This is a genomic window from Marinobacter sediminum, from assembly GCF_023657445.1.
GTDB classification, from domain to species: Bacteria; Pseudomonadota; Gammaproteobacteria; order Pseudomonadales; family Oleiphilaceae; genus Marinobacter; species Marinobacter sediminum_A.
The window spans coordinates 1,950,774-2,064,848 of the sequence record NZ_JAGTWY010000001.1 but is presented as its reverse complement, the minus strand read 5'-3'; the positions used below and the strand labels follow the sequence as shown (position 1 = coordinate 2,064,848).

Here is a 114,075-nt window from a genome sequence, read left to right as displayed (position 1 = left end):
CTGCGGGATGATTGATGTGCAAAACCATGATGACCTGAACCGGTATTTCTGACAGCCATTCAAGCAGGGCATCACAAACACGTTGGGGAATGACCACGGGCAGTCGTGTGTGAAGGCGTATTCGTCTGATGTGCGGAATGCCGCTGATAGCCGTCGCCCATTGGGATAACAGACGATCATTCACTGCCAGCGGGTCCCCACCGCTGAAGATGACCTCATTGATCTCTGGGCTTTTTGCGAGAGTATCGATCACCTGCTGCCGGTCCTCGGGGCTCAGTCGCTGCTCATCGTAGGGGAAGTGGCGGCGGAAACAATAGCGACAGTTGATCGCACATTGCCCTGTTACCATCAGTAATGCCCGGCTGTGATATTTGCGAATCAGCCCCGTGGTCTGGATCGCCTGGTCCTCCTCCAGCGGATCGCGGATAAAGCCTGGTACCTGCAGGGTTTCTGCCTGCAGAGGCAACACCTGGCGGAGCAGGGGGTCTGCGGGGTCTGCTTTTCGTATCCGCTTCAGGAATGGCTCCGGAACCCTGATGGAAAACAGCTCGTGGCCTTCACTGGCTCCTCTGAGCCATTGCTCGGGAGGCAGGTTCAATTGCCTCAATAATTCACGCGGTGAGGTAATGGACTCTGATAACAGCTGTTGCCAGGTTCGATCCTCGTCTGCATGGTGGGCTTCTATACGGGCAGGGGTTCGCTGTATCATAGCGACCTTTGAATTTTAAACAGCATTTTGTCAGGTGGACATTTCATGGCTTCATATTCTACCAACGAATTTCGCGGCGGTCTTAAAGTTTTGCTCGATGGAGACCCCTGCATCATTCTTGATAACGAGTTCGTCAAACCTGGCAAGGGCCAGGCTTTTAACCGTGTAAAGCTTCGGAACCTTATGACCAACCGCGTCTGGGAACGGACGTTCAAGTCCGGTGAAAGCCTCGAAGCTGCGGACGTGCTGGATCAGGACATGGAATATCTGTACACCGACGGCGAATTCTGGCACTTCATGCTGACAGACGGTTCCTTTGAACAGTATCCCGCTGACGCTAAAGCCGTCGGAGATACCATCAAGTGGCTGAAGGAGCAGGACGTTTACACGGTAACCCTTTACAACGGTGCGCCGCTTTCTGTGACTCCGGCTAACTTTGTCGAGCTGGAAGTTGTCGATACCGACCCTGGTATGAAAGGTGACACCGCTCAGGGCGGTTCCAAGCCGGCAACTCTCTCCACCGGCGCGGTAGTGAACGTTCCCCTGTTTATCACGATTGGCGAGGTTCTCAAGGTGGACACCCGCTCCGGCGAATACGTCAGCCGTGTAAAGAGCAGCTGATCCCGGGATGGCTGATCGACCTGTCTGGCAGCCTTCTGCCCCGCAGGCATTCCTGAAAAGCCGCGCACAACAACTGGCGTTTGTGCGCGGCTTTTTTGCTGAGCGGGACGTGCTGGAAGTTGAGACTCCGGTGCTTGGGCGGTTCGGTGTAACTGACCTCAATCTTGACGGGGTTTTTGCTGGCGTCTCGGCCCTGGGTCGCCAGGGCGGCTGGTTGCAGACATCGCCAGAGTACCACATGAAGCGCCTGCTTGCTGCCGGCTCGGGGTCTATCTTCCAGGTGTCCAAAGTGTTTCGGAATGGAGAGCGCGGCCGGCGGCACAACCCCGAGTTTTCCATGCTGGAATGGTATCGCGTTGGCTTTGATGATGAGGAGCTGATGTCTGAAGTGTCGGACCTTGTCTGCGGCTGGCTCGGGTGCGCGCGTCCCAGGGTTCGAAGCTATCGGGAGGCCATGATCTGCTGGGGGCACGTGGATCCGTTTGAGGTCAGTGATCGTGACTTGATGCGGCGTTGCGAGGAATGGCTTGAGCCGGAGCAGGTTGCGGACCTCGGCAGGGACGGTTGCCTGGATTTATTGATGAGCTTTGCGGTGGAGCCGAATCTGGGGCGGCAGGTTCCGGAATTTATTACCGGTTATCCCGCGTCCCAGGCATCCCTGGCCCGGGTGTCGCAGGTTGATGGTCACTCAGTGGCCCACCGATTTGAACTCTATATCGATGGTCTGGAATTGTGTAACGGCTACTGGGAGCTGACGGACCCGGGAGAACAGCGTCGGCGTTTTGAGTCGGATAACACACTCCGCAGGCAGGCGGGTAAGTCTGAAATGGACCTTGATGAAGCGTTCCTGGGCGCCATAGATGCCGGGCTACCAGAGTGCGCGGGTGTCGCTCTCGGGCTGGATCGTTTGCTGATGCTCAAGTGCGGTACCGAGGATATCTCAGACGTCCTTGCTTTTCCTTTCGAGCGGGCGTGAACATCAGGCCAGGGTGCCGAATGCTTCTCCCATGCGCACGGTCTTGCCTGCAACCTGATCTTCATTCCAGCCAACAGCGCCCTTGGGCATTACCATGATGACGGTAGAGCCGAGCCGAAAGCGCCCCATCTCCTCGCCTTTGGCAAACTGCCGCGCCTGTTCACCTTCGTAGCGAGTGGCTGTGACCTGGTCATTTCCGGGGATGACCACCCCCGACCAAACGGTTTCGACGCTGCCGACAATCATCGCGCCTACCAGCACGAGCGCCATTGGGCCGGCTTCCGTGTCGAAAATGCATACGACGCGTTCGTTGCGGGCAAAAAGATTTGGAACGTTTTCCACGGTGACCGGGTTCACTGAAAACAGCTTGCCCGGGATGTGGATCATCTCTCGCAGAGTGCCGGCCATGGGCATGTGGATGCGGTGATAATCCTTGGGTGACAGATAGATCGTCGAGAACTCACCCTCTGCAAAAGCACCGGCCCTTCCCTCTTCACCACCGAGCAGTTCGGTCAGGCTGAAGGACTGGCCCTTGGCCTGGAATACCCGGTCACCACTGACCTGTCCAAGCTGGCTAATAGCGCCGTCAACCGGGCTGACCATTGTTTTCTCGCCGCCGGCCAGTGGCCGGAGTCCCGGTTTCAATGCGCGGGTAAAGAAGGCATTAAAGGTCGGGTACATCGTCGGGTCGGATTCGACTGCCTCACTCATGTCTACGCCATAACGGCCGATAAACCATTTGATCACACGATTTTTGAGCGCAGGTGTGAGATCACTGTCTGCCAGCTGGCCGGCAAAGCGGGAAACCGCCAGCTGAGGGGTGACGTACTGACTAAGAACAAACAATTTGTTAAGCATTGAAAAGACCCTTTGCGCTCTGAGACGCGGAGTCTAGCAAAGACCGGCCCCTGTATAGAAATTGTTTGATGGCTTCGCGGTTATCGCAGAGGCTTGCTATTATCAGGGCTCATAAAGACGCGAACGCTTCAGGCGTTGGCCGATAACCAAAAAAACAAGGCGTGCATTTTACCCATGTTACTCATTATTGGAGCGGTGGTTGTCATTGCGAGCGTGCTCGGCGGGTACGTCCTGCACGGTGGCAACTTGATGGTTCTTTGGCAACCGACGGAAGTTTTGATTATTTTTGGGGCCGCAATCGGCTCTTTTGTTATTGCCAATCCGATGCATACGGTCAAGGAGGTTTTTCAAGGCTTTATTCGCCAGTTGACCGGGTCTCCGTTTAATAAATCCTTCTACATGGACTTGCTGAGCCTGCTCTACGAGATATTCGACAAGTCGCGCAAGCAGGGTGTGATGGCGATTGAGGAAGACATTGATAACCCCGAATCGAGTCCGATATTCAGTCGGTACCCGGCCATCATGAAGTCTAAGGAACTGCTCGCGTTTATCACCGATTATCTGCGTATCATCAGCTCCGGTAACATGGCGACCCATGAACTCGAGGGTATGATGGAGAATGAAATCGACAGTCGCCAGCATGAGCTGGAAGAGCCGTCGCACGCCGTGAATAAAGTCGCTGATGCGCTTCCGGGGCTGGGTATCGTGGCCGCAGTCCTTGGCATTGTTATCACCATGAATTTTCTGTCTGAAGGGCCTGAACGTATTGGCCTGAGCGTCGCTGCTGCGCTGGTTGGTACCTTTCTGGGTATTTTCATGGGGTATGGCTTTGTTGGTCCCGTCTCCATTGCGATGGAGCACTCTGCCAAGTATGAGCTGAAGGCTTACGAGTGCGTAAAGTCTTCCGTCGTTGCCACTGTCTCCGGGCAGGCGCCTCAGATGGCTATCGAGTTTGGTCGAAAGGCATTGCCAACCGATAAGAGGCCGGGGTTCCAGGAATTGAACGACCATGTTCGCTCCAAGTAATGCTGAATGAAACGTAACCGGAGCTGATTCGTGGAAGAGCAACCGATCATCATCAAACGCAAGAAGGTTGTTGCCGGCGGGCATCACGGTGGCTCGTGGAAGGTCGCATTTGCCGATTTCGCGACGGCGATGATGGCCTTCTTTCTGGTTCTCTGGCTGACAGCGACGGCGTCGCCGGAGCAGAAACTGGCGGTTGAAGGGTATTTTCGGGACCCGGTAGGCTTTACCGAGGGTGGTTCTCCCAATCCGGTTGATCTGGAAGGAAGTGCGTCGGTTGTCAATGAAGCGAGCCCGGACATTGAATCCAGCCAGATCCAGATTGAAGATGAAGTGGTGGATCAGCTGTCGGAGACACTGGAGCAACGTCGCATGGAAGAGCTGTTCCAGGAACTTAAGGACCGGATTGAGCAAAACGAGACACTTCAGGAATTCAAAGATCAGCTGCTCATTGATATTACCGACGAGGGGCTACGGATCCAGATCGTCGACCGTTCCGGACGCCCGATGTTCGACAGTGGTCGTGCAGAGCTCAAATACTATTCCCAGAATATCCTGTTCGAGCTGGCGAAGACGCTCAGTTCGGTGGACAACAAGCTGAGTATTACCGGCCATACTGACGCCACACCCTTCAACGGACGACCGGGCTACACCAACTGGGAGCTGTCAGCGGATCGGGCCAATACCGCCCGAAGAGCTCTGGTGGCCGGTGGGGTTAGGTCCAAACAGATCGCCAGGGTTGTCGGTCTGAGTGATTCTGTGCTGTTTGATCAGGAAGACCCGACGGCCCCGGTTAACCGCAGGATCTCCATCATCGTCCTGAACAAGAAGACCGCTGAAAGTATCCAGAGCAGCGCGGGCAAGGCCGATGAGCCGCTGATTGACCTTACCCAGCCTTCTGAGGCTGAGCAGAAAGCAGCGAAAGACAGGCTGGAAAGTGGCGAGTGGCAGGAGGAAAAGCCTGAGCCGGCAGCCGGAGAGTTGAACTGGTAAGTCTGCCTGGATAGCCGGTTAGTTGACCTTCAGGCCCCGGGCTTGTTGCTCTGCCATGTCCTGAAGGATCCGGTGAAAGCTTTTAAGTCGCTCCGGGCTGATCCGTCCCTCATCTGCCGCCGCATCAATGGCGCAGCCGGGGTCACCCATGTGCCGGCAGTTGCGGAACTTGCAGTGCCCGATTTCCTCTCGAATTTCCCGGAAACCGTATTCAATCTCCTGAGGCGTCATATGCCAGAGGCCAAATTCCCGGATGCCCGGCGAGTCGATCAGGTCGCCACCCATGGGCAGGTGGAACAGCTTGGCTGTTGTGGTGGTGTGCACACCCTTTCCGGTGCTCTCTGACACGGCGGCCACGCGAAGGACCTCATCCGGCATAAGGGTCTGAATAATGGACGACTTGCCAACACCGGACTGCCCGACAAAGACACTTGTCTGATTCTTCACCAGAGCTTCCACTTCTGGTGACGGTGTTTCTCCGGACTCCACGGCAGACGTGCGAAAAACCCCATAACCTAACGCTTCATAACGCCCGAGCAGGGCATCAATGTGTTCCCGGTTCCTGTCCGTGATCAGGTCAGTCTTGTTCAGCAGTATGACAGCTGGAATGTCGGTGATTTCCGACGCCACCAGATACCGGTCGATCAGGTTGTCGTGAGGCTCCGGCTCGGGGGCGATGACCAGGATAATATGATCAATGTTGGCGGCAACCGGCTTCAGGGCTCCGAAATTATCCGGCCGCTGGAGGAGATTCTGGCGGTCACAGCGGGCAACGATCACACCGGTTTCATTCTTGCCCGGGCGCCATATGACGGTGTCACCGGTGACCAGGCTGTCAATGTTGGCACGAACAAAGCAGCGGACCACGCTTCCATTGTGATCACCCTCGAGGGCTTCCACATCGAGTTGCTGGCCATAATGAGCAATGACTAATCCTTTCTGCTCCGGGCCCAGCTCACCGGCCTCAGCCTGCGCCTGAACGACTTTTTCTTTCCGTGCAGCGCGAGCGGCTCGCTCTTCCTGGACTTTCTTGATTCGGAATTGCTGTTGTTTGTTCAGTCGCCGTTTTGCCATTAAGGATCAATTGCCAGTATTCGATGGAGTGAGGTGTTACATCATACGTTAATCGGCCACAATACAAAGAGAATTACCCAACTCCACTACCAAGAAACCTCGAGGTTAGGAACTGATAATGGCAGAAGGCGATCGCTTAGTTTGGATTGATCTGGAGATGACTGGCCTGGATCCGGAGAAAGAGCGGATCATTGAGATGGCCACCATCATTACCGATTCAGAACTGAATGTTGTGGCTGAAGGGCCCGTCATTGCCGTGCACCAGCCCGACAGCCTGCTGGATTCGATGGATGAGTGGTGCACCAACACCCATGGCGCCAGTGGCCTGACCAGGAGGGTGAAGGAAAGCACCATTGATGAGGCCGAGGCTGAGCAGCAAACACTCGAGTTTCTCCGGAGGCATCTGGAGCCGGGCAAGTCACCGCTGTGTGGCAACAGCATCGGGCAGGATCGACGCTTTCTGGTGAAATACATGCCGGCCCTTGAGGATTTCTTCCATTACCGCAATCTGGATGTTTCCACGGTCAAAGAGCTCGCCCGACGCTGGCGTCCCGACGTGCTCGCCGGCGTGAAGAAGCAGGGCAGCCACCTGGCCCTGGATGATATTCGCGATTCAATCAACGAGTTGCGTCACTATCGGGATACCTTCTTCAAACTATAGTCCGTGCCGCCTCAGGGCCCACTGGACATGCTCGCGGACCATTTCAGAAGGATGGTCTGCGCGCTTCTTCAAAGCCTCGATAACCGGGATGGTGGAGGGAGCGTTGCCAAGCCCGACTGACAGATTCCTTAGCCAGCCCTCATAGCCTGTCCGCCGAATCGCCGACCCTTCCGTTCGCTTCAGGAACTGTTCCTCCGTCCAGAGAAAAAGTTCGGCCAACGAGCTGTTGTCGAGGCTGTGCCGTGGTTGGAAATCATCTTCCGGGGTTGGTTTGCTGAACTTTTGCCACGGGCAGACCAATTGGCAATCATCGCAGCCAAAAACCCGGTTTCCCATCAGTGGGCGCAGTTCTTCGGGGATGCTGCCTTTCAGCTCAATGGTGAGGTAACTGATGCAGCGTCTGGCGTCCAGTTTGTGGGGGCCAACAAAAGCGTCGGTTGGGCACAGCTCCAGGCACGCGGTGCAGCTGCCGCAGTGATCGGTTTCGAAAGGGGCGTCCAGTGGCAGCGGTGCGCTGGTAAATATTTCACCCAGAAAGAAGAATGATCCCGCTTTCGGGTGAATCAGCATATTGTTCTTGCCAATCCATCCGAGGCCGGCGCGCTGGGCCAGAGCCCGTTCCAATACCGGCGCGCTGTCTACGAATGCGCGGTAGTCATAACCGCTGATGGCCTCGTCAATCCATTTTGCCAGTGTCGCCAGCCGTTTCCGGATAAGTTTATGGTAATCGCGGCCAAGGGCGTAGCGGGTAATGTAGGCGTTTTCCCGGTTAGTAAGTGCTTCTTTCGGGCTGTCGGGGGCGGGCAGGTAATCCATGCGTACTGAAATGATCCGGGCCGTACCGGGCACCAACGACTGAGGTGTGAAGCGCTTGTCCCCGTGATGGGCCATGTACGCCATTTCGCCCTGAAAGCCCTGGTCCAGCCAGTCCTGAAGGTGCTGGCCATGCTCGCCGGTGTCCGGGAGTGTAATGCCTACGTCGGAAAAGCCCAGTTCAGCGGCCCAGTGTCGGATACTTCCCGCCAGCTCGGCGAATTCCTCGGGTGTGTCCGGGTTATCGGTGGCTATGCTCATGTGGCCTGCTATTGCGTGAGCGGATCATTGAAAATCGTGATGGCGAACTTTAATCTGATTAAGTTATGACCTTTTATACTGTTTTGCTATGCTTTACAGGTAGCTGGCCATTTTTCTTAAACCGATTTCTGTAACGGGAGCACAGGCTCATGCCGTCGGCCCTTGTGAACAGTTTACCAGACGCGCTGTTTTCCGCCGATGCCGTTCGGGAAATTGACCGTTATGTGATTGAGCAACAAGGCGTTGATGGCTTTGATTTGATGCAGCGTGCGGCGCACGCTGCTTTTCGCCGGCTCGTTCGTTACTGGCAGGATCGGGACCCGGTTCTGGTTCTGTGTGGTGCAGGCAACAATGGTGGTGACGGCTATCTGGTTGCTGCTAATGCCAAACGACATGGTATGAACGTCGAGTGTCTTGCGGTTGCCCCGACCGGAAAGCTGTCCGGGGATGCCAGCAAAGCCTGGCAAAAAGCGGTGGCTGATGGGGTCAATGTGCAGGAGATCGATTCATTCGCCGAGGCGGAGCTGGAAGAAATCTTCAGCGGCGCCGGTGTGCTGGTCGATGCCATGCTGGGGACTGGCGTATCTGGTGCGCCAAGGGAGCCTTTTGCCGGGATGATCACCCGTTGCAATGGTTCGAAGGCTCCGGTTCTGGCTATTGATTTACCGTCAGGGCTGAATGCCACAACCGGCGCTACAGAAGGAGATGTCGTCAGAGCGTCTATGACAGTAACGTTTATCGGCCTCAAGGCGGGGCTGTTTACTGGCCAGGGGGCCGCCGTCTGCGGTGAGGTGGTGTTCGAAGCACTGGATACCGAACAGGGAGTGCTTGAGAGCGGGCAGAAACCTGTTGCCAATCGTCTTGACTGGCCCTCCACGATGTCCTGGCTGCCTGAACGCCCTGCGAATGCCCATAAAGGCCGGTTTGGTCACGTATTGGTTGTGGCCGGGGATCGTGGGTTTGGTGGTGCTGGCCTTCTGGCAGCTGAAGCGGCAGCGCGATCCGGTGCGGGCCTTGTGTCACTGGCCACGCGCCCCGAACACGTAACGGCGGCTCTGGCGAGATGCCCTTCGGTGATGGTTCATGGCCTGATTCACGGCTCTGAGCTGCCGCCTCTGCTGGAAGCCGCAACGGTGATTGTAACCGGACCCGGAATTGGGCGTGGCGCCTGGGGGCAGCAAATGCTGGAGCAGGTGTTGGCCAGTGGCAAGCCCCGGGTGCTCGATGCAGATGCTCTGAATCTGCTATCAAGCCGGGTTGCGGTTCCGGCGGATAACCATATTCTGACGCCGCACCCGGGAGAAGCCGCCAGGCTTTTGAATTGTCTGGTGCCCGAGGTGGAAGCTGACCGGATGGCTGCGGCTGTAAAGCTGCAGAGTATATTTGGTGGCACCGTTCTCCTGAAAGGTGCGGGAACGGTTATCACTTCGGGAAACGGTGCAGTGAATATTGTCAGTGGCAGTAATCCGGGAATGGCTACCGGCGGAATGGGTGATGTTCTGTCAGGCGTTATCGGGGCTCTTTATGCCCAGCTGGATGATCCTGCGCGAGCTGCCGGCCTTGGCGCGTCCGTGCATCTTGCCGCCGCTGATCGTGCTTCTGAAACCCGTGGCTTCATTGGCCTGGTTCCCAATGACGTTATTGATGCGTTGCCTCTGGTGTTCCGTGAGTCTGAGCTGGAAAGCACCCGTAGCAGGGAGGATCAATGAGCATTTTTGGCAATGAGCGCCGCCTGTTTCTGGACGGCGAGGCTGAGACCGAGCATCTCGGCCGTGAGCTGGCAAGGGTTGTGATGGAGTCCGGGCAGGGTCTGACGGTCTTTCTGGAAGGCGATCTGGGTATGGGTAAGACTACCCTGAGTCGCGGCGTAATGCGCGGCCTTGGCCACGAAGGTGCGGTAAAGAGTCCGACGTATACCCTGGTCGAGCCGTATGAGGATTTACAGCCGCCGGCCTACCATTTTGACCTGTATCGTCTGGGTGATCCGGAAGAGCTGGAGTATATGGGTATCCGGGACTACTTCTCCGTGCCCAGTCTGTGTCTGATTGAATGGCCAGAGCGCGGTGAGGGGGTTTTGCCGGAGCCGGATCTGGAAATACATTTTGCACCTCAAGGGGCAGGCCGCTCAGTCATAATCCGGGCGCGCTCTGAGCAGGGAGCCGCTTTGCTGAATCAACTGGAACCTACTGGACCGGACCATTGAATTTCATGAGTCCCATCGGTGAACAAGCAGGAATGCTGTATGACAACAGTCAAATTTAGCCTTAAACATCTGGCAGGTGTCGCGGCGGCCCTATTGCTGTCCCTGTCACCGGTCGTTGAGGCCGGGACCCCGGTGGAAGGTGTGCGCGTCTGGCCTGCACCGGACCATACCCGCCTTGTGCTGGACACGGCGGGTAAGGTTGATCACAACATCTTTTCCCTCAAGGGGCCGGCCCGTCTGGTCATCGATCTGAAAAATACGAGCCTGAAAGCGGATTTCGCCAAGCTGGATCTTTCCGGCAGTCCAATCCGCCGTATCCGCAGTGCACCCCGGAATGGCAGTGATCTGCGGGTTGTTCTCGACCTGAACAGTGACATCAAGCCCCGCAGTTTTCAGTTGGAGCCCAACGATCAATATGGTCATCGCCTTGTGGTTGACCTGATCGATGAGGGAGGGAGCCGTCTGGAAAAGGCCAGCAAGCCGACCGTCACGCAGAATTCCTCGGGTAAGCGCGACGTTATTGTGGTGATAGACGCCGGGCACGGGGGCGAAGACCCCGGTGCTACAGGACCCAGAGGCACCCGCGAGAAAGACGTGGTGCTGGGAATGGCAAAAACTCTGGCAAAACTGATCAATGGGCAAACGGGATATACCGCCAAGCTTACCCGCACCGGTGACTATTACATCGGGCTCCGTAGTCGAACCTTGTTGGCAAGGAAGTACAACGCAGACCTGTTCATCTCGATGCATGCGGATGCATTCCGCACCCCGCAGCCGAAAGGTGCATCCGTATTCGCTTTGTCTCAGCGGGGCGCAACCAGTGAAACTGCGCGCTGGCTGGCCCAGAGTGAGAATCGCTCCGATCTGACAGGCGGTGTTTCGCTGGACGGTCGGGACGACATGCTGGCGGGCGTGCTCCTCGATCTGTCCATGACGGCAAGCATTAACGCCAGCCTGGGCGTTGGCAATTCGGTACTCGGGAAGCTGGGACGTGTAACAGAACTGCATAAATCGGGCGTTGAGCAGGCGGCATTCGTCGTTCTGAAGTCTCCGGATATTCCGTCCATCCTGGTTGAAGCCGGATTCATCTCGAACCCTCAGGAAGAGAAAAACCTCGCAACCAAGTGGTATCGGAACAAACTCGCGAAAGCGATCATGCAGGGTGTTGATCAGCATTTCCGGAAGACACCACCGCCGGGCACGTTGCTGGCCTGGCAGAAACAGCAGCGCCAGAGCGGTAATGCCGTTAGCCATTATCGGATCCAGCGAGGCGACACGCTCTCCGGAGTGGCAAGGGAAAATCAGACATCCGTTAGCAGGCTGATGCAGTATAACGGCTTGAGGGATGACCGTGTTATGGTAGGGCAAACCATTCGTATTCCCGCGTCCTGATCAAGAGGTTTTTCCGTAACATGCCCCCCATTCGATTGCTCTCGCCTCGGCTCGCGAACCAGATTGCCGCTGGCGAAGTGGTGGAGCGTCCCGCATCAGTTGTAAAAGAACTCGTTGAAAACGCCCTTGATGCCGGTGCTAACCGGGTTGACGTTGAAGTGGAACAAGGTGGCGTCAAGCTTATCCGTGTGCGGGATGATGGGAGCGGTATCGCCGAAGATGACTTGCCGCTGGCGCTGAGCCGCCATGCCACGAGCAAGATAGCCAGTCTCGATGATCTGGAAGCTGTTGCCTCTCTCGGGTTTCGTGGCGAGGCATTGGCAAGTATCAGTTCGGTTTCCCGGCTGACTCTGACGTCCAGGACGGCGGATCAGGAGGCCGCTTCCCGGGTGGAGGTGGAGGGGCGTGAAATGGACGCCCGGATATCCCCCGCAGCCCATCCGGTCGGTACTACCCTGGAGGTCCGCGACCTTTTCTTTAACACGCCAGCTAGGCGCAAGTTTCTGCGTACCGAGAAGACCGAATTCAATCATGTTGAAGAGTGTGTGCGCCGCCAGGCACTCGGTCGTTTTGATGCCGGCTTTACCTTGCGCCACAATCAGCGTGTCGTCCAGAGTTTGCGCCCTGCTGAATCAGCGCTTGATAAGGAGCGCCGCATTGCTGCCCTTTGCGGGCAGAAATTCATTGATAATGCGGTGATTATTGACGCCGAAGCCACAGGTCTTCGACTGTGGGGCTGGGTGGCCCTGCCAACATTTTCCCGGAGTCAGTCTGACCTGCAGTATTTCTTTGTGAATGGCCGTGTTATCCGGGACCGGCTGGTGGCACATGCTGTGCGGCAGGCCTACCGGGACGTACTCTATAACAATCGCCACCCTGCCTTCGTACTCTATCTTGAAGTCGATCCGGCAACGGTGGATGTGAATGTGCACCCCACCAAGCACGAGGTGCGTTTTCGCGACGGCCGGCTTGTTCATGATTTTATTTTCCGGACTTTACACAAGGCACTGGCCGATGTGCGGCCGGACGATCATTTTCGAGGTGCAGCAGCCCAGTCATTTGGACGTGAAAACGCTGTTTCACCAGAGTCGATAGCCGTTGGTGGACATGCACCTGCCAACACCTGGTCGGATCGACCCACGGCTGGCACTCATGGCCATGAGCCTGCGCAGGCCGCCTTCTACGGCGGGCAACATCATGCTCAGCCTCAGCAGGATTGGCGGGCCAGTGACCAGATGGCCTTTTACAGCTCTCTTAATGCGGGAGGTGGTGTCGATGCCGGTTCAGCTCAGGCATCAAAGGTCATGGCAGAGGTTATGCCGACGCCGCCGGTGGATAGCGATGAAGAGCCACCGCTAGGCTATGCCATCGCCCAGTTGCACGGCATCTATATCCTCGCCCAGGGCCGAGCCGGGCTGATTGTTGTCGATATGCATGCAGCCCATGAGCGGATCACATACGAACGGATGAAGCGGGCGTTGGCCGAGCAGGACCTCAAGAGCCAGCCGTTGCTGGTGCCGTTATCGCTGGCGGTTAGCCAGAAAGAGGCTGCACTGACGGAAAGCCACGGTGGGGAGCTGCAAAAAGTAGGGCTGCAGATTGAGCGAATAGGGCCGGAAACCCTGGCAGTGCGGCAGGTTCCCGCATTGTTGCGGGGCGCGGACACAGAGCAACTGGTTCGGGATGTGCTTGCTGACCTTATTGAACATGGCCAGAGCGATCGTGTCGAGGCGGTGACCCATGAATTACTGGGCACCATGGCCTGTCATGGTTCCGTCAGGGCCAATCGGCAGCTGACGATCCCCGAAATGAACTCCCTGTTGCGGGACATGGAAGCCACAGAGCGCAGCGGGCAATGTAACCATGGCAGACCAACCTGGACGCTGGTGACCCTGTCCGAGCTCGACAAGCTATTCCTCCGGGGCCGCTGAACAGCCATGCCTGAGCAAACAAAAAGCTACGCTGACAAGCCCCCTGCCATCTTCCTGATGGGGCCGACGGCCTCCGGAAAAACCGATCTGGCGATAGAGCTGTGCAGGCGGCTGCCCTGTGACATCATCAGTGTCGACTCGGCCATGATCTACCGAGACATGAATATCGGCACCGCCAAGCCTTCTGCCGCAGAACTGGCAGTGGCCCCGCATCGGCTGATCGATATCTGTGATCCGGCCGAAACCTACTCTGCTGCAGATTTCAGAAGGGATGCTCTTGCCGAAATGGCAAAAATTACCGAGGCGGGGCGTATCCCGCTGCTGGTTGGCGGGACCATGATGTACTTCAAGGCACTTTTGCACGGAATGTCGGGACTGCCGTCTGCCAGCCCTGAGCTGCGTGAGTCACTGGAACGGCAAGCAAAGGAAAGAGGGTGGGAGACTCTGCACCGGGAACTGGAAGTGAAAGATCCGGTCGCTGCCCATCTGATTCATCCGAATAACCGCCAGAGGTTACTAAGGGCCCTTGAAGTCATTCGCCTGACCGGGAAGCCAATTTCATCGTTCTGGCAGGCTGAGGGTGCCAGTTTGTCGCAAACTCAAGGAGATGGGGTTGAGGATTACACCTATTTCACCCAATGGCAGGCAGACGAAGCCACTTCGCTTCCGTATACTATAACGCAGCTTGCCATGGCGCCGCCCGAGCGGCGAGTGCTTCATGAGAGGATACGTCTTCGCTTTCTCAAAATGCTGGAAGCAGGTTTTCTTGATGAAGTACGCGCGCTGATGGTCAGGGAGGACTTGCGCCCTGATCTCCCATCCATGCGTTGTGTTGGTTATCGCCAGGCCTGGGCTTATCTCGCCGGTGAATATGACTATGACACATTTGTAAGCAAAGGCGTTGCTGCCACGCGCCAGCTGGCCAAACGGCAGTTAACCTGGTTGCGGAAATGGTCCGGTGTGGGTTGGCTCGATAGTGAAGACAAACTTATCGCCGAGGCAGCCTTGAAAAAAATCAGACTACGCGCCACATTTAATTCTGAAAAATGACGATCTGCACTTACTAAAAACAGGAGAACACACATGTCAAAAGGGCACTCGTTACAAGACCCTTACCTCAATGCCTTGCGCAAGGAACGCATCCCGGTTTCTATCTTTCTGGTCAATGGTATCAAGCTTCAGGGCCAGGTTGAATCTTTTGACCAGTTCGTGATTTTGCTGAAAAATACTGTCAGCCAAATGGTCTACAAGCATGCTATTTCCACAGTGGTACCTGCCCGCAATGTTCGCATTCCGCCGCAGGCTCCGGGAGGAGAAGGCGAGCCTGAAGACTGATTTGTCCGGTTTTCCCTGTATTACCACCCGCGCTTCTGAAGGACCTGAAGGTTCAGAAGAACGCGGGTGTTTGTTTTTTTATGAGGTTAACAGCTTGACTGTTTCGGAGTTGATACCACTTGTTTGAACGTCCCGATGTCGGTGAAAGGGCGATTCTCGTTCACATCGATTTCACCTCCCATGATGACACCGAAGATCCCGATGAATTTCGCGAGCTCGTAACTTCCGCGGGCGTTGAACCAGTAGCCGTGGTTACCGGTTCTCGGAAGCAGCCCAGTCCCCGACTGTTTGTCGGTGAGGGCAAACTTGAGGAAATCCGGGATGCCATTTCTGCCAATGAGGCGGATGTGGTTCTGTTCAACCATGCCCTAAGCCCGAGCCAGGAGCGTAATGTCGAGCACGATCTGCGCTGTCGCGTGCTTGATCGCACGGGCGTTATTCTGGATATTTTTGCCCAGAGAGCCCGGACCCACGAGGGCAAACTTCAGGTAGAACTGGCCCAGTTGGAGCACATGTCTACCCGTCTGGTGCGAGGCTGGACTCACCTTGAGCGTCAAAAGGGCGGTATTGGGCTTCGGGGACCGGGTGAAACCCAGCTCGAAACAGATCGCCGGCTTCTGCGGGAGCGCATCAAGTCCATTCACAAGCGACTTGAGAAGGTTCGCCGGCAGCGTAACCAGGGACGGCGCGCCCGCAAACGGGCAGATATCCCGACGGTATCGCTGGTTGGTTACACCAACGCAGGGAAATCGACGCTGTTCAACCGAATGACAACTTCCAGCGTATATGCTGCTGACCAGTTGTTTGCCACACTGGACCCGACCCTGAGACGTCTGGAACTTCCGGATCTTGGGCCGGTCGTAGTGGCGGACACCGTGGGCTTTATCCGCCATTTGCCTCACAAGCTGGTGGAGGCGTTCAGGGCGACTCTGGAAGAGACCACCGAAGCGTCCTTGCTGCTTCATGTTATTGACGGTCATGATAGTCGTCGGGACGAAAATATAGAGCAGGTGGAAGAAGTGCTGGCAGAAATCGGAGCTAACGAGATTCCGATGCTGCAGGTGTTCAACAAGATTGATCTGATGGAGAATTTTACTCCCCGGATTGAGCGTAATGAAGACGGCGTGCCGGTTAGAGCCTGGGTGTCCGCAGTGACCGGAGAAGGCCTGGATGGCCTGTTCGATGCCATCGTTGAACGCCTGGCTGAAGATGTCGTGCACCACTTTGTCCTGCTCGGACCGGCCGACGGCAAGTTACGGGCGTTGTTACATGAAGCGGGGTCTGTGCTGAGCGAAGAGCATCACCAGACCGGTGATACCGTGCTGGAAGTCCGATTGCAGAACCGGGACTGGCTTCAGTTGCTCAGTCGCGCAGGAGTCAAAGAAGATTCAGTTCGTCTTGGCGATCAAACTGCCTGAAACGAGGTAGGCTATTGCCGGGGCGCTGATAAATCCCTAGTATTTGCAGCCATTCTATAAGTCAGGAACGGAGAGAACTATGGCCTGGAACGAACCGGGTGGAAACCGTAACGACAATGATCCCTGGGGTACCGGTGGTGGTCGTCGCGGCAATGATCAGGGGCCGCCGGATCTCGATGAGGCGCTGAAAAAGGGTCTCGACAAGCTGAACAAGATGCTTGGTGGCAAAGGCGGAAAGTCAGGTGGAAGCGGAGGCAGCTCTGGCGGAAGTGCCGGCAGTTTCGGTGCCGTGCTGGCGATTGCCGCGATTCTGGTCGTCGGCTATGTGGTTTTCCAGTCGTTCTACACCGTGAACGAACAGGAGCGGGCGGTTGTGCTCCGCTTCGGTGAATACAACCGGACTGAGAGTCCTGGTCTGCGCTTCAAGGTGCCGTTGATTGATGACGTCACCAAGGTGCGGGTTACCAGTGTTCGTACGGCTGAATCGAGCGGCCAGATGCTGACCCAGGACGAAAACCTGGTCACCGTAGATCTGCAGGTCCAGTACCGTGTGTCTGACGCTCAGTCCTACGTGCTGAACGTTCGTGACTCAAACCAGGCCCTGGCCTTTGCAACCGACAGCGCCCTGCGTCACGAGGTAGGTAGTTCCTCCCTGGACGACGTGCTGACAGAAGGTCGTGCAGAGCTGGCGGTCCGCGTAGAACAGCGGCTCCAGAGCTTCCTCGTCGAGTATGGTACTGGCCTGGAAATTGTCCGGGTTAACGTTGAAAGCACCCAGCCGCCTCCTGCGGTTCAGGATGCATTCCGGGAAGTCCAGCGTGCCCGTGAAGATGAACAGCAGGTCAAAGAGGAAGCCGAAACCTATCGTAACAAGGTGGTTCCGGAGGCTCGTGGTCAGGCTCAGCGCATGATTGAGGAAGCCAGCGCCTACAAGCAGCAGGTCATTGAGCGTGCCCGTGGTGAAACCTCCCGCTTCCTGCAGTTGCTGGCGGTCTACCAGAACGCTCCCATAGTCACCCGTGAGCGCATGTATCTGCAGACGCTTGAGACGGTGCTGTCCAACAGCAGCAAAATCCTGGTGGATACCGAAAGCAGCGGCAATATGATGTACCTTCCGCTGGATCGTCTGACCCAGGGATCCTTGCCTCGTTCTTCTGGCAGGTCTACTGGCACCAGTAATGATCAGACCGATATTCAGGCGCTGACAGACCGGGTACTGCAGGAGCTTCGCTCCAGGCAGGACACTAACGTACGGAGGAGCAGATAATTATGGGACCTAAAGGTGTCGTGGGCCTTGCAGGCGCCCTCATTGTCGTCCTGCTGGTTTTATCCAGTGTGTATATCATCCCCGAAACTCATCGGGGCGTGATGCTCCGGTTCGGGGAGCTGGTGGAAACGGATATTCAGGCGGGTATTCATTTCAAGGTTCCGGTGATTGATCAGGTCCGGGAGTTTGATATCCGGGTACTGACCATGGACCTTCCTTCCCGCCAGTATCTGACGGTCGAGAAGAAACCGCTGGACGTGGACTCCTACATTGCCTGGAAGATTCTCAATGTGGATCAGTTCTACCGGGCAACCGGTGGCGACGAGTTCCGTGCCCAGTCGCTGCTCTTGTCCCGCGTGGATAATGGTCTGCGGGATGAGTTCGGTATCCGGACCATGCACGAAGTGGTATCGGGTCAGCGGGATGAGCTGATGCATACCTTGCGGGACCGCGTTAACGAAACATCCGTGAAGGAATTTGGTATCGAAGTGCTCGACGTGCGGGTTAAAGCGATAGAATTTCCTGGCCAGGTTAGTGAAAATGTGTATCGCCGTATGGCCACAGAGCGCGAAAAGCTCGCTCAGGAATTCCGCTCACGCGGCAAGGAGCTGGCCGAGGGTATTCGTGCCGACGCCGATCGCCAGCGCACGGTTGTTCTGGCAGAGGCGTTTGCGGAATCCGAGGAAACCCGGGGTGAGGGCGACGGCCAGGCGGCTGAAATCTATGCAAACGCCTATGGCTCTAACGCCGAGTTTTACAGCTTCTACAGGAGTCTTGAGGCCTATCGGAATACCTTTTCGAGCAAGGACGATATCATGGTCATTGACTCCAAAAGTGACTTCATGAAATTCCTGAAGGATCCCCAGGGCCCTCGCTAAAGCCCTAAACCGGGAGTCGAAAACCGGAATACCTCGGTATTCCGGTTTTTTTGTGCCGGCCAACCGTGTAAAATTCTGGCGGTTTTGTTCCGGGTTTTTTCCTTTCCCGGCATTCGCCCTAAATCCTGTGTAATCCCCGCGGCAATTGTTGCCGGAGCGGGCCTGACGGACAACGTAATCTCATGACAGTATCTGATCGCTGGTTACTGCCGGACGGGGTAGAGGACATTCTGCCGCCTCTGGCCGGACGGATCGAATCCCTGCGCCGGGATGTAATGGATACCTGCCAGCGCTGGGGCTACCAGCTGGTAATCCCACCGCTGATCGAATACCTCGAGTCACTGTTTACCGGTACGGGCAACGATCTGGAGCTGCAGACGTTCAAGCTGACTGATCAGTTGACTGGCCGAATGATGGGTGTTCGCGCGGATATGACCCCCCAGGCGGCTCGAATTGACGCCCATACGCTCAGTCAGGAAGGTATCACCCGGCTCTGCTATGCCGGTCATGTTCTGCATACCCGTCCCCGGCACATGCTGACTGGCCGGACACCGATCCAGGCCGGTTGTGAGTTGTTTGGCAGCGAATCCGAATCTGCGGATATGGAAGTAATCAGCCTCATGCTGGAGATGCTTCGTGTGGCAGGCCTGCCAAAAATTCATCTGGACCTTGCTCATGTTTCTATCTACGAGAGCCTGATCGGTGCGGGTGAATTCGACCGCGATACCGAAGCCGCGATTTTTGATGCCATGGCTCGTAAATCGGTCCCTGAGCTGGATGAGTTGCTGGGTGAGTGCCCCGCGAATTCCGCTGGCGCTCGTCTGAGGGAGTTGGCACGGGTCAGTGGCGGCCCGGAAGCTCTCGTGACGGCACGTCGTATTCTTCAGGGCGCCTCGGAAAATCTTGATGCAGCTCTCGAGAAGCTGGGTCGTGTTTCCGACATGCTCGCAAGGGATTTCCCGGAAGTGAGTTTCGGTTTCGATTTCTGTGAGCTCAGGGGTTACAACTACCATACCGGTCTGGTGTTTGCTGCCTATGTGCCGGGTCATGGTGACTCGGTCGCCAAAGGTGGACGCTACGACGCCATAGGTAGTGATTTTGGCAGGGCTCGACCGGCGACCGGTTTCAGTCTTGATATCCGTTCGCTGGTGTCACTGGGCGAGAGGGTCCAGAGGCGCGCCGGGGCGGTCTGGGCGCCGGCTGATTCTGATCCTGCGTTGGAAGGGGTGATCTCCGGTCTGCGAATGACTGAAACAGTCATCCGGGCTCTACCGGAGGATGAAGGTTTTGATCCGGCGGCCAGAGGCTGCGATCGGAAACTGGTCAAACAGGGCGGCCAGTGGGTCGTTGAGAAGCTGAACTGAGGTCCACCGGGACATCGGTGAACTCACTTACAGGTAAATATGCGAAACGCCTGTCCTCCGGGGCAGCCGCACTGAGAGAGAATCATGGGTAAAAACGTTGTTGTGCTGGGCACCCAATGGGGTGATGAAGGCAAGGGTAAGATTGTTGACCTGCTAACCGACAAGGTTGCGGCCGTCGTCCGTTTTCAGGGTGGTCACAATGCTGGCCATACGCTGGTGATTGATGGCAAGAAAACGGCCTTGCACCTGATTCCTTCCGGCATTCTTCGTCAGCACGTTTACTGCCTGATTGGCAACGGCGTGGTTCTGTCTCCTGAGGCGCTTCTGAAAGAAGTGCGTGAGCTGGAAGCCAATGGTGTCGCCGTTCGCGACCGGCTGCGTATCAGCCTGGCCTGTCCCATTATCCTGCGAACGCATGTTCGTATCGACCAGGCCCGTGAGCGGGCCCGCGGTAACGACAAGATTGGCACCACCGGTCGGGGTATTGGCCCCGCCTATGAGGACAAGGTTTCGCGTCGCGGTGTCCGCCTCGGTGATCTCTGCAATCCTGGCGATTTCGAGGTCAAGTTGCGGGAAATTATGTCCTACCACAATTTTGTGCTGACAGAGTATTTCAAGGAAGAGCCTGAAGATATCGACGCGGCTCTGGAAGAACTCAAACAGATGGGTGAAGAAATCCTGCCGATGGCGGCGGACGTCACCGACATGCTGCACGACTTCCGCAAGCGTGGTGAGCATATCCTGTTCGAGGGCGCCCAGGGTTCTTTGCTGGACATCGATCTGGGTACCTATCCGTACGTTACGTCGTCCAACACCACGGCTGGTGGCACCGCCACCGGTTCCGGCTTCGGTCCGTTGTTCCTGGATTATGTTCTGGGCATCACCAAAGCGTATACCACCCGTGTGGGTTCCGGTCCGTTCCCGACCGAGCTGTTTGACGATATGGGGCATCATCTGGCGGTTAAAGGCAATGAGATTGGCACCACCACCGGCCGTTCCCGTCGTTGTGGCTGGTTTGACGCCGTCGCGCTGCGTCATGCCATCCAGATCAACAGCGTGTCCGGCATCTGTCTGACCAAGCTGGACGTTCTGGACGGACTGGAGACCGTGAAGGTGTGTGTGGGTTACAAGACCCCGAATGGCGAGATCTTCCGCCCGCCTATCGGCTGCGACAGCTACAAGGACATTGAGCCGATTTACGAGGATCTGCCGGGCTGGAGCGATAGTACCGTGGGTCTGACCAGTGTTGATCAGCTGCCGGAAAACGCCAAGGCTTACATCCGCTTCCTGGAGGAGCAGATCGAGGCACCGATCGACATCATTTCCACCGGCCCTGACCGGATCGAGACTATTACCCTGCGCCATCCGTTCGGCGAATAATCGGTACGGTCAAAAAAAGCCGCCCTGCAGAAATCTGCACGGCGGCTTTTTTGTGCTCAGGGTTTCTCGGCAATGATCGTCGCTCGCTTCGGGCCAGGGTAGCCTTCAATTGTCCGGGCGGGATCGGCCGGATCCAGAAAATCCTGAAGTGAGTTGAAGCGCATCCAGTCCGTACTGCGTTGCTCAGCTGTGGTGGTGTCGGTGACGTCCACCACTCGCGCATTGCGGAAGCCGGTCCGTTCCAGCCAGCGAATCAGGGTGTCACAGCTGGGGAGAAACCAGACGTTGCGCATCTGCCCGTAGCGGTCTTCCGGCATCAGGCTGTAGCCTTCAGGTCCGTCCACGACCAGAGTTTCCAGCACCAGTTCGCCGCCTCGGCGCAGGGTGCCTTTTAGCTCCAGCAGGTGATCAAGGGGCGATCGGCGATGGTAGAGCACCCCCATGGAGAAGGTGGTATCGAAAGCCTCCAAATTCCCTGGCAGGTCTTCCATTTTTACGGGCAGGAGGTCGACCGGAACGTCGCCAAGATAGTGTTTGACACTCAGGAACTGAAACATAAAGAGCAGACCCGGGTCGATACCAATGACCCGTCCTGCGCCCTCGCCCAGCATGCGCCAGCAGTGATATCCGGACCCGCATCCTACGTCCAGGATTCGGCGACCAGACAGGTCGGCAAGAAACGGAGATACCCGGTCCCACTTCCAGTCAGAGTGCCATTCGGTGTCTATGTAGGTTCCGAAGAAGTCAAAGGGACCTTTGCGCCATGGCATCAAGCCCCGGAGCGCCATTTCCAGCTGCGCTAGCTTGTTTTCCGGTAGCGGATTGGAAGTGCTCAGTGTTATGGCAGCGGTATTAAGGTCAGCATTGACCGGTGCTACCTCGGGCAGGGCGCCCAGAGCTGACAGCCAGCGATCAAGGTCACCATGAGGGTTGTCGTCGAAACGGTGGGTGAGCTGCTCACGGAGCCGGTCCGACCAGCTGTCTTGTCCGGTCTCTGAAAGCTCCTGCAATAGTGGTTGGAAGTGTTTTCGCCAGTCAAAGTTAGCCATGGTTCTCGGAGTATGTTCAGTCGGCCTTGATGGCCAGCATGGAGACAAAGTTGAAACACTGGTACCAGACCAGGACTTGCTCAAATCCGGCGTCCAGTAGTCGTTTTTTATGGGTGGCGAGAGTTTCCGGAATCAGCACCTGTTCAATCGCCGAGCGCTTCTGGCTTATCTCCAGGTCGGAATAGCCGTTTGCACGCTTGAACTCATGGTGCAGGCGGGTCTGGGTATCCTGTTCCTCGTCCGACTCAAAGCGGATCTTTTCGGACAGTATTAACACGCCACCCGGGCGCGTCGCACCGGCGATACGTGCGAGCAGGTTGGCTCGCTCTTCTGGAGGAACAAACTGAAGCGTGAAGTTCAGCGTTGTCACCGAGGCGTTACTGAGCTCTGTCTCCAGAATGTCCTCGCAACGAAGTGAAACCGGCAGCGGACTGTCGTCCAGTGCGATGTGGTGTTCGCATCGCTCGATCATGGCGCTCGAATTATCAACGCCAACCAAGGTGCAATTCTCGTATGGAATGCCGTGGCGCATTGCCAGCGCGGATGCCCCCAGTGAGCAGCCAAGGTCATAACAGTTGGAACCGGCCTGGACGTACTGCTCGGTAATAACCTCGATCATCGGAATGATGGTGGTATAGCCTGGAACCGAACGGCGAATCATGTCGGGGAAAACCCGAGCGACCGATGCATCGAAACGGAAATCTTCTGGTCGACGCTCGGTGGCAAAGAGCCGGTCCGTCAGCTGTTCCGGCGGCCTGGAAGGGCTGCTGGGTTTACTCATCGTCGGCAGGCTCCCCGGCATTCTCCGGCACGGCTGGGGCTGTCGGTGAAGGTCGGGCGCAACGTACGCCACGGTTCTTGTAGTCCACAAGAATGCCCCTGAAAGACGGATCCACGTCCGCGGCAACGGCGAGATAACCGTTCTCGCAGGCGGCATGAAGCTCGGACGCCTTCGGCGACATTCGGAAAGGTTCGTCCGGAGTAACATGAATCGCCTGAAAATCGCCGACCGGTACGTGATCCTTGTTGTCGGAATGGTCAATTCTGCCGCTGACTTCCAGGGCCAATACGGTTCCTACAATCGCAACCAGGGCGGTTACAATCAGACTGCGGACGGTATAGCGGGCCTCATTCTGGCTCATGTTTTCCTCATGTTGGGGTAGTAAACGAAGTTATCAGTACTGGCCAGGGAGCGAGATCGAAGGCGCCTGCAGCGCGGCCAGTTGTTCCCGGAGTGACAGCACCTGATCCGACCAGAATCTTGGTTGGGCAAACCACGGGAAAAACCGGGGAAAGGCGGGGTCATCCCAGCGTTTTGCCAGCCAGGCGCAATGGGCGATCTGCCGGTAACAACGCAATGGTTCAATCAGGTGACGTTCCCTCCGGTTGAAGTCACGGAACATTTCATAGCCCTCCAGAAGTTCTCCCAGTTGGGCCCCCCGCTCTGAATCCTCTCCATTCAGGAGTAACCACATGTCCTGGATGGCAGGTCCGGAGCGACAGTCATCAAGATCCACGAATAGCATCTGTTCATCCCGGCACAGAATGTTGCCCGCGTGACAGTCGCCGTGGAGTCGCAGGCTTTCAACGGGACCGGTATCATCAATGCATGCGCCACAATAACGGATAAGGTCCGGAATCAGGCTGTCCCAGGCTGGTCGCAAGTCTTGCGGGATCCAGTTGCCCTTGATCAGCAGCCGATTGTTGGCCTCAATGCCTTCCAGCAGAGAAAACCGGGGACGATGTTCAAAGGGTTTCTTTGCGCCAATATTGTGCAGTTGGCCCAGCCACTGCCCGAGCCGGTATAGGGTGTCGGTAACACTGACGTCTGGAGCCTGCCCTCCACGCTGGGAAAAAACCGCAAAGAAAAAGTCACCATGCTGCCCCAGTGTGTCTCCTGAAGGCATTGCCAGCGGTGCGACAACGGGAATATCTGCGTCCAGCAACTCCAGGGTAAACTCATGCTCCTCCCGGATCTGCGACTCCGTCCAGCGCCCGGGACGGTAGAACTTGGCGATCACCGGTGGGCCCTCATCCAGCCCAACCTGGTATACCCTGTTTTCATAGCTGTTGAGTGCGAACAGGCGACCGCTCACCGCAAAGCCCGCCTCTTCCATGGCATCCAGAATGGTATCGGGTTTCAGTGAGTCGTAGGGGTGGGGCGATGTAGCAAGTGCCGGATCGTGAGTCATAAAAAGATTTTCAGAGCCCTGTGTCGTATTTGGAGTTCATCGACTGAAGATGGTACCAGTTTTCATCCAGTTCCCAGCGAATCCGGTTTATACCTGAAGTGCCGAGGACAATATCCCCCGCTCGGGCCTGAACCTGAGCCAGTTCACGCTCCGCTCTCTGCCAGTCTCTGTGACTGTCGCCCAGGTTGCGCATGCTAGGGAATATGGCGCCAAGAGCTTTCTGGGTAGACGTTGTATGGGAACGTAGTGAGCTCATGATGGCGGTATCGCCGTCAACTCTCAGTACTCTGTGCTGGTATGGATAATTGGCGACCATGTCATCGGTTTTCAGCCGTTCGTTCAGACTGATAACTTCAAAACCACGCCACCCCAGCCAACCGACAAATAGGGTAGCCACAATCATAACCAGAAAAAACTGCTTCCTGTCAGACATCATTCCAGGCTCCATGCACCTCTTACAGAGGGGCAGTATAACCCGTATGTCGTTCAGCGTAATGTCATGGACTGGCTGGCACTGGTTTTTCCGACATACATACGGATAGGATATTCGCTATCGGTCAGGGTGTTAAGCGCTGGAGGGCGATTGAGTGTCACAGGAAGTTCTTGAAACCCAGACGGTCGTCATTGGCGCCGGCGTGGTCGGTCTGTCGGTGGCCCGTGCACTGGCACTCGAAGGCCATGAGGTTCTGGTCCTTGAAGCGGGCGATCGTTTTGGTGAGGGGATATCGTCCCGAAACAGTGAAGTTATTCATGCCGGAATCTATTATCCGGAAAGCAGCCTGAAGGCCCGGTTGTGCGTAGATGGCCGTCGGCTGCTTTATGAATATTGCGAAAGCCATAAGGTGGCATATCGCAAGTGTGGCAAGTGGGTGGTTGCCACCGACCTCGAACAATCCGGAAGGCTTGAAACCATCAAGGACGGGGCAGCGAGTAACGGTGTCGCTCTGGAGCTGTTTGACGGTGCTTTTGTGGCTGACAGGATTCCGGACATCCGGGTTGCAGCGGGACTCTGGTCTGCTGAAACCGGTATCCTTGACACCCATGGCCTGATGCTTTCTCTGCTCGGAGAAGTGGAAGATGCCGGGGGCCAGCTTGTATTGAGGGCGCGTGTGATGGGTGCAGAGGTGAACGGGAATCGTCACCGTCTGGTGGTAGGCGGTAGCATGCCCTGCATTCTTGAGGCTGAAAACGTTATCAATGCTGCAGGGCTTGGTGCCATTCCCCTGGCCCGGGACTGGCAGGGCCTTCCCGCTGAATGCAAACCTGATCAATGGTACGCCCGGGGTGTTTATTTCAGCTACAGTGGCCGTCATCCTTTCAATCACCTTATTTACCCAGTTCCGGAACCTGGTGGCCTTGGTGTTCATCTCACGCTGGATCTTGCCGGGCAGGCCCGGTTTGGGCCGGATGTCGAGTGGATTGACCAGGAGGACTACACCGTTGATCCGCACCGCGTTCGATCCTTTATCACGGGCATCCGGTCGTGGTGGCCAGCACTCGATCCGAATCGGCTTCAGCCTGCCTACGCGGGTGTCCGGCCGAAACTGAAAGGTCCCGATGGCGGCTTCTCCGATTTCAGGATTGATGGGCCCGGGGAACATGGTGTTGAGGGCTTGGTGAACCTCTTCGGGATAGAGTCGCCTGGCCTTACATCTTGCCTGGCAATTGCAGATTTAGTGAAAGCCAGGCTGGTTTAACCGGGGGTCCGGGCAAGCGCCCAAACCTGAACATCCACGGCTCCCGCTTTTTTCAATGTTTCAGCCAGTACCCGCACAGTCGCTCCGGTCGTTACCACATCATCCACGATTGCAACCTGGCCTGGCACCGGGCCCGAAATTTCAAAAACGCCACGAAGGTTAGCCAGTCGTTGCTCCCGGTTCAGCTCCCGCTGTGCCCGCACCTTGCGACGCCTTCGAACCAGTCCGCCGGCGACAGGTATACCGAGCTCCCTGCCAAGCTGTTCAGCAATTTCCTGTGCCTGATTAAAGCCACGTTTTCTTCGGCGTTGTCTGTGCATGGGGGCCGGTATCAGCAGTTCCGGGGTGATAGCGTCTTTTTGCCTGAGATGTTTGCTCAGGTGCTGGCCAAGGCCGGCGATCAGGGGTCTGGAAAACTTTCGCAGCCCGTTGTATTTGTATCGGGCGATCATGCCATCTACCGGAAACTGATAGCGCCAGGGAATAACAGTGCGGGAAAACGGTGGTGGTGATGCCAGGCAGTCTCCACACATAAGACCGGTTGCAGCGTATGGGAGCGGTAAAGCACAGGCTCGGCAATGCCATCGGTTAATGGGCAGGTCAGCATGGCAGGGCATGCATAAGCCATTGAACGCATTGCTTGAAAGGCAGGCGACGCACAAGCCTGCCGATCTTTCCCTGTTAACCTTTGCGTCCATTAAGGTTGACAGGAAGCTCAGTCCCTTTATCATCTGTTTTATCCGTAAACCCAGACACCGGTAAAGGTTAACAGGACTTCCCCATGACCGCCACAGCACCCATCAATACGCCCCGTCACGACTGGACGCTGCAGGAAGCACGCGCACTCTTTGAATTGCCTTTCAACGATCTTTTGTTTCGCGCCCAGAGTGTGCACCGCGAACATTTTGATCCCAATGAGGTCCAGGTCAGCACATTGCTGTCGATCAAAACGGGCGCGTGTCCGGAAGACTGCAAGTACTGCCCACAAAGCGGGCATTACAATACCGGGCTGGAAAAAGAGAAACTGCTTGAAATTGAAAAGGTCGTTGCCGAAGCCCGGGCTGCCAAAGATAAGGGCGCGTCCCGGTTCTGTATGGGCGCTGCCTGGCGTAGTCCGTCGAAAAAAGACATGCCCTATGTCCTTGATATGGTTGAACAGGTTAAATCCCTGGGGCTTGAAACCTGTATGACTCTTGGCATGTTGGAGGAACATCAGGCAAAAGAACTCGCGGATGCCGGACTGGATTATTACAACCATAACCTGGATACCTCTGAGAGGTATTACAGCCATATCATTACCACCCGTACCTATCAGGATCGTCTGGATACTCTGGAAAACGTTCGTAAGGCCGGCATGAAAGTATGCTGTGGCGGCATTATGGGTATGGGTGAGGACGAAGATGACCGGGTCGGGCTGTTGGTCCAGCTGGCAAACCTGCCGCACCACCCCGAGAGCGTGCCGGTGAATATGCTGGTGAAGGTCAAGGGCACGCCGATGGAGAATGTTGAAGACCTGGATCCATTTGATTTCGTTCGTATCATCGCTATTGCCCGTATCATGATGCCCGCGTCTCATGTTCGCCTCTCCGCGGGGCGGGAGAATATGAATGAGCAAATGCAGGCGTTGTGCTTTATGGCCGGAGCCAACTCGATTTTCTACGGTGAGAAGCTGCTGACCACTGCCAATCCGGAGGCGGATGCCGATATGGAACTTTTCCGTCGCCTGGGCATTCGTCCGGAGCAGCGGGAGCAGTGTGCGTCCGAAGAGCAGGAGGAAGAGGCAATTTCCGAAGCGGTAGAGTATGAGGCGACGCGCCATATGTTCTATGACGCTACGCGGGAATCTGCTGCATCCTGAGTTGGTAGGCTATGTTCCGGGAAGCACCGAACGGGCAAGGCTTCCCGGGATACGCTACGAGCACATCCATGTGCGCTTGGGTGAAGCCGTCCCTGGCTTCACACAATCCCGGGAAGCCTTGCCCGCCCGGTGCCCAGATTACGAGTAGATCGCGGGGTGTAATTTTGCGTGATTTTGAAGGCGAGCTTGCCCAGAGAAAACAAGCCGGGCTCTATCGGACCCGTCGCCAGATTTCAGGCCCTCAGCAGCCGGTATTAACCTCTGATGGCAAGCCGTTGTTGTCATTCTGCAGTAACGATTACCTCGGGCTAGCGAATCATCCCGCCAATATCGAAGCGCTTCGCAATGCCCTGCCTGAAACAGGGCTTGGTGGTGCATCGTCACACCTAATCTGTGGCCATCACGATGCGCACCATCAGTTGGAGCAACGGCTCGCCAGGTTTACCGGTCGCAGCTCTGCGTTGTTTTTCTCCACCGGCTATATGGCAAACATGGGTGTTATTTCAGCTCTGGCCGGGCGTGGGGATACGATTTTTTCTGACCGCCTCAATCACGCCTCGATCATTGATGGCTGCATTCTCAGTCGTGCCAAGGTCCGGCGCTATGCCCATGGGGATATGGCGGAGCTTGAGGCAATGCTGGCGCAGACATCCGGCCACAAGTTGGTGGTGACGGATGGCGTGTTCAGTATGGATGGTGATGTTGCGCGGTTGAAAGAGTTGGCGCGGGTGTGCAGAACCCACGATGCCCTGCTGGTGGTCGATGATGCCCACGGTATCGGTGTGCTCGGTCCCCAGGGGCGTGGCAGCGTCGCTGAACAGGGCATGTCCGAAGAGGATGTGCCCGTGCTGATTGGTACCCTCGGAAAGGCGGTGGGCACCAGTGGTGCCTTTGTGGCCGGCTCCTCGGTGCTGATTGACTACCTGGTCCAGAAAGCGCGGACCTATATTTACACCACCGCGATGCCGCCCGCTATTGCCACGGCCACCTGCGCCAGCATTGATCTGATTGAGCGAGACGATGAGCGCCGCCAGCATCTTCGGGAGCTTGTGGCTGTGTTTCGTGAACAGGCGTCTGCCATGGGGTATGAACTGATGCCCTCCGAGACGCCGATCCAGCCCATTATGGTGGGCAACAACTGGTCTGCGCTTGAATTGAGTCGGGCGCTGGAAGAGCGGGGCTTTTTGGTGATTGCTATTCGGCCGCCCACGGTGCCAGCAGGTGAGGCCCGATTGCGGGTTACCCTCAGTGCGGCTCACAGCAAGTCGGACCTGGATCGTCTTTTGCGGGCATTGTCAGAATGCCGCCATTTGCTGGCGGAGCCGGATATCGCGGTATGACGGCAGCCTACTCATGTTTTGCCGGATCACGGTCCTTGACTGACCATTCGGCACCACCGATTGCCCAAAAGTCCATCATTGCGAAGCAATTCGGGAATGCCAGTAAAACCTACGAGGGCGCCTCCCGGTTGCAGCGGCAAATGGGGCGCGCGATGCTCGAAGCGCTGGAGGCGGACTCCGACGGCGAGCCTCTTAGAATACTGGACCTTGGCTGCGGAACAGGCTGGTTTACGAGGCGGTTGTCTCAAGCATGGCCTGCAGGTCAGGTGACCGGTGTTGATCTCTCCCCTGGCATGATCCGGCAGGCGGGCGAAAATGATGGTGCGATGATTGAGTGGGTCATCGCGGATGCTGAAGCTTTGCCGTTGCATGACCGGAGTTTTGATCTCGTTTTCAGTAATCTGATGATTCAGTGGTGCAGTGATCCCCGCCCGGTACTCGCTGAGTGTAAGCGGCTGCTCAGGCCGGGCGGGCGCCTGATGCTCTCTACGCTGTTGGATGGGACGCTTCGGGAGCTAAAGCAGGCCTGGGCCATAGCCGATCCGGGGCAAGAGCATGTGAACCGGTTCGAGTCCGAGGCTGCATTGCGAGAGCAGGTTGCTGCTGAATTGCCCGGTGCCTCTCTAGCGATTCAGACCATAACGCTGCCCTATGCCTCGCCGATGGCACTCGCCGCTGAGCTGAGGCAGTTGGGCGCAGGATTCAAGAACGAGACCCGCCGAAAAACCTTGACCGCCCCCGGCCGTGTCCGTGAAATGTGTCGGCACTACCCGAGTGAACCGGACGGTACGGCTGTTGCGAGCTACGAGGCTGCCTGGGTGCATTGGCAGCCGGCTGATTAGTCGTCAATTAACACTACATCCTGGAAACACTGAGCCCATGGCCAAAAAAACCTATTTTGTGACGGGTACCGATACTGGCGTCGGGAAAACCATGGTCTCGGCGGCCATCCTTGAGTCGGCAAAAGCTGACGGTAAGCGAACTCTTGCGATGAAGCCGATCGCATCGGGCTGTGAATCGACACCGGAAGGCCTCCGAAATGAGGACGCACTGGCCCTTCAGAGTGCTGTCACCGAAACCCTGCCGTACGACCTGATCAACCCCATTGCACTTGAGCCGGCAATTGCACCTCATGTTGCCGCAGTGAAGGCGGGCAGGATGGTCACTGCGCAACGTCTGATAGGCTTCTGCCGGGGTCTTCAGATCCGTCCGGCGGATCTGATGCTTGTTGAGGGTGCCGGTGGCTGGCGGGTGCCCCTCAACGACCGGGAAACCTATGCCAACTTACCGCGGGAGCTGGGGATGCCGGTTATTCTGGTGGTCAGTCTGAAACTCGGTTGCATCAATCATGCTTTACTGACCGCTGAGGCCATCCGGGCTGATGGCTTGCCGGTTGCGGGCTGGGTTGCTAACCGGGTAGAGCCTGAGCCCATGAGCTGCGAGCAGGAAACGCTGAACTACCTTCTCACACATCTTGGTGCGCCCTGCCTTGGCGTGTTGCCCTGGCTTGAGAAGGCGGAACCGGCGGCGCTGGCAAGTTACCTGAATATCGACCCTTTGTTTGAAAATTGACCAAAAATATGGCTTACTGGTGTCAATTATTGGTCAGTGGAAGCATTGGTTATGATCAACAATACACTCGCGGTGGGCGTTCAGGGCATCCAGGATGGCATGATCGGCATGGAAAACGCCGCCCGGAAAATAGCTCGTGGTGGCGTTGATGGCCCACAGGGAACGGCCGAAGGGGCCGGGAGCCTCGTGGAGCCAATTATTGACCTGAAGTTGTATGAACGCAGTGTTGAAGCCTCCGCGCAGGTTGTTAAGGCTGCGGATGAAACGCTTGGTACGCTTCTGGATGTGATGGCCTGAGTATCGGTCGTGAATGTAATTCCACCCAATCTCCCTGTTTCTCTTCGTTCGGGCGGCGCCCCCGCCAGCCCTCCCTCAGCTATTTATTCGGACAATGGCCGCGCTGGTAGCAATCCAGTATCTGTGTCTGAAAACCCCACGGTAACCCAGGACAAAGCTGGACCACCCGAAGACAGGAAAGGGGTAGCCGGCGCCAAGGGGGCATCCGTTGCTGAACAGGGTTTGAGTGAGGAAGAGCTCAAGCAACTCACCGAACTTAAAGCAAGGGACCGTGAAGTGCGGGCCCATGAGGCTGCGCACCAGGCGACGGGTGGCCAGTACGCCGGAGCAATGTCTTTTACCTACGAGCGTGGCCCGGATGGTGCGCAATACGCCGTGGGTGGGGAAGTGTCTATCGATGTCTCCCCGGTTCAGAGAGACCCCCAGGCTACCATCGAGAAGATGCGTGTAGTACGGGCTGCCGCTATGGCGCCGGCTGACCCCTCTGGTCAGGATCGGGCGGTTGCGGCGCAGGCTATTCAGGTAATGCTTCAGGCCCGGTCGGAGCTGGCGTCCGGAAAAAACGATGATGCAGGGAGCCCGCCGAGCTCAGCGTCTGGTGAACAGGGCACTTCCCAGTTGCGCCTGGGTCAGCAGGCCAGCGACACCTACCAGTCCGTGTCCGCCATGACGGCCGGTGCCAGCCCGCGGCAATCCGGATTCCGCCCTGCAGCTGCCTAGATACCCCGGTTTTCCGATAATCTCTCTTTCCCGGTTTTAATACCCGCAACTATCTGTATTTGTTCCCGAGCGCGCCTGCGGCGAACGTTCCTTTGGCACACCGCGACACAAATTTTTGATCGGACTATTGACAATTCTGTGCCTCTAAACGTATGTTTCAAACAAGTGTTTAATTAAGGCTGCAGCGCAGTGCGTTGCGGTGTCTGAGCAAACCCAAGGCCAGAAGCTGTCAAACCCGACTCAGCTAAGTCCGAAAATCGAGGTGGATTCCATGCCTGACTACAAAGCGCCCCTGCGTGACATCAAATTTGTAATGACCGAGTTGCTTGACAGTGAGCAGCACTACGCCAACCTGGAAGGTGCAGAAGACGCCACTCCGGATATGGTGGATGCCATTATCGGGGAAGGTGCAAAGTTCTGTGAGCAGGTTCTGTCTCCGCTGAACCAGGTGGGTGACAAAGAGGGTTGTACCTGGAGCGAAGATGGCGTGAAGACGCCGACAGGTTTCAAAGAAGCCTACCAGCAATACGTGGACGGTGGCTGGCCATCCATGACCGCCGATCCCAACTACGGTGGTCAGGGTCTGCCTCACTCTCTGGGCCTGGTCATGAGCGAGATGGTTGGCACAGCTAACTGGTCTTTTGGTATGTATCCCGGCCTGAGTCACGGTGCGACCAACACCATCGAAGAGCACGGTACTGAAGAGCAGAAGCAGACCTACCTGACCAAGCTGATCAGCGGCGAGTGGACCGGCACCATGTGTCTGACTGAGCCGCACTGCGGTTCCGATCTCGGTACCCTCCGTACCAAGGCCGAGCCGAATGCCGATGGCACCCACTCGATTACCGGCACCAAGATCTTTATCTCTGCCGGTGAGCACGACATGGCCGAGAACATTGTTCACATCGTTCTGGCACGCCTGCCCGGCGCTCCGGAAGGTACCAAGGGTATCTCCCTGTTTATCGTACCCAAGAATCTGCCGAACGAAGACGGTTCTTGCGGCGAACGCAACGCAGTGTCCTGTGGTTCCATCGAGCACAAGATGGGTATCCATGGCAACGCAACCTGTGTCATGAACTTCGACGGCGCCAAAGGCTGGTTGATCGGCCCTGAGAACAGGGGCCTGAACTGCATGTTCACGTTCATGAACACCGCGCGTATCGGCACCGCTATCCAGGGCCTCGGTGCGGCCGAGCTGGGCTTCCAGGGTTCCCTGGCCTATGCCAAAGAGCGTCTGGCCATGCGTTCCCTGAGTGGCCCGAAGAATCCAGAAGGCATTGCCGATCCGATCATCGTTCACCCGGACGTTCGTCGCATGCTGCTGACCCAGAAAGCGGTCGCTGAAGGCGCCCGTGCCCTGATCTACCTGACTTCACAGCAGGCGGATATTGTTCACAGTGGCAAGACTGAGGAAGCGCGCAAGGAAGCGGACGAGGCCCTGGGCTTCCTGACTCCGATCGCCAAGGCATTTCTGACTGAAATTGGTTACGAAGCTGCCAACCTCGGTATGCAGGTATTCGGTGGTCACGGTTTCATCTCCGAATGGGGCATGGAGCAGAACGTACGTGATGCCCGTATCGGTATGATTTATGAAGGTACCACCGGTATTCAGGCGCTTGACCTGCTGGGCCGCAAGGTTCTGATGACCCAGGGCGAGTCTCTGAAGGGTTTCACCAAACAGGTGCACGTGTTCTGCAAGGAAAATGCGGATAACGAACAGCTGAAAGAATTCCTGGAGCCGCTGGCGGCCCTGAATAAGGAGTGGGGCGATCTGACCATGAAGATCGGCATGACCGCCATGAAGAACCGTGAAGAAGTTGGTGCCGCGTCTGTGGACTACCTGATGTACTCCGGTTACGCCGTATTTGCCTATCTGTGGGCCCGTATGGCCAAGGTGGCTCTGGACAAGATGGCAGATGGGACGTCTGAGGAGATGTTCTACAACGCCAAGGTTCAGACTGCACGCTTCTACTTCAAGCGCATGCTGCCTCGTGCCAAGGGCCATGCTGAAAGCATGTTGGCCGGTGCGGACAGCCTGATGGACATGCCGGAGGAAGCCTTCGCTATCTAAGGCGCGGGCACTGAAGGTGATCAGGAAGTAAAGAGAAGGCCCGTGCTCCCCGGAGGCGGGCTTTTTTCATGAGTTGAGGTCCGTTTTTGGGTTAGAATGATCGCCCATAAAAAATAATCTGAGCGGACACATAGCCCGAGCAGGCGAGCCTGGCCAGATGGCCGTTTTGCCGCCTGAACAGACTGACTGCATTTTTGGAGAGTTATAGATGGCTGATTATCAGGCACCTCTACGTGATATGCGTTTCGTATTGAACGAAGTTTTTGATGCGCCCACTCTGTGGGCCTCTCTGCCCAAGGTGGCTGAGAATGTGGATCCGGAAACGGCCGATGCCATTCTGGAGGAAGCTGGCAAGATCAGTAGCGGTGTTTTGGCACCTCTGAACCGGGAAGGTGACGAGCAGGGCAGCAAGTGGAATGGAGGCGAAGTTACAGCGCCGGAGGGCTTTAAAGCGGCCTACCAGACCATCGTCGAAGGTGGTTGGAACGGTCTTGGCGGTAACCCTGAGTTCGGTGGAATGGGGATGCCCAAGACCCTGGTCGCACAGTTCGAAGAGATGATGCAGGGTGCCAACATGGCATTTGGTCTGGCACCTATGCTGACTGCAGGTGCCTGTCTTGCGATTGATGCCCATGGAAGCCAGGAGCTGAAAGAAAAGTATTTGCCAAACATGTACTCCGGCGTCTGGTCCGGTGCTATGGATCTGACCGAGCCTCATGCCGGGACTGATCTGGGTATCATCCGCACCAAGGCCGAGCCGAACGACGATGGCTCTTTCAATGTAACCGGCACCAAGATATTCATTACTTGGGGCGAGCACGACATGGCCGAGAACATTGTTCATCTGGTCCTCGCCAAGTTACCGGATGCGCCCAAGGGGCCGAAGGGTATTTCTCTGCTCCTGGTACCCAAATTCCTGGTGAATGAGGACGGTTCTCTGGGTGAGCGCAACAGCTTCAGCTGTGGTTCCATCGAGAAGAAGATGGGTATCAAGGGCTCCGCCACCTGCGTAATGAATTTCGATGGCGCCAGGGGTTGGCTTGTTGGCGAGGAGAACAAGGGCCTCGCAGCAATGTTTACCATGATGAACTATGAACGCCTGGGTGTAGGTATCCAGGGCATTGGCGCGGCCGAAGCCTCTTTGCAGAGTGCTCGTGAGTACGCTTTGGATCGTATCCAGAGTCGGGCGCCGACCGGAGCCCAGCAGCCAGAAAAGGCTGCAGATCCAATTCTGGTGCATCCCGACGTGCGCCGTATGTTGCTGACCATGAAGGGTTATGTGGAAGGTGGCCGTGCATTCTCAACCTATGTGGCCCAGTGGCTGGATGTCTCCAAGTACGCTGATGCCAGTGAGGAAGATCGTCGCAAGCATGCCGAAGGCATGGTGGCGTTGCTGACACCGGTGGCGAAAGCGTTTCTGACCGACCGTGGTCTGGATGCCTGTATCATGGGTCAGCAAGTCTTCGGTGGTCACGGCTTTATTCGCGAGTGGGGTCAGGAACAGCTCGTTCGCGACTGCCGGATCACCCAGATCTATGAAGGTACCAACGGTATTCAGGCGCTGGACCTGATGGGGCGCAAGGTCGTTGGCAGTCAGGGCAAGCTTTACGAACTGTTTGCCCAGGACGTCGCTTCGTTCATTGAGGAAAATGCCTCTGATGAAAACCTTCGCCCATTCCTCGAGCCGCTTGCGGCCGCCCTGGAGCGTCTATCGGACGTGACCGAACATGTGGTCAATCAGGCTTCTGACAATCCCGATGCTGTCGGTGCTGCTTCGGTAGACTACCTGGACCTGTTTGGTCTGACAGCGCTCGGCTATATGTGGGCTAAAATGGTGAAGGCGGCAGCGCCAAAAGCCGAGGGCGATAGCTCAGGTTTCTACAGCGGCAAACTTAAAACCGCGCGTTTCTATTATGATCGTCTGTTGCCGAAGACTGTTTCTCTTGCCGAGGGCATTCGCAGCGGCAGCGAATCTATGATGGCGCTCACTGCGGACGAGTTCTGATCTGCTATTAACAGTGAAGAGATACAAAAAAAAGCAGGCCTCGGGCCTGCTTTTTTTGTTCTTACAGAAATTGTCAGAGTTGCTCCATGTAGTCAGGGTTGGTTAAAAAGGGGTTTTCATTGCCCTGAATTTCGGCGACTCGTCGGTGCCGGGTCAGTTCGGTATCGTCCGGTGGGTCCAGCCGGTTCCAGCCCTGGAATACGGGCGTGGATCCCAGCCAGGGAAGGTCGTAGGTTTCCACCATATAGGCGACAGTTCGCGCGATATCGCCTTTGACTCTCTCGGGGGGCTCGAAAAAACCAGCGCTCTCGCGAATGCCGCAGTCATCCCTGTTGATAGTTTCTCCCAGGTTTTCATACCGGACGTTGCGTCGCTGCATTTCTGTTCGACTTCTCACCGGGATCATGTTGTGAAGATCCGATGCGATCTGACGGTAATGATTATCCTGCTCGCATTGTCGTGAGGTACCACAGTCCAGAGCACTGCGAATGTCTGCCAGCGGGTAAACGTAACCGTCTGTCAGGACGAAGCCTTTGCTGGTAAAAGGGGTATCGCAGAAGAACGAATTGCCGCCATCAGCGTACAGGTTGCCCCAGAATTGCTCCTTGACCACCGTGTCCGGGTCACTGAACCGGGTGTTTTGACCAATGACGACGCTTGTGGCGCATAATAGAAAGAGGGCGGTGGAAGCCAGGAAGATTTTTTTCATACGCCTGTTGCACCTCGCAGCGTCTGTAAGCGCCTTGTCGAATCAAGCCTTATGACCCGCAGGTCAGAACTATGACGCTTCGTTCACTTACACTGTGAAGTATGGCACAGAGGCGCTATCCGGGAGCGCCTCTGCGGTAGATATTTGTAGTATTGTGTTAACGGGTTAACGTTTTATTTAAGCTTCTTACGAATGTTCTCGTAACCGTTCTTGAGGTCCTCGCCCAACTTCTGGGCTGTTTGCTTCGCTTCCTGGGATGCGTTTTCTGTATCATGAAGCACCTGTTCAAGCTTGTTGCGGAAGCGGTCCCAGTCCTGTTCGAGATCGTCCCACTCGTCTTTGACGTCCTCTCCGGCGAGATGAAGCTGCACGCGGGCTTCATCACGATACTGTTTGACCTTCTCCGACAACTTCTTGAGTTCCTCTTGAATACTCATATCAAGCTCCTCCTTGGTTTGATGGTGTGCTTACAATGCGCCGTAACGTAAAAAACTGTCAAGTGTGCGTCGGGGCCTGTCTGAAATAACCTGAAGTGCCTTTGATCCAAATCAGGAACTGGGCGCGAGCAGCACGGACATATCTCGAAGGTGATGCCAGGGAGAAAGGTCATCAAAGCCCTTGGCCGCCCGATCAATCTGGCTGCAGAGCGTGATTGCACTATGAAGTTGCCCACGGTTCAGGCGCCTTGCGGCCTGTTCTAGTACCCGGGCACGTTGTGGCTGGAATACGCCTCGCTTCTTGAGGAAGCCAGCGGGGTTGTCACCCTGGCCCGCAGTTGCCTTGAGCTCCAGTATCAGGCTCAGATCCCGGGTAAGCACGGCGAGCAAGCCCAGCGGGTTTTCACCCTCCTGCTGCAGAACACCGATCATTTTACCGGCATGCGCGGCCCGACCGGCAAGCAGTTCAGTCACCAGCTCGAAGCCATTGAAACGGGAGCTGTCCTGAACAGCCTGTTCCACCGTTTCCTCGTCAATGGTGTTCCCGTTGGTCAGCAGGGCCAGGCGGTCAAGCTCCTGACTTGCGGCCAGCAGGTTCCCTTCGAGGCGTTCGCCAAGCATGGCAAGGGCCCCGCGGGTGAGGCTAAGGCCGCGACTGGATGCGCGTTGTTGTAACCAGCCCTGGAACTTGTCGGCATCCACTGGCCAAACCGGCACATGTACGCCCTTGTTCTGAAGCTCCTTGTACCACTTGCGTCGGGTTTCCGCGGCGTCGAGACGAGCGCTGATGAGCAGCAGTATGATGTCTTCCGGGGGGTCCTGAAGAACGCGCTCCAGAACTGCCCTGCCGTCGCCGAGTTTGCCGGTGGGGAGGTGGATCTCGATACGGCGGCGCTCGGCAAACAGGGACAAAGCGCTGAATTCTTCGGCCACGGCGTTCCAATCCAGCTGGTGGTCGGCATGGAAGGTGAGACGATCGTGAAAGCCTGCATCCCTTGCAGATTTGCGGATATGGTCACAGCATTCCTGAACCAGCAAAGGTTCGTCGCCGGAAACAAGATAGACGGGTGAAAGACCTTTTTTCAGGAGCTGGGGAAGTTGGGCCGGCTGGGTCTTCATGGTGATCCGCGCTGGTTGTCAGCCTCGTTTTTCGCTTTGTGCTGATCCTGAATTGCCTGAATACGCCCTTCGGTCAGCGGTGCGAGACGAAAAATAATCTGCTGAGCGAGACGGTCATCCAGCTGAATCCGCAGGTTTTCCTCTTCCCGCTGCTTTGCCAGCACGTTGGTTTCGTCGTAGCGGTAGCTTTCGCTGGCCGTGAGGCGGGTGTCGGCGATCATCGGGATGCCGTCGCTGCTGATCAGCTCCATACCTACGGAATGGCGTAACGTATACTCGGCAGCGGCCGCCTGCACGGTAATGGCCGTTGCCCGCCGGTCTTGCTCAAAGCCGTTAAGGCTCAGGGCGAATCTGGCGTCACTGGCCGGGCGAAGATCGACGCCTCCGAGCTCCAGTTGTTTGCGCAGTGACTGGCACAGGGAGGTGGGCACCTGATTCGCACAAACCACGGCAAGAGGCTGCAAGGCTGGTGAAACCGGAGGTGCACCCCGGAGCTGAAAACCGCATCCACCCAAAAGGGTTGCCAGAGCGACAACCAGTGCAGGATAGCGAGCAGCTTTCAGGCCGGCGCACAAGTTCATATCAGTTGGCCACCACGTTCACCAGCTTGCCGGGAACAACGATGACCTTTCGCACCGTGGCCCCTTCGGTAAAGCGCATAACATTCTCGTTTTCGAGTGCCAGTTTTTCCAGGTCGGCCTTGCTGATGTCAGTCGGTACATCTTCCTTACCACGAACCTTGCCGTTTACCTGCAACACCACCTGAATCTGGCTGCGCACCATGGCTTTTTCGTCGGCTTCCGGCCAACGAGCGTCGACCACAGGCTCCTCGTGACCCAGTGCCTGCCAGAGAGTGTGGCAAATGTGGGGGACGATGGGGGCCAGAACCAGCACAGCGGTGTTCAGCGCTTCCTGGCGCACGGCACGACTCTGGGGGGCGTCGTCTGACAGCTTGCCAACCTCGTTGAGTAGTTCCATAACAGCAGCAATGGCAGTGTTAAATGTCAGGCGGCGACTGACATCATCGCTGACCTTGGCGATGGTCTCATGGGTTTTCCGGCGCAGGTCCTTCTGGGCATCATTGAGTTCGGCCGCATTCAACGTTGGTGCCGGGCCAGCTGATGTGTGCTCACTTACCATGCGCCACAGGCGCTTGAGGAAACGATGCGCACCTTCCACGCCACTGTCCGACCATTCCAGTGATTGTTCGGGCGGCGCTGCGAACATCATGAACAGGCGAACCGTATCTGCTCCGTGTTGATCGATAATGGCCTGGGGATCGATGCCGTTGTTCTTGGATTTGGACATCTTGGTGACGCCACCAATTTCCACCGGCTCGCCGTCCTCTTTATGAATGGCCCTGATAACCTGACCTTTGCTGTCACGCTCAACCGTGACGTCGGCTGGCGCAATCCAGGTTGTTTTGCCGGAGTCATCTGTACGGAAGTAAGTTTCCGCCAGAACCATGCCCTGGCAAAGCAGGCGGTTAAATGGCTCGGAACTGGTTACCAGGCCTACATCACGCAGCAGCTTGTGGAAGAATCGTGCGTACAGCAGATGGAGAATAGCGTGCTCGATACCGCCGATGTATTGATCAACCGGCAGCCAATAGTTAGCAGCTGCAGGGTCCAGCATACCCTTGTCGTAGTTGGGGCTGCAGAACCGGGCGTAATACCAGGAGGATTCCATGAAGGTGTCAAAGGTATCGGTTTCCAGCGTAGCCGGCTGGCCCTCGAAGTCAGTCTTGGCCCACTCCGGATCTGCCTTGATGGGAGACTGAACGCCGTCCATCTCGACGTCTTCCGGAAGCCTGACCGGCAGCTGATCGTCGGGGACCGGACGCTCAGTGCCGTCTTCCAGTGTCATCATCGGGATTGGTGCGCCCCAGTAACGCTGGCGTGAAACACCCCAGTCTCTCAGGCGGTAGTTAACAGTCCGTTTGCCAATGCCCTGTTCTTCCAGGTACTCGGCAATTTCATCGAACGCCTCTTCACTGGTCAGTCCGCTGTATTTACCGGACGAAACAAGCGTACCTTTCTCAGTGAACGCGATCTCCTGAACGTCGATTTCCCGACCGTCTCTGGCGGCAATCACCTGTTTGATGGGCAGACGGTATTTCAGGGCAAATTCGTGATCCCGCTCATCGTGGCCCGGAACCGCCATCAGGGCACCTGTTCCGTAATCAGTGAGAACAAAGTTGGCGATCCAGACCGGGATTTCCTCCTGAGTCAGCGGATGGACAGCCTTGAAGCCGGTATCGATGCCTTTCTTTTCCATGGTGGCCAGCTCGGCCTCAGCGACCTTGCTGTTGCGGCACTCTTCCACGAATTCTGCCACATCGCGATGGCGTTCTGCCGACGCCTTTGCCAGCGGGTGCTCGGCGGCCACCGCCATGTAGCTGACCCCCATCAGGGTGTCCGGGCGGGTGGTGTATACCGTCAACCCGTCATCACTGTCTTTCAGCGGGAAGGTCAGCTCGGTACCAACGGACTTGCCGATCCAGTTACGCTGCATGGTCTTGACCTGTTCGGGCCAGTCCTCCAACTGATCCAGATCTTTCAGCAGTTCTTCGGCATAGTCGGTGATGCGGATAAACCACTGTGGGATCTTTTTCTGTTCAACCACGGCTCCTGAACGCCAGCCCCGGCCATCAACCACTTGCTCGTTGGCCAGCACTGTCTGGTCCACCGGATCCCAGTTCACGGTAGACATCTTCTTGTACACCAGGCCTTTCTCATAAAGACGGGCGAAGAACCACTGTTCCCAGCGGTAGTAGTCCGGCTTGCAGGTGGCCAGCTCGCGATTCCAGTCATAACCGAAGCCCAGTTGTTTGAGCTGGTTCTTCATGTACTCGATGTTTGCGTAGGTCCACTTGGCCGGTGCCGTCTTGTTGGCGATGGCGGCATTCTCGGCCGGCAGGCCGAACGCATCCCAGCCCATGGGTTGCATGACGTTCTTGCCCTGCATGCGCTGGTAACGGGAAATCACGTCGCCGATGGTGTAGTTGCGGACGTGACCCATGTGCAGTTTGCCGCTGGGGTAGGGGAACATCGAGAGACAGTAGTACTTTGGCTTGCCGGGCTCTTCCTTGACGGTAAAGGTGTTGTTCTCTTGCCAGAAGTTGCGGGCATGCTCTTCTACGTTACGTGGATTGTATTGCTCGTCCATTCCTGCCATTACCAAAGTTACCCTGTAGAAAAATGATGTTCGGAGCGGCCGGACATTCTAACGCACAGAAGGCTTAACAGGTAGTCTGCCAATTTTCTGATACTGTGCCAGAATAAAAGCATTAGGGATGGCTAATCGAGGAGTTTTCATGTCAGGTCCAGAAAGAAATCATTTGTCCGGTAAGGCCCTTGAGGCGTATGACCGCATGCTGCAGAGGGTACGGGGTCGGTTGAATGAGTTGCAGGAAAGCTCTCTGGAGATTCTGGAGACGGAAGTACAAAACGCCGTCGAGTTTGAGTACGAGCTTGAGGAGATGACTCGGGATGAGGCGGACCTGCTGGGAGCTTACCTCGAACGGGACCTGGAGCATCTGCTGCACTTTGTCGAGGAAACGGGAGAAGGCCTGAAGGAATGGTTGCAGCTGGATATATCTTTACTGGAGCACCAGCTGGCGGACAGCCTGTTCTCCGTCGCGGACCAAACCTTCGTGGACGCCCTGGAGTTGCGGCAGAAACTGGATAACAAAGATACGAGCCACTATATCTCAGGTGAAGTGGCGACAGCGGGAATGTTTCGCTGTCTGAACTGCAGTCATATGCGTTGCCTGACGGCCACCAGTCATCTGGAACCCTGCGAAGCCTGCGGGTCCCACTATTACGAACGGGTTACGAGCCGGTGGCCGAGAAACGAGGAATAACCCGTTCCCGGACAAAAACAATCAGGATGACGGCCAGTGTCAGCACCGGCCATGAGCCTGTTTGCATGTAGGGCGTGTTGCCTTCAGCGGTGAAGACATCGCCGGAGAGGGTGGCGCGCTCGAAATGAGGAATAGTCTCGGTTACAACGCCTTTGTTATCAATAATGGCTGTTACGCCGTTATTGGTGCCTCGAAGCATGTAGCGCCCGGTTTCCAACGCGCGCATGCGGGCAATCTGGAGGTGCTGTAAGGGGCCGATGGAATCTCCGAACCAGCCATCATTACTGATGGTGAGGAGAAGATTGGCCTTGCGGCTGTTAAATGCGACAAAGTCCGGGTAGGCCACTTCATAGCAGATAAACGGCATGATATTTATGCCGTTGGCTTTCAGCGGACCCTGGTATTCCGGTCCTGGGCTGAAACTGCTCATTGGCAGGTCGAAGAACCCGATCAGGCCACGTAACAGGCCCTGTAAGGGCACATACTCGCCGAAAGGCACCAGTTTCTGCTTGTGATAGATGCCTTCACCGTTTCCGACAGCCATGATGCTGTTGTGGAAAGTGAAGTCTTCGATGCGGTCGCTGAATCCGTACCAGGGTATGCCAGTGATCAGGGTGCTGTTTTCACCCAGTTGCTGGTCGATGTGTTCGATGATCTTTCCCGCCTGGTCCTGTGGAATCGGAATCGCCGTTTCAGGCCACAGAATCAGGTCTGTTTTCCAGTACTCTTCGGTCATGCCCAGATAAGTCACGATCTGGTCTTTCAGGAAGTCGGGGTCCCATTTGATTTGCTGGGGAATATTGCCCTGCATAGCGGCAAAGCTTGTGGGCTCTTTGCTTATTTCGGTCCAGTCCAGACGATTCATGGCCGGGGCGACGAGCCAGGGCACCAGGGCAATAACAGTTGTGATGGCGGCAGCAACATGGCGAAGGTGAATAATTAGCCACCACATGCCATAGAGCGCTGCACCAGTTACCGTGATCCAGAGTGTGATGCCATGCACCCCGACAAGCGGGGCCAGACCTGCGAGAGGTCCGTCGGTGTGCGCGGTGCCAAGGTATAACCAGGGAAATCCGGTGAGAAGCCAGCCGCGGAGCCAGTCACCAAGAATCCATATGGCCGGGAACAGGATCAGCCTGCGGATGGGACTGTCTTTCGCAAGCTTACCCCAGAACCAGAATGCCAGGCCGTGAAAAAGTGCCAGCCCGGCTACAAACAATACCGTTAGCAGGATGGCAACAGGCACGGACGTATTGCCGTATTCGCTGATGCTTATATAAACCCAGCTTGCTCCGCTGCCGAAAAGTCCCAACCCTGTCAGCCAGCCCGCTTTGAACAGCTTCTCCGGTTTCAGCGGAACGGTCACCAGCAGAATGAGCAGGATCGAGACCGGCCCCAGCCACCAGAAATTGAAAGGAGAAAACGTCAGCGTTTGCAGGGCGCCGGCTACCAGGAGAGCCGCCGAGCCCAGCACGCCGTTAGCGGATAACGGGGACTTCAATCCCCGAATTTCAGCAGAGTCACTGGTCACTTCGGGTTACCTGCAACAGACGGATGACACGGTTATCGGCGTTGGCAATAGTAAAGCGCAAGCCAGAGAATGCAACCGTCTCACCCCTTCTGGGCAGGTGACCGAACTCCTTGAGTACAAGACCGCCAATGGTATCGAAGTCTTCCTCGTCCAGATCGGTCTTGAAGAACTCATTGAAATCATCAACCGGAGTGACCGCCTTGACCGCGTAAGTTCCATCTCCGCGTGCCTTGATATGGGTCTCTTCGTCGAAATCGTGCTCGTCTTCGATTTCACCAACAATCTGTTCCAGCACGTCTTCAATCGTGATCAACCCGGCCGTTCCGCCGTACTCGTCCACCACGATGGCCATGTGATTGCGGTTTTCCTTGAATTCCTTGAGCAGCTGATTGAGGCGCTTGCTCTCCGGCACGAAGGTAGGTGGCCTAAGAATCTCGCGGATATTGGACCAGTTAAGGTCGTTGTTCAGGGCCAGCGGCAGCAGGTCCTTGGCGAGGAGTACACCGATGACGTCATCCGGACTGTCGCCGATAACAGGAAAGCGGCTGTGGGCAGAGGAAATGATTTCTCCAAGAAACTCTTTCGGCTCCTGGGATGCCTTGACCGTGACCATCTGGGAGCGCGGAATCATGATTTCTTCCACGCGCATATCGATGACCTGCATGGCGCCCTCAATGAGGCTCATTGCGTCGGTATCGATGATGTTCTGGGACTCGGCGTCCCTCAGGATTTCCAGCACGTCCTCTACGGACTCAGGCCCGCTGGAAAAGGCCTGTGATATACGTTCCAGCCAGGACTTTCCGCCCTGACTGCGACTCGACTGATCGTCGCTCATGAGTCTTTTTCCGTTTCCTCTGCTTCGTAAGGGTTGCCAAATCCAAGCTGCGCCAGCAACCGGACTTCGAGGGCTTCCATGACCTCGGCATCGCCGTCTTCGATGTGATCGTAGCCCTGGAGATGCAACATGCCATGCACCACCATGTGAGCCCAGTGAGCTACCGCTTCTTTATGTTGCTCCACAGCCTCATGTTCAACTACTGGCGCGCAAATAACTAGATCTCCGGCCAATGAAACCGTTATACCGGCTGGCGCTTCAAATGGAAAGGACAACACGTTGGTGGGTTTGTCCTTCCCGCGATACTCATGATTCAGGCCCTGACTTTCAAGTGCTCCGACAATACGAATCGTCACCTCGGATGGATTTTCATGCTGCCAGGCGGCTTGTGCCCAGGTCTGAAAGAGGGAAGCCTCGGGCACACCGGGGCCGTCATAAACGTTCTGGAAATCGACCGTCAGCTCACTCACTGGTTTGCGGTACTCCCATCATCAAACGAGTCGTAGGCTTCAACAATGCGTTGTACCAGCGGATGGCGCACAACGTCCTTCGCGCCAAAGCGGGTAAAGCCGATGCCGGGGACTTTGCCAAGCACGCCGGCGGCATGAATGAGGCCGGAATTCTGTCCCCGTGGCAGGTCGACCTGAGTCGTATCACCGGTGATGACTGCCGTTGAGCCAAAGCCGATCCGGGTCAGGAACATCTTCATCTGCTCCCGGGTGGTGTTCTGGCTCTCATCCAGAATGATAAAAGAGTTGTTCAGTGTCCGGCCCCGCATGAAAGCCAGTGGTGCAATTTCAATCACACTTTTTTCAATCAGCCTGGTTACCTGATCAAAGCCCAGCATCTCATAAAGTGCATCGTAGAGCGGGCGCAGGTAAGGATCCACCTTCTGGGCCAGATCGCCGGGCAGGAATCCCAGCTTCTCGCCGGCCTCCACCGCAGGCCGCACCAGCAGAATCCGCTTCACCTGCTCGTCCTTCAGCGCCTCAACCGCACAGGCAACCGCCAGCCAGGTCTTGCCCGTACCCGCAGGCCCAATACCGAAGTTGATGTCGTGGGAGCGTATGCTATGAACGTACTTCTGTTGGTTCGCGCCGCGGGGTTTGGCCTGTAGCTTGGGCGTTTTGATCACCGTTACGGCACCGTCAAACGGCACATCTTCCGGCAGGCGTTCAAAGCCGGTTTCCCGGATAAACAGGTGTACGGTATCTGGTGGGATGTCGTCAGAGGCTTCGGTTTCCCGGTAAAGGTGACGGATCACCTCAACAGCCGCAGCGACGTGCTCGGTTTCACCTTCCACACGGAAGTGATGACCACGCCGGCCAACCTTCACCTGCAGGCGCCGCTCAATCTGCTTCAGGTTTTCATCGAACTGGCCGCATAGCGTTGCCAGGCGTCGCTGGTCTACGGGATGCAGGTCAAACTGTCTGTGATCGTTGGTGTTCAAGTTTTCTCCATGATTTACTCCCGTGGTTTACCGGGGAGTGTGCATAACCTATTTGGGGCGAGGTCAAAAAAATCCGGTCACCCGCCACGTTCCAGATCAGGGTTGGGCTTGATCCGGAAATCAATACATCTCTGAATCCACTGGCACCCCGCGAAGAGAGTTGGCGTAAGCCTCAACAATCTCGACATCAATAAAGTGCCCGACCACCTCGGGGTTCTCGTGGCGGAAGTTAACAATCCGGTTGTTTTCCGTGCGCCCCGCATATTCCCCGGGGTCTTTCTTGGACAGGCCGGTCACCAGAATCCGCTGTGTGGTACCAACCATCTTTCGGCTGATGTCCATTACGTTCTGGTTGAGCCGGTCCTGAAGGATGCTAAGACGTTGTTTCTTCACATCCATGGGCGTGTCGTCTGGCAGATCAGACGCCGGAGTGCCCGGACGTGCGCTGTAAACAAAGCTGAAGGACATGTCGAAGCCGATGTCGTTAATAAGCTTCATTGTGTCTTCAAAATCCTTCTCGGTTTCGCCGGGGAACCCGATAATGAAATCCGAGGAAAAACTGATGTCGGGGCGAATTTTGCGCAGGCGGCGGAGCTTGGACTTGTACTCCAGAGCCGTATGGCCGCGCTTCATAGCTGCCAGAATGCGGTCGGAGCCACTTTGTACCGGAAGGTGCAGGTGGCTGACCAGTTCCGGAACCTGCTCGTAGACCTCAATCATGGCATCGGTGAACTCCACCGGGTGAGAGGTGGTATAGCGAATCCGGTCGATGCCATCAATGGCAGCGATAAGGGTAATAAGCTCCGCCAGGTCCATGGTGTCGCCGTCGTGGGTTTCGCCACCGTAGGCGTTCACGTTCTGCCCCAGCAGGTTTACTTCGCGCACACCCTGATTGGCCAGATGTGCAACTTCCGCAATGACATCGTCTGCCGGGCGACTGACTTCCTCGCCACGGGTGTAGGGCACCACACAGAAAGTGCAGTACTTGCTACAGCCTTCCATGATCGAGACAAACGCTGAGGGGCCGTCTGCGCCTGGCTCTGGCAGGTTGTCGAACTTCTCGATTTCCGGAAAGCTGACATCGACTACCCCAACGCCATCACCCTTGGTCCGGATTTCGGTAATCATGTCCGGCAGGCGGTGTAGCGTCTGCGGACCGAACACCATATCCACATACGGAGCCCGATCGATGATGGCCTGGCCTTCCTGGCTGGCAACACAGCCACCAACGCCAATAATCAGGTCTGGTTTTTTGCTCTTGAGCTTTTTCCAGCGGCCGAGCTGGTGAAACACTTTCTCCTGGGCTTTTTCACGAATGGAGCAGGTGTTCAGTAACAGGATGTCTGCGTTCTCGGGGGTGTCCGTCATTTCGACGGTTTCGCCGGTGCGCAGCAGGTCTGCCATGCGGGATGAATCATATTCGTTCATCTGGCAGCCGTGGGTTTTGATGTACAGCTTTTTGGCCATGGGTCTCACGTAATCTGGTGGATGTTGCGCCGGGGTTTGTAAATCTGCATAGCGGGCACGATAAAAAAGGAACTGAGCATTATAACGGGGTGATCAATCTGCAACCACCTTTGTCTCGGCTAGTTGCTAGTTCATTGTGGTATTATTCCCGGCTTTCGTATTTACAGATTCTGAATTCACATGACCCCTGAACGCCTCGCCCGAATCAAACAAACCCTGGATACGCGCCAGCCGGATCTCAGCGTACTGACCGACCAGGTTCACAAACCCCGAAACCTGTCCGCGATAATCCGCTCCTGTGATGCATTCGGTCTGGCGGATATGCACGTCGTCTGGCCCAGAGAAGGCTTCCGGGCGTTCCGTAAAACCGCAGGTGGCAGCTATAACTGGGTGACAACCCATACCCATCGAGGCATGGATGAGGCCGTCAAACACCTCAAGGGGCAGGGTCACAAACTCTACGCTGCTCAGCTTTCAGACCGGGCGATTGATTTTCGGGAAGCCGATTTTACGAAGCCATGCACAGTCATCCTGGGCAACGAAGTGGACGGGGTCAGTGCCAGTGCCGCCGATCAGGCCGACGAGCACATTGTGATTCCGATGATGGGGATGGTGGAGTCCCTGAACGTCTCCGCAGCCTGCGCCATTATCCTGTCCGAGGCCCAGCGGCAAAGAAAGCTGGCTGGAATGTTTGACCAACCCAGGCTGCCGGATGACGAATACAACCGCCTTCTGTTCTGCTGGTGCCAGCCAACGGTGAAACGCTACTGCGACGACCGTAAACTGCCATACCCGCCAATTGACCCTGAAACCGGCGAGTTAATCGACGGCGTGGGATGGATGCAGGAAGTCCGGAAGCTTAGAGCGAACCGTCCGAGGTGGAATGGGGGTGAAGTACCAGTGGCTGACAAAGAACCGGATTGACCCCGCCATCATTCATTGGCCTGGTCGGTCACGGGGTGGGAGGCCTTTCTGCCGGAAAAAGATGTCTGAGCGAAGCGAGTTGTTTTTCCAGAAGAAAGGCCTCCCATGCCGGGGCCAGCCCCAAGCCAATCAGGCTTGCCAGGAGAAATTACTCCTCGCGAGCCTCCAGATAGCGCTGCAACTGCTCCCGCAATGCCTTGGGCAGCCGAGTGATAGTCAAAGCATCCTTGTCCCGGTCGTAATACACCGCCTGGTTAACCAGGTCGGAAGAAAAAGAAACGCTCATGCCGCCGCCAGAGCCGGCGATGCGGACGAGTTTCTTGACCTTGCGATGATCCGGGTGGAGCACGCCGCTTTCCGGCATTTCCGCAGCTTTTGACGCAAACTCCTTGAACCGCTGAGGCTCGCTTTCATCCAGATAACCGGATAGCGCCTCGATTTCTACCGGCTCGCCCAGCGCATGCTGCTCCTTGCAAAACTCATAAGCCTTATTGCGCACCTCACCGGCTTTTTCCGGCTCGGACGATTTGGCGAACGCCTCGACTGCATCCAGGAAGGTCATGGTTTCCTTTTCTACGTCTACCTGATTGGTAAAACCACTGAGCCGGATGAAAAATTCCCCTGGCTCACCGGTGCCTCGTCCATGAACGAGGGTCAGGTAGTTTTCAGCCGTGTTATCGCTGCGCCAGTCATCCAGCTCAATGCGCACCGCCAGGTTAAGCCGGGAAAGGCTGAGCACGTCTGTAGCATCGAGGGCCTGGTTGCCGTCAAAGCGCAGTGCGCTGTCGCTCTCAAGGATCAGAAGATAGACGACTTCGGCGTCCGCAAGGGCTTCGTGGACGATCATCAGGTGCCCCTGAAATTCTTCCTGGCAGCCCGTCAGCAACTCCTGCCATTGTCCGAACAGACGGTCACTCATGGAACCGAAGCTTTGTTTGTCTTCGAGATAATCCTTGAGCCAGCTGCTGAACGGGGACTCGCCAATATCTTCTGAAAACCGACCGTACTTCTTACCGGGTTTGCTGTTGAACAGTCGCTTCATCTGCTTGTGCAGTGCTTCGTAATCGCCACCGGGTTCCTGCAGGGCTTCGCCACTGACAAGGCGGGCGGGCTGGCCCGGCTGGTACTGGCTGGCAAAGGCGGTGCGAAGGTGTTTGATGGCCATAATCAGAAAATCCCAGGTTACAGAACGAAAAAGCCCCGAAGGTTAACTTCGGGGCCGGAGATTTTGCCACGGACAACCAAGACATTCACGGACAAGAAGAGATTTATCAAACTCCCTGACGGTCAAGGGTGGATCTTAAATCCGCTTGGTGCGAACCAGTGACTGCAATAACTCACTGACTGCCTGCGGTATTTCCTGTTCGCTGTCCGCATTCACCTCAGCATTGGCCACGTCAATGCCCAGATTGACGGCTATGGCGATCAGGCCGTGAGCCGTCAACAGTTGCGCAGCGCGACGACGCTCGTCGGCATCACCCGCGTTTTCCTCACTGACCACCACCGAGGTCTTGCCCTGATCAAACAGCGCACGCTCCACGGCGAGGGCCAGGGCCGGCGCCTGTCTGCCATTACAGGCAATGATGGCCGGCTTCTGGGCCAGACGGCGCTCGCGCTCTTCAACAGAGACCGGATCAAGAGATTCACTCCCATCCGCCAGTCCGGCAACCATGCCGGCACCGATGGTCACATTCGTGAGCCGGTCGATCACAATGAAGCTGCCCGTCGCGTGGTTGCGCTGGTAGGCGTCAAAGGCGATCGGCTGGCTGAGGGTAAGCTCACACAGACCGATTTCGTTCAGCTGTAATTTTTCCGGGTTTGCCTGCTGTTCCAGTGTGTTCACGTCGGTCTGGTGATGGATCGCCTTGACCGTACCAGAGGTGAAAGTCGGCCCGAGCTTGATGTCATACAGCCGACCGGTTTCCAGCGGCGCATCGGTCATCCAAACGATATTTGCGTTGAAACGGTTGCCCACTTCCGGCTCGTCTTCGACCTTAACCAGCATGTCGCCGCGGCTGATGTCGATTTCATCAGTCAGGGTCAGCGTGACGGCCTGGTCGATATAGGCTTCGTCGAGGTTACCGTTAAAAGTAACCACTTCCTTCACGGTGCTGATGCGCCGTGAGGGCAGCGCCATGACCTGCTCACCGGGCCGAACCACACCGGAGGCGATGGTGCCGCAGAAGCCACGGAAGTTCAGGTCAGGACGGGTGACATACTGAACCGGGAAGCGGAAGTGCTCCAGATTCTTATCGCGGGAGACCTCAACCGTTTCCAGAATTTCCATCAGCGGCTGACCGGTAAACCAGGGCGTGTTCTCGCTCCGGTTAACCACGTTGTCGCCCTCAAGGGCTGAAATCGGTACGAACCGGATGTCCTTGAGGCCAAGCTTCGCCGCAAAGGCCAGGTACTCATCCTTGATTTCGTTGAAACGCTCTTCACTGAAGTCCACCAGGTCCATCTTGTTGATGGCCACAACGATGTGGCGAATGCCCAGCAAAGAGGCAATGTATGAGTGACGACGGGTTTGAGTCAGTACACCGTAACGGGCATCGATCATCAGGATGGCGACCTGGGCGGTTGACGCGCCTGTGGCCATGTTCCGGGTATATTGCTCGTGCCCCGGGGTGTCGGCAATGATGAATTTGCGTTTGTCGGTAGAGAAGTAGCGGTAGGCCACGTCAATGGTGATGCCCTGTTCCCGCTCGGCCTGCAGGCCATCCACGAGCAAGGCCAGATCCAGCTTTTCCCCGGTGGTGCCCATCTTGGCGCTGTCGGTCTTCAGGCTTGCCATGTGATCTTCGTAGATCATCTTGGTGTCGTGAAGCAGGCGACCGATCAGTGTGCTCTTACCGTCATCCACACTGCCGCAGGTCAGCAGACGCAGCAGTTCCTTGTTCTCATGTTGCTTCAGGTAGGCCTGAATATCTTCTGCAATCAGATCAGACTGGTGTGACATCTTAGAAGTACCCTTCCCGCTTTTTCTGTTCCATGGAGCCGGCTGAGTCATGGTCGATGACGCGGCCCTGACGTTCGGAGCTGGTGGCCAGCAGCATTTCCTGAATAATCTCAGGCAGGGTGTCTGCCTCGGATTCAATGGCGCCGGTCAGCGGGTAGCAGCCGAGGGTTCGGAAGCGGATGGATTTCATCATTGGTTTCTCGCCCTCTTTCAGGGGCATGCGATCGTCGTCGACCATGATCAGCGTGCCATCACGCTCAACCACCGGACGCACCGCCGAGTAATAGAGGGGAACAATTTCGATATTCTCAAGGTAGATGTACTGCCAGATATCCAGCTCTGTCCAGTTGGATAGGGGGAATACCCGGATGCTCTCGCCTTTGTTGATCTTGCCGTTATAGATGTTCCACAGCTCGGGACGCTGGTTTTTCGGATCCCAGCGATGGTATTCATCCCGGAATGAGTAAACGCGCTCTTTGGCTCGGGATTTTTCTTCGTCGCGGCGAGCGCCACCGAAGGCTGCATCAAACTTGTACTTGTCCAGCGCCTGCTTCAAAGACTGGGTTTTCATGACATCTGTATGCTTGGCGCTACCATGGGTAAAGGGCCCGATGCCTTGCTTGATACCGTCCTCATTCTTGTGAACGATCAGGTCCAGGCCATATTCCTTTACCTTGCGGTCCCGGAAATCAATCATGTCCTTGAACTTCCAGGTGGTGTCCACGTGCATCAATGGGAACGGCGGCTTGCCCGGATAGAACGCCTTGCGGGCAAGGTGCAGCATCACGGCTGAATCTTTGCCGATCGAGTAGAGCATGACCGGGTTGTCGAACTCGGCTGCCACTTCCCGGATGATGTGGATGCTTTCCGCTTCCAGCTGTTTCAGGTGCGTGAGGTTGTATGAGGTCATGGTAATCCGTTGCCGCCGTGCGGGCCTTTAAGGCTATGCGAATTGGATTTCCAATGGTAACAGAGGTGATAAGGGTATAAGAAGGTTCTTAACTAGAGTTTGGGGTTATAATAATATAGCAGTAGCTTGAGGCCGGAGTGGTGGCGGTGGGGCAGCATATAGACCAGGGAGTGAGTTTCAGGAATCTGCCAGCAGTTTCCCAACATAGCGGTCGATATAATCAAAACCGTTGCCTTCGAACTCGGCAAACTGGATACCCAGTTGGAATTCGTCACGGGCTATGCGGCGCATGTGCACGATGTTGCCGTCGGCGACAATTGACACTGGCTGATTGGCGATCACGGGAACGGAGAAGCTGGTCTTGACGGAGATCCAGTTGCCGGGGGCAGGTGTTTTCAGGTCGGGAATAAGTACTTTGACAGCTTCCTGATTGCAGGAGACCATGACGCCGGTTCGTGACAGGTTGGAGACCAGACAGGTAAGGCAGCAACCATCCGGTTTCTCGATTGTAATATTGGCGGACATATCAACGCGTTGCTGATTACGCAGATTTGATTTTACGGCAATTGGTTTCATTTTAACTCTTCTGGCCTGGCTGGTTCCAAATGCGGCTGCCTTTCCCATAAATCCCTTCCAGAAAAACACTTTAACGCAGAAAGTGTAGTTGCTTGCTATGTGATCAGCAAGAAGCCTCTTTTCTATTATGTCAGTTACTTGCGGCACTTTTTGAACAAAGCGTCACAATTTATGACGTGGATCAGTCTTTTTTTGTCTGAAACGATCGAGCGGTATTTGCTACAGGTGCTGAGACGACTGGTGTAAAATCTCCAGATCTATTTACCTGCGGGCGTCAGTCAGCACGAGCTCCGGAAATGGCGGGAAATCTGTCCCGAGCTGACCATTCGTTCCACGTTCATTGTTGGTTTCCCGGGAGAGACCGAAGAGGACTTTCAGTACTTGCTGGACTGGCTGGATGAAGCGCAGTTCGATCGCGTCGGGGCCTTCAAGTAGAGCGCGGTGGAGGGCGCCAAAGCCAACGGGATCGATGGTGCTGTTCCCGAGCACGTTAAAGAAGAGCGTCTGGCCCGGTTCATGGCCAAACAGGCTGACATCTCAGCTGCCCGCCTGCAGTCCAAAATCGGCAAGACCATCGACGTTCTCATCGACGAAGTAGACGAGGAAGGCGCGATTGCCCGCTCGCGCGTGAACTCCCTACAGCAAGGCCAGGGCCGAAGCACAAACGGCCACGACCCAAGCCGAAAGCCAAGCATTAGCCCCCGAGCTTCTTAACAAGAATCTCGTTAAACAGCTTCGGATTGCCCTGGCCCTTGGAGGCCTTCATAAGCGGTCCCATAAAGCCCCCAAGCATCTTTTTGCGCTTCTTGGGGTCTTCTTCGTTCTGGTATTGGGCCACCTGATCCGGCATGCCTGCCAGAACTTCGTCTACCATTGCCTCCAGGGCGCCGGTGTCAGACACCTGCTTCAGGCCATTGGCATCAATGATGGCATCCACGCTGTCGTTTTTGCCCGTCCATAGCGCCTCGAACACCTTTTTCGCGCCGGATGAGGATATCGTGTTATCCGCGATACGGACGACCAGATCGCCAAGCTGAGCACCTGTGATCGGCGATTCGGACACGGTCTTCTCCTCCGCATTCAGGCGCGCAGAAAACTCGCCCTGAACCCAGTTGGCGGTCAGCTTGGCATCTTTGCCGTGGCTGACGGCCTCTTCGAAGAAAGTGGACAGTTTTGAGTCGCCGCTCAGCAGGTTCGCATCGTAATCGTTCAGGCCATACTGCTCCTTGAACCTGGCTTTCCGCGCGTCTGGCAGTTCCGGCAGGCGACTGCGAGCGTCATCGATGAACGTGTCGTCGATTTCTACTGGCAGCAAATCCGGGCACGGGAAGTAGCGGTAATCGTTGGCTTCTTCCTTGGTTCGCATCGAGCGGGATTCGTCCCGATCACCGTTGTAAAGACGGGTTTCCTGAGTAATCACGCCACCGTCTTCAAGGATATCCATTTGCCGATCGACTTCGTGGGCGATGGCCTGTTCCATGAAGCGGAAGGAGTTCAGGTTCTTGGTTTCTGTGCGGGTGCCAAGCGTGTCGGAACCCTTTGGTTTCAGCGAAATGTTGACGTCAAAGCGCATGGAGCCCTGTGACATATCCCCGTCACAGATACCCAGTGAAGTAACCAGGCTGTGCAGTTTTTTCGCGAAGGCGACCGCTTCCTCGGCATTCGTCATATCCGGTTCGGTCACAACTTCAATCAAGGGAGTGCCCGCCCGGTTCAGGTCGACGCCGGTCATCCCGTGAAAGTCTTCGTGCAGGGACTTGCCTGCATCCTCTTCCAGGTGGGCGTGGTGGATGCGAACGCGTTTGGTCTCGCCATTGGCCAGATCAATGTCCACATAACCCGGGCCGACAATGGGGCGCTCAAGTTGGGTGGTCTGATAGCCTTTGGGCAGATCCGGGTAGAAGTAATTCTTCCGCTCAAATACGGAGCGGCGCTCAATCTCGGCGTTTACCGCCAGGCCGAACATGACCGCATAGCGAAATGCCTGCTCATTGGGAACGGGCAGAGTGCCCGGCATGGCCAGATCAACCGCGTTGGCCTGGGTGTTGGGTTCCGCACCGTACGCTGTGCTGGAGCCGGAAAAGATCTTGGTTTGGGTGGCGAGCTGAACGTGAATTTCCAGCCCGATCACAATGTCCCATTGCATGGTGTAACTCTCCTCTCTCGGGCTTACTGTGGTTCACGCTGGTGCCAGTCGGTCACCTGCTGGAATTGATGGGCTGCGTTCAGTAGCCGGGCCTCGGAAAAATAGTCACCTATAATCTGCAGGCCCACGGGCAGGCCATCAATGAAGCCGGCGGGTACCGACATTGCTGGAATACCTGCGAGGTTGATGGCAATGGTAAATACGTCCTCCAGGTACATGGTTACCGGGTCGCTGGTCTTTTCGCCCTGGATGAAGGCCGGTGACGGGGTAGTCGGGCTCATCAGCACATCGACGTCTTTGAACGCATTGATGAAGTCCTGCTGGATCAGGCGGCGTACTTTCTGTGCCTTGAGGTAGTATGCGTCGAAGTAGCCGGCGGAGAGGGCATAGGTGCCTACCAGAATCCGGCGTTTCACTTCGGTGCCAAAGCCTTCGGCCCGGGTTCGGGTATAAAGATCCATCAGATCTTTCGGATCTTCGCAGCGGTAGCCATAGCGAACTCCATCAAAACGGGACAGGTTGGCAGAGGCTTCGGCCGGAGCAATCACATAGTAGGCAGCGATCGCGAGCTTGGCGTTGGGCAGTGAGACTTCCTTCACCGTCGCGCCCAGTTTCTCGTATTCCTTCACCGCCGCGCGAACCTGTTCCTCCATCGCGGGGCTCAGCTGGTCCGAGAAGTACTCCTTTGGCAAGCCTATGCGAAGCCCTTTTAATGGCTCATTCAGCGTCGCCGTGTAATCCGGGACTTCGCGATCCAGTGAAGTCGAATCTTTGGGATCGAAGCCAGCCATGACGTTAAGCATCAGAGCGTTGTCTTCAGCGGTGCGAGCCATGGTGCCGCCCTGGTCAAGACTGGATGCGAAGGCAATCATGCCGTAACGGGACACACGACCATAGGTTGGCTTGAGGCCGGTAACGCCGCACAGGGCCGCCGGCTGGCGAATCGAACCACCGGTATCTGTGGCAGTAGCTGCAGGCACCAGTCGGGCTGCAACCGCCGTGGCAGAGCCGCCGGAAGAACCGCCAGGTACGCGTTTCATTCCCCAGGGGTTGGTGACCGGACCAAAATGGCTTGACTCGTTAGAGGAGCCCATGGCGAATTCATCCATGTTGGTCTTGCCGAGACAGACTGCTCCGGCCTTACGGAAGTTTTCTGTGACTGTGGCGTTGTAGGGAGGTACAAAGTTCTCCAGCATCTTCGAACCACAGGTGGTCCGCACGCCGTTAGTACAGAAAATATCCTTGTGGGCGAATGGAATGCCAGTCCAGGGCGTGGCGTTACCCGCTGCGCGCAGCTCGTCGGCCGCTTTGGCATCGGCCAGGGCCTGATCTTCGGTTACCGTAATGAAGCTGTTGTACTTGCCGTCTTCCTGCTCGATGCGGTCGAGGAACTGTTGCGCCAGCTCCACGCTTGAAATCTTGCCGCTTTCCAGTTCGCGGGAAAGCTCTGCTACGGATTTGTTATGCATGATACTTCCTGTTTACGTCGCTGGTCGTCAGATCACTCGATAACGCGGGGGACAAGGTAGAGCCCGTTTTCGGTGGCCGGCGCGATGGCCTGGAAGGCTTCCCGTTGGTTGGTCTCGGTTACCTCGTCCGGGCGCAGGCGCTGAACCGCATTGAGCGGGTGCGCCATAGGCTCGACCGCATCGGTATCGGCGGCGCTGAGCTGGTCTACCAAGTCCAGGATGTTCCCCAGATCGGTTTCGAGGGCTGAGACTTGCTCGTCGTCCACACGAATGCGGGCGAGCACAGCGACTTTTTCAATGTCCTCACGGGAAATGGTCACGCATTGCCTCCCAGATAAATGAAATGTCGTTAATAAAGATCTGTGTAGTTAATGAAGGCCACTACCCGCTGCGGGGCGTTCGGAGCATGCTTGCCAAAACTGTGCAGAGCCACATATAACGGAGCTCAAGCGCCACACGGACGTGCCTGAGTGGGGTTTGGGAAGCATTCTTCGGGCGGCCTTTCACCGTACCCAAAAAATAAAGAGCGTATGGTAACAGATTCGAACAAAGGCGGGAGGCCCCAAGGCGCAACGGAAATGTGTGAACCGTAAGGCGCAAGGCCTTTTCTCGCCTTGCCTGAGGGGGTGCTCACTGCTAAAGTTGCCGCATCTTTTCTGCGACTGCAACTCTCAGGTTGAAACTACACGAATGTTGATTAAAAGACTCCGAGGCTTATTCTCCAGCGACCTGTCCATCGACCTGGGCACCGCGAACACCCTTATATATGTGCGTGAGCGCGGTATCGTGCTGAACGAACCGTCCGTAGTGGCTATCCGCACCAACAACTCCCAGAAAATGGTCGCGGCCGTCGGCGCAGAAGCCAAGCGCATGCTGGGCCGTACGCCGGGTAACATCACGGCAATCCGTCCGATGAAAGACGGTGTGATTGCGGATTTCGTGGTCACCGAGAAAATGCTGCAGCACTTCATCCATAAAGTGCACGAAAACAGCTTTATTACCCCGAGCCCGCGTGTATTGGTGTGTGTACCGAGTAAGTCTACCCAGGTAGAGCGCAAGGCTATCCGCGAATCCGCTCTTGGCGCCGGGGCACGGGAAGTGTTCCTGATTGAAGAGCCCATGGCGGCTGCCATTGGTGCCGGCCTTCCGGTAGAAGAGGCCAGCGGTTCCATGATTGTGGACATCGGTGGTGGCACAACCGAAATCGCGATCATTTCCCTCAACGGCATTGTTTATGCGGAATCCGTTCGGGTTGGTGGCGACAAATTCGATGAAGCTATCGTGACCTACGTCCGCCGTAACTACGGTAGCCTGATCGGCGATTCCACTGCGGAACGCATCAAGCACGAAATCGGTTGTGCCTACGAGGGTCTCGAAATTCGCGAGATTGACGTTCGTGGCCGTAACCTGGCCGAAGGCGTTCCCCGGGCCTTTACCCTGAACAGCGAGGAAATCCTCGACGCGCTGCAGGAATCCCTGGCGCAAATTGTTCAGACTGTTAAAAGTGCTCTGGAACAATCACCGCCCGAACTTGCTTCTGACATCGCCGAGCGCGGCATCGTGCTGACCGGCGGTGGCGCGTTGTTGCGTGGCCTGGACAAGCTGATCAGCGAGGAAACCGGCCTGCCGGTTATCATCGCAGAAGATCCGCTGACCTGTGTTGCCCGTGGTGGCGGTAAGGCACTGGAAGTGATTGATCGGGGTGGTATCGGAATGTTCTCCCAGGAGGGATAATCCTGTGGGGAGGGTTTGCTATTAAGACCATCTTTGTCCAGGGGCCGGTTCCTGGCTTCCGACTTTTTCTAATTGTCATCGTATCGGCAGCCCTGGTGGCTGCCGATACGCGTTTCGACAAACTCTCCGAGGTTCGCAGCACGATCGCGACGGGTCTGGCACCGGTCTACTGGCTGGGGAACGCGCCCTATCAGTTTAGTGACTGGGTTGCGGGTCTGTTCGTCAACAAGGAAGACCTCCAGCAGGAAAACGAAGATCTGAAGGCCCGGCTTCTGATCCTGGAGCGTCGTGCGCTTAAGTATGCCGCCCTGGCATCAGAGAACAACGAATTACGTCGGCTGATGAATTCCTCAGAAGTGCTGGACGACCGAGTGATCGTCGGCGAGGTGGTTGGTGTCTCTCCGGACCCGTTCTCCCATGAAATCATTATCAACAAGGGTGAGAGTGACGGCCTTGTCGCCGGCCAGGCTGTTCTTGATGCCCACGGACTGATGGGGCAGGTCGTACAAACCAGTCAGATTACCTCTCGTGTGCTTCTGGTGTCAGACAGCAGCCATGCGGTGCCGGTAGAGGTAGTGCGCAATGGTTTGCGCGCCATTCTGCTGGGAACTGGCGATACCAACACCCTGGATCTGGTTCATGTTCCCGATACGGCTGATATTAGGGAAGGTGACTTGTTGGTGAGCTCCGGTCTTGGTGGGCGGTTTCCACGGGGCTATCCGGTAGCGGAAGTCAGCCGCATCAGAAAGGAGCCAGGCGAGCCCTTCGTATCAATTCAGGCGACGCCAAAGGCCCGGTTGAACCAGAGTCGGCTGGTACTTGTGGTTTTCCCCCCCGAAGGCGTAAACGTCCAGCAGAGCAATCCGGAAGAGGAAAAATCTGCGGGCGAAGCAGTGCCGGGTCAGGGAGGTGACAGCTGATGTTATCCGTTATCAGTTACCCGGTGTTTGCATTTTCCGTGGTTGTTGCTCTGGTATTGAGCATTTCCCTGTTCCCTGTTGGCTGGTTTGAATTCCGTCCGGAGTGGTTGGGGCTCGTGGTTTTTTACTGGACCTTCCGTGCGCCTGCCCAGTTCGGCATCCTGCTGGCCTGGTGCCTTGGCTTGCTCCTGGATGTGCTCGAAGCCACACCGCTGGGTGTGAACGCCCTGGCCATGGGATTGATTGCCTTCCTTGTGCTTACGGTCCACCAGCGGTTGCGAATGTATCCGATGCCGCAACAATGCCTGATGGTGTTTCTCTTGTTAGGTATTAACCAGATGCTTGTCCACTTCATCAAACAAATGCTGGGTGGGGAAGATGCCGGGTTCAGCTACTTATGGCCGGCTTTGACCAGTGCAGCAGCATGGCCCGTGTTCTGTGTCCTGCTGGACAATATAAACCGCAAGCTGGGTTAGCCATGGCTCCAATCGTTCTCGCATCGGCTTCTCCGCGACGGTCCGAGTTATTGCAGCAGATCGGACTGGTGTTCACCGTTCAGCCTGCAGACATTGACGAGACGCCTGAGTCCGGCGAATCGGCTGAGCACTACGTAGAGCGACTGGCCCGCGAGAAGGCACTGGCGGTTTCCGCAAAGGAGCCTGGCACTCTGGTCCTGGGTTCTGATACCTCGGTTGTGCTGAACGGCACGATTCTGGGCAAGCCTGCCGGAAAGGACGAGGCGATTACGATGCTTCGGGCATTGTCCGGTGCCACTCATCAGGTCATGACGGCCGTGGCGATTGCCAGCGGTGAGCACTGTGAATCCCTTTTGGTCACCACCGAAGTCCGCTTTCGTGCGTTAGCTGATGATGAAATTGAGGCCTATGTGGCCAGCGGTGAACCCATGGACAAGGCTGGAAGTTATGGGATTCAGGGTCTTGGTGGTATTTTTGTTAGTGAACTACGGGGCAGTTACAGTGCTGTCGTAGGGCTGCCACTTCAGGAAACGGCAGCCCTGCTGGCAGATGCCGGGTATCCGGTCTGGGTAAACTGGCCGAGCAGTATGGAGAACTGAGCATGAGTGAAGAAATCCTGATCAATGTGACGCCGGTGGAAACCCGTGTTGCTCTGGTCGAAAACGGTATGTTGCAGGAAGCCTATATTGAACGTACCAGTCGCAAGGGCATAGTCGGGAATATCTACAAGGGCAAGGTGGTCAGGGTGCTTCCGGGCATGGAAGCTGCGTTCGTCGATATCGGTTTGGAGCGGGCAGCCTTTATTCACGCATCGGATGTCGTTCCAAGCCAGTCCAATGGCGATGACGTCAACGAATCGCCTAAAACAGTGCCTGATATCCGCACCCTGCTGCGGGAAGGTCAGTCTCTGGTGGTTCAGGTGACCAAGGACCCGATTGGTACCAAAGGTGCCAGGTTGACCACCCAGCTTTCTATACCGTCCCGTTACCTCGTCTTTATGCCCGGTGTCAGCCATGTCGGAATCTCCCAGCGAATCGAGGATGACACTGAGCGTGCTCGTCTGAAGGCTCTGGTTGAAGAGGCGGCGGCCGAAGATACTGAAGTTCAGGGCGGTTATATTATCCGCACAGCCGCAGAAGCGGCGTCTCCGGAAGAATTGACCGGCGATATGAGCTACCTGCATCATCTGAGCCAGTCGATCCACGAACGCATTACCCGGGTTCAGGCGCCTTCCGTGGTTTACCAGGATTTGCCGCTGTTTATCCGGACCATCCGGGATCTCATTCGCCCGCAGACGGAAAAGGTAAGGATCGACAGTCGCGAGAGTCATCAGCGTGTCATGGAGTTTGTTGAAGAGTTTGTCACCGAATTTGCCGATAAGGTGGAGTATTACCCGGGAGAGCGTCCGATTTTTGACCTATACTCGGTGGAAGATGAGATCCAGAAGGCCCTCAGCCGTAAGGTTCAGCTCAAGTCCGGTGGTTACGTGATCATAGACCAGACCGAAGCGATGACGACCATCGACATCAATACCGGTGGCTTTGTCGGACACCGGAATCTGGAAGAAACCATTTTCAAGACCAACCTTGAAGCCGCCCGGTCTATCAGTCGCCAGCTGCGCCTGCGTAACCTTGGTGGCATCATTATTATCGACTTTATCGACATGGAAGACCCGGAACACCAGCGTCAGGTGCACCGGATGCTTGAAAAAATGCTTGAGCGGGATCACGCGAAAACCAAGATTACCGGTGTTTCGGAACTCGGGTTGGTGGAAATGACCCGAAAGCGCACGACGGAAAGCCTGGGGCAGGTACTCTGTGAACCTTGTCCGATCTGTGACGGGCGCGGTTTCCTGAAAACCAGTGAGACCGTCTGCTATGAAGTCTTCCGCGAAATTCTTCGGGTCAACCGTGCCTATGATGCCGAAAACTACCTGGTAATGGCCTCGCAAAGCGTCGTGGACCGTTTGCTGGACGAGGAATCCGATAACGTTGCTGACCTGGAAACGTTTATCAGCAAAACCATCCGCTTCCAGGTAGAGGCCTTCTACAGTCAGGAGCAGTATGATGTCGTTCTTCTCTGATGCGGGGACTGACTGCCGGCGGGGGGAGTAGCCCTGTCTGATGGCTTCCTCTGATCGCGAGCCGCCACTGCCGGATAATTATCCCGAGAGCTCACCGGTAAGGTTGGCTGCCCGGATTTCCAGCTTTGTCTGGTGGCTTCTGCTGGTCATACTTTTGTTGTTTGCATTGTATGCCGGCCTGGGGCGCCAGCTCACCCGTAACGTGGATGCCTTCAGTCAGGATCTGGCCCGGGAGCTGTCAGCACGCATTGGCCACGATGTTTCGATAGGCGGGCTATCCTCGCGTTGGTTCTGGCTTGACCCGTCCTTCACTGCACGCCAGATTACCGTAACCAACCGGGATTCAGGCGTGGATATTGCCCACCTTGAGTATTTGCGTATCCGGTTTGATTTCCTGTCGTCACTGTTGCGACAGCGGGTCGTGTTTGAGGACTTTGAAGCCGATGGCCTTGAGCTGACGCTCAACCAGTCCGAAGCAGGGAAGGTCCGGGTGCGGGGCGCCGATCTTCCCCAGCCTGTCAGTAACCGTATCAGGGAATGGCTTGAGCTGGCAGGGAGCGTTCTGTCAGAGCCCTACGTCAAAATCACTCGCTTCAGCCTTGGTATCCGGGACAACCAGGGGCACGTGCGCCATCTGGATATTCCCCAGCTGGATTTGGTGTACCGGCAAGGTCTGTTTCGCGCCGCTGGTCGGGCCATGCAATCCGGGACCACACAACAACTGGCCAGCTTCAGTCTGGTTGGTCAGCATTTTTTCCGGGGGGACTTTACCGGGCAGCTTTACCTGGATGTGGACTCGGGTCGTCTTTTTGATGGTCTTATTGATGAGTATCAGTGGCAGGCCATTCGGGTGGAGGGCTTTGATCTTGGGGGTGAGGGCTGGCTTACGTTCCGGGACGGAAGGCTGCAACAGGTTAGCGGCACGGTAAGAACGCCCTACCTGCAGCTGGGCGTGGGCAGTGAATCGCTGGCACCCCTTGAAAACATACGGGCGCGTTTTGGCTGGCGCAGGCATGCGGATGTGCTCTCTGAAGCTGGGTCCGAACAAGTCCGGTCCAGCGGCCCGGGTGAGTGGCACCTTCAGCAGCTTCAATGGACATGGGATGGCGATGACGTGCCGCCGTTCAGCCTGCGCCTCATGCCCGAAGAGCAGGGGCTGACCGTTGTTGCCGATGCGCTGCCTCTCAAACCATTGCGTAGACTCGCCTCCCTACTGCCACTTCTTCCTGATCGGGCGCGAGCTGCTCTTGAAAATTATCGGCCAGGTGGCTTTCTGGACCGCATGGAGCTGACCATTCCCGATTCATCTGCCAAAGGGTTCGAGTTTCACGGGAGTCTTCGTGATGTCAGTGTGACGGCCTATCGGGGAGCCCCTGACGTAACGGGCCTGTTCGGTTCGGTGTACCTCAATAAAAACTCGGGCTATGTCCGGCTGAATGCCGGGGAACTGCCCGTGAGTCTCGGTTTTCCCAAGCTCTTCAGGGCAGACTGGTCCTTTTCCGAAATTGGCGGGTTGGTTGCCTGGCAGCTTGATGGCCCTTTGACCAGAGTGTATTCGGACGATATCCGGATGGTTTACAACGGTAACACCATCCTAAACGGCGGGTTCGATCTGAAACTGGACAAAAGCGGCGAGAACAATTTGGGGCTGCGGATCGGTCTGGAGAATGCAAAAGCCGATATGCTGGCGGATTTCGTCCCGAGCAAGGTGGTCAATCCCGGGCTTTATGAATGGCTCACGACTGCCATTAAGGAAGCCGACATTACGTCGGGGGTCTATTACGGCCATGGTCAAATCGGTGCAGGGGCACCGAGAGGATCCTTTGTATCCTCCATGTGGTACGCCTTTGATAATGCCACCATTGCCTACGATGAGCGCTGGCCGGAAGTGTCCGGGGCGAGCGGGCGAGTGGTTGTGCATAACGGCGATACGCGGGTGACACTGGAAAAAGCCGAAACCGGGGGGCTGACATTGTTGCCCAGCAGCGTGAGGGTTATTCCAGATAGCGCTGGAACGACCGTGTCAGTGGACGCGGCCGCCGAAGTTCCGGGCGATACGGTTGGTTTCTGGATGAACAACAGTCCGCTCGGGGAAATGGCAGGGGCAGAAGCCAGGAAACTGGAATTCCGGGGTAAATATAAACTGGATCTGGGCATCGACTTGCCGTTGGGTTCAGACCAGCCTGCCGTGGTGGAAGCCCAGGTCACTGCTGACGGAGGTACCGTTACCTATCCGCCGGCTGACCTGAGCTGGAGTAATATCACCGGAGACCTGACCTATCACACCGTTGATGGTTTCTCGGGTGGGCCTCTGCAGGCAAGGTTCCTTGGTGATCCTGTGCGTATCAGTCTTAGCCGGGTGGGGGCGGGCGATGCACTTTCCATCCGTCAATCCGGGCAGCTGACCATTCCGGAGGTGTTGGCCAAGGCAGGTCAGACTGCTGACCAGAGTTACGGAATGACGGGAACCATGGCCTACACAGCGACGCTTGATGTGGGGGCGAAGAGCACGTCAGGAATAAGGTTGCGATCTGACCTCAAGGGAGTCGCGCTGGACTGGCCTCAGATGCTTGCAAAGACGGCCGACGAATCAGCGCCACTGGAGGCACTGGTGGATACTTCTGCGGCAGGTGGTATTGCCATTCGGGGCGAATGGGAAAATCGCATGGCCTTTGATTTGCTCTGGAAGGACACCGGTTTCGATCTGGATCTTGGTCATTTATATCTGGGTGGACATACCTTGCGGGATATCCGGGTCGAAGCCCTTGATCTTGGTGACCGGTGGGTCGTCAGCACCCGGTCCGAGCGAGCGGTTGGGCGGGTTGTCCTGCCAGATGATGGTGGCGCGATTATCGCAGATTTCGAGGTAGTCAGGCTGGCCCGTAATGATGAGACCCGAACCGAGGCTCCGGAATTACTGACCCTTGAAGAGGAACTCGACGCATTCAGGTCACTGGATATGGCGGACTGGCCCGATGCGGACGTAACCATACGCGACCTTCAGCTTAACGGAGAAACCCTGGGAAGCTGGACATTCCTGTTACGCCCCGAGCCCTACATGTTGAAGGTGAATGGCATTGAAGGCAGGCTCAGTTCCCTGACCCTGCTCGGTGATATGACCTGGAGCATCCTGGATGGCCGAGAGGTCAGCCGGTTTGCCGGTTCAATTACAGGGGGCGCTCTCGCTGACCTCAACAAACTGTTCGGAACGCAGATCCCCCTGACCAATAAAGCCACCAATATTGAGTTTGACCTGGATTGGCCTGGCCGCCCCGATGAATTCTCGTTACCGGATCTGAGCGGATTGGTCAGTCTCCGGCTTGATGACGGGATTATTCTGGAACAGAACAGCACGGCTCAATTGTTTCGCTTTTTCAACTTATTGAATGCGGATACCCTGTGGCGTCGCCTGAAACTGGATTTTTCGGATCTGTACGAGCGGGGCGTGGCCTTCGACGCAATCTCCGGCAAGGCCCAGATTGTCGAAGGTCTGGTGACGATGAGCCCCGAGCTCCAGATTGTCGGCCCCTCGGGCGCATTCAAGCTGAGTGGCACAACAGATATTCCGGATGAAGCGCTGGATATGCGCCTCGTGGTGGTTTTGCCACTGACCCAGAACCTCCCGTTGGCAGCTCTGTTGATGGGAGCCAGTGCTCCCATTGGCGGTGCTTTATTTGTCCTGGACAAGATTCTGGGCGATCCTTTAAGCAAGCTGACCAGTGCCAGTTACAGTGTGACTGGTACCTGGGACGATCCGCAGGTAGACCTTCGGCGGGTGTTTGATAACGGTGAATAGCAGGAGCTGTTGTTTATGAACACATCTGTTTCCAATCGGGTTGCCGCCATCCAGATGGTGAGCACCCATGATATCGACGCCAACCTGAACGAGGCCCGGAAATTACTGGCAAAAGCGTCCAGTGAAGGGGCTCTGATCGCGGTGCTGCCCGAAAATTTTGCCGTATTGGCAACCGATCAGATGGTGGATTGCGGACAAGTAGAAGTCTCGGCACAGCCGGTTATCCGGACTTTTCTGGCGGAACAGGCGAAAAAGCTCGGGATGTGGATCGTCGGCGGCTCACTACCTCTGGCGGATCGGCCTGATGGTTCCAGCATTGAGGAGCGGGTCAGGTCCTCCTGTCTGGTGTTCGATGATCAGGGCCGGGAAGTCGCTCGCTATGACAAGATTCACCTGTTTGATGCGACGATTGATGACGCCCACGGCCAATACCGGGAGTCGGACACCTTCGAGCCCGGTGAGCAATTGGTAACACTGGATACGCCAGTCGGCAAGCTTGGCCTCGCTGTTTGTTATGATTTGCGCTTCCCGGAGTTGTTTCGGGCTTTGCGAGAAAAAGGCGCTGAGTGGGTATGCTTACCCAGTGCGTTCACCTGGCAGACCGGAAATGCCCATTGGCACGTGCTTACCCGCGCGCGGGCGATCGAAAACCAGGTCTGGATCGTTGCCCCGGGACAGGGTGGGCAAAACAGCGAACGCCGCCGAACCTACGGCCACAGCCTGATTTGCGATCCCTGGGGCAAGGTTGTGAAAGAGCTCGCTGAGGGGGCGGGAGTGTTGACGGCGGAGTTGGATGTGGAACAGCTCTCACAGCTGCGTAAGCGGATGCCGGTGTGGGACCATCGCCGGCTGTAACCAGCCGGCCTGCCCGTCAGTTTGTCGCTTCGGCGTCGTCGATGCATTCCCGGAGATAACGGAACAGTTTCCGGGACTGACCGGTGTTCTTTTGCTTTTCCACATCCTTGCGGGCGTTACGGGCGAGATTCCGCAGGTGTTGAAGGTCTGCGTCCGGACAGTAGCTGAAGAACTCTCCGACCACTGAATCACCCTCTGAAATCATACGGTCGCGCCAGCGTTCGGCGAGGTGATGGCGACGGGTATGCTCTTCACTGCCGGCATCAAAAGCATCGATGGCCAGCTTTAGTGCGTCCGGATCATCCTCCTGTCGAATAACCTTGCCGATATACTGGAGATGGCGGCGTTTGGCTTCGTTCTGGCGGATCCGGCGTGATTCCTCAATGGCGGCGCGCAGGGTCTCGCTGATTGGCAGAGTATCGAGCTGATCGTTGCTCAGTTCGAGCATCCGTTTGCCGATGTCCTGCAGGGCGTGCATTTCCCGCTTCAACTGGGATTTGCTTTTGCCATACTCTTCTTCGTCTTCGTGGTGGTCGTGCTGACTCATGGTAAATCCGTTGTTTTTCGGTGTTGTGCGTCGGTTACGCGTAAAACACGGTGGCCAGGCCGAGGAAAGCCATAAACCCGACCACATCGGTAACAGTGGTCAGGATCACGCTGCCCGCCAGGGCCGGATCAATGTTTCTTGATTTCAGGAACAGGGGCAGTATGGTTCCCGCCAGAGCGGCGGCGATAAGGTTTATGATCAACGCGGCCGCAATAATGGCTCCAATCATCAGGTCCTGGAACCAGGTAGCCGCAGCCGTGGCAACCACCAGCGCCCAGAAAACGCCATTCATCGCGCCAGACAGGAACTCCCGGTTTAACAGCCAGCGCACATTAGCGCCGCTTATTTGCCCCACGGCCATGCCGCGGATGACCAGGGTAAGGGTCTGACTCCCGGCGATGCCCCCCATGCTGGCAACGATTGGCATAAGTACGGCAAGCGCAACCACCTTGGTAATCGTCTCCTCGAACAGGCCGATAACGCCGGAGGCGACGAACGCCGTAATCAGGTTTATACCCAGCCAGACGGCGCGGCGCCGTGTTGTTTTCCAGACGGGCGCGAAGGTGTCTTCGTCTTCGTCGAGACCGGCCATGCTCATCAGGGAGTGATCGGCATCTTCCCGGATTACGTCGACCACGTCATCGATGGTGATACGACCTAGCAGTCGACCGTCTTCATTCACCACTGGAGCCGAGATCAGGTCGTAGCGTTCAAACAGCGTGGCAACCTTGGTGTCGGAGAGCGTGACCGGAATTGGCTCAATTTCGGTGTCCATCACCTCGCGCACTGTCGCTGCAGGGTTCGATACCAGCATCTTGGTGATTGGCAACATACCGATAAATTCATCCCGCCGGCTGACGACGATCAGGTTGTCGGTCATGGGTGGCAGGTTACGGTGCCTGCGCAGGTAACGGAGTACAACGTCAATGCTGATGTCCGGGCGCACCGTGATGGTGTCCGTGTTCATCAGACCGCCGGCGGTGTCCTCCGGGTAGGAGAGAACTTCTTCGACCCGTTGCCGGTCCTGGTCGTCCATGGTGTCCAGAACTTCCTGGATCACCGTGTCCGGTAATTGCTGCAGCAGGTCGGCGAGATCGTCCGACTCGAAATCCTCGATGATATCCGCCAGTTCCTGCGCATTGAGCTGGCTCAGGAAATAACCACGGATGTCGTCGCTCAGGTACTGGAGAACTTCCCCTTCCAGCTCTTTATCGACCAGATTCCACAGCAGGGCCCGCTCGCGGGGCGGGGAAGATTCCAGAAGGTGGGCAATATCACTGGGGCTCAGGCCGCCGTTCAGAATACGGGCAACCTGTTTCAGGGCACCACTGTCCAGGGCTTCGCCCAGGGAGCGAAGGCGTTGGCGGGCCTGGCTTTTTTCCAGAATATCGGTCATGAATTACCCACAGTCAGAAAACGCCTGTATTATAGCGGAGTTAGGTGGCACAGGTGAGAAAGAGTTGTCGTTGAATGCCGCAGAAGATTCCGTTCTGGCCGCAGCAAGCCTGGTATTACTCGCCCTCTCCGAAATAGTCATTAATCAGCTCAACCAGAGCATCAATGGCATCCTGCTCGTCCTGCCCATCCGCAACCAGTTCGACATCGGTACCCTGGCTGGCGGCAAGCATCATCACCTGCATTATGTTCTTGGCATCCACTTCCCGGCCCTTGCCGCTGATTTTTACGCTGCTGTCGAATTCCGATGCCGTGTTGACCAGCTTGGCGGTGGCCCGGGCATGCAGTCCCAGCTTGTTAATGATGGTGATGGGGCGGCGAATCATGCTGGCTCAGATCTCTTCACGGGTTTGCAGGTGCGGTAGCTCGGTGTGGCGGACCTGAACGTTACTGTAGCGCTGTCGGAAATGGCTGCAAAGCTGTTCCGAGACATAGACCGAGCGGTGTTGCCCGCCAGTGCAACCAATTGAAATGGTCATATAGCTGCGGTTGCTGTCAGCAAAAGAGGGAAGCCAGGCTTCGAGAAATGCAGTCAGATCATCGATCATTTTCCGACTGGCCGGTTCTTTTTCCAGAAAGTCGATTACTGGCTGGTCGGTGCCGACGAACTTACGCAAACTGGTGTCCCAGTACGGATTTGGCAGACAGCGGACGTCAAAGACATAGTCCGAGTCCAGCGGGACGCCGTGCTTGAAACCGAATGACTGGAACAACAGGGCCAGCTCCTGGTCCTTCCGGCCAACGACACGCTGTTTGATCATATCCCGCAGCTCGTACATGGACATGCCGGTGGTGTTCACGTAGAGATCGGAAAGCTTGGCGAGCGGCTCCAGGCACTTTTTCTCGTTGTTGATGGCTTCCCGAAGGGACGTCCTGTCATCGCTGAGTGGGTGCTTGCGTCGAGTGGCGTGAAACCGTTGGAGCAGGGACTGTTCATCGGCGTCGAGAAATATGATTTCGACTGTGACTTCGGTTTCCTCGAGCCGCCGGTAAATCTCTTCGAAGTTGGCCAGCTCGCCGGACAGGTTGCGGGCATCAATACTGACCGCCATTTTTCCCAGCCGACCGGGTGTTACCTGGTTCGCGGCTTCCCGGGTCAAGGGAAACAGCAATCCTATGGGGAGGTTGTCAATGCAGTAAAACCCCAGGTCTTCAAGAACATGGAGTGCTGTACTCTTGCCCGAACCGGACCGGCCACTGACGATGATCAGTTTCATGGTCACCCTGTCTCCACAACAATGAGTGTTAGCCGTCTGCAGCTGTCATGCGCTCATAAAGTGTCTTGGCATCTTCACACTGGCGCAGACGATCGCAGAATGCGCGTTCGTTAAATTTCTCGGCCAGCTGGCTGAGCAGTTCCAGGTGCTCGCTGGTTGCCTCCTTGGGAACAACGAGGGCAAACACGAGATCCACCGGCTGGTTATCGATGGCGTCGAACTCGATGCTTTCTTCCAGCGTGAGCAGAACGCCGACGACGTGATCCAGTCCTTCCAGGCGGCAATGGGGTATGGCAATGCCTTGGCCAATACCGGTGCTGCCCAGGCGCTCACGCGCGACCAGATTATTGAAGATCTGGGTTTCGCTGAGCGAGCCGTCATGCTGGTTGATCTGCTCGGCAATGGATTCCAGAACCCGTTTCTTGCTGGATGCAGGTATCCGGCAAAGACTCAGCTCCGGTGCAAGGATGTTGTCAATGGTCAGGGATGTGTCGCTCATGAATCGACTGCATTTCCGTAAAAAAAAGGCTGCGGCAGGTTAGCCATGCCGCAGCGCGATTAGATGACACGCATGAAAACGGGCGTTTAACGAGACCCGTTTCCGTGCATCCGGTCTACATTCTTTTCCTTATGCTTGAGGATCTGACGGTCCAGCTTGTCAATGAGCGAATCAATCGCTGCATACATATCCCCATTCTCAGCCTTTGCGTGAATCTCACCACCAACCACGTGAAGCGTCGCCTCCGCCATCTGGCGCACTTTTTCCACTTCCAGGGTTACCTGGCAATTGCTGATGTGGTCAAAGTGGCGTTCCAGCTTGCCAAATTTTTCTGAAACGTAATCTTTCAATGCGGGAGTCAGTTCTACGTGATGGCCTGAAATATTGAGTTGCATAGGCGTCTCCTGTTGTCATCATGCCGACTCCCGAGGGGGCCGGGCTGAGTGCTGGCGCATCGCGCGCCGGCGAATCGTGTTCCTGGGCAAGGCCTGTAAAGTAAAAGGCTCCCTATACCAGTCGCTTCCGCTCGTTTGAGGGTGGTATATGCATCGCTTCTCGATACTTGGCCACCGTGCGTCTCGCCACCTTGATACCTTGTTCCCCTAGCATGGCTGCAATTTTACTGTCACTCAACGGCTTTTTGGGAGTTTCTGCTGCAACCAGCTTCTTGATCATTGCACGGATTGCCGTGGAGGAGCATTCACCACCCTCATTCGTGCTGACGTGACTGGAGAAGAAGTACTTGAGTTCAAAAATTCCCCGGGGGGTGTGCATGAATTTCTGAGTAGTAACACGGGAAATCGTCGACTCATGCATCTCCACCGCCTGGGCAATATCAGAGAGGATCAGCGGCTTCATGGCCTCTTCACCCTCGTCCAGAAATCCCTGCTGGTGCTCGACGATGCGGGTTGCCACCTTCAGCAAGGTTTCATTGCGGCTTTGCAGGCTCTTGATAAACCATTTGGCCTCCTGAAGCTGATCCCGCATGTAGGTGTTATCAGCGCTGCTATCCGCTCGCCTTATAAGAGAAGCATAGCTTGCATTAACGCGAATGCGCGGAGCGATTTCCGGATTCAGCTCTACGCGCCAGCGTCCGTTGTCTTTGCGGACAATAACATCAGGGATGACATAGTCCGGCTCGGCCTGGTCGATGACATCACCCGGGCGAGGGTTCAGGCCGGTAATCAGGGCCAGAACCTCTCTTAGCTGGTCTTCTTTTAACCGGCTCCGGCGCAGTAGCTGGGCGTAATCCCTGTTGCCCAGCAAATTGATGTAATGGGTAATGACCAACCGCGCCTGGGCCAGCCAGGGCGTGTCCGGAGGTAACTGGCTCAGCTGGATTAACAGGCATTCCTGAAGATCTCGCGCAAACACGCCAGGGGGGTCAAAGTGCTGTAAGCGATGCAATACCGCCTCAACCTCGTCCAGCTCGAGCGGATCTTCCTCGTTTTCATCAACCAGGCCGGTGTGAATTTCTTCCAGGGGACTGGTCAGATAGCCTCTGTCGTCCACCGCATCCATCAGGGCGTGCGCAATGGCCCGATCCCGTTCGCTCAGTGGCGTCAGGTTCAGTTGCCACTCCAGATGATCCCGGAGGGTTTCGGTGGGGGAGTTGCGGGTCTCGAAATCGTGGTCGTTTTCATCATCGTTCCGGGCTGCCGGTGCGGGAGCCGACTGGTAAATATCGTCCCAGGCAGTGTCGACAGGCAGGTCATCGGGAATGTTATCCGGAATCTCATTTTCCGAAGCCCAGTCGGGACCATTTTCCGTTTGATCCCAGTCCTGGCTGCTGTCCGGCTGTGCTTCGGCTGTTGTCTCTGAGCCGGCGTCTTCGCTGTTCGAGTCCGGTTCGCCCGAACTGGATTCCGGCTCGTCGTCATCCTCAGAGGTTTCCAGCATCGGATTGGATTCCAGTGCCTGCTGGATTTCCTGTTGAAGGTCGAGTGTGGAAAGCTGCAGTAGCCGGATCGCCTGTTGCAGCTGGGGCGTCATGGTCAGGCTTTGACCCAGCTTTAACTGTAAGGAGGCTTTCATCACCATGGTTCAGGATCCGTTACTCATCAGCGCTCTGCTTCGTGGACAGTCACATAAAAATTCGTTGTATGCCGGTCACTTGCCGCTACGGGAAAAAACCCTGCAAGTTCTTTGCCGAGTTTACTTGCTACAGTTCATCAACACAATCGGCCAAAGGAAGTCACAGCCTGAATTCGCTGCCCAGATACACTTCCTTAACCTGCTCGTTGGCAAGGATCGCTTCTGAATTTCCAGAGGCGATGATGTGCCCGCCGGACACGATGTAGGCATTCTCGCAGATGTCCAGGGTTTCCCGCACATTGTGATCGGTGATCAGCACGCCAATGCCCTTATCCCTGAGGTGGCGGATAATGTGCTTGATGTCGCTCACCGAAATCGGATCAACGCCTGCAAAGGGCTCATCCAGAAGAATAAATGCAGGTTCCATTGCCAGCGCTCTGGCTATCTCCACCCTGCGGCGCTCGCCCCCTGACAATGCCATGCCCACGCTGTCGCGGATATGGGTGATATGGAATTCCTCCAGCAGCTCCTGCAGTTTGCTCTCGCGATCAGCCCGTCCGAGCCCCTTGCGAGTCTCGAGGATGGCCATAATGTTGTCACGTACCGACAGTTTCCGGAAAACCGATGCTTCCTGGGGCAGGTAGCCAATTCCCTTCCGGGCGCGGCCATGCATGGGCAAGGGCGTAATGTCCTGGCTGTCGATGGTGATTCGACCTCTGTCTGCGGGCACCAGCCCTACAATCATGTAAAAGCAAGTCGTTTTCCCTGCGCCATTGGGTCCCAACAGGCCGACAATCTCGCCGCTTCGGATTTCCAGGGAGACGTCAATCACCACTTTTTTCTGCTTGTAGCTTTTTGCCAGATTACTGGCTCTGAGAACTGCCATCTGATCCCTGTTTGCTGCTGGTGCTGCGTGGCTGGATAACCATTTCGACACGGCCGGTGCCGGAGCCGGTGTCTTCTCCACCCTCTGCGGTGACGACCCGATGGACCGTATCATAATGAATGACGTCGCCCCGGAACAGGTTGCCATTCTGCTCAATGACGGCTTCACGCTCAAACGTCAGCTCGCTGTCTGAGGCAGACCATGTGATATTGCGTGCCCGGGCGTCTGTTTGTCCGCCGCCTTCCCGGGACGGCTGCTGGTAATGGGCGGGGCGTCCGGATGCTTCGATGCGGCTCAGGCCCTCCTCGCTTCGAAACAGCACGACCTGATCTGCGGAAAGGCGGGTCTTACCCTGGATAAGCTCAACGGCCCCGGTGTAGGTCGCGATGCCTTTATTATCGTCCAGTCGAGCGTTATCAGCGCTCACGGTAATAGGTTGGTCCGAGTCAAGATCAAAAGCGGCTGTGGGGGCTGCCACAACCAGGCCAATCACGACTGTCAACAGCGCCTGGAGGCGGTTATTTACCGGTTTCATAGCGTCCTTCCACCTGGGAGTTGAGTTCCAGAATACGTTTATCAATCCATGCCTTCATTCCCTTGGCACGGGTGACACCGATCCTGTCAGTAATCTCGACGGGCGCATCGGTATAGGCAGTGCCCAAATCATTGTCCAGTGTCAGGCTTGATGTTGTAAGTGTGGCCTCCCGGTCGCCAACCGTCCGGATAACGCGCACATTGCCTGTCAGGTAGAGCAGATTTTCATTTTGCAGCAGACTGCCGTTCTCTGCCTCAACAACCCAGGGCTTGGTTCCCGGCTCACCGTAGAGTTCAGCCCGGGGCGATTCCATGGTCGCCAGGTTGCCTTCCTCGAATTGTTCAATACGTGGACTGGTGAACTGTACCTTCAGATTGCCGGCCTCGTCATAGGTGGTGTAGCTGCCATTCACTATAAAGCCATCCGGCTCCCCCTTGCCTCGGAGTTCCGCTGCGTCATTTGAGACCACAGTTGGCTCATCACTGCGCCAGAGCAGGAACACGGTGGCCAGAATGGTACCGATCAGCGCGAGGGTGCGGATCCAGGGGCGATATTCAAGCTGGAGCAGAGAAACCAAGCGGCCCTTGACGTCGCTTTTGATGTCGCTGGATGCCCCGCTACTCATGCATCAGGCTCCAGATATCGGGACAAGGCCTGGTCCAGTTTGTCCTGGGCTGTCAGCAGCAGGTCGCAGGCTTCGCGGACCGCGCCACTGCCACCCGCTGCCTGAGTACAATAGTCAGCGTGATCGCGAACCAGCCAGTAGGCGTTCGGGACAGTGATGCCCAGCCCGGAAAACCTGATGGCCGGAAGATCGGGAAGGTCGTCGCCCATATAGGCGATGGCTTCCGGCCGGATGCCTGTTTTCCCGGCGAGTTCCTCCAGTGCAACTTTTTTGTCTTCACGGCCCTGCATCAGATGGGGGATGCCAAGGTCGCGCATGCGCTTTTCGGTCAGGGGAGACTGGCGACCGGTGATCACGGCTACGGTGATGCCCGCTGCCATTAACTGTTTCAGACCGAGGCCATCGAGAATATTGAAGGCTTTGAGCTCATCTCCGTTGGCGCTGAAGTAGAGTCTGCCGTCGCTCATGATGCCGTCTACGTCCAGGGCAATAAGCCGAACGCGCTCTGCCTTGGCCAGTAACGACGCCGACCATTCCGGGCTTAACGGGCTACTGATGACGGCCATTAGATAACCCCGGCCCGCAGGAGGTCATGCATGTTGATGGCGCCCACCAGAGCGCCGGATTCGTCGGTCACTGGCAGCGCATTGATCTTCATCTCTTCCATGATGTTCAGGGCTTCCGCCGCCAGGTGATCCGCCGCGATGGTCTTGCCGTTGCGGGTCATAACGTCCTGAATCGGGGTGGTGTGTAAATTGGGGTTTGTGTCCAGCGTGCGGCGAAGATCGCCGTCGGTAAAGACGCCGGTGAGGTTGCCTTGGGCGTCGATAATCGTCGTCATGCCCAGACCCTTGCGGGAAATCTCGAGAAGCGCACCACTGAGGGTGGTGCCCTCTGTAACCCGCGGTATGGTGTCGCCAGTGTGCATAATGTCGGATACGCGCAGCAGGAGCCGCCTTCCAAGACTGCCTCCCGGGTGGGACAGGGCAAAGTCCTCAGTACTGAATCCGCGGGCCTCAAGTAGCGAAACCGCCAGTGCATCCCCCATCACCAGAGTGGCTGTGGTGCTGGAGGTCGGGGCCAGTCCGAGCGGGCAGGCTTCGGTTTGTACGCTGACGTCCAGATTGGCCACAGCCTCCCGGGCCAGGGTGGAGTGGGGGTTGCCCGTCATGCTGATGAGCGGGGCACCCATGCGCTTGATCAGCGGGAGAATGGTGACCACTTCGCTGGTGTTGCCACTGTTGGAGATTGCGATTACCACATCCTGGCTGGTGATCATGCCCAGGTCACCATGGCTCGCTTCTCCCGGGTGAACGAAGAATGAGGGGGTGCCGGTACTGGCCAGGGTAGCGGCGATCTTGTTGCCAATATGGCCAGACTTGCCCATGCCGGTTACGACCACACGACCCTTACAGGCCATGATCACTTCGCAGGCTCGTGTGAAATGGTCATCAATGCGTGTCTCCAGGGCATCGATGGCATCACGCTCGATACGAATGGCTCGAAGCGCGGGGGTGCGGAAATCCTTTGAATTCTGTTCGGTCATCGGGCTTTGGGCCTGGCTCGCTGTGAGAAAAAACTGAAACTTTGTTAACGAAACCGTCCGACGTGGACTCGTCGAAAGGTGCCGAGAGTATATCATTTCCAGCACAAATCTCCGTCCGGTTACAGAAAGTTCAGTGAAACTGATCATGGCAATCGATACATTTGCGTTTGATGGATTGAGCTTGGAGCGTCCTTGGCATAATGTAGCCCCTCTTCAAAAGGTAAGGATTATGGGTTCACCCGCGTACATATCATTGAAGGACGTTGTTTTCTCCCGTTCCGGGCGCCGCATCTTCGACGGTGTCTCCCTGGAGATACCCCGTGGGAAAATCACCGCCATAATGGGCCCCAGTGGTACCGGTAAAACCACTTTGTTGCGGCTGATAGGCGGACAACTCCGGCCGGATTCGGGCAGTATTCAGGTAGATGGCCACCAGGTTCCGAAGTTGAAACGCAAGGCGTTGTACGCCTTACGGGAAAAAATGGGCATGCTCTTTCAGAGCGGAGCCCTTTTTACCGACCTCAGTGTGTTTGAAAACGTGGCTTTTCCCCTGCGGGTGCATACTTCCCTGCCGGAAGACATGATTCACGACATCGTTCTGATGAAACTCGAGGCTGTTGGGTTGCGCGGCGCCCGGGACCTGATGCCGTCTGAATTGTCCGGTGGCATGACCCGGAGGGTTGCTCTGGCACGCAGTATTGCGCTGGATCCTGAGTTGATCATGTACGATGAGCCCTTTGCCGGCCAGGATCCCATCGCCATGGGGGTGCTGGTAAAACTGATACGGGATCTTAACAGCTCCATGGGGTTGACCAGCGTGATGGTCTCCCACGACGTGCCGGAATCACTGAGTATCTGCCATTACGCCTGTATCATCGCGGATGGCACTGTCATCGGGCAGGGCACACCCGAGGAGCTTCGGCAGCATCCGTCGGAACAGGTTCAGCAGTTTTTGCTGGGGCAACCTGACGGGCCGGTTCCATTTCATTACCCGGCCGCTGAACCAGCCACGGATTACGGGCTCACCGGAGGTGCCGCTTGATAGACAGAATTGCGTCTCTTGGGCGTGCCGGTCTCCATCTCGTCTCCTCCTTTGGCCGCTCAGGCAGGTTTCTGATGGGCGTTCTGGCGGGTGTTCCCCGGCCGGCGACCGGTTTTCCCTTATTGGTGAAACAGCTTTATTCGGTAGGGGTTTTATCCCTTGCCATTGTGCTTGTTTCGGGGCTTTTTATCGGCATGGTGCTTGGGCTTCAGGGTTATACGATTCTGAGCGATTATGGCTCTGAGGCAGCGATTGGCCAGATGATTGCGCTAACACTGGTTCGCGAGCTCGGCCCCGTTGTTACGGCTTTGCTGTTCGCCGGTCGTGCCGGCTCGGCGCTTACGGCGGAAATAGGGTTGATGAAGGCTACTGAGCAGCTTTCCAGTATGGAAATGATGGGTGTCGACCCTCTCCGCCGGGTCATCGCGCCCCGACTTTGGGCCGGCTTTATTGCTATGCCGGTTCTGGCGGTCATTTTTTCGGTTGTTGGTATCTGGGGCGGCATGCTGGTAGGCGTCGACTGGCTCGGCGTCTTTGAGGGCTCTTTCTGGGGCAATATGCAGTCGTCGGTGGATTTTGTTGATGATGTTATGAATGGCGTCATCAAGAGTGTCGTGTTTGGCTTTGTCTGCGCCTGGATCGCTGTGTATCAGGGCTATGACTGCATTCCGACCTCGGCGGGCATCAGTTCAGCTACGACCAAAACGGTTGTTTACTCGTCCCTTGCGGTACTGGGGCTGGATTTCGTGCTGACCGCAGTCATGTTTGGCGACTTCTGAAAAAAACGATTAACGGGATAAGACCGGGAGCCGGTAATGGCACAGAGAACAACGGAAATCATTGTCGGGCTGTTCATGATTGCAGGACTTGTGGCCTTGCTCTTTCTGGCCCTGCAGGTGAGTGGCCTGTCGCCCAAGTCGGCTGAAAGCACGTATACGGTGTATGCCAACTTTAACGACACCGGTGGTCTGACGCCGAGGGGTCGAGTGTCCATGGCTGGTGTGACAGTGGGTGCCATCGATTCCATCGAGCTGAACAAGGAAACCTTTCAGGCCCGGGTAACCATATCCATCCACGCTGATATCGATAACATACCGTCGGACAGTTCCGCAGTAATACGTACATCCGGTCTGCTCGGAGAGCAGTACATTGATATATCCATTGGTGGGGAAATGGAGTCACTTCAGGATGGCGACACTTTTTATTCCACCCAGTCGGCCATGAACCTTGAACGGCTGATCAGCAACTTTGCTTCTGGCCGCTGATACCGGTCGCCGGTGATAGATTTTAGACAGGAGATCCTGATGCTTGTAATGAAACAACGCCTTTTTCTGATCCTTGCGCTTGCAGCGGTGCTCGTAGGGCCTGCGCGGGCGGGTACTGCAGAAGAGCTGTTGGATTATGTGAATGAAAATACCCAGCGCCTTGTCGAGAAGCTGAATGAGGAAAAGGGTCTCTATGAAAGCGATCCTGAGGCGTTCTATGCCAACATGGACGAATCCCTGACAGATTTCGTCGACTTTCGCCGTATCGCTGCCAGGGTTATGGGGCGGTATGCCCGCCAGACCACGCCGGAGCAGCGGGACGATTTCGTGGTGAAATTCAAACGGAGCCTCTTTGATAGCTACGCCCAGGCGCTGGTCAATGCCGATGATTTCGATATCGTGGTTAAAGAAGCGGTCATCAATCCTCAGAATGAAGACCGCGCCTCTGTTCAGATGGAGGTGATCAGCTCGTCCGGTAACCGCTACCCGGTGACCTACTCCATGTATAGGAAGAACGACGGGCGCTGGATGATGGAAAACGTCATCGTGGAAGGGGTCAATATCGGCTTGGCCTTCAGGGACCGTTTTGCCCAGGAGATGGAACAGAACCGGGGCCAGGTTCAGGCCGTTATCGATGGTTGGGGGGATGCCGTCGACTCCCTGAACCTAGACGAGGAAGTCAATAATTCATGACCTCGACACTTGCACAGGTCCAGCTGAGTGATGGTGCGCTTGCCGTCACCGGTCAGGTTAATGCAGACTCTGTTATCGCCCTGAGGTATCAGGGCGAGAAGCTTATAAACACCGTAAAAGGCGACCTCGTTGTCGATCTTGTGAACCTTGAAACGGCTCACAGTGTGGTGTTATCAATGTTGCTTTGCTGGCAACGCCTCGCAACACGACGCGGTATCTCGCTATTTTTCCGGGGCGTAAGTGGCCGCCTCGCCTCGCTCGCTGCTCTTAGCAACCTTGATGATCAGCTGGCGGGCTTCGGGCCCGACTCCCCGCACCCATCCAACTGAATCAAACGATTGCCGGTATCCGTGTTACGGGATGGTAAAGCTGACCCGGGCGTCGGAATTGGTTACAATCTCGCCCTGATTTCAAAACACCCGAGGATTTTTTATGGACGCCACCGAAGTCACCGCGCTGGTCGAAGACGCGTTTCCTGATTGCGAAGTTCAGGTTCAGGTCGATGGTACCCATTATATGGTTGTGGTGGTGGGAGACGTTTTCGAAGGACTGCCAACCATCAAGCGGCAGCAGCTAATTAATAAGGCGCTGTTTCAGCAGGTTATGGATGGCACGATCCACGCTCTCCATCCAAAAGCTTTTACGCCGGCTGAGTGGGCGGCGCGCCAGGGCTGATTTGCCCTCACACGACAGGATATTTTTTGTGGATAAACTTCTGATCAGGGGCCGTAAGCCTCTGGATGGCGAGATCCGGATTTCCGGAGCCAAAAATGCCGCGCTGCCGATTCTGGCGGCCACTCTGCTGGCGGATGAGCCAGTCACTGTGGGCAACCTGCCGCATCTGCATGACGTAACAACCATGATTGAGCTGCTTGGCCGCATGGGTGTGGAAATTGTTGTTGATGAGAAAATGAGCGTGGAAGTTCACGCCAACACCATCAAGCATTTTCACGCCCCGTATGAGCTGGTCAAAACCATGCGGGCCTCTATTCTCGTGCTTGGCCCCCTGGTGGCCCATTTCGGTGAGGCTGAAGTGTCTCTGCCGGGTGGTTGTGCGATTGGTAGTCGACCGGTGAACCTGCATATTCACGGCCTGGAAATGATGGGCGCGGATATCAAGGTTGAGAATGGCTACATCAAGGCCAAGACCAATGGTCGCCTCAAGGGTGCGCACATTTTCCTCGACACGGTTACGGTCACGGGCACTGAAAACCTGATGATGGCTGCGGCCCTCGCTGACGGAAAGACGATTCTGGAGAACGCTGCGCGTGAGCCAGAAGTTGTCGATCTCGCGGAGTGCCTGATTGCAATGGGCGCGGACATCAAGGGTCACGGTACAGCAACCATTGAGATCAATGGTGTTGAGCGCTTGCACGGTTGTCATTACGACGTGTTGCCGGACCGTGTTGAAACCGGAACCTATCTGGTTGCGGCGGCAGCAACCGGTGGCCGGGTCAAGCTCAAGGACACCCGCGAGGACCTTCTTGAAGCCGTGCTCCTGAAGCTGGAAGAGGCGGGCGCCCACATCAGCACCGGTCCGAACTGGATCGAGCTGGACATGAAAGGCAATCGTCCGAAGGCGGTCAGTCTTCGTACTGCACCTTATCCGGCATTTCCGACCGATATGCAGGCACAGTTTGCTGCGATGAATGCTGTGGCAGAAGGGTCCGGAACGATTGTGGAAACGGTGTTCGAGAACCGTTTCATGCATCTTCAGGAATTGATCCGCATGGGTGCCGACATCACGCTCGAGGGCAATGCGGCGATCATCAAGGGCGTACCCTACCTTACGGGAGCGCCTGTGATGGCAACCGACCTGCGTGCATCCGCCAGTCTGGTGATCGCGGGCTTGATGGCCGACGGCGATACCATCGTTGATCGCATTTATCACATCGACCGCGGCTACGAGTGCATCGAAGAGAAGCTGCAATTGCTGGGCGCGAGTATCCGCCGCTTGCCGGCGTGACAGAGACAAACGGGAAACCGGAAGGACGCATGACAGATTCCATCACCATCGCATTGTCGAAGGGACGAATCCTCGAAGAAACATTGCCGTTGCTGGCTGAGGCCGGGATTGAGCTGGTCGACGATATCAAGAAATCCAGGAAGCTGGTGTTTCCCACCACGGACCCCAATGTGCGGGTGCTCATCATTCGCGCCACTGACGTGCCAACCTATGTTCAGTATGGCGGTGCGGATCTGGGAGTTACCGGCAAGGATGTACTGATGGAGCATGGTGGCGAGGGGCTTTATGAGCCTCTGGATCTCAATATTTCCCGCTGCCGTCTGATGACTGCAGGCCCTAAGGATCAGACACCTCCTCCGGGTCGTATCAAGGTTGCCACGAAATTCGTCAACCTGGCGCGCCGCTACTATTCGGCCCAGGGGCGGCAGGCTGACATTATCAAGCTCTATGGTGCGATGGAGTTGGCTCCGATTCTCGGCCTGGCGGATGAGATTGTCGATATTGTGGATACCGGAAATACGCTGAAAGCCAACGGTCTCGAAGCCCGTGAGTTAATTGAGCATATCAGCAGCCGTTTGGTGGTGAATCGTGCGTCCATGAAGATGAAACACGAGAAAATTAACCCCATAATCGAGAAAATGTCCGCTGCAGTGGAAAAGCGCCGGGTAGCGGAGTAAGCAGTGCCCGGGCAAGACTTCCCAAAACCCGCTCAAGCACGTCCTTGTGGCGCTTGAGCTCCGCCACCATGGCTCCGCACAGTTTTGGAAAGTCTTGCCCGAGCATTTCCCAGAACTTCTGAATCGTCCGGCCGCAGCAAGTAAATAATCCCAGACAGGGTTTGAAAAATGACCGATATCAGTATCACACGATTAAACGCCTCCCAAAGTGACTTTGACAGTTCGCTGGCCAAGCTTCTGGCCTGGGACGACAGTGTTGATCATCAGGTGAATGAGTCGGTTCGTCATATCCTGCATCAGGTGAAGACCCGCGGAGATGCTGCGGTGCTCGAGTTCACCGAGAAATTCGATCGTCTCAAGGTTGGCAGTGTTGCCGAGCTTGAAATGGACCAGAATCGGTTGCACAAGGCTCTGGATGCTATTCCTCAAGACCAGCGTATCGCCCTTGAAAAGGCGGCCGATCGCATCCGGGGCTATCACGAGCGCCAGAATCAGAAATCCTGGCAGTATGAGGATGAAGACGGCACGGTACTCGGACAGAAGGTGACGCCGCTGGATCGTGCGGGCCTCTATGTTCCTGGCGGCAAGGCTGCGTATCCGTCGTCTGTACTGATGAACGCGATTCCGGCAAAGGTTGCCGGTGTCAGCGAAGTGGTCATGGTTGTTCCCACGCCCGACGGTGTGGTGAACGACATGGTGCTGGCAGCCGCCGCTATTGCTGGCGTCGATCGTGTGTTTACCGTGGGTGGAGCCCAAGCGGTTGGCGCGCTGGCTTATGGCACAGAAACGATCCCGGCCGTCGACAAGATCGTTGGCCCCGGCAATATCTTTGTGGCGACCGCGAAGAGGGAAGTGTTTGGCACCGTTGGTATCGATATGATCGCCGGACCGTCCGAAATCCTCGTGATCTGTGATGGCAAGACTGACCCGGACTGGATCGCCATGGATCTTTTCTCGCAGGCTGAGCACGACGAACAGGCCCAGTCGATCCTGATTAGCCCGGACGCGGAATTCCTGGATGCCGTCGAAGCAAGTATTAATAGATTGCTGCCGACCATGGAACGTTCCGAAATCATCGCCGAGTCCATGGGCAGTCGAGCGGCAATGATTCAGGTGGCGGATCTCAGTGAAGCGGCCAGGGTATCCAATCGCATTGCTCCCGAGCACCTGGAGCTTTCGGTGGAAAACGCCGAATCATTGGTTGAGGAAATCCGCCACGCCGGCGCCATCTTTATGGGGCGCTACACCGCAGAGGCCCTTGGCGACTACTGCGCCGGCCCGAACCACGTTTTGCCGACCAGCGGCACAGCGCGGTTCTCTTCTCCTCTGGGCGTATATGACTTCCAGAAGCGGTCTTCCCTCATTGGTTTCAGTGCGGCGGGTGCTGATCGTATGGGTCGTGTTGCGTCTGTGCTGGCGAGAGGGGAAGGGCTCACAGCCCACGCCCGTTCCGCCGAGTATCGAATTAAAGACTGATCCGTATTGGTTGCTGCGGCAGCTGGCTAGTTTGCAGGTAGCGCCGTAAGAAGCTATCACCACCGTATGCAGGGCGGTGGACAAAGGCGTGTTCCCGGGAATGTCGGAGGCCATGGATGGCCGGAGCCAAGCGCACAGGGATGTGCTTGCAGTGGTTCCCGGGAACACGTCTTGTCCGCCGCCCGTCTGCACGAAATGGAGTGCAATAAGATGAGCAAGTTTTGGAGCCCGCTGGTAAACGACCTGGTCCCCTATGTACCAGGTGAACAGCCCAAAATGGCCAACCTGGTCAAACTGAACACCAACGAGAATCCGTTTGGCCCTTCCCCGAAGGTTATCGAGGCTATCCAGGCCGAACTGAACGACAACCTTCGCCTCTACCCGGACCCCGAGGGCGAAAGCCTGCGCCAGACCATCGCGGACTACCACAGCCTCAAACCCGGGCAGGTTTTCCTCGGGAACGGCTCCGATGAAGTCCTCGCACACATATTCTATGGACTGTTCCAGCACGGTGAGCCCATTCTGTTTCCGGACGTCACCTACAGCTTCTACCCGGTGTACTGTGGCCTCTATAACATTGAAGGCAAAAGAGTACCTCTCACAGACAGCTTCGAAATCAATCCGGAAGACTACAAACAACCCAACGGCGGCGTGATTTTCCCAAATCCCAATGCGCCTACCGGTCGTTACCTGGGCCTGGACTGTGTTGAAGAGATCCTGAAGGCCAACCCGGATCGTGTCGTGGTGGTCGATGAAGCTTATATCGACTTTGGCGGCGAGAGTGCGATCACTCTGGTGGATAAATACCCGAATCTGCTGGTTTCGCAAACCCTGTCCAAGGCGCGCTCACTGGCGGGCCTGCGTGTAGGATTTGCGGCAGGTCACCCGGACCTGATTGAGGCGCTGAACCGGGTCAAAAACAGCTTCAACAGTTACCCGCTCGACAGGCTGGCTTTGGCGGGTGCCAAAGCTGCGTACGAAGACGAAGCCTGGTTCCGGAAGTCCTGTGATGGCGTAATCAGCGAGCGGGAGCGAGTAGCTGAAGCGCTGGAAGGCCTGGGTTTCGAGGTGTTGCCATCCAGGGCAAATTTCATCTTCGCTCGCCACAAGGAACAGCCTGGCGAAACACTTGCCAAAGGCCTGCGAGAGCAGGGCATTATCGTCCGGCATTTCAACAAACCCAGAATCAGCGATTTTTTGCGCATCACCATTGGCACGCCTGAGCAGAACAATGCATTGATCAAAGGGCTTCAGGCTTTGTAACCTCTTGGCTTTGTGCAAGAGCAGGGCAGGACGCACCTTCCGGGAACCGCTACGAGCACATCCATGTGCGCTTGACTCCGGCCATCCTTGGCCTCCGACATTCCCGAAAGGTGCGTCCTGCCCCGCTCACCGAATCTGTGAGTAGCGGCCAGTAAGGAGAGGAGCTATGGCAAACCGACAAGATATCATTAGCAAGATTACCGAATGGCTCCAGCCGGAAAACTTTCAGGATTACTGTCCGAATGGCCTCCAGGTTGAAGGGAAAGCCGAGATTGAAACTATCGTATCGGGTGTAACAGCTTCAAGGGCGTTGATAGAAGCAGCCATCGACGCGAACGCCGATATGATCCTGGTTCACCACGGCTACTTCTGGAAAGGTGAGGATCAGCGAATTCAGGGTATGAAACGCGAACGCCTGAAACAGTTGTTGGAGCACGACATCAACCTGGTTGCATACCACCTGCCACTGGATGATCACCCTGAGTACGGTAACAACCGCCAGCTCGCCGACGTTCTGGAAATCAAAAATCCGCGGCCTTTGGACGGACTTGTCTGGCAAGGCGATCTTGAAGAGGCCATGACTCCGGAAACATTCAACCTGCACCTCTCAAGGAAATTGCACAGAGAACCGCTCCAGGTGGGTGAGGGGAAGTCGGAAATCAGAACAGTAGCGTGGTGTACCGGTGCCGCTCAGGGGTTTATCGACAAAGCGCTGGAAGCAGGGCTGGATGCCTATATCAGTGGCGAAATTTCAGAGCCGACGACCCATACAGCCAGAGAATGTGGCATCCACTATTACGCAGCAGGGCACCATGCCACTGAACGGTATGGGGTTCAGGCGCTAGGGGCAGCGCTCGAAAAGAAGTTTGGCGTAAGGCACATCTTCATCGATTGTGATAACCCGGTATAAAAGCCGAGATCAGAAAGAGAGCCTCAGGCTTGCTGAGGCTTCTCACCCTTCTTGAGGCCAAAATCTTCAGCCAGAGTCCCTGAAGCTTTCGGGTCGGTCTTGGGCGCATAATCCCTCGGTGGCTCCACGCCATCCTCGCTGACTTCTTCCAGGCGCTTCCTGGACGTTTCCTGCGCCAGCTCTTCCATCCACTCCTCATCATTGCAGAGGCGGTTAGCGCCCCGCGCCATGTGCTGGTTTACATCGCGATAGGCATCGTTGAAGCGGCGAAGTAAATGGGCAGATTCCATGAAATGCTCGTTCACCTGGGCCTGGTAGCGGATATACTCGCTCCTCAGTTCCTCAACCTGCTGTTCCGCCCGACGCTGTCTCAGCGTGGATCCTTGCCCGGATCGGCCAACAAGTACCCCGATGACAATGCCAACAATTAATGCGGCAATCGCTGCCAGAATCAGGTTTGTCATATGCTGTGTCGTCCTTTTGCCTTGAATTGAGCCAAGCCCTCAGGGTGAGTATAACGCCCGAAGCTCCATCAGCCCATGCCTGTGCCCTGCGCCAATCGTCGTATTGCTTCAAAAGCAGCCAACGTGGCGAAAAAACTCGAAATGCGCGACAATAACGCGCCCAATTTTTTGACCAACTTCCAGGGATACCTTAATGACTGTTGCCATGTCCTCAGAAAAAAGTGCGCGCCTGACCCCATTGGAACGTTACCAGCAGGATCTTGAACGCCCGGACTTCGAAAAGGACCCGGCCCAGGAAGATGCAGTCTTACGCCTCCAGTCACTGTACGACAAACTGGTGGAAGCGGAAAGCGATCGTGACAAGGCGATGGTCAAACTGCGGCTCAAACTGAAAAAAGGCAAGGAGGAACCGGTCAAGGGCCTTTATTTCTGGGGTGGTGTCGGCCGTGGCAAAACCTATCTTATGGACACGTTTTACGAATCACTGCCGTTCGATCGGAAAATGCGGGTTCACTTTCACCGTTTCATGCAGCGCGTACACAATGAGCTCAGGGCGCTCAAGGGTGAGAAAAACCCGCTGGAACTGGTTTCCAAAAAGTTTGCCGACGAAACGCGAGTCATCTGCTTTGATGAGTTTTTTGTATCAGACATCGGTGATGCCATGATCCTCGCAACCCTCATGGATGGATTGTTCAGCCGCGGCGTCACACTGGTCTGTACCTCTAATATTGTTCCGGATGGTCTTTACAAGGATGGGCTCCAGCGCGCGCGCTTCCTGCCAGCGATCGCCCTGGTAAAAAAACACACCGATGTCGTCAATGTGGATGGTGGCGTCGACTATCGTCTGAGAACGCTGGAACAGGCAGAGCTCTTCCACTCACCGTTGGATGATGCCGCCGATATCAGTTTGCAGAAAAGCTTTGACGCCCTTGCGGTGGAAGCGGCAAAGCACAGTCAGTCCATGGAGATCAATGGCCGGAAAATTCCCGCTCAGGCTCACGCGGACGATGTCGTGTGGTTTGATTTCAAAGACGTCTGTGATGGGCCGCGGAGCCAGAACGATTACATCGAACTGGCGCGCCAGTTCCATGCCGTCATTATCAGTAACGTGCCCGTCCTGGGAGGCGACAGACAAGACCAGTCCCGCCGCTTCATCAACATGATTGACGAATTCTACGATCGCAATGTCAAAGTCATAATCTCAGCAGCGGCCCCGATTACGGAGCTCTACTCCGGAGGCCGCTTGAGCTTTGAGTTTGAGCGCACCGAGTCCCGTCTGCTGGAAATGCAGTCCCAGGAATATCTCGAGGCAGCGCATAAGCCCTGATAAAAACATAAGAGTTCAGAGGCACAGGATCGCAAAGCGGGAGACGCCAGTAAGCCGTTCGAACGAAAATGACAGAGAGAGAGTCCTCTATGAGCAACGATAATGTAGTGATTGTCAGCGGTGTCCGCACTCCGATGGGCGGATTCCAGGGCAGCCTGGCGGGTGTTGCTGCACCTGAGCTCGGCGCCATTACCATCGCCGAGGCGGTAAAACGTGCGGGACTGAAATCGGACGATATTCAGGAAGTCATCATGGGCAACGTTCTGCCTGCCGGGCTGAAACAGGGGCCGGCTCGTCAGGCCATGCGCAAAGCCGGTTTGCCAGACAGCACGGGCGCAACCACCATCAACAAGCTTTGTGGTTCCGGCATGAAAGCCGCCATGTTTGCCCACGATCTGATCAAGGCCGGTAGCAACGACATCATGATCGCTGGTGGTATGGAAAGCATGTCCAACGCGCCCTACCTGTTGCTTAATGCCCGTAAAGGCTATCGCATGGGGCCTGGTGACGCAGCTCAGGACCATATGTTTCTGGACGGGCTGGAAGATGCGGAAACCGGTCGCCTGATGGGTGCGTTTGCCCAGGAAATGGCTGACAAAAAAGGCTATACCCGCGAAGAGATGGATGATTACGCCATCAGCTCACTGAAGCGCGCCCAGCGTGCTATTCAGGAAGGCCTGTTGAAAGATGAGATCATTCCGGTAACCGTGAAAAACCGGAAGGGTGAGGTTGTCGTCGAGGATGACGAGCAGCCGCTCAATGCCAACCTGGAAAAAATCCGCGGTTTGCGCCCGGCTTTCAGCAAGGACGGCACCGTAACCGCTGCCAATGCATCGTCCATCTCCGACGGTGCTTCTGCACTGGTCCTGATGCGCGAGTCAGAAGCCGAGAAGCGGGGTCTCAAGCCCCTGGCGCGGGTTGTCGGCCACAGTGCCCAATCCCAGCACCCGTCAGAGTTCACTTGTGCTCCGGTAGGCGCGATTGAAACCCTGTTCGGGAAAACCGGCTGGAGCAAGGAAGACGTTGACCTTTTCGAAATCAACGAAGCCTTCGCCATGGTTGCCATGATGCCAATCCGTGAGCTCGGCCTGGATCCTGAAAAAGTAAACATCCACGGTGGCGCGTGTGCCCAGGGCCACCCTGTCGGCTCTACAGGCTCTCGCTTGCTGGTTACTCTGATGTATGCGCTTCAGCGTTACGGTAAGAAAAAAGGCATCGCGGCTCTGTGCATTGGCGGTGGTGAAGCCACGGCTATGGCAATTGAGATGCTGTGAGTCTGCCGCAGGCCGGCCTGTTGCCATAGTTGTTGGGATCCAAGCGCACAGGGATGTGTTCGTAGTGGGTCCCGGACGACGATATTGCTCCTCGGTGCTTCCTCTAAAGTTGCGATCTGCGAGCCAGGCCGACCTCAAAAAAACCACCAAAACCAAAGTGGTTGCATCCAAATTTGTTGTCTATAGTGATTCTGTGCGACGAAACCCGGCGGTAAATGGGGAGTGAGAGCAAAATCATACTTTTGACTGATCAAAGCGTTCGACAGCGTTAGCTATAGTGCGTACATCACGAGCACTGTGCACGAAGCCTCCAATACATCGTGAACACCAATAATCAGAGCAGCGACTCAGAACAACAATGGAGTAGCCTTCCAATGACAAGAAAAACACATCAATGGCAGCGTTGGACCAAATTGCCGCTAGTTATGGCAGTTGCCGCCGGGATGTCTGGTCAGGCAGCCGCCTATTCGTTTTATATGGGGGATGTAGAAGCCCAATTTAACACCACGTTGTCCGCCGGTATCGGTTGGCGTGTCTCAGACCGCGACAAGCGGTTAATTGCCCAGGGCAATCTGGGGCCCGAGTATGCTCCGGGTGGCACACTCGAAAACATCGGTTCCTCCACAAACAACTACGATGATGGCAACCTCAACTTTGCCAAGAATGACGTCTACTCGAAGATCGTCAAAGGCAACAGTGAGCTGTTCCTGAACTACAACGTCGACAGTTCATATCTCACCCGCGTTGGTGGTCTGCTTCGTGGCCGTTACTGGTACGACTTCGAACTCAAGGACGGGGACAGGGCGGTCGATTACGTAGGACAGCAGCGTGAGCTGAACGATGAGGCAAAAGGTAATGCCTCCGGCGGCGAAATTCTTGATGCGTATGTGTTTTCCGATTGGTACTTCGGCAATGTCCCGGTAAGTCTCCGGTATGGTAAGCAGGTGTTGAGCTGGGGTGAAAGTACGTTCATTCAGGGTGGCATCAACGTTATCAACCCGGTCGACGTTCCGGCATTCCGCGCTCCCGGTTCAGAACTGAAAGACGCCTTGCTGCCGGTGGAAATGTTCTACATGTCAGCGGGCATCACAGAGAACGTCACGGTCGAAACCTTCGTTCAGGCCGATTGGGAACCCGTTCGTCCGGACGATTGCGGTACGTTTTTCTCAACCAATGACTTTGCCGCTGATGGATGTGGCCCGGTTCTACTCGCAGGGCAGCTCCCCGATTCCCAGGCTTACGCCCAGGGATTTATCGCTCCCAGAATCGGCGACAAAGAGGCTGATTCCAAAGATCAGTTCGGTGTAGCGTTGCGTTGGTATGTTCCAGAGCTCAACGATTCAGAGCTCGGCTTTTATTACATCAAGTATAACAGCCGCCTGCCATACGTCAGTGGTCTGGTAAATAACCCGTCAAGCCCGGATGCGACGCAGGTGAATGATCCTTCACTGCCATATTCGGCATTCCCGAGTTACTTTATTGAGTACCCTGAGAACATTAACCTTTACGGTATCAGTATCAACACAACCACGCCGGGTGGCTGGTCGCTGGGGGCGGAATACAGCTTCCGGGACAATGTGCCTTTGCAGTGGAATGCCTTTGAATTGATTTATGGCGGCCTGCAGCAGCGTAGTCCGGCGGGAGATATCCTGAGTAAGCTGGAAGCCCAGCGTCTTGAGGAAACTGGCGGTGCGAATCTGGCTGGAAAGCCCGTTGCCGGGTACGACCGTTTCAATGTGTCCCAGGCTCAGTTCACATTGATCAAGTTCTTTGATCAGGTGATGGGTGCCAGCCGCCTGTCGTTCATTACAGAATTTGGTGCAACCTACATTCACGATCTTCCGGAATACGATGAGGCGCGTTACGGCCGTTCCGGCACCTTCGGTATCGGGACAATCCCCTTGGACAGTCTCGGAGGCGCTGATATCTGTGCCAATGGCGGAAACATCAACGTCAACTACTGTAATAACGAGGGCTTTACCACAGACTTTTCCTGGGGTTACCGTGCCCGCTTTGTTTGGGATTATCCGAACGTTGTGGCTGGCATAAACCTGAAACCTCAGCTTGCCTGGAGCCACGATGTCCAGGGTTATAGTCCGCAGCCGGGTGGGGCGTTCAACGAAGGTAGCAAGGCCATTGGTCTCTCCCTTCAGGCGGTTTACCAGAACAGGATTACCGGTGACATCGGTTATACAAACTTTTTCGGCGGCAAACCGTATAACGAGTTGACTGACCGTGATTTTGTGAGTGCCAGTGTTTCCTACTCATTCTGAACCGGAAAGAATTCGTTTAACGAGGAACTTTAAATGAAACTGAACAAGAAACTACTGTCCACAGGCGTACTGGCTGCAAGTCTCTTTGCGGGCCAGGCCTATGGTGCGGTTTCTGCAGCGGAAGCCTCCAAGCTGGGAGACTCGCTGACCCCGATGGGTGCTGAGAAGGCCGGAAATGGCGGTGAAATTCCAGCGTGGACTGGTGGTCTGACGACACCTCCTGCCGACTACAAGGGGGACGGTATATACGTGAATCCGTTCCCGGATGAAAAGCCGAAGTTCACCATCGATCAGAGCAACGTTGGGCAGTACGAGGACAAGCTGTCCCGGGGCCAGGTTGCGATGATCAAGAAGTATGATGATTACTTCATGCCGGTCTACGAGAGTCACCGTAGCGCTGCTTATCCGAAAGATGTGATGGATGAGACCGTAGCGAACGCCACATCGGTCGAATTGATCAAAGATGGTAACGGGCTTGGCAATTACCAAACGGCTACACCGTTCCCGGTTCCCCAGAATGGCCTTGAGGCAATCTGGAATCACATTACCCGTTATCGCGGTGGCTCGGTTCAGCGAAACGTTGGACAGGTTACTCCCACGGCTGACGGTTCTTTCTCCGTGGTTAAATTCCAGGACGAGCTGACCTGGAGGACGTACCTTGAGGACTACAAGCCAGGGGAAGATCCCAACGTTCTGTTCTACTTCAAGCAGGCAATCACTGGGCCGGCTCGTCTTGCAGGTAACGTACTGCTTGTTCACGAAACCATTGACCAGGTTGCCGAGCCTCGTCGTGCATGGGTATACAACGCCGGTCAGCGTCGCGTTCGCCGTGCGCCTCAGGTTGCCTATGATGGTCCGGGTACCGCGTCTGACGGTATGCGTACGTCCGACAACTTCGACATGTTCAACGGTGCGCCGGATCGTTACAACTGGGAGCTCGTAGGCAAGAAGGAAATGTACATTCCATACAATTCCTACAAGCTGGTGGATCGGAGCCTGGATTATGACCAGATCGTTAAGGCCGGTCATATCAATCAGGATCTGACCCGCTATGAACTGCACCGTGTATGGCACGTGCGCGCCACACTGAAAGAAGGTGAGCGCCACATCTATGCTCAGCGTGATTTCTACATTGATGAAGACACGTGGCAGGCGTCCGTTATTGACCATTATGACGGCCGTGGTGAGCTCTGGCGTGTGGCTGAAGCCCACTCGATGCAGTTCTACGATCAGGTTGTACCCTGGTACGCGATCGAAACGCTGTATGATCTGCTGTCCGGCCGTTATCTGGCACTGGGTCTGACCAACGAAGAAAACGATCCGTATCAATTTGGTGTTGAGCGTCGGTCCCGGGATTACACGCCGGCTGCGCTTCGCCGTTCGGGTACCCGTTGAGGGGGAGTTAGCAATCTGAAAACGGCGGGCTCTGGGCCCGCCGTTTTTGTATCTGGCCGAAAATTTCAGGCTAACACTGGAGCACTGTTAAACAATCGCCACCGCATAAAATCCTTTCACGTCAAAATTTTGCAGCCCGCCCCTAATTTGGTTTAACCTCTAGATCATACTAAAGGCGTACCCGAAGAAGGTCGCTAATCAAACGTCAGTGCAGAGAACCATTTTCCGGCGAAAGGGTAAACTCCTGCCGGTTTCAAACGGGGCAGTGCGTGAAACCATTCAATGATGGCTGTGCAGCCAATGATGAGTTCCAGTCAGCGAACAGTGGTCTTCAACGAGGTGAGTTGGTCAGGGACCTGCTCAGGCAAAGGGTCCAGGTTCCCGTTATCCCCTCTGATTCCCTGGAACGACCTCAGCTGAACCAGCGTATTGCCGAAGGGTTGCTTCCCCGGGGGGCGTTATTTGTCGAAGCCCCCGGCGGTTACGGAAAATCCCACGCTGTGAATGCAGGTCTGCACTCCGCCGGCTTCGCCCCGGAAACCCTCCGCTGGGTATCTCTTAACGCTCGAGACAATTCGCCTTCCCGGTTTCTGACTTTGATTGGCATTGCTTTAGATCTGCCTGAAGCTTCCGAGAACAGTCTCCAGGGGGGGGCAACCTTTTCCGATGCCCTGGCGATGATGCTGGTTGCGCTGGGCCGCCAGCGTAACCCGGTATGTCGGGTTCTCATTCTGGACAACCTGCAAAACCTGAGTAACCCTGCTGTTGTAGCGCTCCTGCAACAACTGGTGACTGAAGTCCCTGACAAGATGTCTGTGGTGTTGATTTCCCGAAAGGTTCTCCCGTTTGAAACGCACGGACTGGAGTTGGAAAATCGGTTCAATCGCCTTGGAAGCGATAAGCTCGAGTTCAGCCGGTCGGAGATGTTTGGCTATTTCCGGCAGGCACTTGAGAGTAGGCAGTTAACCAGCGTTGCAGTTGATAACCTCTATGGCATTACGGAAGGCTGGGCCACGCCGCTGGCTCTCTATCGTCGTGAACTAATACGCGACAGCGAGCGGAAGCCGGTGCAGGAAACGGCAAGTGTTGAGCGTTTTCTGAAAGATTCCGTGCTGGGGGGGCTGACACCGGCTCAGAGGCAATCACTGCGTGCCATGGCTGAGCTGGAGTTATTCTCAGACGAACTGTTTGCAGATCTGGAGCCTTTGATTCCGGACGCCGGCTTTGCCCCTTCACAAGCGCTGGACCTGGGCCTGCCTCTCAAAGTCATACCGGGAAGGGGGCGTTGGTACCGGTTTAATCCCTTGCTTCAGGAGTGGCTGAAGGCTCCGGTGATGGCCGGTTATAACGAGCGTATGTTGCGGGCGAGCTGGTGGTTCGGAGCACGTGATCAATTCCCGGAGGCGTTGAAGTGCGCTCTGTTGGCCGGTGATGCAGAAGAAGTCATTCGTATTGCTTCGGAGGGCTCGGAGGCATTGCTCCTGGGTCAGGACACCGCGTCTCTGCTTCGTTTGCGTAAGAGTCTGCCATCGCGGGTCTTGGAGCGGAGCGCACGATTGCGAATCGTGTATAGCTGGGTGCACGCAATCGGAGGTCAGTTCCGGCAGGCCAAGGCTTTGATTGATGGCCTTACTGAGCCGGATCAGCGCGAACATGCCGCCAGGATACAGGCTCTGAAGGCGTTTATCCTCAGGGGCGAGGGCAGTGTCGGGGACGCGCTGGTTATGGCCGACAAGGCTTTGTCAGGAGGAGAGCTTTCTACCCAGGGACAGCTGGTTACCCAGATGGTGCGCTCGAGTGCCCTGTGTGCGGCGGGCCGCTTTAATGGAGCCCGGGAAGCGAATCGTGCGGCGGCTCGGCTTGCCCGGGAAGCGGGAGATTCCGGCTCGGAAGCTCTGGCGGTTTATGCCCACGCTCGGATTGAGCTTGGTAAGGGTGCTTTGAAGCATGCGGAACAGCTTCTTCGCACCGGGCTGGACACGGCCATGCAGGAGTTGGCAAGGCCGGCCCGGATTGGGGAGACTCGCCTGCAGTTGAACCTGGTTCTGGTGCTCTGGCACCAGGGGCGACATGCCGAGGCTGACCGGTTACTGGTGCGTTGTGGGCGCCACGCAGAGCAGACCCGGGATCTTGGTCTGTTGCTGGCAATGACCGTTCGTGTGTTGATGTGTCGTGTATCCGGTCGAATTGAGGAAGCGTTTGTCTGGATCGGGCGAGCCGAACGAACCATGCATGCCTGGCAAGTGGATGAATCACTGTTTGTGCCGGTTCTTGAGGCCCTCAAGGCCAGCTGCTGGCTGGCGCAAAATCAGGTAGACAGTGCCGCTCAGGCGGTGATGAAGCTGGAGCCCTATCGCCGGGCCGGCTGTGTGCCAGAGCTCTTTCCGATGATGCCCGGGCTGCTCGATTGCATGCAGGTTCGGGTTGATCTGGCCCGGGGTGAATACATTCGGGCTCGCGAAACGCTGCAGGAGAGCCGTCAACGTTATGATGAGGCCATACCCTGGGGTGTAGAACTGCACATGCGCCTGTTAGAAGCCCTACTGATTCAGGAAGAGAAAGGCGCAACGGTGGCTCAGAAAATTCTGGCGTCGGTTGTGGCCGAGGCATCCCGGGAGCATTTTATCAGCCCCTTTGCAGAGCTCAGGAACGAGCTGCAGAGTCTGGTTGAGAAGGGGTTCTATCAGCTCCCCGAGAGTGCATTCAGAGAGGCCCTCGGCCGTCTTTACGAGGTAGAGCCAGTGGCTGAGGGGATTGGTTCTCTGGCGGAGCCGATCAGCGACCGTGAGCACGGCGTGTTGGAACTGATCGCAAAGGGGCTTTCAAATCAGGAAATTGCCGACAAGCTGCACATCTCACTGCATACCGTAAAAACCCATGCACGCCGCATCAATGCCAAGCTGGAAGTGAGGTCGCGTACCCAGGCAATCGTCCGGGCACGGGAGCTAGGGTTGCTCTAAGTCTGTTTGAGTTCTTCGATCCGGGCATCCTTTTCGGCCCAGATTTCGGTGATCCAACGCTGGAAATCGGACCGGATTTCGCGATTATTTTCGTAATCCATCCCTAAGAATCGTGACGGAATTTCCCGCACTCGGACATCAACGATAATGCGGCCGATCCGTCCACACAGGTAGTTCCAGAACCCTCCCCGGCCACCCGGATAAACAATGGTTACATCCAGCATGGTATGAATCATTTCCCCCATTGCCCCTAACACGAACGCGGTTCCCCCGGCACGAGGCTTTAGCAAGTGCTTATAGGGCGAAGCCTGGGATTTATGTTTCGCGGGCGTATAGCGGGTACCCTCCATGAAATTGAAAATGGTAACGGGCGTGTACCGGAATTTCTCGCAGGCAGCCTGGGTAGCCGCTATGTCCTTTCCCTTCAGTTCATGGCGCCGGGCGATCTGTTCCTTCGTGTGCCTGTGCATGAACGGGAAGTCCAGAGCCCACCAGGCGATACCCATTAGCGGAACCCAGATCAGTTCCTTTTTCAGGAAAAACTTCAGCAACGGAATTCGATTGTTCAGGACATACTGAATTGCGGGAATGTCAGCCCAGCTCTGGTGGTTGCAGGTGACGAAATACCAGTGTTTCCGATCCAGGTCCTCCACACCACGAACATCCCACTCAACCCTGTGCAGACCGTCCATCAGCAAATTGTTAAAGCCGATCCAGATCCACGCAATCCGGTTCAGAATGACGGTGCAGCCCTTGCGAACAAAAGACACCGGCAGGATCAGTTTGATGATGGCGAACACCAGCAGGACGGGAAACAGGATCAGCGTGTTCAGAAGAATAAGCGCTGCCGCCAGAGTTCCTTTCAGCGGCGCGGGTAGAAAGTGCAACATGGTGGATAGTTCCGGAAAGTCCTGGCTTCTGTGTTGGGGTCAGCCTTCGGCAGGGGGCGTGGAGGAGCTTTGGCCTGGCAAAAGCGTGGCTTCTCGATCCGCGGACGCCAGCTGCTCAAGCAGGGAGGGGCTTAAATCCTTGATGACACTCCTGAAATCGTCATCGTAAAATTCCAGGTTGTTGTAATGGATCATCGCCCTTATTTCTTCTATGTAGTCTTGACCGCGCTCTGAGTAGCCGAGCAGCCCTCTGGCCAGATCCAGTCCCGATAGCGGATCGCCTGCCCGCCGGTCTTTCAAACGAATATCACGCAGGGACTGATAGGTAGGATGGCTGTTCAGGTTCTGTATATACGCCCTCACTGAGCGATAGGGCGATGAGAACTTTGCAACCTCGTGATCTGCCCCTTCCACACGGCTGCGAGGAACAAGGCCACAGCCTTTTGAGAAGCACCACTGGCCAAACAGATTGTTGCCTCTGGTGGCAAATCTGGATGTGCCCCAGGCGGACTCGTTTGCTGACTGCGCCAGAATCAGAGAAGGAGGGATGATATCCAGGCGTTTGTGAAGCAGGTCGAAGAACTCCGGGCTTCCGATTTTCTCGTCAATCCTCAGACGGTTGGCCTGGGCGGTAAGCCACTTTTTTTCCTTCTCGGCCAGGCTGGACTGGTTTGCCAGACTGTCGAGATAGTCCCGTTCAATCAGGATGCGGGAGTTTGCCAGTACGATACGAGGATAAAGGAATGAGAAAAACGCCGCCTTTTTCTCAGTGGTGTCCCGAAACTGGGAAAAATCAGGAAGGTCATCGTCAGCCCAGTTTGGTAATGACGGTAGGGACGAGAGCGCCGGCTCGCCGCCAGCCCCTCCAGTCATGCTGCCCGGAGGAACGTAAAATCCGCCGCCGACCGCGAATGCGATCAATGGAACAATCAACAACAGCGCACGTTTACCTGAAGACATAGAACCTCTCGTCAGAATGGATATGACTTGGATTATAACAGGTTATACGGGCCAGTCTTGCCAACGGCTTACCTTGACCGAGGGGTGCTTGTTCAGGGAACCCGGGTCGCCAACAACAAGCCGACCTGCTCTTCGTCGCCCTGGGAATCCCGTAACTGCAGGTAGAGTTGCTCTTTGTCGGCCGTGAAAAAGCCGTCAAAATTGAGAGAGCCGTTGGTGAATGAGACTCGGCCATTGCCAGCATCGATGTACGCGAGGCTAATTTCAGCGCCTTCCACGAGCTGCGGTGTTGAAACAGTTTCCGCACTCACCGAATGAATTATGTCCAGGGTTCGGGTGCTCAATGTTGCCACGCTGGCTGAATCTATCGTCAGCACTGCGTTATCAAAATGCTGCAGGTGGTTGGTGTCCGGCGTCAGCCCGATTGCCAGCCCCTGCAACCGGTATTGCCCGCTTGTCGGAGTAGCGCTGGGTGTTTGCTCGGCGGCGATTAGCATCCCGTCTCCCAGCGGGCTGTCATCCAGGTTGAAGGCCATCAGGCTACCATCGGGGGTACTCGCTCCAATGCCGAGATCCGGCTGTTCAAAGGAATCGGACGCGGTACTGATATCAAGGTTCAATCGACCGGTCTCGACGTCTCCCGTGCTCAGTCTCGAGGTTCGGCGGCTTACCGTCCAGGACTCATTTCGGGTGCCTGTGTCATTGCGTGTCACAGTGCCAGACATGCCTCGGCTGACTGTCGTATAACTCTGGGACTGACTGATGGTACTACCGCTGATCTGCCAGTCGCCAATACCGGATTCGATGACAACAGGAGAGGCTGTGTCATCACTGAACCGGCTCGACAGGTACAGCATGTTGTAGCTGCGAGTATCCAGCGTATCCAGGGTAAAGCCGGTCGTTCTCAGAAGATCAATTTCAATGACCGACAAGTAATGATCTTCCAGTGTTCCTTTGCGCTTCAGTTCCTCGCCAGAAGCTTCCAGCTCAATAGCCTTACCGGCACTGAAATAACCGCTGATGACCCGGTCCGGCCCAGTGGTGTCAGATGCCGGCGTCGTTGTGTAGGCGTCCAGGTAATAGGGGTTTCGCGTCCAGCCGATGATCCTGGAGCTACCGCGACCGGTAATGCTCTGGTAAAGCGCGCGGCCCGCCAACAAGCGAGTATCCTCAAGCAGTGTGGCGGCACCGGGAGACGATGAGTGGGTGTTCAGTTCCCACCGTTCCGAACCTCGCAGATAGAACTGGTTCCCGGCCTGATGGATCAGCGCCTCCCGATCATAGGGAATATCGTTGGCCAGGGACGTAACGCGGATGTTGAAGGTGTCGAAACTGGTCAGCGTCAGCGCCGGGTAGACGTAGCTGGTGCCATTGTTGTCTGTCAGCATCTCTTCCTGAGCGGTACGGATACCCCACTGGCCAGAGCCTTGCAGGGAGCTTTCAAGGAAAGTCTGGCCGAGCTCTAAGCCAAGAAACACCGAATTGTAATCCGCCGAGCTGGCGCTGATCTTGCCGGACGAGGTCTCATTGAGCAAAGCGTAGTCCGCCATCGCCGCGACATACCGGGCAAAATCACCGCGGTTGGAAAGCAGTGCCATGGCGTCATTCAGGTTAGCGCCAGACGGAATATCGATTTCAAAGTCGTGGACCTGGTCAGAAAGCGTCGACCAGACATATTTGTTGAGGCACAGCTCGCCGTTGGCATCCTCCACACAATCGAGGATGGCCTGTAACTCACCGGAGGTGTAGCTGGCAATCGTATTACGCACCAGGTATTCGGAGAACGGATTGATCTTCACGTCCCGGTCAGCGTCTGCTGCCAGCGCGCGCATTCGGATGTTGCCATAGCTCGCATCGATGATCACATCCGGTCCCAGGGGTTGCCCCTGCTCAAATGTGATAATGATGAATCCGTTGCTGTCCGTACGAGTGGATATTGGAACTGAACCGAGGTTCTGCAGGGCAGTGTTGGTGGAATAGACGTCCAGGCGGTCAGGCTGGACGATCTTGAGGTTGCGTCGCGTCAATTCCGCATCTGGAGCTGCGTCTGCGGGTACTTCCATGGTGATCCGGACCTCATTGGCTTTGAGGCCCCCGGCATTGCTGGAATCCCCGGTGCTGCCAGAGCTGAAATCGTCCACCGGGTTTTTTGCGGCCGCAAAATCGTTGGGATCGTTACGTGCGCCGCTGATTGCATCGTCCCCACTGCCGCATCCTGCGGTCAGTAAAATCGTTGAGGAAAGAAGCAAACCAAAGATTAGTCGCATGCCTGGCCGTCCGTGCTGAGGGTTCAGGCGGTCAGTCTATCAGCGGGCGTTGAGGGAAAGCGTGAGGGAAGGCACGAAACAGGTGCCTGCTTGCTGCAGGCACCTGGAAGGAGGGCAGGTCAGGCCATCAGAAGAAGATCTTCATGCCTGCCATAATGCCCTCATCAAGATCCACATCGCCTCGGAATGGACGATCCAGATCCGTGTTCAGGTAACGGTAGCCAGCAAACAATTCCGCGTTCCGGATAACCCGGTAGCTGCCACGCAGCTCAAGGCTGGTCAGGTCATCCGAATCGCCGAACGACAGGATGCTGGGCGCGTAGTGCAGGCCGCCCGTGAAGGAAAGGCCGGGAACATTCGGGATGTTTACCGTCGCAAATCCCCCCAGCGCGATGGCGCCGCCATCAACCTGGTCCGCATCCCAGGCGATGCCACGCATGCCAATGCCGGCGGTGGTGGGCAGGTTGCCGATGGCGGTGCGGCCCTGGGCATGAAAATCGGCATTAAGGATATCCAGGCCACCCTCACGGTAGGTATAACCAGTGCCGAGCTGAATATCGTTGTTGGTGCCAAAGAAGTTGACCTGACCCTTTACGGAATCATTGGTCAGGCTAAGATCCACATCACCAGCGAACGCCGGAGCGGCAGCCAGAGAGAAAATCATCAAAGAAATACGGGACGCTTTCATTCGTGCACCTTTTGTAAGTAATTAATTCAACTGGAGCTAGGGTAACGATCGGCCTGAGAGGACTCAACTTAAAAGGCCGTAAGTCGCCGTTAACCTGGCATCAGGTAGTGGTTCAGTGCTGCGTGGTTTCGCCGCCCTGGTCAAGATCTTCCGGTGACGCATTTTCAGCTGGCACACGGTACTCTTCATTGGCCCATGCGCCAAGGTCAATCAGTTTGCATCGTTCGGAGCAGAACGGACGGTAAGAGTTGGCTTCTGTCCATTCAACGGATTTTTTGCAGGTTGGGCATTCGACGTTCATGGCTGCCTTTCAGAGTGATGATGCTGTACCGGATGCCCGCCACCTGCTCAGGAGGGGGCGGACGCTTTACAGTATTGTTCCAGTACTGCACGCAGCATTTCAATATTGACAGGCTTGGCAACGAACGAATCCATCCCTGCATGACGGCATTTTTCCTCGTCCTCCTCCATGGCACTGGCGGTCAGCGCCACAACCGGTACCGGTTCACGATTGTGGGCTTTTTCCCACTCCCTGAGCCTGCGAGTTGCTTCGAACCCGTCTACGCGGGGCATCACGCAATCCATGAAGATAAGATCATACGGATGCCACTGCCACAGACTGGCAGCCGCTTCGCCGTCATTCGCAGTCATTACATCACAGCCCAGCTTTTCGAGAAGGCGCCGGGTGAGCGTTCGGTTAACCGGATTGTCTTCAACCAGCAGAACCTTCATGCGGCCGCAGGGTAATTCACGGCGCTGCGAGGTATCGCTGACAGCCTGCAGAGAGAAACGGGTGAGAAAGTGCCGTTCGTTTTTGGCGGCGTCCGCAAACAAATGGTTGAGGATCAGTGTCAGACAGGATTCCCGAAGGGATTTGCTCAGAAATGCATCGGCGCCGGCCTGTCGAAAGTGCTCGGCATCGCCGCGTTGCGGATTGGAAGACAGAATGAGCAGCCGCATCCCGGACCATGACGGATTGTCGCGGATCTGGCGACAGAGAAGATCACTGTCCATGTCTGGTACAAAACCGTCCAGGATGATTGCGTCAAAAGGTTGCTGGCTATCGAATGCCTGGCGGAGAGTCGTCAGAGCTTCGCCCGCGGACCTGACCGCTTCGATGTGGACTTCGTGCCGGGATAGCATTTCCAGCGTGATCTTGCGCGACAGTTCGTAGGAATCCACCACCAGAATGCGTTTGTTTTTGACCATTCTGGTATCGGGGCGTATGTGGGTCGAACTTTCGGGAGCGATCGGCAGCGTCAGCTCGATCCAGAAGGTAGAACCGTCGCCGGGGCGACTTTCCAGTTCCAGAGAGCCTTCCATCAGGCTGACCAGTTGTCGGCAAATGGTCAGCCCGAGGCCCGCACCTGGAAGCTGGCGCTGGAAGTGTTGACCGAGTTGAACGTAGGGTTCGTAAACGAGCGGAATATCTTCCGGGTTAATGCCGACGCCGGTATCTTCTACCGCGAGACGAAGTCGCGCTTTGTCATCGCGGCGCCCCAGCATCTCAATGCTGATCAGTACATGGCCGGAATCGGTAAACTTGATCGCATTTGAGGTGAGATTCAGGAGGATCTGGCGAATGCGGACCGGGTCACCATTGATTGCCCAGGGCAGGTTTTCATCAATGCGGAGTTCCAGTGCCAGCCCCTTTTCCCGGGCACGTGTACCGAGCATATGAACGAGGTCGTTCAGGGTTTCGCGAAGATCAAACGGAATGTTGTCGAGCACCAGCTTGCCGGCTTCCATGCTGGAAATGTCCAGTAGGTCATTGATGATCGCCGAGAGGCCCTCCGAGGCGCTGAGGAGCGTGTGAACATACTCTCGCTGATCCTGATCCAGTGGTGTATCGGTTAAAAGATTCGCGTAGCCCAAAACCGACTGCAGGGGAGTGCGAAGCTCATGACTCACGTTCGCGAGAAACTGGTTCTTGGCGTGGTTGGCGCGAACCGCTTCATCGCGTTCGTCCTGGGACTGAATGGTCGTCTTGCGGAGAGACTGAGTGTCCTCGAGAATCTGCAGCCGCATTTTGTTCAGGGCCTGCTCCAGTTCGCTTAACTCATCCGGAGTCCTCGGTGTTTTGCGTTTGAGCTTTAGAGGATCCACGAGGGCATCAAGATTCAGCCGGGCGGCGTAATCCGCCATGGTTTCCAGGTGCCGGCAAAGGGTCAGACGCACGATGATCAGTAGTCCAAGGGTACCGAGCATAACCATGATAGACTGGAAAAGGAGGTTCAGCAGGGCGCGGTTTTTCAGTTCGTCATAAACCTGGTCGACGGAGGAAGTCAGGGTAAGCGTGCCCACCTTCTCCGAATTGCTGGCACCGGAACGGTCAAAAACCAGAGGAAAGGTTTGGGATATGACCCGGCCTTCAGGGTAGTGGCCCGTTGTGAACTCATCTCCCGTCGATGTGATGACCCGCGCGTATTGAATGGCGGGGACGACCTTCATGTCCTCAAGGCTGTTCTCCACCTCGCTCAGGTTCATCAGCCGGATGTTGTTACTCATGCTCCCTGAGATGAGTTCGGCAGCTTTTGACTGGGTACTCTCAAGATCATTTTTCCGACGCTCGAACTCACCGATCATCTGAACACCGGTGACGACCAGGGATAGCACAAGACTGAATAGTAGAACATACGCCAGTATTCTGGCAGCCAGTGGCCGTATTCCCATTCGCTTTAAAAACCGGTTTGAAGGCAAGGCACAACTTCCCTGTGTCGACTACAAAATCTCCAATGAAGTTTAACAGACAGTTAGGACTTCGACACGTTTCTGTGAATGCTCATTCACGAATCGGAAGCGTACGTTGAGGTCGTAAAGATGGGCGCCATAGATGCGATCTTCCTCGCGGCCTCGCCTGAAGGAGGGGCGCGGATCAAAGCTGACCACATCCTCGATCAATAACCGAAGGTCTGGATAGTCCGCAGGTGACAGATTTCCGAGTTGATCTTCCGCTTCGGGGAGAAATACCACAGACAGCCGGTCTGTCGGTGGTGAATCTGCCCAGCCGAGTGTGGCCTGCGGTACCGAGTCGGCAAACGGCAGGTAGGGTTTGATGTCCAGGATCGGCGTACCATCAATCAGATCATGATCGCTGATTTGCAGCACCAGTGTGCCGTCTTTGTGCACCAGACCCTCGTTGCGAACGACGGACAGCCCCAGGCTGTTTGGGCGAAAGGGTGAGCGACTGGCAAAGACACCAATTTTCGTGTTTCCCCCGAGCCGGGGCGGGCGAACCACAGGTCGCCACTCGGCGCGTACTGCCTCATGGAACTGAAAGGTCAGCCACAGGTGACTGGCGGTCTCCAGGCCCCGGAAAGCGTCCTCACGATTAAACGGAGGCTCAATAATCAGATCGGCCCGGGCATAGCGCGTAAGGCCGGGTTGGCGCGGCACACCAAACTTGTCCCTGAAGCAGGAACGCGTATAGGCAATGGGCGTTAAGGTGAGCGCATCGGCTGCGGGGCGTGATGGATGTCTGGGCATAGTTGAGTAGTCAGTTGGATCGCTGAATGCTGCCGGAGAAGTATAATTCGATCCGGAAAACCACAGAGGCCTGATCGCTGAAGTTCTCCTCCCGTGGGAAGGTGAGTGCCGGAATGAGTTCCGCGTATACCCAGTCACTGTGAAGCCGGTAACGCCAGGTAAGATCGGCGAACACCGAGGTTGTGCGCCACACCGGCTGGCTCTCGCCCAGAACACCTAGACGGGGTGTAACCGTGGACCGGTTATTGAGGTGTTTGCGGAGGCTGAAGATCTGGGCAGTCACGAATTGACGATCATTATGAACCCATTCCAGTTCAGTGGATGACCGGAAGTACCATCCGTTACCCACCGGGCGGCCAGCCCCGAACCAGGTGCGCTCACCCCAGCCATCGTTGTGATAGTAATAGAACCGTTGCTGGGCGGTCAGTGTCCAGTTGCCATCGGGACGCCACTGTTTCTGAGCCGTTACCCGCCAGAACGCATCTGCCGGAATCCGAAGCCGGACACCGATATCATTCGAGAAATTGATGGCATCGCCGATCCGGGTCAGGTAACGCAGTGCCCCCGTGGCCTGGGTTTCGGTTCGGTCCGGTTCGGTCAGCTGTCGATCACGCTGCCGCTCTGCCAGCGGAATCAGCTCCTCACTTTCGCTTTCAATAACCAGACGGAGTTTCCGCTTGGTGGTGGGGATGTCCAGACGAAACCGGGCTTCCGGCTCGAACTGGGCAGGATCGCCATGTTCCGATTCCGTGGCAAACCCGATGCGCAGGTAACTGTCGTTATTCGGTAAGCCGTGCGCACTGCCGGAGAGCGTGCGATCCGCCCATTGCCCAAGCCACTGAACTCTTGGCCCCTGGGTTCGCTCCTGCCGCAGTACCCAGTTGCTGAAATTCATCCAGTAGGAGTCTCGAGGTTCTGCCCAGTAGTCGTCCGGTTCGAAGGTGTAGAAAGAGGGAGGGAGTTGTCCAGGGGCCAATACATCGGCCACAGACCGTTCCTGAACTTCGAAGACCGGCTCAGCACCTTGGGCATGTGTAACTGTGAGACAGATAATGGTGGCTGCCAGACCAGCAAACAGGGAATGAAAATAGCGGTTAGCCAAAATCCACCACAAATCTTTCGTGCAGCTCACGGACGTTGCGCTCCACTTCTTCGGGCGGGCGGTTGTTATCAATAACATCGTCCGCTTTGGCGAGGCGTTGTTCCCGCGGCATCTGGGCGGCAATGATGCGCTCTACCTGGTCCCGGGAGTTGGTGTCGCGCGCCATGGTGCGTTCAATCTGGGTATCAACGGGCACGTCAATCACAACAATGCGGTCAACCAGTTGATGCTGATCGGTTTCCAGCAACAGAGGCGACACCAGCAACACATAGGGAAGGCGGTTTTGCTCCGGGTTCAGCTGACGGATCAGTTCGTCCCGGATAATCGGGTGCAACAAGGCCTCAAGCCATGCACGCTCCTGCGGATCCTCGAAAACAATCTGGCGCAGGCGGGCGCGATCAAGAGCGCCCCCGGTCGTCAGGATCGCCTGCCCGAAATGGTCTGCAATGGTTCTCAGGGCGGGAGTGCCCGGTTCAACAACCTCTCGGGCAACATCGTCCGCGTCAACCCAATGGACGCCGAGGTCGCCAAACAGGCGAACAACCGTAGATTTGCCTGAGCCTATACCACCTGTCAGACCAACTATCGCCATGATTCAAACACCCAGAAAACCGAACCAGAAACGCTGAATTTCAGGACCAAACCAGAGACACAGCAGACCCGCGGCAGCCAGATAAGGGCCGAACGGGATCGGAACTTCCCGACCGTGTTTCTTGAAGATCATGAGACTGATGCCAACCACGGCGCCAACAACCGAAGACAGCAGAATAACCGCCGGCAACAACTGCCAGCCCAGCCAGGCACCAAGCGCTGCAAGCAACTTGAAATCGCCATGGCCCATGCCTTCCTTGCCAGTGACCAGCTTGAACAGCCAGTACACCGACCACAGGGACAGGTACCCGGCCACCGCGCCCCAGAAGGCACTGGTGAAGTTGGTCAGCACTCCGAAATAGTTCAGCACAAGACCAAGCCACATAAGTGGCAGGGTGACGTTGTCCGGCAACAACTGGGTGTCGAAATCAATAACCGTCAAGGCAACCAGAGACCAAACCAGCAGCAGCGCCCAGAGTGCCGCTTCGCTTGGGCCCAGCAGTATAACCGTAATGACGGAAAAGAGAGCGGTTACGGCCTCGATGATCGGATATCGGGGTGAGATTCGTGTTTTACACGAAGAGCACTTGCCGCCAAGGATCAGGTAGCTCACCACAGGAATGTTTTCCCAGGCCCGAATGCTATGGCCACAGGAGGGGCAGGTCGAGGCCGGTTTGGAGAGCGTAATGTGTTTTTCCTGCTTGCGTTGCTGTTCAGGAAGCTCCAGAAACTCTTCGCACTGGCAGCGCCAGTCCTGATGCATCATTTTTGGCAGACGAAGGATAACGACGTTGAGAAAGCTACCGATGCAGAGGGAAACAAGAGTGACAGACAGGTACAGCAGCCACGGTGTGGCCAAAAAGGTGTCAAGAGTAAGCATCAACTATCCGGAAAGCAGGGAAGTAAAGGCGGGGGCAGGAGAACCTTTTCTTCTGCCCCAGTTTCCAATTATCAGCCGACGACCTGACCCATCTGGAAGATCGGCAGGTACATTGCAATGATCAAGCCGCCAACCAGTACGCCCAGCACGGCCATGATCATTGGCTCCATGAGGGCGGTAAGGTTATCGACCATGTCGTCGACCACGGCTTCATAGTGCTCGGCAACCTTGGCAAGCATCTCGTCCAGGTTACCGGACTCTTCGCCGATGGCAGTCAGCTGAACAGCCATCACAGGGAAGACTTCCTGCTGCCGCATAGATGCCTGGAGCTGGGTACCGCTGGACACGTCGTTCTTGATGCGGTTAATAGCATCGCGGTAGACGGCATTGCCTGTGGCGCCTGCTACGGAGTCAAGGGCGTCTACCAAAGGTACGCCCGCTGCGAATGTTGTTGATAGAACACGGCCAAACTTGGCGACAGCGGATTTATCAAGGATTTCGCCGACTATAGGCAGTTTGAGAACGTATTTATCTACCAGATCCGAGAACTTTTGAGATCTTCTTACGGCTTCCTTGAAAAGGAAAATCGTTCCCACAATCCCAAGAAGAACAACGAACCACCAGCTTTGTAGCCATTCAGACAGATTTACAACCATTTGTGTGAATACGGGTAACTCTGCGCCGAAGCCCTGGAATAGACTTTCAAACTGCGGCACCACTTTTACCAGAAGAATAGCTGTTACAACGATCGCTACGACGACAACGGCAATTGGGTAGGTCATTGCCTTCTTGACTTTCTTCTTAAGCAATTCGGTCTTCTCAAGGTAAGTCGCAATGCGATCAAGCATCTGTTCCAATGCACCAGCCTTTTCACCCGAATCCACCAGGTTGCAGTAAAGGTCATCAAAATGCTTCGGATGCTTCCGAAGGGCGCCGGCAAAGCTCGTGCCTGACGAGATATCATTACGGATACTCATTACCAGTTCCTGAAGACCCTTGTTCTCAAGGCCGTCAGCAACAATGTCAAAGCTCTGAACCAGCGGAACACCCGCTTTCATCATAGTGGCCAGCTGGCGAGTCAGCATTGCTATATCGAAGGGGGTAATCTTTCTGCTGCCCCCGAACAATGGCTTTGGCTTCTTCTTGACCTTGTCCGGAATAATGCCCTGCTTGCGAAGCTGTGACTTCACCAAGGCCAGGTTTGAACCGGTAAGCTCACCCTTGGACTTATTGCCTTTCCGGTCTTTTCCTTCCCAAACGTACGATTCCAGCTTTTGCGCTTTCTCTGCCATGCTTAATCCTTTGTCACTCGGTTGGCTTCCTCGAGACTCGTTACGCCCTCAATCACTTTCAATAGCGCTGATTGGCGCAAATTTCGGAAGCCTTCTGCCTGAGCCTGTTTTGCAATTTTAATGGAACTGGCCTCTTCCATAATCATATTCGCCAGCTCGTCGGTAATCTTGACCACCTCGTATATACCGACGCGGCCTTTATATCCTCCATTGCATTTATCACAGCCCTTAGGGCGGAACAACGTGAACCCTGTATCAATTTGTTCCTGTGTGAACCCTTCCTCCAAAAGCACGTCTTTCGGGATTTCTGCGGGTTGCTTGCACGCACTGCATAATCTCCGGCCAAGTCGCTGGGCGATGATCAAACTCACCGAGGTTGCAATGTTGAAGGAGGGTACACCCATGTTCATCATTCGCGTCAGGGTTTCCGCCGCGCTGTTGGTGTGCAGGGTAGAAAGCACCAGGTGGCCTGTTTGCGCGGCCTTGATGGCAATGTTCGCAGTTTCAAGATCCCGGATCTCACCTACCATGATGACGTCCGGGTCCTGGCGCAGGAAGGCGCGAAGCGCTTCGGCGAAGCCAAGGCCCACGCGTGTATTCACGTTAACCTGGTTGATACCTTCGAGGTTGATTTCTGCCGGGTCTTCTGCCGTTGATATGTTAATGCCCGGGGTGTTGAGAATATTCAAACCGGTATATAGGGAGACGGTCTTACCAGAGCCGGTGGGGCCGGTCACAAGAATCATGCCCTGCGGCTGCTCCAGGGCATCCATATACAGTTTCTTCTGGTCTTCTTCGTAACCAAGAACATCGATACCCAGCTTGGCCTGACTCGGATCCAGGATCCGAAGAACGATCTTTTCGCCCCAAAGTGTTGGCAGGGTATTAACCCGGAAATCAATAGCCTTGGTTTTGGACAGCTTCATCTTTATGCGACCGTCCTGCGGGACTCGCCGTTCGGAGATGTCCAGTTGGGCCATGATCTTTACCCGGGCCGAAATCTTGGGGGCCAGTTTGATAGAGGGGCGGGAAACCTCTTTCAGTATCCCGTCTGTTCGATAGCGAACGCGATAAATTTTTTCGTACGGCTCAAAGTGAACATCCGAGGCACCTCCGCGGATGGCGTCGAGCAGCATTTTGTTCACATATTTTACGATTGGAGCGTCATCTACCTCGCTCGCAGAGACTGCACCGTCATCTTCCTGTTCGCCGCCTTCTGTTTCAACGCCCTCGAGGTCGGCATCATCAAGGTCCCCCATGGTGGTATCCTGGGATTCCAGATACTTGTCGATGGCTTCTCTTAGCTTGGCGTCATCCACCAGCACTGCATCGGTGCTCAGGCCAGTGTTGAACTTGATTTCATCAAGAGCCTGAATGTTGGTCGGGTCAGAAACCGCAATAAACAGGCGGTTGCCCCTCTTATAGAGCGGAAGTGCATTGTGTTTCCGGACGAGCTTTTCGTCCACAGACTGCTCCGGCATCATCTCTGGCAGAAACGCAGAAAGATCCAGAACGGAAACTCCAAACTCCATGGCTGCTGAAAACGCCAGCCTGGAGCTGTCTGCCAGCTTGTTTTGCGTGAGGTAGGTGATTAGAGGAATCCGGTTCTGAGACGCCTGCAAAAAAGCATCTTTAGCAGTTGCCTCATCAAGGAGTCCGTCATCCACAAAGCGCCTCGCAAGGCCTGTGAGCGTGATATTGCTTTTATTTGTAGACATAAATTAGTAAAGAAGCGCAGCCTAAGTTACTGAAAATGATATTTTGTCAATGGCACTGAGTTTAGATGGCTGACAGGCGTTTGGAAAGACACGCGCAGCAGAAGTCTTGCTGGCGCGGAGGTTAATTTCATTACTCATATTATTTAAGCGGCGCAGTGTCATGGTTTTCATTGGTGACAAATTTGGTCACTCAGTGACGTCAGCGGGCAGTATATATGGGGTCAGGGTGTCATATGGCGCGTTTTAGGAAGATTCTATCTATTTGATAATAAAACAGTTTATAGTAAAAAAACATGTTTTTTCGACGTTGGCACATCCAATGCATAGGCAATGGCAGGCTCGAAATACCGGTCATGGGGTGCGACTCCACCGGGCCCGGGGCCATATAGAGTTGATCAACGACAAATATAGAGGTCGATAATGAAGAACATGCAAATTAATCACGCTCAGAAAGGCTTCACCCTGATCGAATTGATGATCGTTGTTGCGATCATCGGTATCCTTGCTGCAATTGCCATCCCGCAATATCAGGATTACGTCGCTCGCTCTCAGGTCACTCGCGTCCTGGGTGAGATTTCTGCAGGTAAGACCGCGGTAGAAGAGAGTCTTTCCCGCGGCCAATTCCCTACTTCCTCAGACGAGATCGGTTTGACGTCGTCTAACCTTATGAATGGCAGCGTTCCTGCAGTGTCGTTTGACTCTGGTGAAGCTGGCGCGGGCTACATTGTTGCTACCTTTGGACAGGATGCAAGTGCAATCATCAGCACCAAGAAGATTGAGATTAGTCGCGATGATCAAGGCAACTGGACTTGCGTAACTGATCTTGAAGAAGCGACTGGTTACATTCCTGCAAGCTGTGAGAATGGATCACCTAACTAAGAGAAATTGGTTTTGATTGCTAAGTCAGAACTGAAAGAGAGAGAGGGATATCCCCTCTCTTTCTTCTCCGTTTTTTTTGGCCTCGTCTTTTTTTGCCTTCTTCAATTTAATACCCTTCCCAAAGATCAAATTTTTCCCGCATTAGTGCTTGCCGTATTCATTATCTCTCTTGCTGTTGCTCCGGAAACTTGGCTGGCGTTTTTTAAGAAGTACCCCAAGCTCGTTTGCGTGCTCGCAGTTGGGCCTTTGTTTCTTCTCTTGTCATCTCTGAGTTACAGCTACTGGCCATGGCTCTCTATCTGGATGAGTGCCGGCTTTATCTTCCTGCCTCTCACCGTCTTGATGGTATTGGCTTACCGTAAAATCCATCTCTTGGATTTGATTTCTGGGTTCGTTGCGGTAATTGTCATCAACTCTCTGTCAATGATTTTTCTGGCATATCAAGACGTACGGAGGCCTGCCGGTTTACTTGATGATCCAAATCTTGCAGCAGACTTTTGTGCTCTTGGCATCCTGTCAACGCTCTTTTTGATCCAGCAGTTTCCTAGAAAGATACTTTATCTTATTCAATTTGTGCTGGGGTTGGCTTTGTTTCTAAGTCTCTCTCGGGGTGCTGCATTAGCGCTGGCAGGTGCAGTGTGCATTTATCTGTCTTTATGTCACTGCAAAAAAATTCAGTGGCTTGGCGCGTTTGTAGCTTCCGGTTTTATTCTCGTTCTATCGTTCTTTGTAGGCTCGTTGCTGCTTCCAGATGGAGCTGGCGTTAGTGGGTTGTCATTAAGTGATCGGCCCGACTCGATGTCAGATCGATTTGATATGTGGCACAGCGCATGGCTTATGTTTCTGGAACACCCAATTTGGGGAACGGGATTAGGAACCTTCGCGTTGCGTTATCCAGAGTTTCGTGCATTTTCGGAAACATCATCAGCTGGCTATTTTGCCCATAACGATTATCTTCAGTTGCTTGCAGAGCTTGGTATCGTTGGTTTCTTGGGCTGGTTTATAACCCCGGTCGTGCTGTTTATTCTTTGTGTCCGGGCCTATGTCCGATCGGAAGATCCGAGCGTGGCAGCAACTTCCTGTCTTGTCGTAGCTCTAGTGAGTCTGGTCGGTGCCCACAGCCTTGTAAATTTTGTTATGTACCATCCGCTCATCAATGCGTTTTTGGGCTGTGTTATGGCCAGTTCAATTTTGACTCAATTACAATCATTTTCTGGTTTCTCGGACAAACGCCGGGTAGCGGTTTTTGGGGTGCGTACCTTCTTATTTATCGTTTTTCTAGTGGTTTTCATGTCATTTAATGCTGATGTATTGAGCCGAAAAACGATCAACGACTTACAAGCACAAGCCGGGAGTGATTTTAACGTACAATCTGAACACTACTATGACTTGCTTGCTTTAAAATACTTTTCGCCGTTGAACGTTGAGATTCGAAACCAAATCGTTGGGGCCGAAGTGAATACAGCTCTGAAGCTGGCAGACACTCCTTTTGGAAAGGATCTGACACAGCAGATTGTGGATCGAATTGATCAAAACTCCTGGCTGCAAAGGGATAATTGCTCGCAGCAAACCGACCGAGCACGGCTTACCTGGTCATATGATAAACCTGCGGCGATAGATATTCTTCAAGAGATTCTGGGTAGTGTGCCGAATTGTATCCGAGGGCGAATAACCCTTTCTGAAGCCTTCATGTCGACAGGGCAGTATGCTGAGGCAATTAAAATACTCAATGAGGGAATTGATCGTTTTGTTTTCCGGGAGAATAAAGGGCAAGGCCCGACATTGTTGATTGAAAGCCTTATTGGTGCTTACCGCCTTTCCGGTGAGTCTGAGAACGCAAGAGCCCTTGAAATTTATCTTGATGAATTCAAAAGTCAGCAGGGGTCAGTGACATCGCCGGTATGGTCCCGCCGCCTGCAGTTCTAACTGGTTTTTAGTCACTGAACGCGGCTTTCAAGTTGAGCGGATTTAGGGAAGTTGCTGGATCGCGGGCCGGTTTCCAATTCAGGGCTCGGCTACTCCCCTTCGAACTGGACCACCGGTAATATCGCAATGAATATCGGAGTCGCCAATCCTCGCGGATCCGGCCACGTTCAGGTGACCATGGGTGGCAAGGCGCATCCAGAATTGTCAGATCTGGGTATCCGTTTTGAGCGAGCCGCGACGGGTTCATGGAATTGCATGATTAACAGCGCAGCTGTTACATCGAGCTAGAAGACGGATTACGTCCCACCGGGATGCAGCCTTTAAATGAGTGGCTAAATCTCTACCTCCTCAAACAACTCCGGCACCTCAGCATCCCAGCCAAACTTCTCACTAATCCGCTTGCGCATCACGTCACTGGCGACCATCTCCCCGTGAGTGACGTACACCTTCTCGGGTTTGAGTGATCCTTGCTCGAGCCAGGCGAGGATCTCGTTGTAATCCCCGTGAGCAGACAGAGAATCCAGGCTGAATACATCGGCTCTTACCGGCCAGTATTCCCCATGAATCTTCACTGACTCGACGCCATTAACCAGTGCATCGCCCCTGGTACCTGGTGCCTGGAACCCCGCAAACACAATGCTGTTGCGTTCGTTGGGCAATAGCGTTTTCAAGTGATGCAGCACCCGCCCGCCACTGGCCATTCCGCTGGCTGAAATGATGACGCAGGGGTAGCGAACGGCATCCAGCTCAATAGACTCTTCCACCTTGCGAACAAACTTGGTGCTGTTATCAATAAGCTCGCATTGTGCCGCGCTGAGCTTGTGCTCCTTGTGGTGCTTGCAGAAAATCTCCGTGGCTTTGATGGCCATCGGGCTGTTCAGGAAGACCGGGAGTTTCGGGATGCGTCCTTCTTTAATGAGCTTGTGAACGACATAAAGAAGCATCTGGGCGCGGCCAACCGCAAAGGATGGAATCAGCACGATGCCGCCACGTCCAGCGGTGCGGGTAATGATCTCGGCCAGCTCTGTTTCGGGGTCAGAGTCGCCGTGCGCCCGGTCACCATAGGTGGACTCACACACCAGTACATCGGCTTTCTGGAGAGGCTCTGGCGGCCGCATAATGATGTCGTTTTGCCGCCCCACGTCACCGCTGAATACCACGGTCCGGTCGGTATCCTTGTGGTGAACATGCACGCAGGAAGAGCCCAAAATGTGGCCGGCCGGCGTGAAGGTCACTTCCATGCCCTTAACCGGCTCAAAAATCTCGTGGTAATGCAAAGACTCGAAATGCTTGAGCGCCTCCCAGGCGTCTTTCTCGGTGAACAGCGGCTCCGGTTTGTCATGCTTTGAGAATTTTTTCCGGTATGCGTATTTCGCATCTTCCTCCTGCAGAAAGCCAGCATCGGGCAGCAGAACTTTACACAGTTCATGCGTTGCCTTGGTACAGTAAATCTTGCCTTTGAAGCCGTTTTTGACAAGTGCGGGCAGGTACCCGGAGTGGTCGATATGGCCGTGCGTCAGAACCACCGCGTTTATGGTATGAGGGTCTACGGGAAATTTTGCCCAGTTCCGCCGGCGCAGGGTTTTCACACCCTGGTACATGCCGCAGTCCACCAGCATTCGGTGTTTGTCATCCGAGAGTAGATAACGGGAGCCAGTGACTGTGCCGGTGCCGCCGAGGAAGCGAAGTTTCATAAAAGCGTCCTTCAGATTCTTTGTTTCGGAGATGTTACTATGACGTATCATAGTTCATAACAAATTGACCTGAAGCAGGAAGCGAATCAGATGCATTACAGCTCCATCCTTCCGGATGTCATCAAAGTGGCTGATGAGGCCAGTGAAAAGGTTCTTCACATCTACCAGTCAGACTTCAAAGTGAGCTACAAGGCAGACGATTCGCCAATCACTGCTGCAGACACCGCCGCCCATGACATTATCACGCACGGCCTGCGGAGCATCAGCCAGGACATCCCCATCCTCTCCGAAGAGGGTAAGGATATTCCGTGGGAAGAGCGTAAACACTGGCGTCGTTTCTGGCTGGTGGACCCTGTGGATGGCACCAAGGATTTTACCCAGCGCACCGGTGAGTTCACCGTCAACATTGCTATGATCGAAGATGGCGATCCGGTAATGGGTGTGGTGATAGCACCTGCTCTGAAAGAGGCGTATTGGGGCGTAGTGGGTGAGGGTGCTCACATGCGCGATCGCACAGGCAAAGTTCACCGTATCCGGGTAGCGGAACCGAAAGCCGTAAAGCGCGTGGTGGCCAGCAAAAACCACCTCAACGAAGAGACCAGAACTTTCATCGATAAGCTTGGTGAACACGAACTGGTGCAAGCCGGCAGTTCGCTCAAGTTCTGCCGCATTGCCGAAGGGCACGCGGATATCTACCCGCGGCTTGGCCCTACAAGCGAGTGGGATACCGCAGCAGCCCATGCTGTGCTGGCGGCAGCTGGCGGTAAAGTCGAAACTCTCGAAGGCAAACCGCTTAAATATGGTAAGGAAGATATCCTTAACCCTCACTTCGTCGCGGCAGGTGAGTGGTACGCATGACCTGGTATGCACTTCAGTACAAACCGGCGCAGGGTGATCGCGCCCTGACGCACCTGCAAAATCAGGAAGTTTCCTGTTTTTTCCCCAAGGTTCTCGTAGAGAAAATCAAGGGCGGTAAGCGAACTCAGGTGTTGGAGCCACTTTTCCCGGGGTATCTGTTCGTCAATCTTGAACAGACTGACTCTATGTGGGCGAAACTGCGGTCAACCCGAGGCGTGCTCCGGGTGGTTGGGTTCGGTGGTAAGCCGGCAGCCATTGGTGCGGACGTTATCGAACATATTAAACAAGGCCTGGAA

General features: G+C 55.7%; 107 protein-coding genes and 1 pseudogene (2 of these 108 running past the window's edge). 55 read left to right on the top strand and 53 right to left on the bottom strand.

Going from position 1 to position 114,075, the window contains the following annotated elements; all coding sequences use genetic code 11:
* Positions 1 to 709: the 5' portion of an EF-P beta-lysylation protein EpmB gene (gene epmB, locus KFJ24_RS09805; protein WP_250830887.1), read on the bottom strand. 329 nt of this gene lie to the left of the window's left edge; 709 of the gene's 1,038 nt are visible here — the first part of the coding sequence; its start codon is at positions 707 to 709; its stop codon lies beyond the left edge, outside the window.
* 45 nt (positions 710 to 754) lie between these two features.
* On the opposite strand from epmB, the gene efp reads away from it, so the two are divergent.
* Positions 755 to 1,330, top strand: a complete 576-nt coding sequence (gene efp, locus KFJ24_RS09800; protein WP_250830886.1) for an elongation factor P — start codon at positions 755 to 757, stop codon at positions 1,328 to 1,330.
* Positions 1,331 to 1,337: 7 nt separating this feature from the next.
* Positions 1,338 to 2,306 (top strand): EF-P lysine aminoacylase EpmA, encoded by a 969-nt coding sequence (epmA, locus tag KFJ24_RS09795; protein WP_250830885.1) that lies wholly within the window; start codon positions 1,338 to 1,340, stop codon positions 2,304 to 2,306.
* Between the two features lie 3 nt (positions 2,307 to 2,309).
* Here epmA and asd read toward each other — a convergent pair whose 3' ends face one another.
* Positions 2,310 to 3,164 (bottom strand): archaetidylserine decarboxylase, encoded by an 855-nt coding sequence (asd, locus tag KFJ24_RS09790; protein WP_250830884.1) that lies wholly within the window; start codon positions 3,162 to 3,164, stop codon positions 2,310 to 2,312.
* 174 nt (positions 3,165 to 3,338) lie between these two features.
* On the opposite strand from asd, the gene motA reads away from it, so the two are divergent.
* Both motA and motB read left to right on the top strand, forming a co-directional pair.
* Entirely contained in the window at positions 3,339 to 4,190 is an 852-nt protein-coding gene (gene motA / locus KFJ24_RS09785; RefSeq protein WP_250830883.1) for a flagellar motor stator protein MotA, read from the top strand.
* A 30-nt stretch (positions 4,191 to 4,220) separates the two neighbouring features.
* On the top strand, positions 4,221 to 5,180 hold the full coding sequence (gene motB, locus KFJ24_RS09780; protein WP_250830882.1) for a flagellar motor protein MotB: 960 nt from the start codon (positions 4,221 to 4,223) through the stop codon (positions 5,178 to 5,180).
* Between the two features lie 18 nt (positions 5,181 to 5,198).
* On the opposite strand, the gene rsgA is transcribed toward motB, so the two are convergent.
* Positions 5,199 to 6,254 (bottom strand): small ribosomal subunit biogenesis GTPase RsgA, encoded by a 1,056-nt coding sequence (gene rsgA / locus KFJ24_RS09775; RefSeq protein ID WP_250830881.1) that lies wholly within the window; start codon positions 6,252 to 6,254, stop codon positions 5,199 to 5,201.
* 118 nt (positions 6,255 to 6,372) lie between these two features.
* Here rsgA and orn point away from each other — a divergent pair, with 118 nt between their 5' ends.
* A complete protein-coding gene (gene orn, locus KFJ24_RS09770; RefSeq protein WP_250830880.1) occupies positions 6,373 to 6,915 on the top strand; it encodes an oligoribonuclease in 543 nt (180 codons plus the stop codon).
* Here orn and queG read toward each other — a convergent pair.
* Positions 6,910 to 7,989 (bottom strand): tRNA epoxyqueuosine(34) reductase QueG, encoded by a 1,080-nt coding sequence (queG, locus tag KFJ24_RS09765; protein WP_250830879.1) that lies wholly within the window; start codon positions 7,987 to 7,989, stop codon positions 6,910 to 6,912. The genes orn and queG overlap by 6 nt on opposite strands.
* A gap of 149 nt (positions 7,990 to 8,138) precedes the next feature.
* Between queG and KFJ24_RS09760 the strand changes: the two genes are divergently transcribed.
* From KFJ24_RS09760 to KFJ24_RS09710, 11 genes are all read left to right on the top strand, one after another.
* The gene (locus KFJ24_RS09760; protein ID WP_250830878.1) at positions 8,139 to 9,698 is read left to right on the top strand and encodes an NAD(P)H-hydrate dehydratase; all 1,560 of its coding nucleotides are present in this window, start codon (positions 8,139 to 8,141) and stop codon (positions 9,696 to 9,698) included.
* The gene (tsaE, locus tag KFJ24_RS09755) at positions 9,695 to 10,192 is read left to right on the top strand and encodes a tRNA (adenosine(37)-N6)-threonylcarbamoyltransferase complex ATPase subunit type 1 TsaE (protein WP_250830877.1); all 498 of its coding nucleotides are present in this window, start codon (positions 9,695 to 9,697) and stop codon (positions 10,190 to 10,192) included. The genes KFJ24_RS09760 and tsaE overlap by 4 nt, the downstream gene beginning before the upstream one ends.
* A gap of 39 nt (positions 10,193 to 10,231) precedes the next feature.
* Positions 10,232 to 11,584 carry an N-acetylmuramoyl-L-alanine amidase gene (locus KFJ24_RS09750; RefSeq protein ID WP_250830876.1) on the top strand — a complete coding sequence of 451 codons (1,353 nt, stop codon included), beginning with the start codon at positions 10,232 to 10,234 and terminating at the stop codon, positions 11,582 to 11,584.
* A 20-nt stretch (positions 11,585 to 11,604) separates the two neighbouring features.
* Positions 11,605 to 13,515 carry a DNA mismatch repair endonuclease MutL gene (gene mutL, locus KFJ24_RS09745; RefSeq protein WP_250830875.1) on the top strand — a complete coding sequence of 637 codons (1,911 nt, stop codon included), beginning with the start codon at positions 11,605 to 11,607 and terminating at the stop codon, positions 13,513 to 13,515.
* A 6-nt stretch (positions 13,516 to 13,521) separates the two neighbouring features.
* On the top strand, positions 13,522 to 14,565 hold the full coding sequence (gene miaA, locus KFJ24_RS09740; RefSeq protein WP_250830874.1) for a tRNA (adenosine(37)-N6)-dimethylallyltransferase MiaA: 1,044 nt from the start codon (positions 13,522 to 13,524) through the stop codon (positions 14,563 to 14,565).
* A gap of 33 nt (positions 14,566 to 14,598) precedes the next feature.
* A complete protein-coding gene (hfq, locus tag KFJ24_RS09735) occupies positions 14,599 to 14,850 on the top strand; it encodes an RNA chaperone Hfq (protein ID WP_250830873.1) in 252 nt (83 codons plus the stop codon).
* Between the two features lie 119 nt (positions 14,851 to 14,969).
* Positions 14,970 to 16,268: a ribosome rescue GTPase HflX gene (hflX, locus tag KFJ24_RS09730; RefSeq protein ID WP_250830872.1), complete on the top strand. Its 1,299-nt coding sequence runs from the start codon at positions 14,970 to 14,972 to the stop codon at positions 16,266 to 16,268.
* Between the two features lie 79 nt (positions 16,269 to 16,347).
* Positions 16,348 to 17,535 (top strand): FtsH protease activity modulator HflK, encoded by a 1,188-nt coding sequence (hflK, locus tag KFJ24_RS09725; protein WP_250830871.1) that lies wholly within the window; start codon positions 16,348 to 16,350, stop codon positions 17,533 to 17,535.
* 2 nt (positions 17,536 to 17,537) lie between these two features.
* Complete coding sequence (gene hflC / locus KFJ24_RS09720) at positions 17,538 to 18,413, top strand: protease modulator HflC (protein WP_250830870.1); 876 nt, start codon at positions 17,538 to 17,540, stop codon at positions 18,411 to 18,413.
* A 182-nt stretch (positions 18,414 to 18,595) separates the two neighbouring features.
* Positions 18,596 to 19,777 carry an ATP phosphoribosyltransferase regulatory subunit gene (locus KFJ24_RS09715; protein WP_250830869.1) on the top strand — a complete coding sequence of 394 codons (1,182 nt, stop codon included), beginning with the start codon at positions 18,596 to 18,598 and terminating at the stop codon, positions 19,775 to 19,777.
* Between the two features lie 84 nt (positions 19,778 to 19,861).
* The gene (locus KFJ24_RS09710; protein WP_250830868.1) at positions 19,862 to 21,157 is read left to right on the top strand and encodes an adenylosuccinate synthase; all 1,296 of its coding nucleotides are present in this window, start codon (positions 19,862 to 19,864) and stop codon (positions 21,155 to 21,157) included.
* A gap of 56 nt (positions 21,158 to 21,213) precedes the next feature.
* Here the strand turns inward: KFJ24_RS09710 and cmoB are convergent, their stop codons facing one another.
* Genes cmoB through KFJ24_RS09685 form a run of 5 tightly spaced genes read right to left on the bottom strand, consistent with a single transcriptional unit; the run spans position 21,214 to position 24,831 of the window.
* A complete protein-coding gene (cmoB, locus tag KFJ24_RS09705; protein ID WP_250830867.1) occupies positions 21,214 to 22,206 on the bottom strand; it encodes a tRNA 5-methoxyuridine(34)/uridine 5-oxyacetic acid(34) synthase CmoB in 993 nt (330 codons plus the stop codon).
* A gap of 16 nt (positions 22,207 to 22,222) precedes the next feature.
* Positions 22,223 to 22,987 (bottom strand): carboxy-S-adenosyl-L-methionine synthase CmoA, encoded by a 765-nt coding sequence (cmoA, locus tag KFJ24_RS09700; RefSeq protein WP_250830866.1) that lies wholly within the window; start codon positions 22,985 to 22,987, stop codon positions 22,223 to 22,225.
* Positions 22,980 to 23,348 carry a kinase gene (locus KFJ24_RS09695; protein ID WP_250830865.1) on the bottom strand — a complete coding sequence of 123 codons (369 nt, stop codon included), beginning with the start codon at positions 23,346 to 23,348 and terminating at the stop codon, positions 22,980 to 22,982. Before KFJ24_RS09695 ends, cmoA begins: the two co-directional genes overlap by 8 nt.
* Before the next feature lie 33 nt (positions 23,349 to 23,381).
* Positions 23,382 to 24,398, bottom strand: coding sequence for a serine/threonine protein kinase (locus KFJ24_RS09690; RefSeq protein ID WP_250830864.1), 1,017 nt, complete (start codon positions 24,396 to 24,398; stop codon positions 23,382 to 23,384).
* Between the two features lie 10 nt (positions 24,399 to 24,408).
* The gene (locus KFJ24_RS09685; RefSeq protein WP_250830863.1) at positions 24,409 to 24,831 is read right to left on the bottom strand and encodes a hypothetical protein; all 423 of its coding nucleotides are present in this window, start codon (positions 24,829 to 24,831) and stop codon (positions 24,409 to 24,411) included.
* A gap of 154 nt (positions 24,832 to 24,985) precedes the next feature.
* On the opposite strand from KFJ24_RS09685, the gene KFJ24_RS09680 reads away from it, so the two are divergent.
* Complete coding sequence (locus KFJ24_RS09680; protein WP_250830862.1) at positions 24,986 to 26,095, top strand: NAD(P)/FAD-dependent oxidoreductase; 1,110 nt, start codon at positions 24,986 to 24,988, stop codon at positions 26,093 to 26,095.
* On the opposite strand, the gene KFJ24_RS09675 is transcribed toward KFJ24_RS09680, so the two are convergent.
* Positions 26,092 to 26,628 (bottom strand): ComF family protein, encoded by a 537-nt coding sequence (locus KFJ24_RS09675; protein WP_250830861.1) that lies wholly within the window; start codon positions 26,626 to 26,628, stop codon positions 26,092 to 26,094. The genes KFJ24_RS09680 and KFJ24_RS09675 overlap by 4 nt on opposite strands.
* A 248-nt stretch (positions 26,629 to 26,876) precedes the next feature.
* Between KFJ24_RS09675 and bioB the strand changes: the two genes are divergently transcribed.
* The 8 genes from bioB to KFJ24_RS09635 all read left to right on the top strand — a co-directional run bounded on the left by bioB (position 26,877) and on the right by KFJ24_RS09635 (position 35,958).
* Positions 26,877 to 27,953, top strand: a complete 1,077-nt coding sequence (gene bioB / locus KFJ24_RS09670; protein WP_250830860.1) for a biotin synthase BioB — start codon at positions 26,877 to 26,879, stop codon at positions 27,951 to 27,953.
* A gap of 164 nt (positions 27,954 to 28,117) precedes the next feature.
* Positions 28,118 to 29,293, top strand: a complete 1,176-nt coding sequence (gene bioF, locus KFJ24_RS09665; protein WP_250830859.1) for an 8-amino-7-oxononanoate synthase — start codon at positions 28,118 to 28,120, stop codon at positions 29,291 to 29,293.
* Positions 29,294 to 29,328: 35 nt separating this feature from the next.
* Complete coding sequence (gene bioC, locus KFJ24_RS09660) at positions 29,329 to 30,135, top strand: malonyl-ACP O-methyltransferase BioC (protein ID WP_250830858.1); 807 nt, start codon at positions 29,329 to 29,331, stop codon at positions 30,133 to 30,135.
* 37 nt (positions 30,136 to 30,172) lie between these two features.
* The gene (gene bioD, locus KFJ24_RS09655) at positions 30,173 to 30,865 is read left to right on the top strand and encodes a dethiobiotin synthase (RefSeq protein ID WP_250830857.1); all 693 of its coding nucleotides are present in this window, start codon (positions 30,173 to 30,175) and stop codon (positions 30,863 to 30,865) included.
* Between the two features lie 51 nt (positions 30,866 to 30,916).
* Positions 30,917 to 31,162 (top strand): flagellar biosynthesis protein FlgE, encoded by a 246-nt coding sequence (locus KFJ24_RS09650; RefSeq protein WP_250830856.1) that lies wholly within the window; start codon positions 30,917 to 30,919, stop codon positions 31,160 to 31,162.
* Positions 31,163 to 31,285: 123 nt separating this feature from the next.
* A complete protein-coding gene (locus KFJ24_RS09645; protein ID WP_250830855.1) occupies positions 31,286 to 31,882 on the top strand; it encodes a putative metalloprotease CJM1_0395 family protein in 597 nt (198 codons plus the stop codon).
* A gap of 271 nt (positions 31,883 to 32,153) precedes the next feature.
* Entirely contained in the window at positions 32,154 to 33,953 is a 1,800-nt protein-coding gene (locus KFJ24_RS09640; RefSeq protein WP_250830854.1) for an acyl-CoA dehydrogenase C-terminal domain-containing protein, read from the top strand.
* A gap of 208 nt (positions 33,954 to 34,161) precedes the next feature.
* Positions 34,162 to 35,958, top strand: a complete 1,797-nt coding sequence (locus tag KFJ24_RS09635; RefSeq protein WP_250830853.1) for an acyl-CoA dehydrogenase C-terminal domain-containing protein — start codon at positions 34,162 to 34,164, stop codon at positions 35,956 to 35,958.
* Between the two features lie 73 nt (positions 35,959 to 36,031).
* On the opposite strand, the gene KFJ24_RS09630 is transcribed toward KFJ24_RS09635, so the two are convergent.
* The 5 genes from KFJ24_RS09630 to leuS all read right to left on the bottom strand — a co-directional run bounded on the left by KFJ24_RS09630 (position 36,032) and on the right by leuS (position 41,391).
* Complete coding sequence (locus tag KFJ24_RS09630) at positions 36,032 to 36,667, bottom strand: endonuclease (RefSeq protein WP_250830852.1); 636 nt, start codon at positions 36,665 to 36,667, stop codon at positions 36,032 to 36,034.
* Positions 36,668 to 36,840: 173 nt separating this feature from the next.
* Positions 36,841 to 37,104: a hypothetical protein gene (locus tag KFJ24_RS09625; RefSeq protein WP_250830851.1), complete on the bottom strand. Its 264-nt coding sequence runs from the start codon at positions 37,102 to 37,104 to the stop codon at positions 36,841 to 36,843.
* Positions 37,105 to 37,215: 111 nt separating this feature from the next.
* On the bottom strand, positions 37,216 to 38,223 hold the full coding sequence (gene holA, locus KFJ24_RS09620) for a DNA polymerase III subunit delta (protein ID WP_250830850.1): 1,008 nt from the start codon (positions 38,221 to 38,223) through the stop codon (positions 37,216 to 37,218).
* Complete coding sequence (lptE, locus tag KFJ24_RS09615) at positions 38,220 to 38,804, bottom strand: LPS assembly lipoprotein LptE (protein WP_250830849.1); 585 nt, start codon at positions 38,802 to 38,804, stop codon at positions 38,220 to 38,222. Before lptE ends, holA begins: the two co-directional genes overlap by 4 nt.
* A 1-nt stretch (position 38,805) precedes the next feature.
* On the bottom strand, positions 38,806 to 41,391 hold the full coding sequence (leuS, locus tag KFJ24_RS09610; RefSeq protein WP_250832614.1) for a leucine--tRNA ligase: 2,586 nt from the start codon (positions 41,389 to 41,391) through the stop codon (positions 38,806 to 38,808).
* A gap of 148 nt (positions 41,392 to 41,539) precedes the next feature.
* On the opposite strand from leuS, the gene KFJ24_RS09605 reads away from it, so the two are divergent.
* The gene (locus KFJ24_RS09605; protein WP_250830848.1) at positions 41,540 to 42,088 is read left to right on the top strand and encodes a zinc ribbon-containing protein; all 549 of its coding nucleotides are present in this window, start codon (positions 41,540 to 41,542) and stop codon (positions 42,086 to 42,088) included.
* Here the strand turns inward: KFJ24_RS09605 and lnt are convergent.
* From lnt to miaB, 5 genes are all read right to left on the bottom strand, one after another.
* Positions 42,057 to 43,619 (bottom strand): apolipoprotein N-acyltransferase, encoded by a 1,563-nt coding sequence (gene lnt / locus KFJ24_RS09600; RefSeq protein ID WP_250830847.1) that lies wholly within the window; start codon positions 43,617 to 43,619, stop codon positions 42,057 to 42,059. The genes KFJ24_RS09605 and lnt overlap by 32 nt on opposite strands.
* Positions 43,609 to 44,454 carry an HlyC/CorC family transporter gene (locus KFJ24_RS09595; protein ID WP_250830846.1) on the bottom strand — a complete coding sequence of 282 codons (846 nt, stop codon included), beginning with the start codon at positions 44,452 to 44,454 and terminating at the stop codon, positions 43,609 to 43,611. The genes lnt and KFJ24_RS09595 overlap by 11 nt, the downstream gene beginning before the upstream one ends.
* On the bottom strand, positions 44,451 to 44,924 hold the full coding sequence (ybeY, locus tag KFJ24_RS09590) for an rRNA maturation RNase YbeY (RefSeq protein WP_250830845.1): 474 nt from the start codon (positions 44,922 to 44,924) through the stop codon (positions 44,451 to 44,453). The genes KFJ24_RS09595 and ybeY overlap by 4 nt, the downstream gene beginning before the upstream one ends.
* Positions 44,921 to 45,904: a PhoH family protein gene (locus KFJ24_RS09585; RefSeq protein WP_250830844.1), complete on the bottom strand. Its 984-nt coding sequence runs from the start codon at positions 45,902 to 45,904 to the stop codon at positions 44,921 to 44,923. Before KFJ24_RS09585 ends, ybeY begins: the two co-directional genes overlap by 4 nt.
* 120 nt (positions 45,905 to 46,024) lie before the next feature.
* Positions 46,025 to 47,371, bottom strand: a complete 1,347-nt coding sequence (gene miaB, locus KFJ24_RS09580) for a tRNA (N6-isopentenyl adenosine(37)-C2)-methylthiotransferase MiaB (RefSeq protein WP_250830843.1) — start codon at positions 47,369 to 47,371, stop codon at positions 46,025 to 46,027.
* Between the two features lie 180 nt (positions 47,372 to 47,551).
* On the opposite strand from miaB, the gene trmH reads away from it, so the two are divergent.
* Positions 47,552 to 48,295, top strand: a complete 744-nt coding sequence (gene trmH, locus KFJ24_RS09575) for a tRNA (guanosine(18)-2'-O)-methyltransferase TrmH (RefSeq protein ID WP_250830842.1) — start codon at positions 47,552 to 47,554, stop codon at positions 48,293 to 48,295.
* 148 nt (positions 48,296 to 48,443) lie between these two features.
* Here the strand turns inward: trmH and KFJ24_RS09570 are convergent, their stop codons facing one another.
* The 4 genes from KFJ24_RS09570 to KFJ24_RS09555 form a co-directional block, all read right to left on the bottom strand.
* The gene (locus KFJ24_RS09570; RefSeq protein WP_250830841.1) at positions 48,444 to 49,460 is read right to left on the bottom strand and encodes a nucleoid-associated protein; all 1,017 of its coding nucleotides are present in this window, start codon (positions 49,458 to 49,460) and stop codon (positions 48,444 to 48,446) included.
* 135 nt (positions 49,461 to 49,595) lie between these two features.
* A complete protein-coding gene (gene cysN / locus KFJ24_RS09565) occupies positions 49,596 to 51,254 on the bottom strand; it encodes a sulfate adenylyltransferase subunit CysN (RefSeq protein WP_250830840.1) in 1,659 nt (552 codons plus the stop codon).
* Between the two features lies 1 nt (position 51,255).
* Complete coding sequence (gene cysD, locus KFJ24_RS09560) at positions 51,256 to 52,164, bottom strand: sulfate adenylyltransferase subunit CysD (protein WP_250830839.1); 909 nt, start codon at positions 52,162 to 52,164, stop codon at positions 51,256 to 51,258.
* Positions 52,165 to 52,341: 177 nt separating this feature from the next.
* Positions 52,342 to 52,788 carry a PilZ domain-containing protein gene (locus tag KFJ24_RS09555; protein WP_250830838.1) on the bottom strand — a complete coding sequence of 149 codons (447 nt, stop codon included), beginning with the start codon at positions 52,786 to 52,788 and terminating at the stop codon, positions 52,342 to 52,344.
* 240 nt (positions 52,789 to 53,028) lie between these two features.
* Here KFJ24_RS09555 and rimO point away from each other — a divergent pair.
* A pseudogene (rimO, locus tag KFJ24_RS09550) lies at positions 53,029 to 53,364 on the top strand (30S ribosomal protein S12 methylthiotransferase RimO); the annotation flags it as partial.
* A 70-nt stretch (positions 53,365 to 53,434) separates the two neighbouring features.
* Here rimO and gatB read toward each other — a convergent pair.
* The 3 genes from gatB to gatC are packed head-to-tail and all read right to left on the bottom strand — an operon-like array spanning position 53,435 to position 56,675.
* Positions 53,435 to 54,886 carry an Asp-tRNA(Asn)/Glu-tRNA(Gln) amidotransferase subunit GatB gene (gene gatB, locus KFJ24_RS09545; RefSeq protein WP_250830837.1) on the bottom strand — a complete coding sequence of 484 codons (1,452 nt, stop codon included), beginning with the start codon at positions 54,884 to 54,886 and terminating at the stop codon, positions 53,435 to 53,437.
* A 23-nt stretch (positions 54,887 to 54,909) separates the two neighbouring features.
* Complete coding sequence (gene gatA, locus KFJ24_RS09540) at positions 54,910 to 56,355, bottom strand: Asp-tRNA(Asn)/Glu-tRNA(Gln) amidotransferase subunit GatA (RefSeq protein WP_250830836.1); 1,446 nt, start codon at positions 56,353 to 56,355, stop codon at positions 54,910 to 54,912.
* A 32-nt stretch (positions 56,356 to 56,387) separates the two neighbouring features.
* Positions 56,388 to 56,675, bottom strand: a complete 288-nt coding sequence (gene gatC / locus KFJ24_RS09535; protein WP_250830835.1) for an Asp-tRNA(Asn)/Glu-tRNA(Gln) amidotransferase subunit GatC — start codon at positions 56,673 to 56,675, stop codon at positions 56,388 to 56,390.
* Between the two features lie 373 nt (positions 56,676 to 57,048).
* Here gatC and KFJ24_RS09530 point away from each other — a divergent pair, with 373 nt between their 5' ends.
* From KFJ24_RS09530 to KFJ24_RS09500, 7 genes are read left to right on the top strand one after another with little or no spacing between them, the layout of a single operon-like run.
* Entirely contained in the window at positions 57,049 to 58,089 is a 1,041-nt protein-coding gene (locus tag KFJ24_RS09530; protein ID WP_041343930.1) for a rod shape-determining protein, read from the top strand.
* 29 nt (positions 58,090 to 58,118) lie between these two features.
* The gene (gene mreC / locus KFJ24_RS09525; protein ID WP_350455588.1) at positions 58,119 to 59,009 is read left to right on the top strand and encodes a rod shape-determining protein MreC; all 891 of its coding nucleotides are present in this window, start codon (positions 58,119 to 58,121) and stop codon (positions 59,007 to 59,009) included.
* On the top strand, positions 59,009 to 59,485 hold the full coding sequence (mreD, locus tag KFJ24_RS09520) for a rod shape-determining protein MreD (protein WP_250830834.1): 477 nt from the start codon (positions 59,009 to 59,011) through the stop codon (positions 59,483 to 59,485). The genes mreC and mreD overlap by 1 nt, the downstream gene beginning before the upstream one ends.
* A gap of 2 nt (positions 59,486 to 59,487) precedes the next feature.
* Positions 59,488 to 60,084 carry a Maf family protein gene (locus tag KFJ24_RS09515; RefSeq protein WP_250830833.1) on the top strand — a complete coding sequence of 199 codons (597 nt, stop codon included), beginning with the start codon at positions 59,488 to 59,490 and terminating at the stop codon, positions 60,082 to 60,084.
* A gap of 2 nt (positions 60,085 to 60,086) precedes the next feature.
* Positions 60,087 to 61,568, top strand: coding sequence for a ribonuclease G (rng, locus tag KFJ24_RS09510; RefSeq protein ID WP_250830832.1), 1,482 nt, complete (start codon positions 60,087 to 60,089; stop codon positions 61,566 to 61,568).
* A 40-nt stretch (positions 61,569 to 61,608) separates the two neighbouring features.
* Positions 61,609 to 65,364: a YhdP family phospholipid transporter gene (locus tag KFJ24_RS09505; RefSeq protein ID WP_250830831.1), complete on the top strand. Its 3,756-nt coding sequence runs from the start codon at positions 61,609 to 61,611 to the stop codon at positions 65,362 to 65,364.
* Positions 65,365 to 65,379: 15 nt separating this feature from the next.
* Positions 65,380 to 66,219, top strand: a complete 840-nt coding sequence (locus KFJ24_RS09500) for a carbon-nitrogen hydrolase family protein (protein WP_250830830.1) — start codon at positions 65,380 to 65,382, stop codon at positions 66,217 to 66,219.
* Between the two features lie 16 nt (positions 66,220 to 66,235).
* Here the strand turns inward: KFJ24_RS09500 and yjgA are convergent, their stop codons facing one another.
* The 12 genes from yjgA to KFJ24_RS09440 all read right to left on the bottom strand — a co-directional run bounded on the left by yjgA (position 66,236) and on the right by KFJ24_RS09440 (position 75,563).
* Positions 66,236 to 66,766: a ribosome biogenesis factor YjgA gene (gene yjgA, locus KFJ24_RS09495; RefSeq protein ID WP_250830829.1), complete on the bottom strand. Its 531-nt coding sequence runs from the start codon at positions 66,764 to 66,766 to the stop codon at positions 66,236 to 66,238.
* A 34-nt stretch (positions 66,767 to 66,800) separates the two neighbouring features.
* A complete protein-coding gene (mgtE, locus tag KFJ24_RS09490; RefSeq protein WP_250830828.1) occupies positions 66,801 to 68,162 on the bottom strand; it encodes a magnesium transporter in 1,362 nt (453 codons plus the stop codon).
* A gap of 115 nt (positions 68,163 to 68,277) precedes the next feature.
* Positions 68,278 to 68,547: an HPr family phosphocarrier protein gene (locus KFJ24_RS09485; RefSeq protein WP_250830827.1), complete on the bottom strand. Its 270-nt coding sequence runs from the start codon at positions 68,545 to 68,547 to the stop codon at positions 68,278 to 68,280.
* Positions 68,548 to 68,553: 6 nt separating this feature from the next.
* Positions 68,554 to 69,438 carry an RNase adapter RapZ gene (gene rapZ / locus KFJ24_RS09480; protein WP_250830826.1) on the bottom strand — a complete coding sequence of 295 codons (885 nt, stop codon included), beginning with the start codon at positions 69,436 to 69,438 and terminating at the stop codon, positions 68,554 to 68,556.
* A gap of 28 nt (positions 69,439 to 69,466) precedes the next feature.
* Positions 69,467 to 69,937: a PTS IIA-like nitrogen regulatory protein PtsN gene (gene ptsN / locus KFJ24_RS09475; RefSeq protein WP_250830825.1), complete on the bottom strand. Its 471-nt coding sequence runs from the start codon at positions 69,935 to 69,937 to the stop codon at positions 69,467 to 69,469.
* An 86-nt stretch (positions 69,938 to 70,023) separates the two neighbouring features.
* Entirely contained in the window at positions 70,024 to 70,332 is a 309-nt protein-coding gene (gene hpf / locus KFJ24_RS09470) for a ribosome hibernation promoting factor (RefSeq protein ID WP_250830824.1), read from the bottom strand.
* A gap of 112 nt (positions 70,333 to 70,444) precedes the next feature.
* Entirely contained in the window at positions 70,445 to 71,971 is a 1,527-nt protein-coding gene (locus KFJ24_RS09465; protein ID WP_250832610.1) for an RNA polymerase factor sigma-54, read from the bottom strand.
* Between the two features lie 160 nt (positions 71,972 to 72,131).
* The gene (gene lptB / locus KFJ24_RS09460) at positions 72,132 to 72,857 is read right to left on the bottom strand and encodes an LPS export ABC transporter ATP-binding protein (protein WP_250830823.1); all 726 of its coding nucleotides are present in this window, start codon (positions 72,855 to 72,857) and stop codon (positions 72,132 to 72,134) included.
* Positions 72,835 to 73,392, bottom strand: a complete 558-nt coding sequence (lptA, locus tag KFJ24_RS09455; protein ID WP_250830822.1) for a lipopolysaccharide transport periplasmic protein LptA — start codon at positions 73,390 to 73,392, stop codon at positions 72,835 to 72,837. Before lptA ends, lptB begins: the two co-directional genes overlap by 23 nt.
* Complete coding sequence (gene lptC / locus KFJ24_RS09450; RefSeq protein WP_250830821.1) at positions 73,376 to 74,017, bottom strand: LPS export ABC transporter periplasmic protein LptC; 642 nt, start codon at positions 74,015 to 74,017, stop codon at positions 73,376 to 73,378. The genes lptA and lptC overlap by 17 nt, the downstream gene beginning before the upstream one ends.
* Positions 74,014 to 74,583 (bottom strand): KdsC family phosphatase, encoded by a 570-nt coding sequence (locus KFJ24_RS09445; protein ID WP_250830820.1) that lies wholly within the window; start codon positions 74,581 to 74,583, stop codon positions 74,014 to 74,016. The genes lptC and KFJ24_RS09445 overlap by 4 nt, the downstream gene beginning before the upstream one ends.
* Complete coding sequence (locus KFJ24_RS09440) at positions 74,583 to 75,563, bottom strand: KpsF/GutQ family sugar-phosphate isomerase (RefSeq protein ID WP_250830819.1); 981 nt, start codon at positions 75,561 to 75,563, stop codon at positions 74,583 to 74,585. Before KFJ24_RS09440 ends, KFJ24_RS09445 begins: the two co-directional genes overlap by 1 nt.
* 229 nt (positions 75,564 to 75,792) lie before the next feature.
* On the opposite strand from KFJ24_RS09440, the gene KFJ24_RS09435 reads away from it, so the two are divergent.
* The 11 genes from KFJ24_RS09435 (at position 75,793) to KFJ24_RS09385 (ending at position 84,855) form a co-directional block, all read left to right on the top strand.
* On the top strand, positions 75,793 to 76,605 hold the full coding sequence (locus KFJ24_RS09435; protein WP_250830818.1) for an ABC transporter ATP-binding protein: 813 nt from the start codon (positions 75,793 to 75,795) through the stop codon (positions 76,603 to 76,605).
* A complete protein-coding gene (mlaE, locus tag KFJ24_RS09430) occupies positions 76,602 to 77,384 on the top strand; it encodes a lipid asymmetry maintenance ABC transporter permease subunit MlaE (RefSeq protein WP_250830817.1) in 783 nt (260 codons plus the stop codon). Before KFJ24_RS09435 ends, mlaE begins: the two co-directional genes overlap by 4 nt.
* 36 nt (positions 77,385 to 77,420) lie before the next feature.
* Positions 77,421 to 77,870: an outer membrane lipid asymmetry maintenance protein MlaD gene (gene mlaD, locus KFJ24_RS09425; RefSeq protein ID WP_250830816.1), complete on the top strand. Its 450-nt coding sequence runs from the start codon at positions 77,421 to 77,423 to the stop codon at positions 77,868 to 77,870.
* Between the two features lie 39 nt (positions 77,871 to 77,909).
* Complete coding sequence (locus KFJ24_RS09420) at positions 77,910 to 78,563, top strand: MlaC/ttg2D family ABC transporter substrate-binding protein (RefSeq protein ID WP_250830815.1); 654 nt, start codon at positions 77,910 to 77,912, stop codon at positions 78,561 to 78,563.
* Positions 78,560 to 78,892: an STAS domain-containing protein gene (locus KFJ24_RS09415; RefSeq protein ID WP_250830814.1), complete on the top strand. Its 333-nt coding sequence runs from the start codon at positions 78,560 to 78,562 to the stop codon at positions 78,890 to 78,892. The genes KFJ24_RS09420 and KFJ24_RS09415 overlap by 4 nt, the downstream gene beginning before the upstream one ends.
* Before the next feature lie 103 nt (positions 78,893 to 78,995).
* Positions 78,996 to 79,238, top strand: coding sequence for a BolA family protein (locus tag KFJ24_RS09410; RefSeq protein WP_250830813.1), 243 nt, complete (start codon positions 78,996 to 78,998; stop codon positions 79,236 to 79,238).
* Positions 79,239 to 79,266: 28 nt separating this feature from the next.
* Positions 79,267 to 80,529: a UDP-N-acetylglucosamine 1-carboxyvinyltransferase gene (gene murA / locus KFJ24_RS09405; RefSeq protein WP_250830812.1), complete on the top strand. Its 1,263-nt coding sequence runs from the start codon at positions 79,267 to 79,269 to the stop codon at positions 80,527 to 80,529.
* 29 nt (positions 80,530 to 80,558) lie between these two features.
* Positions 80,559 to 81,206 carry an ATP phosphoribosyltransferase gene (hisG, locus tag KFJ24_RS09400; protein ID WP_250830811.1) on the top strand — a complete coding sequence of 216 codons (648 nt, stop codon included), beginning with the start codon at positions 80,559 to 80,561 and terminating at the stop codon, positions 81,204 to 81,206.
* 168 nt (positions 81,207 to 81,374) lie between these two features.
* The gene (hisD, locus tag KFJ24_RS09395; protein ID WP_250830810.1) at positions 81,375 to 82,682 is read left to right on the top strand and encodes a histidinol dehydrogenase; all 1,308 of its coding nucleotides are present in this window, start codon (positions 81,375 to 81,377) and stop codon (positions 82,680 to 82,682) included.
* Positions 82,683 to 82,892: 210 nt separating this feature from the next.
* A complete protein-coding gene (gene hisC / locus KFJ24_RS09390) occupies positions 82,893 to 83,945 on the top strand; it encodes a histidinol-phosphate transaminase (protein WP_250830809.1) in 1,053 nt (350 codons plus the stop codon).
* Positions 83,946 to 84,111: 166 nt separating this feature from the next.
* Positions 84,112 to 84,855: a Nif3-like dinuclear metal center hexameric protein gene (locus KFJ24_RS09385; RefSeq protein ID WP_250830808.1), complete on the top strand. Its 744-nt coding sequence runs from the start codon at positions 84,112 to 84,114 to the stop codon at positions 84,853 to 84,855.
* 23 nt (positions 84,856 to 84,878) lie between these two features.
* Here KFJ24_RS09385 and KFJ24_RS09380 read toward each other — a convergent pair whose 3' ends face one another.
* Complete coding sequence (locus KFJ24_RS09380) at positions 84,879 to 85,319, bottom strand: YhcB family protein (RefSeq protein WP_250830807.1); 441 nt, start codon at positions 85,317 to 85,319, stop codon at positions 84,879 to 84,881.
* Between the two features lie 229 nt (positions 85,320 to 85,548).
* Between KFJ24_RS09380 and zapE the strand changes: the two genes are divergently transcribed.
* The 5 genes from zapE to KFJ24_RS09355 all read left to right on the top strand — a co-directional run bounded on the left by zapE (position 85,549) and on the right by KFJ24_RS09355 (position 94,548).
* Positions 85,549 to 86,646, top strand: a complete 1,098-nt coding sequence (zapE, locus tag KFJ24_RS09375; protein WP_250832608.1) for a cell division protein ZapE — start codon at positions 85,549 to 85,551, stop codon at positions 86,644 to 86,646.
* An 89-nt stretch (positions 86,647 to 86,735) separates the two neighbouring features.
* Positions 86,736 to 87,920 (top strand): thiolase family protein, encoded by a 1,185-nt coding sequence (locus tag KFJ24_RS09370; protein ID WP_250830806.1) that lies wholly within the window; start codon positions 86,736 to 86,738, stop codon positions 87,918 to 87,920.
* Positions 87,921 to 88,294: 374 nt separating this feature from the next.
* A complete protein-coding gene (locus KFJ24_RS09365) occupies positions 88,295 to 90,193 on the top strand; it encodes a DUF1302 domain-containing protein (RefSeq protein ID WP_250830805.1) in 1,899 nt (632 codons plus the stop codon).
* Positions 90,194 to 90,226: 33 nt separating this feature from the next.
* Positions 90,227 to 91,588: a DUF1329 domain-containing protein gene (locus KFJ24_RS09360; protein WP_250830804.1), complete on the top strand. Its 1,362-nt coding sequence runs from the start codon at positions 90,227 to 90,229 to the stop codon at positions 91,586 to 91,588.
* 269 nt (positions 91,589 to 91,857) lie between these two features.
* Positions 91,858 to 94,548, top strand: a complete 2,691-nt coding sequence (locus tag KFJ24_RS09355) for a LuxR C-terminal-related transcriptional regulator (protein WP_250830803.1) — start codon at positions 91,858 to 91,860, stop codon at positions 94,546 to 94,548.
* Here the strand turns inward: KFJ24_RS09355 and KFJ24_RS09350 are convergent.
* The 12 genes from KFJ24_RS09350 to pilB form a co-directional block, all read right to left on the bottom strand.
* Positions 94,545 to 95,438: an acyltransferase gene (locus KFJ24_RS09350; RefSeq protein WP_250830802.1), complete on the bottom strand. Its 894-nt coding sequence runs from the start codon at positions 95,436 to 95,438 to the stop codon at positions 94,545 to 94,547. The genes KFJ24_RS09355 and KFJ24_RS09350 overlap by 4 nt on opposite strands.
* Positions 95,439 to 95,477: 39 nt before the next feature.
* Positions 95,478 to 96,398: a glucosaminidase domain-containing protein gene (locus tag KFJ24_RS09345; RefSeq protein ID WP_250830801.1), complete on the bottom strand. Its 921-nt coding sequence runs from the start codon at positions 96,396 to 96,398 to the stop codon at positions 95,478 to 95,480.
* A gap of 92 nt (positions 96,399 to 96,490) precedes the next feature.
* Positions 96,491 to 98,665, bottom strand: a complete 2,175-nt coding sequence (locus KFJ24_RS09340; protein WP_250830800.1) for a hypothetical protein — start codon at positions 98,663 to 98,665, stop codon at positions 96,491 to 96,493.
* A gap of 127 nt (positions 98,666 to 98,792) precedes the next feature.
* The gene (locus KFJ24_RS09335) at positions 98,793 to 99,353 is read right to left on the bottom strand and encodes a YfaZ family outer membrane protein (RefSeq protein ID WP_250830799.1); all 561 of its coding nucleotides are present in this window, start codon (positions 99,351 to 99,353) and stop codon (positions 98,793 to 98,795) included.
* Between the two features lie 112 nt (positions 99,354 to 99,465).
* Positions 99,466 to 99,654: a DNA gyrase inhibitor YacG gene (gene yacG, locus KFJ24_RS09330; RefSeq protein ID WP_250830798.1), complete on the bottom strand. Its 189-nt coding sequence runs from the start codon at positions 99,652 to 99,654 to the stop codon at positions 99,466 to 99,468.
* A 47-nt stretch (positions 99,655 to 99,701) separates the two neighbouring features.
* Positions 99,702 to 102,026, bottom strand: a complete 2,325-nt coding sequence (locus KFJ24_RS09325; RefSeq protein WP_250830797.1) for a response regulator — start codon at positions 102,024 to 102,026, stop codon at positions 99,702 to 99,704.
* A gap of 69 nt (positions 102,027 to 102,095) precedes the next feature.
* Positions 102,096 to 102,839 carry a tRNA (N6-threonylcarbamoyladenosine(37)-N6)-methyltransferase TrmO gene (gene tsaA / locus KFJ24_RS09320; RefSeq protein ID WP_250830796.1) on the bottom strand — a complete coding sequence of 248 codons (744 nt, stop codon included), beginning with the start codon at positions 102,837 to 102,839 and terminating at the stop codon, positions 102,096 to 102,098.
* 10 nt (positions 102,840 to 102,849) lie between these two features.
* Positions 102,850 to 103,890 carry a hypothetical protein gene (locus KFJ24_RS09315; RefSeq protein WP_434968038.1) on the bottom strand — a complete coding sequence of 347 codons (1,041 nt, stop codon included), beginning with the start codon at positions 103,888 to 103,890 and terminating at the stop codon, positions 102,850 to 102,852.
* 43 nt (positions 103,891 to 103,933) lie between these two features.
* Positions 103,934 to 104,533 (bottom strand): dephospho-CoA kinase, encoded by a 600-nt coding sequence (coaE, locus tag KFJ24_RS09310; RefSeq protein WP_250830794.1) that lies wholly within the window; start codon positions 104,531 to 104,533, stop codon positions 103,934 to 103,936.
* A 3-nt stretch (positions 104,534 to 104,536) separates the two neighbouring features.
* A complete protein-coding gene (locus KFJ24_RS09305) occupies positions 104,537 to 105,412 on the bottom strand; it encodes a prepilin peptidase (protein ID WP_250830793.1) in 876 nt (291 codons plus the stop codon).
* A gap of 71 nt (positions 105,413 to 105,483) precedes the next feature.
* Positions 105,484 to 106,704 carry a type II secretion system F family protein gene (locus KFJ24_RS09300; protein WP_250830792.1) on the bottom strand — a complete coding sequence of 407 codons (1,221 nt, stop codon included), beginning with the start codon at positions 106,702 to 106,704 and terminating at the stop codon, positions 105,484 to 105,486.
* Positions 106,705 to 106,706: 2 nt separating this feature from the next.
* Positions 106,707 to 108,422: a type IV-A pilus assembly ATPase PilB gene (pilB, locus tag KFJ24_RS09295; RefSeq protein ID WP_250830791.1), complete on the bottom strand. Its 1,716-nt coding sequence runs from the start codon at positions 108,420 to 108,422 to the stop codon at positions 106,707 to 106,709.
* Positions 108,423 to 108,842: 420 nt separating this feature from the next.
* Here pilB and KFJ24_RS09285 point away from each other — a divergent pair, with 420 nt between their 5' ends.
* Together KFJ24_RS09285 and KFJ24_RS09280 are read left to right on the top strand one after the other, a co-directional pair.
* Entirely contained in the window at positions 108,843 to 109,301 is a 459-nt protein-coding gene (locus tag KFJ24_RS09285; RefSeq protein ID WP_284709174.1) for a pilin, read from the top strand.
* 12 nt (positions 109,302 to 109,313) lie between these two features.
* Positions 109,314 to 111,227 carry an O-antigen ligase family protein gene (locus KFJ24_RS09280; protein ID WP_250830790.1) on the top strand — a complete coding sequence of 638 codons (1,914 nt, stop codon included), beginning with the start codon at positions 109,314 to 109,316 and terminating at the stop codon, positions 111,225 to 111,227.
* Positions 111,228 to 111,559: 332 nt separating this feature from the next.
* Here the strand turns inward: KFJ24_RS09280 and KFJ24_RS09275 are convergent, their stop codons facing one another.
* Positions 111,560 to 112,921, bottom strand: coding sequence for an MBL fold metallo-hydrolase (locus KFJ24_RS09275; protein WP_250830789.1), 1,362 nt, complete (start codon positions 112,919 to 112,921; stop codon positions 111,560 to 111,562).
* Positions 112,922 to 113,011: 90 nt separating this feature from the next.
* On the opposite strand from KFJ24_RS09275, the gene cysQ reads away from it, so the two are divergent.
* The gene (gene cysQ / locus KFJ24_RS09270; protein ID WP_250830788.1) at positions 113,012 to 113,779 is read left to right on the top strand and encodes a 3'(2'),5'-bisphosphate nucleotidase CysQ; all 768 of its coding nucleotides are present in this window, start codon (positions 113,012 to 113,014) and stop codon (positions 113,777 to 113,779) included.
* On the top strand, positions 113,776 to 114,075 hold the 5' portion of the coding sequence (gene rfaH / locus KFJ24_RS09265; RefSeq protein WP_250830787.1) for a transcription/translation regulatory transformer protein RfaH. Its footprint extends 180 nt past the window's final position; only the first 300 of its 480 coding nucleotides appear in the window; it begins with the start codon at positions 113,776 to 113,778; its stop codon lies off the right edge, out of view. Before cysQ ends, rfaH begins: the two co-directional genes overlap by 4 nt.

Excerpts from the sequence above, each read along its gene's own strand:
- KFJ24_RS09380 (WP_250830807.1), bottom strand. The coding sequence starts at position 85,319 with ATGACAAACCTGATTCTGGCAGCGATTGCCGCATTAATTGTTGGCATT.
- gatB (WP_250830837.1), bottom strand. The coding sequence starts at position 54,886 with ATGCAATGGGACATTGTGATCGGGCTGGAAATTCACGTTCAGCTCGCC.
- KFJ24_RS09335 (WP_250830799.1), bottom strand. The coding sequence starts at position 99,353 with ATGAAAGCGTCCCGTATTTCTTTGATGATTTTCTCTCTGGCTGCCGCT.
- yjgA (WP_250830829.1), bottom strand. The coding sequence starts at position 66,766 with ATGAGTCAGCACGACCACCACGAAGACGAAGAAGAGTATGGCAAAAGC.
- miaB (WP_250830843.1), bottom strand. The coding sequence starts at position 47,371 with ATGGCCAAAAAGCTGTACATCAAAACCCACGGCTGCCAGATGAACGAA.
- bioB (WP_250830860.1), top strand. The coding sequence starts at position 26,877 with ATGACCGCCACAGCACCCATCAATACGCCCCGTCACGACTGGACGCTG.
- KFJ24_RS09415 (WP_250830814.1), top strand. The coding sequence starts at position 78,560 with ATGACCTCGACACTTGCACAGGTCCAGCTGAGTGATGGTGCGCTTGCC.
- KFJ24_RS09505 (WP_250830831.1), top strand. The coding sequence starts at position 61,609 with ATGGCTTCCTCTGATCGCGAGCCGCCACTGCCGGATAATTATCCCGAG.
- orn (WP_250830880.1), top strand. The coding sequence starts at position 6,373 with ATGGCAGAAGGCGATCGCTTAGTTTGGATTGATCTGGAGATGACTGGC.
- epmA (WP_250830885.1), top strand. The coding sequence starts at position 1,338 with ATGGCTGATCGACCTGTCTGGCAGCCTTCTGCCCCGCAGGCATTCCTG.
- rapZ (WP_250830826.1), bottom strand. The coding sequence starts at position 69,438 with ATGAAACTGATCATCGTCAGTGGCCGGTCCGGTTCGGGCAAGAGTACA.
- KFJ24_RS09555 (WP_250830838.1), bottom strand. The coding sequence starts at position 52,788 with ATGGGAAAGGCAGCCGCATTTGGAACCAGCCAGGCCAGAAGAGTTAAA.
- tsaE (WP_250830877.1), top strand. The coding sequence starts at position 9,695 with ATGAGCATTTTTGGCAATGAGCGCCGCCTGTTTCTGGACGGCGAGGCT.
- hpf (WP_250830824.1), bottom strand. The coding sequence starts at position 70,332 with ATGCAACTCAATATTTCAGGCCATCACGTAGAACTGACTCCCGCATTG.
- rng (WP_250830832.1), top strand. The coding sequence starts at position 60,087 with ATGAGTGAAGAAATCCTGATCAATGTGACGCCGGTGGAAACCCGTGTT.
- KFJ24_RS09440 (WP_250830819.1), bottom strand. The coding sequence starts at position 75,563 with ATGACCGAACAGAATTCAAAGGATTTCCGCACCCCCGCGCTTCGAGCC.
- KFJ24_RS09465 (WP_250832610.1), bottom strand. The coding sequence starts at position 71,971 with ATGAAAGCCTCCTTACAGTTAAAGCTGGGTCAAAGCCTGACCATGACG.
- KFJ24_RS09500 (WP_250830830.1), top strand. The coding sequence starts at position 65,380 with ATGAACACATCTGTTTCCAATCGGGTTGCCGCCATCCAGATGGTGAGC.
- cmoB (WP_250830867.1), bottom strand. The coding sequence starts at position 22,206 with ATGGCTAACTTTGACTGGCGAAAACACTTCCAACCACTATTGCAGGAG.
- hflK (WP_250830871.1), top strand. The coding sequence starts at position 16,348 with ATGGCCTGGAACGAACCGGGTGGAAACCGTAACGACAATGATCCCTGG.
- hisG (WP_250830811.1), top strand. The coding sequence starts at position 80,559 with ATGACAGATTCCATCACCATCGCATTGTCGAAGGGACGAATCCTCGAA.
- mreD (WP_250830834.1), top strand. The coding sequence starts at position 59,009 with ATGTTATCCGTTATCAGTTACCCGGTGTTTGCATTTTCCGTGGTTGTT.
- KFJ24_RS09685 (WP_250830863.1), bottom strand. The coding sequence starts at position 24,831 with ATGTCTGACAGGAAGCAGTTTTTTCTGGTTATGATTGTGGCTACCCTA.
- cysQ (WP_250830788.1), top strand. The coding sequence starts at position 113,012 with ATGCATTACAGCTCCATCCTTCCGGATGTCATCAAAGTGGCTGATGAG.
- KFJ24_RS09690 (WP_250830864.1), bottom strand. The coding sequence starts at position 24,398 with ATGACTCACGATCCGGCACTTGCTACATCGCCCCACCCCTACGACTCA.
- leuS (WP_250832614.1), bottom strand. The coding sequence starts at position 41,391 with ATGGACGAGCAATACAATCCACGTAACGTAGAAGAGCATGCCCGCAAC.
- KFJ24_RS09420 (WP_250830815.1), top strand. The coding sequence starts at position 77,910 with ATGCTTGTAATGAAACAACGCCTTTTTCTGATCCTTGCGCTTGCAGCG.
- yacG (WP_250830798.1), bottom strand. The coding sequence starts at position 99,654 with ATGAACGTCGAATGCCCAACCTGCAAAAAATCCGTTGAATGGACAGAA.
- KFJ24_RS09750 (WP_250830876.1), top strand. The coding sequence starts at position 10,232 with ATGACAACAGTCAAATTTAGCCTTAAACATCTGGCAGGTGTCGCGGCG.
- asd (WP_250830884.1), bottom strand. The coding sequence starts at position 3,164 with ATGCTTAACAAATTGTTTGTTCTTAGTCAGTACGTCACCCCTCAGCTG.
- KFJ24_RS09630 (WP_250830852.1), bottom strand. The coding sequence starts at position 36,667 with ATGAAAAAAATCTTCCTGGCTTCCACCGCCCTCTTTCTATTATGCGCC.
- KFJ24_RS09635 (WP_250830853.1), top strand. The coding sequence starts at position 34,162 with ATGGCTGATTATCAGGCACCTCTACGTGATATGCGTTTCGTATTGAAC.
- lptE (WP_250830849.1), bottom strand. The coding sequence starts at position 38,804 with ATGAACTTGTGCGCCGGCCTGAAAGCTGCTCGCTATCCTGCACTGGTT.
- rsgA (WP_250830881.1), bottom strand. The coding sequence starts at position 6,254 with ATGGCAAAACGGCGACTGAACAAACAACAGCAATTCCGAATCAAGAAA.
- KFJ24_RS09275 (WP_250830789.1), bottom strand. The coding sequence starts at position 112,921 with ATGAAACTTCGCTTCCTCGGCGGCACCGGCACAGTCACTGGCTCCCGT.
- KFJ24_RS09345 (WP_250830801.1), bottom strand. The coding sequence starts at position 96,398 with ATGTCTTCAGGTAAACGTGCGCTGTTGTTGATTGTTCCATTGATCGCA.
- KFJ24_RS09640 (WP_250830854.1), top strand. The coding sequence starts at position 32,154 with ATGCCTGACTACAAAGCGCCCCTGCGTGACATCAAATTTGTAATGACC.
- hisD (WP_250830810.1), top strand. The coding sequence starts at position 81,375 with ATGACCGATATCAGTATCACACGATTAAACGCCTCCCAAAGTGACTTT.
- KFJ24_RS09385 (WP_250830808.1), top strand. The coding sequence starts at position 84,112 with ATGGCAAACCGACAAGATATCATTAGCAAGATTACCGAATGGCTCCAG.
- KFJ24_RS09760 (WP_250830878.1), top strand. The coding sequence starts at position 8,139 with ATGCCGTCGGCCCTTGTGAACAGTTTACCAGACGCGCTGTTTTCCGCC.
- hfq (WP_250830873.1), top strand. The coding sequence starts at position 14,599 with ATGTCAAAAGGGCACTCGTTACAAGACCCTTACCTCAATGCCTTGCGC.
- lptB (WP_250830823.1), bottom strand. The coding sequence starts at position 72,857 with ATGGCAGTTCTCAGAGCCAGTAATCTGGCAAAAAGCTACAAGCAGAAA.
- KFJ24_RS09445 (WP_250830820.1), bottom strand. The coding sequence starts at position 74,583 with ATGGCCGTCATCAGTAGCCCGTTAAGCCCGGAATGGTCGGCGTCGTTA.
- KFJ24_RS09435 (WP_250830818.1), top strand. The coding sequence starts at position 75,793 with ATGGGTTCACCCGCGTACATATCATTGAAGGACGTTGTTTTCTCCCGT.
- KFJ24_RS09365 (WP_250830805.1), top strand. The coding sequence starts at position 88,295 with ATGACAAGAAAAACACATCAATGGCAGCGTTGGACCAAATTGCCGCTA.
- hflC (WP_250830870.1), top strand. The coding sequence starts at position 17,538 with ATGGGACCTAAAGGTGTCGTGGGCCTTGCAGGCGCCCTCATTGTCGTC.
- KFJ24_RS09300 (WP_250830792.1), bottom strand. The coding sequence starts at position 106,704 with ATGGCAGAGAAAGCGCAAAAGCTGGAATCGTACGTTTGGGAAGGAAAA.
- KFJ24_RS09370 (WP_250830806.1), top strand. The coding sequence starts at position 86,736 with ATGAGCAACGATAATGTAGTGATTGTCAGCGGTGTCCGCACTCCGATG.
- KFJ24_RS09285 (WP_284709174.1), top strand. The coding sequence starts at position 108,843 with ATGAAGAACATGCAAATTAATCACGCTCAGAAAGGCTTCACCCTGATC.
- coaE (WP_250830794.1), bottom strand. The coding sequence starts at position 104,533 with ATGGCGATAGTTGGTCTGACAGGTGGTATAGGCTCAGGCAAATCTACG.
- hisC (WP_250830809.1), top strand. The coding sequence starts at position 82,893 with ATGAGCAAGTTTTGGAGCCCGCTGGTAAACGACCTGGTCCCCTATGTA.
- KFJ24_RS09625 (WP_250830851.1), bottom strand. The coding sequence starts at position 37,104 with ATGAGTATTCAAGAGGAACTCAAGAAGTTGTCGGAGAAGGTCAAACAG.
- KFJ24_RS09715 (WP_250830869.1), top strand. The coding sequence starts at position 18,596 with ATGACAGTATCTGATCGCTGGTTACTGCCGGACGGGGTAGAGGACATT.
- KFJ24_RS09650 (WP_250830856.1), top strand. The coding sequence starts at position 30,917 with ATGATCAACAATACACTCGCGGTGGGCGTTCAGGGCATCCAGGATGGC.
- pilB (WP_250830791.1), bottom strand. The coding sequence starts at position 108,422 with ATGTCTACAAATAAAAGCAATATCACGCTCACAGGCCTTGCGAGGCGC.
- KFJ24_RS09410 (WP_250830813.1), top strand. The coding sequence starts at position 78,996 with ATGGACGCCACCGAAGTCACCGCGCTGGTCGAAGACGCGTTTCCTGAT.
- queG (WP_250830879.1), bottom strand. The coding sequence starts at position 7,989 with ATGAGCATAGCCACCGATAACCCGGACACACCCGAGGAATTCGCCGAG.
- cysN (WP_250830840.1), bottom strand. The coding sequence starts at position 51,254 with ATGTCACACCAGTCTGATCTGATTGCAGAAGATATTCAGGCCTACCTG.
- mlaD (WP_250830816.1), top strand. The coding sequence starts at position 77,421 with ATGGCACAGAGAACAACGGAAATCATTGTCGGGCTGTTCATGATTGCA.
- KFJ24_RS09305 (WP_250830793.1), bottom strand. The coding sequence starts at position 105,412 with ATGCTTACTCTTGACACCTTTTTGGCCACACCGTGGCTGCTGTACCTG.
- KFJ24_RS09350 (WP_250830802.1), bottom strand. The coding sequence starts at position 95,438 with ATGTTGCACTTTCTACCCGCGCCGCTGAAAGGAACTCTGGCGGCAGCG.
- bioD (WP_250830857.1), top strand. The coding sequence starts at position 30,173 with ATGGCCAAAAAAACCTATTTTGTGACGGGTACCGATACTGGCGTCGGG.
- cmoA (WP_250830866.1), bottom strand. The coding sequence starts at position 22,987 with ATGAGTAAACCCAGCAGCCCTTCCAGGCCGCCGGAACAGCTGACGGAC.
- ptsN (WP_250830825.1), bottom strand. The coding sequence starts at position 69,937 with ATGAGCGACACATCCCTGACCATTGACAACATCCTTGCACCGGAGCTG.
- KFJ24_RS09340 (WP_250830800.1), bottom strand. The coding sequence starts at position 98,665 with ATGCGACTAATCTTTGGTTTGCTTCTTTCCTCAACGATTTTACTGACC.
- KFJ24_RS09515 (WP_250830833.1), top strand. The coding sequence starts at position 59,488 with ATGGCTCCAATCGTTCTCGCATCGGCTTCTCCGCGACGGTCCGAGTTA.
- lptA (WP_250830822.1), bottom strand. The coding sequence starts at position 73,392 with ATGAAACCGGTAAATAACCGCCTCCAGGCGCTGTTGACAGTCGTGATT.
- KFJ24_RS09675 (WP_250830861.1), bottom strand. The coding sequence starts at position 26,628 with ATGTGTGGAGACTGCCTGGCATCACCACCACCGTTTTCCCGCACTGTT.
- lptC (WP_250830821.1), bottom strand. The coding sequence starts at position 74,017 with ATGAGTAGCGGGGCATCCAGCGACATCAAAAGCGACGTCAAGGGCCGC.
- tsaA (WP_250830796.1), bottom strand. The coding sequence starts at position 102,839 with ATGCCCAGACATCCATCACGCCCCGCAGCCGATGCGCTCACCTTAACG.
- KFJ24_RS09710 (WP_250830868.1), top strand. The coding sequence starts at position 19,862 with ATGGGTAAAAACGTTGTTGTGCTGGGCACCCAATGGGGTGATGAAGGC.
- KFJ24_RS09595 (WP_250830846.1), bottom strand. The coding sequence starts at position 44,454 with ATGAGCGACGATCAGTCGAGTCGCAGTCAGGGCGGAAAGTCCTGGCTG.
- KFJ24_RS09325 (WP_250830797.1), bottom strand. The coding sequence starts at position 102,026 with ATGGGAATACGGCCACTGGCTGCCAGAATACTGGCGTATGTTCTACTA.
- gatA (WP_250830836.1), bottom strand. The coding sequence starts at position 56,355 with ATGCATAACAAATCCGTAGCAGAGCTTTCCCGCGAACTGGAAAGCGGC.
- motA (WP_250830883.1), top strand. The coding sequence starts at position 3,339 with ATGTTACTCATTATTGGAGCGGTGGTTGTCATTGCGAGCGTGCTCGGC.
- efp (WP_250830886.1), top strand. The coding sequence starts at position 755 with ATGGCTTCATATTCTACCAACGAATTTCGCGGCGGTCTTAAAGTTTTG.
- mgtE (WP_250830828.1), bottom strand. The coding sequence starts at position 68,162 with ATGACCGATATTCTGGAAAAAAGCCAGGCCCGCCAACGCCTTCGCTCC.
- holA (WP_250830850.1), bottom strand. The coding sequence starts at position 38,223 with ATGAAGACCCAGCCGGCCCAACTTCCCCAGCTCCTGAAAAAAGGTCTT.
- KFJ24_RS09485 (WP_250830827.1), bottom strand. The coding sequence starts at position 68,547 with ATGATTCGCCGCCCCATCACCATCATTAACAAGCTGGGACTGCATGCC.
- cysD (WP_250830839.1), bottom strand. The coding sequence starts at position 52,164 with ATGACCTCATACAACCTCACGCACCTGAAACAGCTGGAAGCGGAAAGC.
- KFJ24_RS09605 (WP_250830848.1), top strand. The coding sequence starts at position 41,540 with ATGTCAGGTCCAGAAAGAAATCATTTGTCCGGTAAGGCCCTTGAGGCG.
- KFJ24_RS09695 (WP_250830865.1), bottom strand. The coding sequence starts at position 23,348 with ATGAGCCAGAATGAGGCCCGCTATACCGTCCGCAGTCTGATTGTAACC.
- KFJ24_RS09570 (WP_250830841.1), bottom strand. The coding sequence starts at position 49,460 with ATGGCCATCAAACACCTTCGCACCGCCTTTGCCAGCCAGTACCAGCCG.
- mutL (WP_250830875.1), top strand. The coding sequence starts at position 11,605 with ATGCCCCCCATTCGATTGCTCTCGCCTCGGCTCGCGAACCAGATTGCC.
- trmH (WP_250830842.1), top strand. The coding sequence starts at position 47,552 with ATGACCCCTGAACGCCTCGCCCGAATCAAACAAACCCTGGATACGCGC.
- KFJ24_RS09360 (WP_250830804.1), top strand. The coding sequence starts at position 90,227 with ATGAAACTGAACAAGAAACTACTGTCCACAGGCGTACTGGCTGCAAGT.
- miaA (WP_250830874.1), top strand. The coding sequence starts at position 13,522 with ATGCCTGAGCAAACAAAAAGCTACGCTGACAAGCCCCCTGCCATCTTC.